The sequence below is a fragment of the Variovorax sp. LjRoot84 genome, from assembly GCF_964254305.1.
Taxonomy (GTDB): domain Bacteria; phylum Pseudomonadota; class Gammaproteobacteria; order Burkholderiales; family Burkholderiaceae_C; genus Variovorax.
On sequence record NZ_CAXUTE020000003.1, the window covers coordinates 333,518 to 445,351 of the forward strand.

Here is a 111,834-nt window from a genome sequence, read left to right on the forward strand (position 1 = left end):
CGCCTGAAAACATGCACTGGCCGTGGCTTCCCAACCTTCCTGCTCTTCATCTTCGTGAAACTCTGCAAGCTCCTGACCAGCGTCGTGCTGGCGTCCGTCCTCCTGCCGTCGGCGGCGCTTCATGCCGAGACCGTGCGCTGGGCCCGCTCCTCCGATCCGGCCACGCTCGACCCGCACGCGGTCAACCTCAACACCAACGTCACCTTCCTGCACCAGGTCTACGAGCCGCTGGTGCTGCGCACCGCCGACGGCAAGCTCCAGCCGGCGCTGGCGACCTCATGGCAGGTCACGCGCGACCCCACGGTCTGGGAATTCAAGCTGCGCCCCGGCGTCAGGTTCCATGACGGCGCCCCCTTCGGCGCCGACGACGTGGTCTTCTCGATCCAGCGTGCCAAGGCGCCCACCTCGGCCTGGAAAACGCTGCTGGCGCCGGTGGTCGAGGTGCGCAAGGTCGATGCGCTGACGGTGCAGCTGAAGACCTCCGGCCCCAACCTGGTCCTGCCGCACACGCTGACCAATCTTTTCATCGTCAACGCGGCATGGTCGAGGGCCCACCAGGCCGAGCAGCCGCAGGACGTTTCGGGCAAGGACGAGAACTTCGCCACCCGCAACGAGAACGGCACCGGTGCCTACCAGTTGGTGTCGCGCGAGCAGGACACGCGCACCGTTTTCAGGCAGTTTCCCGGTTACTGGGGCAAGGGCCAATTTCCGCTGGAGGTGACGCAGATCGTGTTCCAGCCGATCAAGACGGCGGCAACGCGCGTGGCCGCACTGCTGTCGGGCGAGGTGGACTTCGTGCAGGATGTGCCGGCGCAGGACGTCGCGCGCCTCAAGGCCGATGCGCGGCTGCGCGTCACGGAGGGCCTGGAAAACCGCACCATCTACCTGGGCCTGAACGTCGGCGCCGGCGAGCTGAAGTATTCTGACGTGAAGGGCCGCAACCCGCTGGCCGACGCGCGCGTGCGCGAGGCCTTCCGCCTGGCGATCGACCGCGACACCCTCAGGACCGCGGTGATGCGCGGGCTCTCGGTGCCGGCCGGCATCATCACGCCGCAATTCGTGCACGGCTACGAGAAGGCCTTCGACACCTGGCCCAAGCCCGATGCCGCGCGTGCAAGACAGTTGCTGGCCGAGGCGGGGTACCCGGGCGGTTTCGGCATCACGCTGCACTGCCCGAACAATCGCTATGTCAACGACGAAACGATCTGCACCGCGGTCGCCGGCTTCCTGGCGCGCATCGGCGTCAGGGTCTCGGTCGCCGCGCGGCCGATCGCGCAGCATGCGACCGCCATCAACCAGGCCGACACCGATTTCTATCTCTACGGCTGGGCCGCGCCGACCTTCGACTCGGCCTACATCTTCGACTACCTGGTGCACACCCGCGGCAAGGATGGACGCGGCTCCGCCAATGCCATCGGCTACAGCAACCCCGACATCGATGCGAAGATCGCCTCGCTCGCCGCTGAGCGCGATCCGGCCAAGCGCGACGCGACCATCCACGCGATCTGGCAGACGGTACAGCAGGAAGGCTTCTACATCGCGCTGCACCACCAGGTGCTCGACTACGCGATGCAGCGCAAGCTCGACATTCCGGTCAGCCCCGAGGACGCGATCCTCTTCAAGAACGTGAAGGTGGGCGACCCCGCGGCGGCGCGCTGAGTCCGGTCGGCGACCTACCGGGCCGCAAACGCCCGTGCCAGGTCCGCAATGAGGTCCTGCGGATCCTCCAGCCCGACGTGCAGCCGCACCACCGGCCGGGTGCTGGTCCAACGGCTGTGCTCGCGCAGGCGCTCTGGCGCGGCGACCAGCGCAAGGCTTTCGTAGCCGCCCCACGACGCGCCGATGCCGAACAGCTGCAGCGCATCGACGAAGGCATTCGCCGCCGCGGCATCGGCATCGCGGAACTCGAAGGACACCAGCCCGCTCGCGCCGCTGAAGTCGCGCTTCCACAGCGCATGGCCCGGATCCTCGGGCAATGCCGGGTAGAACACGCGCGTCACCCGCGGATGGCGCTGGAGATACTGCGCCACTTCAGTGGCATGGCGCTGGTGCTGGGCCAGGCGCACGGGCAGCGTGCGCAGGCCGCGCAGCGACAGGTAGGCGTCGTCGGCGCCAATGCCCAGGCCCAGCGCCTCGTGCGCGGTGGCGATCTTCGTGGCGAGCGCCGGGCTGTCCACCACCACGATGCCCTGCATCAGGTCGGAGTGGCCGGCGATGTACTTGGTCGCGGCCTGGATCGAGATGTTGGCGCCCAGCGCCAGGGGCTGGTGGAACCAGCCGCCGCTCCAGGTGTTGTCGGTGGCGACCATGACGCCGCAGTCGCGGGCGATGGCGGCGAGGCGGGGCAGGTCGAGCACCTCATAGAGCAGCGAACTCGGCGATTCGAGGTACACGAGCCGCGTGGTGGGGCGGATCTTCGCGGCCAGGTCGTCGTGCGCGGGCGAAAAATACTCAAGCGTGATGCCCAGGCGCTGCAGCAGGGTGCTGTCCACCCGGCGCACGGGCGCATAGACGCTGTCGGCCACCAGCGCATGGTCACCGGGCGACAGCAGCGCCAGGAACACCAGCGCGATGGCCGAGAGCCCCGAAGGCGCGAGGAAGGCCCGGTGGCCGAGCTCCAGGGTGGTGACGGCATCCTCCAGCGCGCGGTGCGTGTCCAGGCCGTGGCGCCCGTAGGCGGCGACGCGTTCGCCGGCGGCACGACGACGATGGTAGTCGGCATGGGTGAGGGTGTCCTCGAAGCGTACGGTGCTGGTCCGTACCACCGGCACGTTGACCGGGCCGGTGCCGTCGCGCAGCGCGGGCACGCCGGCATGCAGCAGCCGGGTGCTCGCGCAGAGAAGCGTGTCGGCGCTCGCCGCGACGCCCTCTTTGCTCAAGCGGCCACCTCGCTGGGCGTGAACTGCGTGGCGTTGTAGTTAACAACCGCGCCGGTCTCCAGGTTCACGCCGATGCGGCCCGAGAGCGTCTCCAGCGGCTGGCCGTAGAGATGGAAATGCAGCGTGGGTTGGTTGCCCACCACGTGGATGCTGTGGATGTCGTCGGGCAGGAAGGCGACCGACGTGCCGGGCTGCACGGTGAGCTCGCGCACCAGTGCGAGCTGCGCCACGGCCGGATCGCTGCCGTCGTCGGTGCGACGGTAGATGCGGTTTTCCTCCTGGCCCTCGATCGCCACGATGACGGCCCAGGTCGTGTGGTTGTGCGGGATCGTGGTCTTGCCGGGATTGATGGAATTCAGGTAGAGCGCGATGCCGTCGTCGCCGTCTTCGAAGTTGAGGCGATAGCGCGTGGACGCACCCACGCCCGCCGATTCGGCGGGCGGCGGAAAGTCAGCGCGCGTGAAGAGCGCGGTCTGCGTCGCCAGTTGTTCGAGCCGCGCGGTGATCACGGCCAGCGTCGCGCGGTCCGGTGCGTTGCCGGCGGCAATGCGCCGGATCTCGTCCAGCGCCTCGGCGACGGCGGCGCGGCGCTGCGCCGCGATGGAGGTGTTGTCAGTCGTCATCGATGTTCTCCAGGGTGGGGTGGGTTCAGAGCGCGAAACGCAGCCGCTCGAAGGGCAGTGGCACGAACGCGGGAGCGGGCGGCAGAGGCGCGGGGCGGGCGCGAGCGCCTTCGCCGAGCGCGCGGTGCAGGAAGGCGCGGGTGCGCTCGCTGGCCGGGTCGTTGAAGATGCGCGCGGCCGAGCCGTGCTCGACGATCACGCCCGCCTCGGTGAAGTACACCTCGTCGCTGATCTCCTCGGCAAAGCGCATCTCATGCGTGACCAGCACGCAGGTCAGGCCGTCCTGCACCAGGTCGCGGATCACGGTCAGCACCTCGCCCACGGTTTCGGGGTCGAGTGCTGAGGTCACCTCGTCGAACAGCATCAGCTCGGGCCGCATCGCCAGCGCGCGCGCAATGGCCACGCGCTGCTGCTGGCCGCCCGAAAGCTCGCCCGGATAGGCCGCCTCCTTGTGCGAGAGGCGCACCTTGTCCAGCAGCTCGCGCGCTTCGCGTTCGGCCGTTGCGCGCTCGCGGCCGGCCACGCGCGTCGGCGCGATCACCAGGTTCTGCAGCACCGTGAGGTGCGGGAACAGGTTGTACTGCTGGAACACGAAGCCCACGCGCTTGCGCAGCGCGATCAGCTCGGCCTCGATGCGCAAGCTTTCCACTTCTGTGTCGCCCACGCGGATCTCGCCGCGCTGCGGGCGCAGCAGGCCGGTGATGCAGCGCAGGATAGTGGACTTGCCAGAGCCCGAGGGGCCGACGATCGACACCGCCTGGCCACGCCGCACCTCGAGATCGATGCCGCGCAGCACCGTGGTGGCGCCGAAGGCCAGGTGCACGTCGCGCAGTGCGACGAGCGGGGCCTCGCGTGCAGCGGAGGCGGTGGGGGAAAGAAAGACATCAGTGGCGGTCATGGCGGCGCTCCAGCGCGCGCGTGGCGCGTGCAATCGGGTAGCAGTAGGCGAAGAACAGGCCCAGCAGCGTGAAGTAGACGAGGATGGTGAAGTCGGTGCGCGCCACCGTGTTGCTCGCGATCTGCGCCGTGTCGACCACGTCGTGCACGCCGACCAGCGAGGCCAGTGCCGTGCTCATGGTGATGCTGGCATACAGGTTCATCCACGGCGGCAGCATGCGGCGCACGCACTGCGGCAGCACGATGAGGCGAAAGATTTCGCGCCGCCGGAAGGCGAGCGATTGCGCCGCCTCCCACTGCGCGCTGGGGATCGACTGGATCGCGCCGCGGAAGATCTCGGCCACGTTGGCGCTGGCCGGCAGCGCCAGGCCCAGCACCACCTTGAGCCAGTCCGGGAACGGGACGGTCCACGACACGAGGTGCAGCTCGAAAGGGAACACGTAGGTCGTGAAGTAGATCAGCACCAGCACCGGCGCGTTGCGGAACACCTGCACGTACCAGCGCGTGGCGATGCGCAAGGCGCGCAAGGGTGAGAGCGACAGCGCCCCCACCACCAGCCCGGCCAGCGTGCCGAGCGCCATGGCGAGCACGCTGATCTCGATGTTGGCCAGGAGGCCGCGCAGCAGTGCGGGCAGCCATCTCCACAGGTGCACGAAGGCCGTGGGCGTGCTGCCCGTGGCGCCCCAGAAGGCGAGCACGATCAGCGCGGTGCCGACGCCGACGAACCAGGGGTTGCGCCAGGCGCTGGCCCACGGACCGGCGGGAGCGGCCTGCGGCGCGCCATGCGCGAGGGCGAGTTCACTGGCCATAGCCGGGCATCCTCAGGCGTTCTTCGAGCCAGCGGCCGGCCAGGCTCACGAGCCAGGTCAGAAGGCCGAAGTACAACAGGATCAGGAGCAGCAATTCCAGCACGTTGTCGCGCTGTGTCCAGATCATGATGGATTCGTAGGTCACGTCACCTACCGCGATAGCCGAGGCCACGGCCGTCATCTTCACGAGGTCGACCAGGTTGTTGACCAGCGAGGGCAGCGCGAAGCGCAGTGCCAGCGGCAGCTCCACGCGCCATAGCAGCTGGCGCTGCGAGAAGCCGAGCGAGCGGGCCGCCTCGAGCGTAACGCGTGGCACCGCCTCGATGCCCGCGCGCAGCGCCTCGGCATGGAACACGCCCTTGTGCAGCGACACCACGATCACCACCCAGACGAAGGGCGTGAGCGGGTTGCCGCCGTGCGTCTGCAACTGCTGGGTGATGAGCATGTTGAGCACCAGGAAGGCACAGTAGAGCTGCACCAGGGTCGGCGTGTTGCGCGTGACTTCGATGAAGGCGCGCGCGGGCTGCACCAGCCAGGCGCGCCCGGAGGTCAGCGCGGCGGCGATCGCCACGCCGGCGGCAAGGCTGCAGGGGATGGTCAGCAGGCACAGCTGCAGTGTCACGCCCAGGCCACGCAGGAAGGCGCCGCGCTCGGCCGGGTTGAGCACGAAGGCGTAGTTGAGGCCCAGCGGCTTGAGCGCCGCGACCGCCTGGGCCCACAGCGCGTCGCTCATCCCGAGGTCTCCAGTTCGATCGCAGCGTCGGCGCTGCCGCGATCGGCGGGGCGCATGACGAGGGCCGACAGCGTCAGTGCGAGCGAGCGGAGTTTCATGGCGAAGGCATTCAGGGGCCGCCGGATCGCGGCTCCAGGTGGATCAAGGAAAAGCGCAGGCAGGTCGTCGAGCGGGCTCAGGGCGCTGCCTTGAGCTTGGTCTGCAACTCCGGCAGCAGCGGCTGCGGCGGCACGATGCCCAGGCGCTTCTCGGTCTCGATCAGCCAGCCGCTGCGATGCCATTGCTGCACCGCCTTGTCGACCGCGGCGAGGGTGTCGGCCTCGCCCTTGCGGGCCCACACCACCGAGGGCGCGGGCAGGATCTCGTCGCGGATCGGCGCCGCGTACCCGGCCCATTCCGGATTGCCGCGCAGGAGCGGCTGGATCAGGATCGCGTCGTGCACCGCGGCCACGCAGTTGCCGCCGCGCAGTGCCAGCAGCGATTCGGCCGAGGTCTTGAAGCCGCGCACCTCGGCCCCGTACTGCTCCTGCAGCGGCTTCACGTAGCTGCTGCCCTGCGAGGCGCAAACGGTCTTGCCGCGCAGGTCGTCCCACTTGGTGATGCCGCTGGTCTTGAGGACTGCGGCTGTGCCGCCGACGCGGTAGAAGGGTGTGGGCGCATGGCCCAGGATCTCGCCGCGGTCGGCGTTGTATTCCATCGAGGCGATCAGCAGGTCGACCTTGCCCGATTGCAGGAACTGCACGCGGTTGGAGGGGTTCACCTGGACCAGTTCGGCCTCCGCACCGAGCCGCTTGGCCAGGTCGCGGGCGAGCTCGGGGTTCCAGCCGACGAGCTGCTGCGTGGCCGGGTCGATGGCGCCGAAGGGGCCGCCGCTGATGGCGACGCCGATCACCACCTTGCCGCGCTGTCGTATCTTGTCCAGCGTCGCGTCGGCATGGGCCAGGCCGGCCACGAGGCAGAGCACGGCGCCGAGCAGGGCGGCAATACGGGAGGAACGAGGAAGGCGGAACGTTGAATGCATGGAATCGTGACGGCAAAGCAAAGGCAAGCGGGCATCTTGCGGGCCTGCGGACACCGTCGCAAGGAAGGCTTTCAGATATCGATATGCGTTGCCTCAGGCAGGCGGAAGGCCGCGAGATCTTCCGGCGCGCATTGCGCGATCAGCCCGGTTTCCCACGCGAGGTAGCGGCGCGCGGCATCGAGGTTGCCGTCATGTCGGTCGTGCACGAAGAACAGGTAGTCGATCGCCTCGGCATCGGTCGGCGACCCTGGGCTCGCGTCCTGCGGCCAGCCGGCGGCCTTGGCCGCAAGGGCCGGGGCCCAGCTCACGTGGTGCCAGCCGGCCTCGCGCAGGTCCTGCGCTGCCAGCCGCGCCACGATCTCCTCGGCCGCCAGCAGCAGCACGGGGCGCTGCCGGTCGCCGCGTGTCGCGGCCTGCACATCGGCCACCAGGCGCGGGCGGATCGACCAGGCCGCGCCGCGTGCATGGCGCTGTCGGTATGCCATCGAAGGCCGCAGGTCGAATACCACCGGCGGCAGGTTGCCGTCCCCGCGCAGCGCCGCCAGGGCTTCGGGAATCTGCTCCGGCACTGCCAGCGGCAGCGGCAGGCGAGGCGAAGACGGGATGCGCAGCGCGGCGGCGATGCCGCCCTGCACCAGCGCCGCGTCCAGGCCCAGGCGGCGCAGCCAGAGCGCCACCACCGGCGCGCGGATGCCCTCGTCGTCCAGCAGCAGCACGCGGCTGCCGCGCACGCCGATCTGCAGATCGACGGCCTGCAGCAGCTGCCCGCCTGGCGCGTGCCGCGCGCCCGGCACGCTGCCCGCGGCGAATTCGTCGGCGGTGCGCACGTCGAAGACGAAGGTGGTGCGTGCGTCGTCGTCGAGCCAGGCCTGCGCGGCGGCAGCATCGAGCAACGGCACCCCCGCACGCTGCGCCGCGGCCGTGGCGTCGGCCCGCGCAGCCTGCTGCTGCGCAGGTGGCGGCGCGGCCGGCAGCGTGCGTGGGCTGCCGCGTTCCAGCTCGAGCCCCGCCAGCGCCCAGCCTTGCGTGCCGTTCTCCAGCGCCAGCACCGGGTTCGGGACGCCCAGGTCGCGCAGGATCTGGGCGCCGACGATGCTGCGCGTGCGGCCCGCACAGTGCACGACGATGGGCGTCTGGTCATCGGGCACCAGCGTTCGCCAGCGCAGCGCCAGCTCGCCGTTGGGCACGGGTAGCGCGCCGGGGATGGTCATCCTGCGGTGCTCTTCCAGCGTGCGGCCGTCGAGCAGCACGAGCGGCTCGCCCGACTGCAGCCGCGCGGCCAGCGCCTGCGCACCGATGTGCGGAACGTCGAAGGCGTGCTCGACCCGCTCGCCGAAGGTCTTCGAAGGCAGGTTCACGCCCTGGAAGAGCGTGTGCCCGGCGCGTGCCCAGGCGGGGGCGCCGCCGGCGAGCAGCCATACCTTGTCGTAGCCGAGGGTCGCCAGCCGCGCGGCCGCTCGCGTGGCCACGCCCGAGGCGCCGTCGTCCAGCAACACCGTGCGCGCGGCCCGGCGCGGCACCAGGCGCGCGACCTCAGGCTCGAGGCGGCTGTAGAGCACGTGGACCGCGAAGAAGGGATGACCTTCGCCATACTGCCCATGCTCGCGCACATCGAGCAGCGCGATCTCGCCGCCGTCGTGCAGCCACTGCTGCAGGGTGGCGGCGTCGACGGTCGGGACTGGATGCGCCCGGATGGCGGCCTTTGCATCGGCGTGCGGCGCGGAATTTGCGGTGGCGATGGACATGAGAGCGAGCGGGGTCGAGTGAGAGGCACAAGCGCGCCACCTTAACCAGCTCGCGCGGCCCGGGCTACGAAGCTTTGTGCATAAGCTTCCGCGCGCCCAGCGTTCAGAAGCGCAGTGCCTGACCGACGCCCGTGGCATGCGCCTTTCCCAGCAGCGCATGGCCGAGCGCGATGTCGCTCAGCGACAGGCCGCGGTGCCAGAACAGGATGGTTTCGTCGTCGCGCTCGCGGCCGGGCTTCAGGCCCGCAACGATCTGTCCGAGCTCGGCATGCAGGTTGCCCTCGTGCAGCCGCTCGCTGTCCACGTGCGCGCGCAGTGCGCCGAAGGGCAGGCCCTTTCGGCATTGTCCCCAGTCGTCGACCACCCATGATCTCGGTCAACGAGAGTTCGACCGCGCTCATGGTGCCGTAGGGCACGACCAGCGCGCCGGGCCGTATCCATGCCGTCCTGAGCAGCGGCTCGGGCCGCGGTAGGCGCGAAGCTTCGACCACGATGTCGGCGCCGCGCACGCAGGCCTCCCAGTCGCCGGTCACGCGAACCGGCTTGCCGAGCTCGCGTTCGAGCCGCGCGCCGAAGGCTTCGCGGCTTTCGGGCCGCAGCGAATGCACGCGGATCTCGTCGAAGTCGAACAGATGGTCGAGCAGGCGCACGTTCCAATAGGCCGAGCCGCGCGCGCCGATGTGTCCCAGCACCTTGCTGCCCTTGCGCGCGAGATGGCGGGCACCGAGCGCGGACATGGCGCCGGTGCGCATGTCGGTGAGGGCGCTGGCGTTGAGCACCGCGAGCGGCTGGCCGGTCGTGGGGCTGAACAGGTTGAGCAGGGCCATGGCCGAGGGCAGGCCATGCCGGTAATTGCCGCCGAACTCGCCCACCACCTTGACGCCCGCCAACTGGAACGGGCGAATGACGCCGCGCAGGATGTTGAAGTGTCCCTTGCCCGAGGGTTCGGGCACGAGGTGAACGCGCGGCTCGATCACGGCGTGGCCGCTGCCCTGCGCGGCCAGGCCGATCTCGACGGCGTCGAGGATCTCGTCGTCGTCGAGCGCCAGGCTTTCGACGTCGTGGCCGCTCAGGTAGGTGATGTGGCTGTGGCTCATCGGATGGGGTTGCGATCCTAGAGACGAAAGGCCTCGCGGCTTGCACCGATTGCGCATAAGCAAGTGCGCAAATCTTCGTGTGCGCGCAAGGTGTTGGCTTGCGAACATCGGCACTGCGAAGGCTGTCCGCAATCCAGCAGCCAAGCGGGGTGTTTCTGCTGGGAAGTGAACATTTTCAGCCTCGAAGCGCTGGCACTCGAATTGCAACGTGGGACTTCCATCGCTGGCGCCGCCATCGAACAACGCAATGACAGGAGACCGCATGCTGGTTCGACAACGCAAGCTCGATGCGCATGAATTCGCCGATGGCGCCTACGCATGGTTCCTGCCGCTCTTCGCGCAGCTCCAGCAGCGCTTTTTGCAGCCCGCGGGCACGAAGGACGGCTTCCCCTGCGTCTTCGCCCAGAACGCATTCAGGCGAACGAACATCCGCTTCTCGCTCGTGCCGCTCCGAAAGGGCGTTCACGACCTGGACGAATTGCGCCGGGACTTGGGCGACTACCTGGACGACTGCGAAGCGTGGGACGGCAACGCGAACTCGTCCGAGCCCTTGCTGGCGGTGTTCGAGAAGGCCAATGGGCTGCGCGGCGAAGACGACTACCGACGCCTGTTCGACGCGGCCCTGCAGCACCTGATCGACAACGATCCGCTGCCATGGCCCGAGCACACGCACACCGACCCCGCGAGCCCCTACTGGTCGATGTGCTTCAGGGAGGTCCAGATCTTCATCAACGTCAGCCACCCGGCGCATGTGCAGCGCAGGAGCCGCAACCTGTGCGACACCCTGGTGCTGGTGATCAACCCGCGCGAGCGCTTCGATGCCGTGGCCGGCAACCACAGCAAGGGCCACGCGATCCGGCAGCAGATCCGCAGCAACGTCGACCTCTACGACCGGATCTCGCGCTCGCCGCGGCTGGACCACTACCTCAGCGGCGGCCTCGAATGGCCGCAGTACATGCTGCCCGACGACAACGTCACGCCGCCGCGCAAGTGTCCCTTGCACTTCTGGAAGAAGCGCGCCGCCAACGAGCCGGCGGCCCTTCCGGCATTTCGCTATCGCTTCGCCCGCTGAAGCCCTCGTTCACACCACCTGGAGAACTGCACGATGACGACTGCCTTCACCTACCTGCCGCGCGTGGCCGAACCCGAAAAGATGACGGAAGAGGAGGAAGCCCACTACGCGCGCGCCGACTACTCGGTGCCGCACGAAGCCTTCGTCGACGAGATCGTCGCCGCGATCGGCCGCGGCAAGGAGATCTCGCTGGTCGACCTGGGCACGGGACCCGGCGACGTGGTCCTCCGCTTCCGCGGCAAGGTCGACTGGGACCTGTGGGGCGTCGATTTTTCGCCCGGCATGCTGGCCATCGCAGTGGAAGGCGCCACAGCGCGCCTGCCGGCGAGCGCGCGACCGATCAACTGGGTGATCGCGGACACCAAGCGCACGGGCCTGCCGTCGCAATACTTCGACGCCGTGATCTCCAACAGCGTGCTGCATCACCTGGAAGACCCGCTGCGTTTCTGGCGCGAGGTCGAGCGCATCGGCAAGCCGGGCGGCTTCGTGCACGTGCGCGACCTGCGACGGCCGCCGTCCGACGCCGAGGCCGACCGGCTCACCAGCCTGCACGTGGGGCGCGAATCCGAGGTCGTGCAGGAGCACTACCGTTCGTCGCTGCTGAGCGCCTACCGCGCCGACGAAGTCGTGCAACAGCTCGATCAGGCCGGGCTGCACGGGCTCCAGGTGCGCGAACTGGACGACCGCTACCTCGAAGTCGTGGGCTGGAGGGCGGAGCCCGCATGAAGGAGGCGACATGACCGAACGACTGCAGAAGAACGTCACGCTGCCGCACGGCGTCGGCCTGGCGGTTTCGACCATTATCGGCTCGGGCCTGCTGGGCCTGCCCGGCCTGGCCATCGGCCAGGCCGGCGCCTACACCGCGCTGGCCGGCTGGGCGCTGACGCTGCTGCTGTCCGTGCCGCTGATGCTGATCTTCATGCGGCTCACCCGCCTCGTGCAGGATGCCGGCGGCCTGGCCCGCTACGCCGCGCTGGCCTTCGGCCCGGCCTTCGGTTCGGCTGCCAGCCTGCTGATAGCCGCGACCTTCGCGCTGTGCATCCCTGCCGGCACGACGATGGGAGCCGCCTACCTGCAGGAGATCTTCCACCTGCCGGCCTGGACGGTGCTGCCCATCGTGCTGGGCCTGCTCGGCATCTCGACGCTGGTCAACATCGCCGGCGCCAAGCCCTCGCGCGTGGTCAACACGGTGGCCGTGCTGGCGCTCGTGTTGCTGATCCTCGCCTTCGTCGCGCTCAACCTGCCGTCGGTCGCACGCGGCGCCGCCGCAGTGGCCGAAGTCGCCCAGGGGGCTGTGCCGATTCCGCTGGCGGGCCTGTGGTCCGCGTCGGCGCTCTTGTTCTGGGCCTTCCTCGGGTGGGAGAACCTGAGCTTCGGCAGCGAGGAATACCAGGACCAGCCCGGCTTCGTCTCGCGCGTTTTCCTGCTCGGCTTCGTCGTCGTGGGTGTGCTGTATGCCGCACTGGCGCTGGTGAGCACGGGCGCCGCGCTATCGGGCAAGGCCATCGGCGGCGTCACCGGGCTGCTGCGCCTGGTCGATGGTCAGCCGCTGCGGCCGGTGATCGTTGCGCTGATCGCCGTGGTGGTGGTCGCCAACGTCAACGCATGGGTGTTTGCCGCGAGCCGCCTGTACTTCGCCGCCGGCCGCAACGGCGACCTGCCGGCCTTCCTGGGCCGGCTCGACCGCCGCGGCATACCGGTGGCCAGCCTGCTGTTGCTGTTCGTGCTCTATGCCGCGCTGGCCGCGGCCATCGCCTTCGAGGCGCTGCCGCTGGTGACGGCGCTCACGGTGGCCAACCAGAACTTCATCCTCCTGTACGCCGGTGCCATCGCCACCTTCGTGGCGGTCGACAAGAGCGCTTCGGGGCGCGTGATCGCCGCGGCCTCGGCTGCATCCTGCGTCTTCCTGTTGTCGGGCTTCGGCGCCTGGCTGGCAGTGCCGGTGCTGATCGGCGCCATCGGTTACCTGAAGCACAGGCTCGCGCACCGCGCCGCCGCGCCGGAGCGGGCGGCTTCGTGAGCACGGCCGGCGATCGCGCCTACCTCGAGGCCACCGGTCGGGCGCGCGAGCTGGCCGGCGCGCTGAAGGCCGTGGCGCGCGATGCCGAGCGCGAGCGCAGCCTGCCCGGACGAACCTTGGCCGCCTTGCATGAGGCGGGGCTGTTCCGCATCCTGCAGCCGGCACGCGTGGGCGGCGCGGAGCTGGACTTCAGCGCGCTGGTCGAGGTGTCGGCCGAGCTGGCGCGCGGCTGCGCGTCGACCGCCTGGGTGGTGGCCAACCTGGCCTGCCGGCACTGGATGCTGGCGATGTTCCCGAAGGCGGCCCAGGACGCGGTGTGGGGCGCGTCGCCGGACGCGCTGGTGGCGGCCTCCATCATCTTCTCCGCCGGCCGTGCGCGCGCCGTGCGGGGCGGTTACCTGGTCGACGGCCAATGGCCTTTCGCGAGCGGCCTCACGCTCGCCGACTGGTGCATGGTCGCCGCCGTCGTGCCGGGCGAGGACGGGGCCGAACCCGACCACCGCCTGCTGCTGCTGCCCGCGCGGGCCTATCGCGTCATCGACACCTGGCAGGCCGCGGGCCTGGCGGGCACGGGCAGCGCCGACGTGCTCTGCGAAGAAGTGTTCGTGCCCGAGGCGCTGAGCCTGTCGGTGCGCGACATCGCAGGCGGGCCGACGCCCGGCCACGAGGCCAACCCGTCGCCGCTCTACCGCATTCCAGTGTTCGCCCTGTTCCCCTTCACGCTGTCGGGCGTCGCGCTGGGCAATGCAGAAGGACTGCTGGACGAGCATGTGGCGGTCACCGCGCGCCGCGTCGGCCGCTATGGCGGCGTCAGGCTGGCCGAGCTGCAGAGCAGCCATATCGCGATCGCGCGCGCCTCGGCCCAGATCGACGCTGCCGGCCGGACCATGCGCGCCGTGTGCGAGGAAGCGATGCGCGATGCCGCCCGCGGGGTGCCGCCGCAGATGCCGGCCAAGGCGCGCTACCGGCGCGACGGCGCCTACGCCGTGGCGCTGTGCACCGAGGCGGCGAGCAGCCTGTTCGCCGCCGCCGGTGCCAGCGCCATCCTGCTGGACAGCCCCTTGCAGCGCGCCTTTCGCGATGCGCACGCGATCCAGTCGCACATCGCCTTCAACTTCGATGTCGCGGGATCGCTGTACGGGCGCGTGCTGCTGGGACAGGACGCCGCCAATCCATTGTTGTGAGGAAAGAAAGAGCATGAGCATCCTGAGCAAGTTCTGGCCGGGCGCGCTCGCCCTGTGCCTGGCCCTCCCGGCCGGCGCGCAAGCCCCCGACAAGGTGCGCGTCGGCGTGATCGGCCCCTTCACCGGCCCCGCGGCCACCAGCGGCATCGCGATGAAGCGGGCCTTCGAGTTCACCGCGAAGCAGGTCAACGATGCGGGCGGGGTCGCCTTCAAGGGCCGGCGCGTGCCGATCGAGCTGCTGTTCGAGGACAGCCAGTCGCGCCCCGACGTGGGCTTGAGCGCCGCGCAGAAGCTGCTGACCCGCGACAACGTCGATGTGCTGCTGGCCGAGCTGCTGCACAGCTCGGTGGCGCTGGCGATCATGGAACTCGCGCCGGCGCACAACAAGGTGTTCATGAGCGGCCAGCCGGTGGCGATCGAGATCGCCGAGCGCATCGAGCGGGACCCGCAGAAGTACCGCAACTTCTGGAAGCACGACTTCAACAGCGATGCGTCGTCGTACACGCTGAAGGAGACCGTGCGCCTGCTGGTGCAGCAGAAGAAGCTGGTGCCGAGGAACAAGACAGTCGCCTTCGTGATCGAGGACAGCGACTTCGCGCGCGCCAATGTCGAGTACGCCACCCGCTACCTGAAGCAGGACGGCTGGACCGTGCTGGCCACCGAGACCGTGCCGCTGGCGCACACCGACTTCTATCCGCAGATCTCCAAGCTGCGCGCGCAGGCGCCGGACCTGCTGTACTCGATCTTCACCTCGGCCAACTCGGGCATCGCGCTGGTCAAGCAGATCCGCGAGCAGGACATCCGCGCCGTGCACATCGCGACCTACTACCCGACGCTGGCCGAGTTCACCAAGGGCGCGGGCAAGAACGCCGAGGGCCTGGTCCTGATCCCCTTCCTGTTCGATCCGAAGTACAACGCGGCCCACAAGGCCTTCGCCGAGAAGATCGGCGCCTATGTCGGCACCACTGTCTCCATGGACCATGCCTTCGGCGCCTGCGCGGCGGAGGTGCTGTTCGACGCCATCCACCGGGCGCAGGACGTGGCGCCCGAGGCCCTGAACAAGGCCTTCCTCGCCACCGACTACCAATGCGCCGTCGGCCACTGGGTCTTCGATCCGAAGAACCATTCGCCGAAGGTGGGCGCGGGCTACCTGACGCTGCCGGCGGCCCAGGTCCAGGACGGCGTGATCCGCGCCATCTGGCCGCCCGAGGTGCCGGGCAGCGTCGCGTTCCGGCGCCAGGACTGAAGGGCGATGGCGCAGGAGGCGCTGCTGCGCACGCACGGGCTCACGATGCGCTTCGATGGCCTGACCGCGGTGGACGGCGTCGATATCACGCTGCGCCGCGGCGAGATCCACGCGCTGCTGGGGCCCAACGGCGCCGGCAAGACCACGCTGTTCAACCTGATCGCGGGCGCGTTGCGGCCGACGGCGGGAAGCATCCGCTTCGCGGCCAAGGACGTCACCGCGCTGCGCCCCGACCGACGCTGCCGCGCCGGCATCGCGCGCACCTTCCAGATCACCCAGCCCTTCGCGCGGCTGACGGTGGAGCAGAACGTGATGTGCGGCGCCCTGGCGCGCTTTTCCTCGATGCGCCGCGTGCGCGAGGAGGTGCAGGGCGTGATCGATGCCGTCGGCCTGGCCGCCAAGCGCGAGGCGCCGGCCGGCACCCTGAGCACCGGCCAGCGCAAGCGCCTGGAGCTGGCGCGTGCGCTGGCGACGGCGCCCTCGCTGCTGCTGATCGACGAGCTCAGCGGCGGCATCGACCAACCCAGCCTGCCCGCGCTCGAGGCGCTGGTGCGCGGGTTGAACCGCGATGGCCTGACCGTGCTCATGATCGACCACAACCTGGAATTCGTCGGCCGGCTCGCGCAGCGCGTGAGCTTCCTCGCCGGCGGGCAGCTGCTGGCCGAGGGCACGATGGCGCAGATCCACGCGCATGCCGCGGTGCGCGATCTCTACCTGGGGCGCGCTCGTGCTTGAGCTCAGGGCCGTCAGCGCCTTCTACGGCGCGGCGCAGGTGCTGTGGGATGTGTCGCTGGAGGTGCGGCGCGGCGAGATCGTGGCGCTGATCGGCAGCAACGGCTCCGGCAAGAGCAGCGTGCTCAAGGCGGTGGCCGGCCTGCTGCGCGGCGTCAGCGGCCATATCCGGCACCAGGGCCGCGAGCTGCGCGCGCTGCCGGCGCATGAGCGGGCCGGGCTCGGCATCGGCTTCGTGCTGGAGCGGCGCCGGCTGTTTCCGGCGATGACGGTGCGCGAGAACCTGCTGATGGGCGCGTACCGCGTGGCGAGTGCGCAGGCCGTGCGGGAGACGCTGGAGCGGGTGGAGACGCTGCTGCCGCTGGTCGCGGCGAAGCGGCGCGAGCCGGCCGGGCGCCTGAGCGGGGGCGAGCAGCAGTTGGTGGCGATCGCGCGCGGCCTGATGTGCCGGCCTTCGCTGCTGCTGCTGGACGAGCCGTTCCTGGGTCTGTCGCCGCGCGCGGTCGAGGAGGTCGCCGCGCTGCTGGGCCACCTCCACCGCGAGGGCCTGACCCTGCTCTTCAACGAGCAGGACGCGGCGCTGTGCTTCTCGCTGGCGCAGCGGGGCTACCTGCTGAAGGCCGGGCGCGTGGTGTTCGAGGGCCGCGGGCCGGCCGCGCTGCAGGAGCCGGCGATGCGGGAGTTCCTGGGGGAGGCCGTGCCGTGAGCTTCGCGCTCTTCGTCGAACAGATCCTCAACGGCCTGGTCCAGGGCGCCGTCTATGCGCTGGTCGGTGCGGGCTTGGCGCTGATCTACGGCACCATGCGCATCCTGAACCTGAGCCAGGGCGAGTTCTTCATGCTGGGCGGCTACGCCACCTACGTGCTGGTGGCCGAGATGGGCCTGCCCCCGCTGGGGGGCATCGCGGGCGCGGTGCTGCTGGGCGCGGCCGCGGCGGGCCTGGTGCACCGGCTCACGGTCGCGCCGCTGCACCAGCGCGAGGGCTGGGAGTTCAACACCATCGCGCTGACGTTGGGCGTCTCCATCGTGCTTCAGAACATCGCCTTCCACCTGTGGGGCGAGCGCTTCAAGACCGTCGAGTACTTCGTCGAGGGTTCGCTGCGCCTGGGCGAGCTGCGCATGCCCTGGCAGCGGCTGCTGATCCTCGCGGCCAGCGTCGCGGTGATCGCGCTGGCGGCGGCCGTGCTCAAGTACACGCGTTTCGGCCGCGCGCTGCGCGCCACCGCGCAGGACGCGGAGGCGGCGCAGGCCATGGGCATCGACACCACTCGAATCCATGCCTGGACCTTCGTGCTCGCAGGCGGCCTCGGCGCGCTGGCCGCGGCCCTGCTGTCGCCGCTGGCCGCGGTCAATCCGTGGATGGGCAATCCCTTCATGCTGAAGGCCTTCGTGGTTGTGGTGCTGGGCGGGCTCGGCAGCTTCGGGGGCGCCATCGCCGGCGGCTTCGTGCTCGGCGTCGTCGAGAGCATCGGCCTGTCGCTTACCTCGTCGGAATGGCGCGACGTGATCTCCTTCTCCGTCCTGATCGCGATTCTGTGGCTGCGTCCCGCGGGCCTGTTCGCGACCTCGACCCGATAGCGCACGCGCATGCAGCTCCAACGAACGCTCTCGTCCATCGGCCAGTGGGGCGCGCTCCCGTGGTTCCTCGCCAGCGCCGCGCTGCTGCCCGGGTTCAGCGGCAACGCCTATGTGCTGCATGTCGCGATCCTGGCCATGATCCATGCCGTCTTCGCCGCCAGCTGGAACCTCGCCACCGGCATCACGGGTCTCAAGTCCTTCGGCCACCAGGCTTTCTTCGGCATCGGCGCCTACGGCTCCGCGCTGCTGTCGATGCAGGCCGGCCTGAGTCCGTGGTTCAGCGTCTGGATCGCGGCGCTGGCGGCGGCGGCCGCGGGCTGCCTCATCGCGCTGCCGGTGCTGCGGCTGAAGTCGGTGCCGCATGTAGCCATCGTGACGCTGGCCTTCGCCGAGATCGTGCGCCTGGTGCTGTCCAACGCCAAGGAGCTGACCCGCGGCGAAATGGGGCTCTCGGGCATTCCTGCATTGCCGGACATCGTGGTCTTCGGCCTGCGCGTCGTGCACTATGACGTGGCGGCCAAGACCGGCTACTACTACACCGCGCTCGCGCTGCTGCTGTTGTCGCTCCTGTGCCTGGGCGCGGTAATCCGCTCGCGCACCGGGCTGGCGCTGATGGCGATCCGCGACTCGGAGACAGCGGCGGAAAGCCTCGGTATCGGCCTGACGGCGCACAAGATGGCGGCCTTCGCGCTGTCGGCCTTGCTGGTCGGCCTGGCCGGCGCCTTCTACGCGCACTACGTGCTGGTGCTGACGCCCGGTTCGGCAGCGGGCGTCGAGCTGATGATGCTGATCGTCTCGATCGTGCTGGTCGGCGGGCTGGGCAGCTTCGCCGGCCCGGTGATCGCCGCCTTCGTGCTCACTTGCGGTCTGGAAGGACTGCGCGGCCTGGGCGAGTACCGCATGCTGATCTACGGCGGCCTGATCGTCGTCGTGGTGCTGGGCTTTCCTGACGGCCTGGCCAGCGCGCCGGTGCGGCTGCGCCGGTTGTGGGCTCGCGCCGGACCGGCGTCGCGGCGGCGGACGCCTGCTGCCGATCGACGGCCCGCATAAGCAAGTTCGGATTTCTTCGTTTCGATGCAGCCGTCGCGGCCCTATCGTGCCGCCATGTTCCACTGGGCGGCCGCGCGGCCAGCGCGCGCCGTCGTCGCAGACCTTGACCACCGTCCTGACACTGCCCGACTCCGCATCCTCGGCGCTCTCGATCCGCGCCAAGGCGCTGTTGTTTCGCGACCCGGGTTCGGTGCAGGTCCATGCGCAGGTCGAGCGCGTCGCGCGCACCGATGCCACCGTGCTGGTCATCGGCGAGACCGGCACCGGCAAGGAGCTGATCGCCCGTCACGTGCACCAGCAGAGCGGTCGCAAGGGACCTTTCATTGCCGTGAACTGCGGCGCGTTCAGCGAGAACCTGATCGACGCGGAGCTCTTCGGCCACGAGGCCGGGGCCTTCACCGGCGCCAGCCAGGCGCGCGCCGGCTGGTTCGAGGCGGCCGACGGCGGCACGCTGTTCCTGGATGAGATCGGTGACCTGCCGCTGGCGCTGCAGGTGAAGCTGTTGCGCGTGCTGCAGGAGCGCCAGGTGGTGCGGCTGGGGTCGCGCCGCCCGATCGCGCTCGACGTGCGCCTGGTGGCGGCAACCAACATCGACCTGCGCCGGGCGGTGGAGGCGCGGCGCTTTCGGGCCGACCTCTACTACCGGCTCAATGTCGCGCCGATCACGCTGCCGCCGCTGCGCGAGCGCCCCGGCGACATCCTTCCGCTGGCGGCGCACTTCATCTCGTTCTACGGGGCCAAGCTGCACCTCGGGGCGGCGCAGCTCAGCGAGGGCGCGCAGGCCGTTCTGCTGGCCTACCCCTGGCCCGGAAACATCCGCGAACTGGAGAACGCGATCCACTTCGCGCTGATCGTCTGCCGCGGCGACCTGATCCGGGCGCAGGACCTGCAGTTGCCCGACATCTCGGCCCATGGGGCCACGGCACCTGCACCGGCGCCGGAACCTGCCGCCACGACGCAGGCGGAGGTGGACCGGCTTGCTGTCGCGCTGCAGGCGCTGTTCGAGGCGCGTGGACCGCGGCTCTTTCTCGCGGTGGAGCAGGCGCTGGTGAGCGGGGCCTACGCGCACTGCACGCGCAACCAGGTGCAGACCGCACGGCTCCTGGGCATCTCGCGCAACACGCTGCGCACGCTGCTGCGCCGGCACGGCCTGCTGGATGCGGTGCCGCGCGCCGAGCCCACCGTCGTGCCCGACGTGCGCGGCAGCGCGGATCGCCGGCTCCTGCTCGCCTGCTGAAGCGCAATGCGGCGCGCATGCGCCGGTCGTGCGCTTGCGTCATATGAAGCTGCGCATTCCACACTTCCGCTTCCCGACGGCGCTCTCCAGATGGCCGCGGCGTACGGGGCCGCCTGAAGCCCTCCCGGCCTTGGAATTCACGATGTCGCAGAACTGGAAATTCGAAACCCTCTCCATCCATACACATTCGCCGGATCCGAGCACGCGCGGTGGCGCCGCCGATCTATATGCGGGCATCGAGGCCGATGCGCCCGTGGTGACGCATTGCGACGGTGGCGGGCGAGCGGCCCTGGCCGCATGGGCCGCCCTGAAGCAGGCCAGCAAGATGTGTCGGCCTACTACCTGAGCTTCTCGGACTGGGCCAAGGACGAGTCGTGCACGATCGTTCGATCCTGAGCCTGCAGCGCCCAAGTGCGCTGACGCTCGAAGACGCCCTCGGCTTCCTTGGTGGACCTGTGAATCGACTCGAAGAGACCGAGCTTCGACAACTGCCCGGAGACTCATGCTCGGGGCGAGCAGCGGGCCGGCACCATAGTTGAGTTGGTTCTGAAGATTCAACTTTTCGTTCGTTTGAGATTCATTGCGCCCCTTCTACATTGATGGCTATCGCCGCCCACCAGGGTGGCGAACCGCATCAGAAGGGGTTGTGCACGATGTCGTTGGAAGTCGAGGAAGTCGCGTTGCCGGAGGTGCTGCTGCGTGCCCGTGCAGAGGCCGAAGCGCAGGGCGGGTCGCATGCAGGCGGGGTGTACCCGCAGATCGCCTGGGCGCTGGTCGAGGCGGGGCAGGCGGTGCTGGTCGACGTGCGTTCGGGCGAGGAACGCAAGTTCGTCGGCCATGTGCCGCAAAGCCTGCACGTGCCATGGGCCACCGGCACCGCGCTCACGCGCAACCCGCGTTTCGAGCGCGAGCTGGAGGCCCGGCTCGCGAAGGCGGGCGGCAAGCAGGCCGTGGCGCTGCTGCTGTGCCGCAGCGGCAAGCGCTCGAAGCTGGCGGCCGAGGCCGCCGCCAAGGCCGGCTTCACGCATGTCTTCAATGTGCTCGAGGGCTTCGAGGGCGAGCTCGATGCGCAACAGCATCGCGGCGGCGCGGACGGGTGGCGCTTCCACGGCCTGCCCTGGGTGCAGGACTGAAGTCTCTCCCGCGCGCGACAACAAAGATCGTTTCAAGGAGGATGTCGATGGCTCATGTCGAGGTGGGCGAGGTGGTGCGCGCGCTGCGCGGCGCACGGGACGAGTGGCGCGACCAGCAGAAGCGCTCGCGCGAGCTGGGGCCGCGCGAGTTCCCGTCGCGTGACGCGCTGTCCGCGATCGTCAAGTCGCTCAAGGGCGCGCTGTTCCCGATGCGGCTGGGCCCGCCGGATCTGCGACACGAGAACGAGGACTTCTACGTGGGCCGTACCCTCGATGCCGCTTTGCACGGACTGTTGGAGCAGGCACGCCTGGAGCTGGACTTCAGCGCGCGCCACCGCGGCACGAGCGGGCAGCAGATCGATGAGGATGCCACACGGGCGGTGTGCGAGTTCGCCGATGCGCTGCCGGGCCTGCGCCGGCTGCTCGACACAGACGTGCTCGCCGCATACCAGGGCGACCCGGCCGCGCGCAGCGTCGACGAGGTGCTGCTGTGCTATCCGGGCGTGCTGGCGATGATCCATCACCGGCTCGCACACAAGCTCTATGGGTTGGGCCTGCCGCTCCTGGCGCGCATCGTGGCCGAGCTCGCGCATGCGCAGACCGGCATCGACATCCATCCAGGCGCGCAGATCGGCGCCGGTTTCTTCATCGACCACGGAACAGGCGTCGTGATCGGCGAGACCGCGGTGATCGGGCAAAGCGTGCGCGTGTACCAGGCCGTCACGCTCGGCGCCAAGCGCTTTCCGACGAACGCCGAGGGCCATCCGCACAAGGGCCTGCCGCGCCATCCGATCGTGGAGGACGAGGTAGTGATCTATGCCGGCGCGACCATCCTCGGGCGCGTCAGGCTCGGCAAGGGCGCGACCATCGGCGGCAACGTGTGGGTGACCGACGACGTGTCCCCGGGCGCCAGCGTGACCCAGGCCAGCCTGCAGAAGGCGCCGGGGGCGGCAGGATGAAGGTCTTCGTGCAGGACTTCGGCGTGGTCGTACGGCAGCTTCGGGAGGCGCAGGGCTGGTCGCAGGAGCGGTTGGCCGAGCGCTCGAGTCTGAATCGCTCGTACGTGGGCGAGATCGAGCGGGGCAGCGTGATCGCCTCGATCGTGACTGCGCAGAAGCTCGCCCATTCGCTTGGCATTCACAGCGCGGCCCTGTTCGCGCATTGCGAGGAGCTGGAGCGCCGGCGGCTGGCGCAACGCATCAATTTGGCGGCTATAGCCTGTTGAACGACCGGCCCCGTGCGGCCGACACTCGCCGTGTCCTCGTTTCTTTCTTCAATGTTCACGGAGCCCTCATGAGTGCAACAGTCGGTGGTACCACCGCTCTCGGCGACAACGCCGCCCGCCAGTTGGCGAATGCCACCAAGACCGTCCCTCAGCTCGAAACCATCAGCCCGCGCTGGCTCACGCACCTCTTGCAATGGGTGCCGGTCGAAGCCGGCATCTACCGGCTCAACAAGGTCAAGAACCCGGAATCGATCAAGGTCACCTGCACCGCGCGCGAAGAAGAAAACCAGCTGCCACGCACCTTCGTCGACTACGAAGAGCAGCCGCGCGAATATTTCCTCAATGCCGTGAGCACCGTGCTCGACGTGCACACCCGCATCTCCGACCTCTACAGCAGCCCGCACGACCAGATCAAGGAGCAGTTGCGCCTCACGATCGAGACGATCAAGGAGAACCAGGAGAGCGAGCTCATCAACAACCCCGACTACGGCCTCTTGTCGCAGGTGAGCGAGGAGCAGCGCATCTTCCCGCTGACCGGCGCGCCAACACCGGACGACCTCGACGAGCTCTTGACCAAGGTCTGGAAGGAGCCGGCCTTCTTCCTCACGCATCCGCTGGCCATCGCCGCCTTCGGCCGCGAGGCCACGCGCCGCGGCACCCCGCCGCCGACCGTGAGCCTCTTCGGCTCGCAGTTCATCACCTGGCGCGGCATTCCGCTGATCCCCTCGAACAAGGTGCCGGTGGCCGACGGCAAGAGCAAGATCCTGCTTTTGCGCGTGGGCGACAAGCGCCAAGGGGTGGTGGGCCTGTTCCAGCCCGGCCTGGCGGGCGAACAGAGCCCGGGCCTGTCGGTGCGCTTCATGGGCATCAACAACCATGCGATCGCGTCCTACCTGATCTCGCTGTACTGCTCGCTCGCGGTCCTGACCACCGACGCGCTGGCCGTCCTGGACGACGTCGAAGTCGGCAAGTACCACGACTACGCCGACACCTACAAGTGAGCACATCGCTTCCTTCATCGGACGCCGGCTTCGAGGCGCCCTTCGATCCCGCCGTGCTCGCGCAGATGGCCTCGGCCATGTTCGCGGCGCTGCCCGGCGGCGCTGCACCGGGCGTACAGGCGCCGGTCAACATCGCGCCGCCGGGTTCGCCGCTCGCGAGTCCGGCCGGCTTCGGCCCCGGCGTACCGGGCACGCCCATTCCGCAAGGCCTGGTGCCGGGTGCCAACCTGCTGCCCGCATCGCCCACGCCGCTGGCTTCGCTGGCGCATCGCGCCCCGGCGCTGCAGCCGCACGCGGCCGCGGCCAACGGCCTGCCGGACAGCGTCGTCAGCACCGCGCCGGCCTACGAGCCGCGCTTCGGCGGCGGGCTGCTGGGCGTGCCGGAGGCGAATTCGGCAGCTGCTTCGCAGGTCGCGCAGCATCCAGCCGTCCCGGCCTCGCCCTTCTATTTCGTCGGCGACCGCCATGGCCATCCCCCGGCGGGCGGGCGCGGCAGCGAGGCTGTGGCCGATCCGCTCGACGCGCTAGCCGCCCATCCCTTTGCGCAGGCCGAACTGCCGCGTGCGGCGGCGCCGGCCGGCCCGGGCGTGCCGCCGACCGTGCCCTCGGTCGAGCCGAAGTTCTATTTCGTCGACGCGGTTGTGCTGCCCAGCGGCTACGTCACGCCGGCCAAGCCGGCGCCCCGCGGCGGCGCCGTGCCGCCGGCGGAGCAGGGGCGGCATCCGGCCTTCGACGTGCATGCGGTGCGGCGCGATTTCCCGGTGCTTCAGGAACGCGTCAACGGTCGCCAACTGGTGTGGTTCGACAACGCCGCAACCACGCACAAGCCGCGCGCGGTGATCGATCGCATCTCGTACTTCTACGAGCACGAGAACTCCAACATCCACCGCGCCGCGCACGAACTGGCGGCACGCGCGACCGATGCCTACGAAGGCGCGCGCGAGCGGGTGCGGGCCTTCATCAATGCCCCCGAGGTGGAGGAGGTGATCTTCGTGCGCGGCACCACCGAGGCCATCAACCTGGTGGCCAAAAGCTGGGGTGCGCAGCACGTGGGCGAGGGCGACGAGATCGTCGTCAGCCATCTGGAGCACCACGCCAACATCGTGCCGTGGCAGCAGCTCGCTTCCGCCAAGGGCGCCAAGCTGCGCGTGATCCCGGTGGACGATTCGGGTCAGGTGCTGCTCGACGAGTACCAGAAGCTGCTCAGCGACCGCACGAAGATCGTGGCCGTTACCCAGGTCTCGAACGCGCTCGGCACCGTGGTGCCGGTCAAGCAGATCGTGGAGCTCGCGCACCGCGCGGGTGCCCGAGCGCTGGTCGACGGCGCGCAGTCGGTCTCGCACATGCGCGTGGACGTGCAGGACATTGGCGCCGACTTCTTCGTCTTCTCCGGCCACAAGGTGTTCGGCCCGACCGGCATCGGCGTGGTCTGGGGCAGGCGGGAGGTGCTCGAGGACATGCCGCCGTGGCAGGGCGGCGGCAACATGATCGCCGACGTCACCTTCGAGAAGACCGTGTTCCAGCCGATCCCGAACAAGTTCGAGGCCGGCACCGGCAACATCGCCGATGCTGTGGGCCTGGGCGCGGCGATCGACTACGTGAACAGGATCGGCATCGAGAACATCGCGCGCTACGAGCACGCGCTGCTGTGCCACGGCATGCAGGCGCTGAGCGCGATCCCCGGCGTGCGCCTCATCGGCACCGCGTCCGACAAGGCCAGCGTGATGTCTTTCGTGCTGGCGGGCCACAGCACTGAGGAGGTGGGCAGAGCGCTCAACGAGGAGGGCATCGCGGTGCGCACCGGCCACCATTGCGCGCAGCCCATCCTGCGGCGCTTCGGTGTCGAGACCACGGTGCGGCCCTCGCTGGCCTTCTACAACACCTTCGACGAGATCGATCGCCTGGTGGCGGTGGTGCGTGGCCTGGCTGGCCAACGACGCCATCCGGGCTAGCCGATCCGAACCTCCATTCACGCGCGAAGCGACTTCGGCGGGCCCTCGAGGCCCGCTTTTTTTACCACCGCGGATGCACCGGCTCGAACACCGGCCGGAACAGGAAACGGCGCGTGATCTCGCCATAGCCCCGGTAGTAGAAGTGACCATTAGCCGCCAGCACCGCGGCCTTGTGACGCCGGAAGTGGATCGGGATCTCGTACCACGGCATCGTGGGCGCGCGATGGTGCACGTGGTGCAGGTTGTTGTAGAGGTAGAGCAGCCCGAACACCAGGTTCGATTCGACGATTGCGACGCGCGCGTGCGGCGTGTCGCTCCATCGGTGCTCGGCGAACGAGCGCAGGGCTCCGAGCATCATGCTGGGGTAGACGAAGCACAGCACGTAGGTGACCAGGTCCATGCCGCAGACCTGGATCACGTAGAAGAGTACCGGTGCCACGCTGAGCGCATGCACGAGCCAGATCCGGACGTGCGACAGGTCGTGCGCCCGCAACCGCGCCGCCTCGCCGCGAACCATCTTGAGCAGGCGCAGCCAGGGGCCGACCACCACCCGGAAGGCGAGCGTCTGGTTGGCGCCGTAGACCCATCGCCGAAGTAACCCGTAGCCCTGCCAGGCGTGCGCGGCATGGTAGACGCTCTCGGTGTCCTTCTGCGGATGCGTCAGATGGAAGTTGACGTGGTGCGCGCTGTGGCTGCGGTTGTAGAGCGGGTAGGGCAGCCACAGGTTGATGGGCGGCCAGACCACCGCGTGGCGCAGCCAGCGCGGCAGGTGGCGCATGGCATGGATGCTCTCGTGTTGCAGCGAGAAATGGAGCTGCCCCAGGTAGCCACCGAGCAGGAACAGCAGCCACGCCGGCAGCGTGCGGTGCCACCACAGCAGCGCGGCCCAGGCGGCGTAGAGCACCGCGGCGAGCAGCAGCGTGGGGATTTCATAGTGCCGCCACCAGGTGGCGCGCGGCGGGCGTGGAAGGGAGGGGCAGGCGGTGGTGGTCATGGCAGGGACCGCACCGATCTTAGGAAGGGCCGCGTTCTTCGCATGCGCCCATTGCGCATGTGCACATGCGCAAAGCTTCGTTGGCGCTGACGAGAAGGCGCCCTAGATTGGCGGACTTCCAGACTTCGGCGCTCGCTGTTCCATGACTCACTTCCATCGCCGGCGCCTGCTGCTTTCGCTTCCGGCCCTCTGGCTCGCAGCCGGCCTGGCCGCAGCCGCCGACGACTATCCCGCCAGGACCGTGCGCGTCGTCGTGCCGTACCCTGCCGGCGGCATCGCCGACAAGATCGCGCGCGAGGTCTCCGAGCAGCTGCAGCAGCGCCTGAAACAGCCCGTGGTGGTCGAGAGCCGCAGCGGCGCGGCCGGCAACATCGGTTTCGACCATGTCGCGCGGCAGCCGGCCGACGGCTACACGCTGCTGCTGGCGCCGGCGTCGAACCTCACGGTGCAGCCGGCCCTGTTCAAGCAGCTGAGCTACGACCTGGCACGCGACTTCACGCCCGTGTCGCTGCTGGTGCAGACGCCGCAGGTGCTGCTCGTGCATCCCGCGCTGCCGGTCGGCAGCGTGCAGGAGCTGGTCGCCTATTCGAAGAAGAACCCGGGCAAGCTCAACTATGGCGTTAGCGTCGGCGCCTATTCCCATCTCGCCGGCGAGCTGCTGCGCAGCCGCACCGGCGCCGACTTCACCGCCATTCCCTACCAGGGCAGCGCACCTGCGCTCAACGACCTGCTCGCGGGCCAGACGCAGTTCATCTTCAACGAGGTGGTCACGGCGATCCCGCATATCCAGGCCGGCAAGCTCAAGCCGCTCGCCGTGGCCTACCGCACGCGTGCACCCTGGCTGCCCCAGGTGCCGACCACGGCCGAGGCCGGCTTCGCGGATTTCGAGGTGACCTCCTGGTACGGCATCGTCGCGCGCAGCGGCACGCCGAAGGCGGTGGTGGACCGGCTCGCACGCGAGCTCCATGCGATCGTGCAGGCGCCCGAATTCAGGAAGCGCTACGACGAGATCGGCGCGTTCACCGTCGGCAGCACGCCGGAGGAATTCGGCCGCTTCATCCAGAGCGAAACCGTGCGGTGGACGGCGGTGGTCAAGCAGGCCGGGATCGAGCCGCATTGAGCAACGAGGCCCTTTCCCCCGGCGAACTGCAGGCGCTGCTGCTCGGAAGCGCGGAGCTTGCGCTGCTCGACGTGCGCGAGGCGCGCTGGTTCTGCGACGCGCATCTCAACCTCGCGCGGCTGGCGCCGCTCTCCACGCTGGAGCTGCAGATCGGCGCGCTGGTCCCGCGCCGCACGACCGAGCTCGTGGTGTGCGACGAGGCCGATGCGCAGGAGGGCCCGGCCGCGCGCGCGGCCGCGCTGCTCGAGCGGCTCGGCTACTCGCGCGTGCGGCGTCTTGCAGGCGGCTTGAACGCATGGCGCGCGGAAGGCCTGCCGGTCATCGACGGCTATGCCACCCTGGTCAAGGCCTTCGGCGATCTCGCTCGCCTGCACTACGGCACGCCCACGTTGTCGCTGGCCGAGTTCGAAGAACGCCGGCGCACGGGGCAGCCCATCACGCTCATCGACGCGCGGCCGCGTGACGAATACGCCTTTCTCTCGATCGAAGGCGCACGCAACTATGCGGGCACCGAGCTGGCGCTGCGGGCCTTGCACGCGAACGAGCCCGGTCATGTGTGGGTGGTCAACTGCTTCAGCCGCACGCGCGGCATCGTCGGCGCCACCACGCTGCGGCTGCTGGCCGGCGGCGACCAGGTGGTCTTCCTGGAGGACGGCGTGATGGCCTGGGGACTGCGCGGCGGCCCGGTGGTCGAGAACGCGCAGCCCGTCGACGACATCCCGGCCGAGCCGCCGGAGCTGCTGCGCGCGCTGGCCGACCGGCTGATCGCGCGCCACGGCCTGTCCGTCATCGATGCCGAAGGCCTGGCGCGGCTGCAGGCCGACCGGGACCGGACCCTTTATCTGTTCGACCTCCGGCCTTCCTCTTCCCCAGCGAACGGCGTGCGCCATGTTCCCGGCGGCCAGCTGCTCATGCACTTCGAGAATCTCGTCGGCACGCGCAACGCGCGCATCGTGCTGATCGACGAGCCGCATCGGCTGCGCGCGGCCGTGACCGCGTTCTGGCTGGCGCAGCTGAACCAGGCCGAGGTCCATGTGCTCGCGGGCGAGCTGCCGGTGCTGCCTCCGACACCGGAACAAGCGGAGCCGGCGAACGATGGCCTCGCGCCCGATGCGCTCGCACGGCTGATCGCGCGCGGCGAGGCCGAGCTGGTGGACGTCGGCCCCAGCCTCGACTACGAGAAGCGGCACCTGCCGGGCGCACGCTTCCTGTTGCCCGCTTCGCTCGCGCCGCTCGAGCCTGTGCTCGCGCCGGGCCGTACCGTGGTCTTCAGCTCGCCCGACGGCGCCGCCGCCCGTCTCGCCGCGCGCGACGCGAGACAGCGCTGGCCGGCATCGGCCTTCGCCTGGCTGGCCGGCGGAACAGACGCCTGGGCTGCCGACGGACGGCCCGTCGAGGCGTCCTATGCGCCGCAGCAACTGCTGACGCCCTTCGACGACGACTGGGGCTCGGTGATGCGCATTTCCGGCCCGCGGCGCGACGAGGTCTGGACTGACTACCTCGAATGGGAGCGCGGCCTGAGCCGCCGTGTGACCGAGGATCCCGCGGTGCGCTTCCGCTTCTTCGTGTGAACCTCAGCGAAGGGACCGTACAGTCACCTCGACCGCACTCACCCGGCCTGCGCTGCAGGCCAGAACAGCAGCGCGCGCAGCTCGATGCTGCGGCGCGGCGGCGCGTCGGGTGCGTCCGCCGGGTTCTCGAACGCAGTGTGCGCGGTCAGGCGCGCGGTGCTATCGGCCAGCGAGTCGTAGATCTTCAGCAGCAGCACTTCGTCGGGACGCAGCTTCGGGAACCAGTACCAGCGATGCGCGGGGTTGTAGGTGAAGGAATAGGTTTCGCCAACCTTGTCGCGATAGACCAGGTCGCTCGGCACCAGGTCCTCCAACGCGATCGAGCGCGCATCGCACAGCGCCAGCGGCAGGCGCTCCACGGTGGCGAGCGGCCGCCAGAGATTGACGATGGCGAAGCGGTGCTTGAGCCGCTCGGCGGCCTCTTCGGGCGACAGATGGTCGCGCACGCGGCGCGGGCCGGAGACGAAGGTCTGGTCGTTGTGCACGCGGCGAACCGGCTCGCGCAGCGACGCGGTACCGCGCGAGCCGCGCGCACTGTCGCGCAGGGTGTGATCGAAGACCACCACCTTCTCGGCGCCGGTGGCCGTGCGCAGCAGCTGTTCCGATTCGGGATAGTAGATCGAGCGGATCGCTGCTCCGTCCGAGAAGTCGGCGAGGGCGCTGCGGTGCGCGAGGTGCTGGAAGCCGCTGCGATCGAGCGACAGCTCGCCCAGCGCGGCAAGCGGGCGGCCGTCGCGGATGGTCACGCGCTGCGGCTCCAGCGCGCCGGTCGTCCACGGCAGGCCGTCCGGCGGCTCGAAGGTGTAGCTGACGGGGCGGCCTTCGCCGGCCTTCAGGTAGTTGAGTTCGGCCTTCACGGACGGCAGCGTTTCGGACGACGGCCAGTCATTCAATACGGCACTCATGACATTCACCTCGACGTTGGCTCGAAGGAACGGAGGCTATCCCGGCTGCCGTCGCCGACCAACGAAGGAAAAGCGATATGGTTATCCGCTTCGTGTGCGCGGGGCGATCCGGTCGCGGGATGGCTGCCCTGTGCGGATGCAAAGTGCATCAGATAACTCGCAATCCTTCTTTGGCAAGCGTCTCGCCTCTTTGCAGAATGCGACGGGTGAAGCAGATCGTCCATGTCTCGCCGGCCGAACAGGTCCGTTGCGTTCTTGCCATCACGGCGGTGTTGTGGCAGGTGAGCGGGCCCCCTGTGCGCGATGCGGCCGTCCGCGTCACGCCGCTGCACAACAAGCGAAGCGCAGCGCCGGGAAAGAGTCCGCTACTGGATGACGCCGCACCGCCGGACCGCGACCGCCTGGAGGACGCGCTTGCGCAGAGCTGGCGCTGGGCGGTCTGAGCCGCTGCAGGCGATCGCCGGGCGCCCTCTGCCTAGCGCTGCTGCCCCCAGCGCCGCACCGTCAGCCGCTCCAGCGTCGCGAAGCCCAGGTTCTCGACCGCGAGGCCGATCAGCACCACCATCGCGAGGCCCGCAAACACGCGATCGGTGTAGAGCTCGTTGCGATTCTGGAAGATGTACCAGCCCAGGCCGCCCTGACCCGACGAGGCGCCAAACACCAGCTCGGCCGCGATCAGCGTACGCCACGCGAAGGCCCAGCCGATCTTGAGCCCTGAAAGAATCGAGGGCAGCGCGGCCGGCACCAGGATCTGCAGCACATAGCGCAAGCCCTTCAGGCCGTAGTTGCGCCCGGCCATGCGCAGCGTCTCCGGCACGCCCTGGAAGCCGGCATAGGTGTTGAGCGCCAGCGGCCACAACACCGAATGGATCAGCACGAAGACCAGGCTGCCGCGGCCGAGGCCGAACCACAAGAGAGCCAGCGGCAGCAGCGCGATCGCCGGCAGCGGGTTGAACATCGATGTCAGCGTGTCCAGCAAATCGCGCCCGAGCCGCGTCGACACCGCGAGCGTGGTCAGCACGAAGGCCAGCAGCACGCCGGCCAGGTAGCCCTGCAGCAGCACGGCCAGCGAGATGCGGACCTTGGCCAGCAGTTCGCCGCTGGCCAGGCCCTGCCCGAGCGCCTGCACCGTGGCGCCGAAGGTCGGCAACAGCAGGTCGTTGTCCTGCCAGCGTGCCGCCAGCTCCCACAGGAGGGCAAGCGCGCAGAGGATCAGGCCCTTGCGCAGCCAGCCCTGGGCCCAGAGCCGGGTGGCCGCGGGCAGCGGACGCTCGACGGGCAGGGCGGTGAAGGGCTCGAGCGGGCGTTCGTACTCGGGCCGGATGGGTGGATGAGCTGTCGTCATGCTGCAGTGGCTTCTTCTTCGAACAGCAGGCGATGGATGCGCTGCGCCGCAGCCTGGAATTCGCTTCCGCCCAGGCTCGCCTGCGTGAAGCCGTGGCTGTTGATCTCCGCGCGCATGCGGCCCGGATGCGGCGACAGCAGCGCGACGCGGTTGCCCACCAGCAGGGCTTCCTCGATCGAATGGGTGACGAAGAGCAGCGTGAAGCGCACCTCCTCCCACAGCGCGAGCAGCTCTTCCTGCATCTTGCGGCGCGTGAGGGCGTCGAGCGCGGCAAAGGGCTCATCCATCAGCAGCACGCGCGGCTGCATGGCGAGCGCACGCGCGATCGCGACGCGCTGCTTCATGCCGCCCGAGAGCTGGTGCGGATGCACGTCGGCGAAGCGGGCGAGGCCGACCTTGGCCAGGTAGTGCAGCGCACGTTCTTCGGCTTCCTTGCGGCCCAGCGTGCCGGAAGCGCGCAGCGGGAACATCACGTTCTGCTTGACCGTCTTCCACGGCGGCAGCTGGTCGAACTCCTGGAACACCACGATGCGATCCGGCCCCGGCTGCGTGACGCGCCGGCCACCGAGCCGGATCTCGCCCTCGACCGGATGGACGAAGCCACCCACGGCCTTCAGCAAGGTCGATTTGCCGCAGCCCGAGGGACCGAGCAGCACGAAGCGGTCGGACGCGAAGACGTCGAAGCTCACGCGGTGCGTGGCGCGCACCATGCGTTCCGGCGTGCGGTATTCGAGGCTCACGCCGTCGACCTGGAGCAGCGGATCGAGCCCGGTGCGCTCCGCGGCGCCGGACGAGGCGGCCGGCGCCGGTCCGCGCAAGGGCGCCTGCGACAAGCCATGGCGCAGGACGAGACCTGCCGTCGAAGACATCGTTTCAGTTCCCTGCCGCGTTCTGGGCGTCGTCGAAGAAGTAGTCCTTCACGAAAGCCGGCTTGTTCTTGATGGCGCCCACGCGATGCATGAACTCGGCCAGCACGTAGGTGTTCTGCGGCGTGGTCTTGAACTGGACCTCAGGGTTCTTGATGATCTTCAGCAGCAGCTCGCGATCGATCTTCGCGTTGCCGACCTTGAGGTAGATGTCGGCCGCCTTCTCGGGATTGGCGCTGACGAATTGCGCGGCTTCGTTGAGCGCATCGATGAAGGCGCGGTAGGTCTTCGGGTTCTCGCTGCGGAACTTCTCGGTGGCGTAGAGCACGGTGGCCGAGGCCGGTCCGCCGAGCACCTGGTAGGAGTTCAGCACGATGCGCGCGTTCGGGTTGCCTGCGAGCTCCTGCTCCTGGAAGGGCGGGTTGCCGAAGTGGCCGGTGATCTCGGTACCGCCCTTGATGATGGCCGCGGCCGCATCCGGATGCGGCACGGCCACGCTGATCCTGTCGAGCCGGTTGAACTCCTTGTCGCCCCAGAGCTTGGCCGAGGCCAGCTGCAGCACGCGCGACTGCACCGAGACGCCCACCGCGGGCAGCGCGATGCGGTCCTTGTCGGTGAAGTCGGCGATCGACTTCACGTTCGGGTTGTTCGTGACCAGGTAGTAGGGAAAGTTGCCCAGCGAGGCGACGCCGCGCACGTTCTGCTTGCCCAGCGTGCGGTCCCACAGCGTGAGCAGCGGGCCGACGCCGGCGCCCGCGATCTCGATGTTGCCCGACAGCAGCGCGTCGTTGACCGCCGAGCCGCCCGAGAGCTTGATCCATTCGACCTTGGCGTCGACGCCGGCGGCCTTGGCGTGCTTCTCGATAAGCTTCTGCTCCTGCGCCACGTTGAGCAGCAGGTAGACGATGCCGAACTGCTCGGCGATGCGGATGCGGCCCTCGGCGTGGGCGGCGAGGCTGCCCAGGGCCAGGCCGAGGCCCGCGATCAGCGCGGCGGTGGTGCGTGTGAAACGGTTCATTCTTCTTGAAGGTCAGAAAGGCGTGTCGCCCTGGATGGTGGTGCGGTAGAGCTTGCGTCGGAGTTCGTCGGGCGTGCCCGCGGCGAGGTGCATCAGCGAGCGGTTGTCCCAGAACACCAGGTCGTGCGGCGCCCAGCGGTGGCGGTAGACGTACTCGGGCTTCACGCTGTGCGCGAACAGCTCGGCCAGCAGCGCATCGCTTTCGTCCTGCGGCAGGCCGACAATGCGGGTGGTGAAGTGCTCGCTGACGAAGAGCGCCTTGCGCCCGGTTTCGGGATGGGTGCGCACCACGGGCTGAATCGCGGGCGCAACCTTGTCGATCTGCGCCTGCGAGAGCTTGGGGCGCCACGGATTCTTGGCGCGCAGCTCCTCGTACTTGGCGAGGTAGCTGTGCTCGGCCTTCAACGGCAGGATGCGCTGCTGGAGCTCGGGGCTCAACCCTTCCCAGGCCAGGTGCTGGTCGGCAAAGAGCGTGTCGCCGCCCTCGCTCGGCAGTTCCTGCGCATGCAGCAGCGAGCCGAGGCTGGGACGGGGCTTGTAGGAGATGTCGGAATGCCAGTAGGCGCCGGCGTCGCCGAGGCCGAGCGGCTCGCCGTTTTCCTTCTTGATGTTGGAGACGATCAGGATCTCGGGATGGCCCTCGAGATGAAACTGGTGCAGCACATGGATTTCGAGCGGGCCGAAGCGGCGGCTGAAGGCGATGTGCTGGTCCGGCGTGATCTGCTGGTCGCGGAACACGAGCACGTGGTGGTCCAGGTGCGCGCGATGGATGCGCGCGAAATCAGCCTCGTTGATCGGCTTTCCGATGTCGAGGCCGACGATCTCGGCGCCGACCGGCGCATCGAAGGGGCGAATATCGAAACGCTGGACAGTTGTGGAACGCGACAGGACAGCCGGCATGAAGAAAATATCTGAAGCAGAAAGCGAACTGGCGACTCTAGGTGCCCGGTCCGCTATCGACAACGAACGATTCTTCGCTTGCTTATGAGCAATCTGTCTGAGGCGACTGCGCGGCGAAGGAGTGCCGTCGACTTGGCGCGGAGATCCTGGAAGCGCCAGTCGAAGCGTCCTACTGCAGGAAGCTGGGCTTGGCATAGCCCTGGAACCTTGCGTCGACCACTGCCTTGTATTCCTTCGAGTGATAGGCCTCGCTCAGGTCCTTGGCCCAGGGCGCATCCTTGTCTGCACGCTTGACGGCCACCACGTTCAGGTAGTGGTCGGGGGTCTTCTCCAGCGCCACGGCTTCGGTCAGCTTGAGGCCCGAGGAGATCGCGAAGTTGCCGTTGACGATCGCGTACTCGGTGTCGCCGAGCGAACGCGGCAGCTGCGCGGCCTCGAGCGGGATGAACTTGAGCTTCTTCGGGTTCTGGTCGATGTCCTTTTCGGAGGCGCGGATCGGATCGATGCCGCTCTTCAGCGTGATGAGCCTGTTCTGTTCGAGCAGCACCAGCGCGCGCGCCAGGTTGCTCGGGTCGTTGGGCAGGGTCACGCGGTCGCCGTCCTTCACCTCGGCCAGCGACTTGCGCCTGGTCGAGTAGACGCCTAACGGCGCGATCGGCCCCTGCACGAGTTCGACGATGTCCAGCTTCTGGTCGGCCGAGAACTTCTTCAGGTAGACCGTGTGCTGGAAGAAGTTGGCGTCGAGCGAACCCTGTGCCAGCGCGAGGTTGGGCTGCACGTAGTCGTTGAACTCGACCAGCTTCACCTTGTAGCCCTTCTTCTCGAGGATCGGCACGATGCCAAGCTTGAGCTGGTCGATGTTGGAGCCGGCGGTGCCGCCGATCACGAGGTTTTTCTTGGCGTCCGCCTGCGCCTGCGCGCCGAGCGCGAGTGCGGTCAGGGACAGGGCGATAACGGTGCGGCGCAGCAGGAATGCTTTTTTCATGAGAGTGCGAGAGAGGAAAGAGAAAAAGGGAATCAGCGCTTGTCGAGCCGCCGCGCAGCCGTGTTGCCGACGAACTGGAGGATCTGCACCAGCACCACGAGCAGTGCCACGGTGAGCACCATCACGTCGGTCTGGAAGCGGTAGTAGCCGTAGCGGATGGCGAGGTCGCCGATGCCGCCGCCGCCCACCACGCCGGCAATCGCCGAGTAGGAGAGAAAGCTCACCGCCAGCACGGTGAGCGCGAGCACCAGGCCGGATCGCGCCTCCACCACCAGCACGCGCCAGACGATCTGCAGCTCGCTCGCGCCCATCGCATGCGCGGCCTCGATCACGCCGCGCGGCACCTCGCGCAGGCACTGGTCGACCAGGCGCGCGAAGTACGGAATGGCGGCAAAGGAGAGCGGTACCGCGGCCGCGAGCGGCCCGATCGAGGTGCCTGCGATGAGGCGCGTGAAGGGCACCAGCGCCACCAGCAGGATGATGAAGGGGAAGGAGCGCACGGTGTTGACGAGCCAGTTCAGCACCAGGAAGGCCGGCTTGTTGTCCAGCGACTGGCCGGGCCCGAGCAGAAAGAGCAGCACGCCCAGCGGGCCGCCGAGGAGCACTGCGGCCGACAGGCCGATGCCCAGCATCAGGAAGGTCTGACCGGTGGCGGTCCACAGCTCGGGCAGGATGGCGGAGATGTTCTCAGGCATAAGCCAGGCCTCCTGTCGCAGGCTGCCGCTGCGCGTGTTGCGGCTGCGCTGCGAGCGTCTCGCGCTCGCGCCGGCGCACCAGCGCATCGATCTCGCGCCCCAGCGCGGTCCGGCGCTCGACGCTCGGGGCATCGACGGCGAACTGCTCGATCAGCCGGCCGTTCTCGAGGATCGCGACCTGGCGGCAGAGCACCTCGACCACAGGAAGCTCGTGCGTGACGATCACGATCGTGACGCCGATCTTCCGGTTGATGTCGCGCAGCGTTTCCAGCAGCGCGCTCGTGGTCTCGCTGTCGAGCGCGGAGGTCGGCTCGTCGCACAACAGCACCTGCGGCCGCGGCGCCAGCGCACGCGCGATCGCGACGCGCTGCTTTTGCCCGCCCGAGAGCTGCGCCGGATAGCTGTCGATCTTCTCGGCCAGGCCCACCAGTTCGAGGCACTCGCGCACGCGCGCATCGATTTCGGCACGCGCGTGGCGACCGTGGATCCTGAGCGGGAAGGCCACGTTGTCGAACACGGTCGCGTTCTGCAGCAGGTTGAACTGCTGGAAGATCATGCCGATGTTCTGCCGCGTGTCGCGCAGCTCGCGGCGCGAGAGCGTGGTGAGGTCGCGGCCGCCGACGAACACCTTGCCCGCATCGGGCCGCTCCAGCAGGTTGATGAGGCGCAGCAGCGTGGACTTGCCGGCGCCACTCTTACCGATCAGGCCGAACACCTCGCCTTCGGGAATCTCGAGCGAGAGCGAATGCACGGCATCGAAGACTTGGCCGTTGGGCAGCGCAAAGGATTTCTGGACGGATTCAAGACGGATCACGGGCGGCTTCTTGTTCGCCGCGTCGGAGGGAGGGCTGGTCATTGCGCTTCAAAAAGCTGCCGAGTATGCGAAGAGGCGAGCTCGAAGGGAACGAACAAATAGTGGGTTGCTTATGCACACCGGTCCGTCGAAGAACGGATATCGACATGCGGCTTTCTTCGTTCCGTCGCGCGCCATGCAATGGCACATTCGCGCTCCCTTGTATTTCGCACACATCGACATGCTTTCTTCGCTCCGCCGCCGCACCGCCCTCGCTGCCATTGCAACGCTCGCCGTCCTTCCCGTCCACGCGCAGGACAAGAACACCCTCAAGGTCGGCGTCTCGGTCGGCAATGCCGAACAGGTCTTCGAAGTGGTCAAGAAGGTCGCCGCGCGCGACGGACTCAAGATCGAGGTGGTGGTGTTCAACGACTACCAGCTGCCCAATGCGGCACTGGCGGCCGGCGATCTCGATGCCAATGCCTTCCAGCACCAGCCCTTCCTCGACAACCAGAACAAGGCGCGCGGCTTCGACATCGTGCCGGTAGGCCTCACGATCACGGCGCCGCTGGGCTTCTACTCGCGCAAGCTCAAGTCCATCGACGCGCTGCCCGACGGCGCCTCGGTCGGCATCCAGAACGATCCCTCGAACGGCAACCGCGCGCTGCTGCTCCTGCAATCGGCCAAGCTCATCACGCTCAAGCCCGAGGCGGTGAAGAACAACAACGCGACGCCGCTCGACGTGGTCGCGAACCCGAAGAAGCTCAAGCTCGTGCCGCTCGATGCTGCGCAGCTGCCGCGCTCGCTCGACGACCTCGCGATCGCCGCCATCAACAACGACTATGCCGAGAAGGCCGGCCTCTCGCTCGCCAAGGACGCGGTCATCAAGGAATCGCCGCAAGGCCCCTACGCCAACCTGATCGCGGTGCGCCGCGCCGACAAGGACAAGCCCTGGGCCAAACGGCTGGTCGCGGCCTACCAGTCGCCCGAGGTCAAGGCCTTCATCGAGACCCAGTTCAAGGGCTCGCTGGTGCCGGCGTTCTAGACCTCACCCGAGCAATCCAGGGCAGTGCCGCCGCCGCGGACCCGAGGACTGGCCAGTGCATGGACCTGGCGGCGAGAGCGCCAAGCCTGGAATCTGCATATCGATAGCTGAAATGCTTCTAGCAGCCGCGGGTGTAAAGGCCCGCCCAGGCGACACATTCGTGGTCTGGCATTTTTTTCCGAACGCGAGGCGATTTCGTGAAGCTCTTCTGGTTCTTGCCGACCCACGGCGACAGCCGCTACCTAGGCACCGCGCATGGCGCGCGCAGCGTGGACCACAAATATCTGAAGCAGGTGGCGCAGGCAGCCGATCAGCTGGGCTACGAGGGCGTGCTGATCCCGACGGGCCGCTCCTGCGAGGACTCCTGGGTGGTTGCCTCCTCGCTCGTTCCATTCACCGAGCAGCTCAAGTTCCTGGTGGCCATCCGGCCGGGCGTCATCTCGCCGACCGTCTCGGCGCGCCAGGCCGCCACGCTCGACCGCTTCTCCAACGGGCGCGTCCTGATCAACGTGGTGACCGGCGGCGACCCCGACGAGCAGCGCGGCGACGGCAGCTTTCTCTCGCACGCCGAACGCTACGAAGTCACGACCGAGTTCCTGCGCATCTGGCGCGGCGTCGCTGCAGGCGAGACCGTGAACTTCGCCGGCAAGCACCTGCGCGTGGAGAACGCGAAGACGCTGTACCCGTCGGTGCAGAAGCCCTATCCGCCGCTGTGGTTCGGCGGCTCCTCCGATGCCGCGATCGAACTCGCGGGCGAGCAGGTCGATGTTTACCTCACGTGGGGCGAGCCGCCGCAGGCCGTCGCCGAGAAGATCGCCAAGGCGCGCGCCGCCGCGGCCTTGCATGGCCGCACGCTGCGCTTCGGCATCCGGCTGCACGTGATCGTGCGCGAGAGCTCGGAGGCCGCCTGGCGCGCCGCCGACAGGCTGATCTCGCACCTGAGCGATGACACCATCGCGGCCGCGCAGAAGGCCTTCGCCCGCTTCGATTCGATCGGCCAGCAGCGCATGGCCGCGCTGCACCAGGGGCGGCGTGATCGGCTCGAGGTATCGCCCAACCTGTGGGCCGGCGTCGGCCTGGTGCGAGGCGGTGCCGGCACGGCACTCGTGGGCAGCCCGGAGGAGGTCGCGGCGCGCATCGAGGAACGCGGCGCTCGGCATCGACACCTTCATCTTCTCCGGCTATCCGCACCTTGAAGAGGCCTACCGTTTCGCCGAGCTCGTGTTCCCGTTGCTGCCGCTGGCGCGCGTGCACCCGCCAGGGCAGGCCAACCTGACCGGTCCGATCGGAGAGGTGATCGCCAATGACATCGTCCCGTCCGCGCGCGCCGCCGCCTGAGGCATCGCTTCTCCAGTTCTTCTTCTCTTCTTCTCATCTCGCCATGGCTCACAAACTCAAGATCGTCGCCGTCTCCGGCGGCCTGCAACGTCCGTCGCGCACGCTCGCGCTCGTCGAAGAACTGCTGGACGGACTGACCGATGCCTGGCCCGCCGAGACCCGGCTGATCGAGCTCGGCCAATTGGTGCCGAAGTTCGGCAACGTGCTGCAGCGCGGCCAGCTGCCGGCCGAGGTCGAGCAGGCGCTCAAGGATGTGGAGTCCGCCGACCTGCTGCTGGTGGCGAGCCCGATCTACCGCGGGTCGTACACCGGGCTCTTCAAGCACTTCTTCGACTTCGCCGACCACGAATCGCTGATCGACGTCCCGGTGCTGCTCGCAGCCACCGGGGGCAGCGACCGCCACGCGCTGGCGATCGACCACCAGCTGCGCCCGCTGTTCAGCTTCTTCCAGGCGCATACCCTGCCGATCGGCGTCTATGCGACCGACAAGGAGTTCGAGAACTACCGCGTCAGCAGCGAGGCGCTGCGTGCGCGCATCGCGCTGGCGGTCGAACGTGCGTTGCCGGTGCTGCGGCAACGTGCCCACACGCCGGTCGCGGTGCCTTCCCTCGCTCTGGCCTGATCGTTCCGTGGCCGAGCACGGGATTACGGGCCTGCCTGATCCGCCGCTGCTGGAACTGGGCGGCCTGTCCGTGGCCTTTCCCGGTGGCCGAGCGGCGGTGGACGCGCTCGACCTGCGCATCGCCGCCGGCGAGACGCTGGCGCTGGTGGGCGAGTCGGGCTGCGGCAAGTCGACCACCGCGCTGGCCGTGCTGCGTCTGCTGCCGCGGCAGGCGCAGCTCTCGGGCGCCGTGCGCTATGCCGGCCGCGACCTGCTGGCGCTGAAGGAGCGGGAGCTCGTCGCTCTGCGCGGGCGCGAGATCTCGATGATCTTCCAGGAGCCGATGAGCTCGCTCAATCCGCTGCACACGATCGGGCAGCAGGTGGCGGAGGCGCTGACGCTGCACCAGCCGCTCTCGAGGGCCGCCGCGCGCGCGCGTGCGATCGAGCTGCTCGAGCGGGTCCGGCTGCCGGAGCCGCGGCGCCGCTTCGACGACCATCCGCACCAGCTCTCCGGCGGGCAGCGCCAGCGCGTCATGATCGCGATGGCGGTCGCATGCCATCCGCGCCTCCTGATCGCCGACGAGCCGACCACGTCGCTCGACGTCACCATCCAGGCGCAGATCCTCGGCCTCATCGACGAGCTGCGCCGCGAGCTCGACATGGCGGTGCTGCTCATCACGCACGACCTCGGCGTGGTCGCGCAGTGGGCCGATCGCGTGGCCGTGATGCACGGCGGGCGCAAGCTCGAGGAGGGGCCGACCTCGGCGGTGTTCTCGGCGCCGCGCCACGCCTACACGCGCGGCCTGCTGGGCGCCTCGCTGCACCTCGATCCTTCGCTGCACTACCGCGGCGCGCGGCTCGCTGAAGTTCGCGCGGACGGACAGGGCGGCTTCGCGCTCAAGCGTTCGCCGGTACGCGCGCAAGGCAGCGCTGTCGCCGATGCGGCAGCCGCAAAGCCGTTGCTCGCCGTGGAGGGACTGCATGTCGGCTACCCAGGCGCCCACGGCACGATGCAGGCGGTGCGGGATGTCTCGCTGTCGATCGGCCATCGCGAGACCGTCGGCCTCGTGGGCGAATCGGGCTGTGGCAAGTCCAGCCTCTCGCGCGCCATCGTGCGGCTGGTGCCGGCGCAGGCCGGCCGTGTAGTGCTCGACGGGCGCGACCTGCTCGCGCTGCCGCCGCGCGAACTGCTGCCTGAGCGCCGCCGGGTGCAGATGATCTTCCAGGACCCGTACGGTTCGCTCAACCCGCGCCACCGCGTCGACGACATCCTGCATCACGCGCTCGCCATTCATGGGTTGCGCGATCGCGGCGAACGCGAGCGCCGCATCGTCGCCGTGCTGGACGACGTGGGGCTCGGCGGCGGCGCGCGGCGCCGCTATCCGCACGAGTTCTCTGGCGGACAGCGCCAGCGCATCGGCATCGCCCGTGCGCTGGTGCTGCGGCCCGAGCTCGTGATCTGCGACGAGCCGGTGTCCGCGCTCGACGTCTCGATCCAGGCGCAGATTCTCAATCTGCTGGTCGACCTCAAGGCCGAATACGGCCTGGCCTACCTGTTCATCTCGCACGACCTGTCGGTGGTGCGCTACATCGCCGACCGCGTCCTGGTGATGAACGGCGGGCGCATCGTCGAATCGGGCGATCACGAAAGCATCTGGAAACGCCCTCGACACCCTTACACGCGCAGCCTGCTCGCGGCCGTGCCGGGTCGGCGCCGCGAAGAAGCGTCGGCCCGGATCGACGAGCCGGTGCTGCAGGCCGCGTGAGCGCCTCTTTTTCTGTTACCCGAAGGACTCTCTCATGACGACACCTTTCAACGACGATGCCGTGCGCCACGAGCTGCGCCGCCGCCAGCTCTTCAGCCTGACCGGCGCGCTGCTGTCCAGCGGCCTGCTGGGCAGCCTCTATGCGGGGGATGCAGCAGCGATCACGCAGGCCCTGCCCAACACCGAGCAGGGCGCCCAGCGCGGCGGCACGCTGGAGGCCACCGTGCATCCCGAGCCGCCGACGCTGGCCTTCTTCATCAATACCTCCACGCCCGGGCGCACCGTGGTCAGCAAGATCTTCGACGGCCTACTCGACTACGGGCCGGACCTCAAGCCCAGGCCGCAGCTGGCCGAGAGCGTGGACGTTTCGGCCGACGGCCTCACGGTGCGGCTCAAGCTGCGCAAGAACGTGCTGTGGCACGACGGTAAGCCCTTCACCGCGGCCGACGTGAAGTTCTCTGCCGAGGAGGTCTGGCGCAAGCACGCACCGACGGCACGCCGTGTGTTCCAGCACCTGAGCAAGGTCGAGGCGCCGGACAGCCTCACGGTCGTGCTCACGCTCGCCAAGCCGACGCCGGTGATCCTCAATGCGCTCGACGTGGTGGCCGCGCCCGTGCTGCCGAAGCACCTGTACGAGGGCAGCGACATTCCCAACAACCCCTATAACAACAAGCCAGTGGGCACCGGCCCCTTCGTCTTCAAGGAGTGGGCGCGCGGTAGCCACATCGCGCTGGAGCGCAACGACCGCTACTGGGCGCCGGGCCTGCCGTACCTCGACAAGCTCACCTTCAAGATCATTCCCGACGTGGCCGGCCGTGCCACCGCGCTGGAAACCGGCGCCATCCAGTACGGCGAGCGCAACCCCGTCACCTTCGCCGATGCCGACCGTCTGGCCAAGTCGCCGAACCTGGTCGTGAGCACCGAGGGCTACAACGGCTTCGCCGGCTGGCTCTGGCTGATCCCGAACCTGCGCGATCCGGTCATCGGCAACATCAAGGTGCGCCAGGCCATCCTGCACGCGATCAACCGCGACGCGCTGGTCAAGACCGTGTGGGGCGGCTACGCGTCGCCGGCGACCGGGCCGGTGTCCTCGCTGCTCAAGACCTTCTACACCCAGGACACGCAGCAGTACCCCTTCGACCGCAAGAAGGCCGAGGCCCTGCTCGACGAAGCCGGCTATCCGAAGAAGGCCGACGGTTTCCGCTTCAAGCTCGACCACGACTTCATTCCCTTCGGCGACGACTACCGCCGCACCGGCGAATTCGTGCGCCAGGCGCTGCGGGCCGTTGGCATCGACGTCAATCTGCGCGCGCAGGATCTCGCGAGCTGGACCAAGAACGTCTTTGCCGACTACAACTTCCAGCTCGTGAGTTCCTGGGGCATCAACTGGCAGGACCCGCAGATCGGCGTCGAGCAGCACTACTGGTCGAAGGCCGAATCGAAGGGTACGCCGTGGCAGAACGCCTCGGGCTATGCGAGCGCCGAGGCCGACCGGCTGCTGGAAGCCGCGCAGGTCGAACGCGATGCGGCCAAGCGCGTGCAGCTTTACCAGTCATTCCAGAAGCTCGCGCAGAAGGACCTGGCGCTCCTGAACCTGTTCGAGTTCCGCTGGTTCGGCGTCTGGGACAAGCGGCTGCGCAACGTCACCGACACCTTCGATCACAGCCAGAACAACTTCGCGCGCGTCTGGTTCGAGTCGAAGGCATAGGACGCGGATGACGAAGCGGATCCTGCGGCGGCTGCTGCAACTGCTGGGCGTCGTGCTCGGCACCGCGGTGCTGAACTTCGCCCTGCTCAAGGCGATGCCCGGCGACCTGGTGGACGTGATCGCGAGCGAGAGCGGCAGCGTCTCGGCCGAGTACGTGGCGCAGCTGCGCCAGATGTACGGCCTGGATCGCCATGCGTTCGATCAGTTGTTGAGCTACCTGGGCCGCATTGCGCAGGGCGACCTGGGCTTTTCATTCCGCTTCGGCGAGCCGGTGCTGGGCCTGGTGCTGCACCGGCTCGGGCCCACGCTGGCGCTGGTAGGGGTGGCGTTGATGGCGTCCGTGATCGCCGGCGTTCTGCTGGGCGTCGCCTCGGCGCGTCGCCCGCATGGCGTGACGGACACCGTGCTGTCTGCGCTGGCCACGCTGGGCTATTCGGCGCCCATGTTCTGGACCGCACTGATGCTCATCGTGCTGTTCGGCGTTCATCTCGAATGGCTGCCCATCGGCGGCTTGAGCGACGTGAGCGCGGGTCACCGCGGTCCGCGCCTGTGGCTCGACTATCTGCACCACCTGGTGCTGCCGGCACTCACGCTGTCGATCTACTACGTGGCCGTGTATGCGCGGCTTGCACGCGCCTCGATGATCGAGACGCTGGCCGAGGACTACATCCGTACCGCCCGCGCCAAGGGCGCGCCGGAAGGTCGCGTGATCTTCGGCCATGCGCTGCGCAACGCCGTGGTGCCGGTGCTCACCATGCTGGGCCTGCAAAGCAGCGCGCTGCTGGGCGGCTCGATCGTGGTGGAAACGGTGTTCGGCTGGCCCGGCCTCGGGCAACTGTCGTACGAGGCCATCAAGAGTCGCGATATCCCGGTGCTCTTGGCCGTGCTGCTGTTCAGCGGCATTCTGGTGGTGCTGGCCAACCTGCTGGTAGACGTGGTGCAGGCCCGGCTGGACCCGCGCGTGCGCTTGCATGCGTCGGCGGGGAGCGCCGCATGAAGCGCTGGTACCTGCAGCCCTCGATCCTGATCGGCGGCTCGATCCTGCTCGCGGTGTTCGCTGCCGCGCTGCTGGCGGGCACGCTGTATCCCGGCGATCCGCTCGACATGGTGGGCGCGCCCTTCGTCTGGCCCGGCACCGATGCCGAGACGCCGCTGGGCACCGACCTGATGGGCCGCGACCTGGCGGCAGGATTGCTGCACGGCGCACGCGTCTCGCTGCTGGTGGGCGTGTCGTCCGCCGTCATTGCGCTGGCGATCGGCATCGCGGTGGGGGCGGCCGCGGGCTTCTACCGCGGGCGCGTCGATGCGGTGTTGACGCGCATCACCGAGTTCTTCCAGACCATCCCGGCCTTCCTGCTCGCCATCATCCTCGTGGCAGTGCTCAAGCCCACGCTGGGCACCATCGTGTTCGCGCTGGGCGTGACCTCGTGGACCAGCATCGCGCGGCTGGTGCGCGCCGAGTTCCTGTCGCTGCGTGAGCGCGAGTTCGTGCGCGCCAGCGTTGCGCTCGGTGCGAGCGATGCGCACCTGATCTTCCGCGAGATCCTGCCCAACGCCTGGACGCCGGTGATCGTCTCCACCGCGCTGCTGGTGGCCAACGCCATCCTATCGGAGGCGGCCCTGTCTTTCCTGAGCCTGGGCGACCCCAACGCGGTGAGCTGGGGTTCGATGATCGGCCTCGGGCGCGACGCATTGCGCACCGCCTGGTACATGACCGCGATCCCGGGCCTGGCCATCGTGCTCACGGTGCTGGGCCTGAACCTGCTGAGCGACGCGCTGCATGCCGCGCTCAACCCGCGCCTGCGCCGCGCGCGCCAGGCCACGCCGCTGGTCTAGTGGCCTTCTTCCTTCCCCGATACGGCACCTCCATGTCCCATTCGCCTTTTCCAGACTCATCCGCCGCACGCTTGCCACGCACCCTCGACCCCGCGCGCGTGCAGCGCATCGAAAGCGATGCCGAAGCGCTGGCTGCCGCGCACTGCCTCGCGGCCGAGTTCGCGCCAGGCGCTTCGCAGCGCGACCGCGAGCGCCGCCTGCCCTGGGACGAGCTCGATCGCTGGTCCGAAAGCGGCCTGGGCGGCATCACCGTGCCGCGCGCGTACGGAGGCGCCGACGTGTCCTACGCCACGCTGGCCGAAGTGTTCGTGATCCTCTGCGCGGCCGATCCCGCACTGGGGCAGATTCCGCAGAACCACTTCGGCGTGCTGGGCGTGCTGCGCGAGGTCGGCAGCGAGGAACAGAAGCGCCGCTTCTACGGCGAGGTGCTGACCGGCCGCCGGCTGGGCAACGCCGGGCCGGAGCGTGGCTCCAAAACCATCCTGCACGGTACCACCCGGCTCACGCGCACGCCCGAAGGTCTGCGCCTCACCGGCCGGCGCTTCTATTCGACCGGCGCACTGTTTGCGCACCGCATTCCAGCGCGCGCACTGGACGACGAGGGCCGCGCCGTGCAAGTGTGGGTGCCGCGCGATGCGCCCGGCGTCGCCGTGATCGACGACTGGTCGTCCTTCGGCCAGCGCATCACGGCGAGCGGCAGCGTGGTATTCGACGCGGTGCCCATCGACGAAGATGACATCCTGCCGATCTGGCAATTGGCCGATCGGCCCGGCCTGTTCGGCCCCGGTTCGCAGATCATCCAGGCCGCGATCGACCAGGGCATCGCCCAGGCCGCCGTCGCCGACGCGGTCGCCTTCGTGCGCGAGCGTGCGCGGCCCTGGGTCGACTCGGGGCTCGAACATGCCGCCGACGATCCTTACATCATCCAGGACGTCGGCCGCCTGCAGATCGACCTGCACGCCGCGCACGAGGTGCTGTTGGAAACCGGGCGCGCGTTCGACGAGATCGCCACACAACCGGTGACCGCCGAATCCAGCGCCCGCGCCTCGGTGGCCGTGGCCGAGGCCAAGGTGCTGACCACGCAGATCGCGCTGGAGGCGAGCGAGAAGCTGTTCGAGCTGGCCGGCTCGTCTGCCACGCGTGCGCAGCACAACCTCGGCCGGCACTGGCGCAATGCGCGCACCCACACGCTGCACGACCCGGTGCGCTGGAAGGCGCACCTGATCGGCAACTACCACCTCAACGGCATCCTGCCCCCGCGGCATTCCTGGAACTGAAGCATGGCCCTGATCCTTTCTCCTGCGCCGTTGGAGGCCGCGATCCCAACACGCACACCCGAGCTGATCCACGACGACGTCCAAGCCATCGCCGTCGCGCGCCGCCTGGCGGCCGACTTCGCCCGCGGGGCCGCCCTGCGCGACCGCGAGCGCCGCCTGCCCTGGGACGAGCTCGAGGCCTTCACGGCCAGCGGCCTGTGGGGCATCACCGTGCCGCGCGAACACGGCGGCGCGGGCGTGTCGAACGAAACGCTGGCCGAGGTGGTGGCGACCATCTCGGCGGCCGACGGATCGCTCGGCCAGATCCCGCAGACCCACTACTACGCGCTCGAGGTGCTGCGCGTGGGCGGCAGCGCGGCGCAGCAGCGCTTCTTCTACGGCCGCGTGCTGGCCGGCGAGCGCTTCGGCAACGCGCTCGCCGAGATCGGGCACAAGGACTTCCAGCGCCGCACGCGGCTCGCGCGCGACGGCGAGGCCTGGCGCGTCGACGGCCGCAAGTTCTATTGCACCGGCGCGCTCTATGCGCACTGGATTCCCACGCTGGTGATGACCGAGGAGGGCGGCCGCGACGTGAGCTACCTGGCCTTCGTGCCGCGCGATGCCGAAGGCGTCGCCATCACGGACGACTGGGACGGTTTCGGCCAGCGCGTCACCGGCAGCGGGTCGGTCTCGTTCGACGGCGTGCGCGTCGAAGCGCAATGGGTGGTTCCTTTTCTCGCCTCCTTCGAGCGGCCCACGACCATCGGGCCGTTCGCGCAGTTGCTTCATGCGGCGATCGATCTGGGCATCGGCCGCGGCGCCTTCGAGGCCACGCTGCCTTTGGTGCGCGAGCGCTCGCGGCCGTGGATCGACGCCAAGGTCGAGCGTGCCAGCGAGGACCCGCTCGCCATCCAGCAAGTCGGCGAAGTGGCGGTGCGCCTGCGCGCGGCCGAGGCGCTGGTGCGGCGCGCCGGGCGCATCGTCGACGCGGCACAGCGCGCGCCCGACGAGCGCAGCGTGGCCGAGGCCTCCATCGCGGTGGCCGAGGCACGCGTGCGCACCACCACCGCTTCGCTCGACGCCGCCACGCGCCTCTTCGAGCTCGCGGGCACGGCCGCCACGCTCGACGACCTGGGCCTGGATCGCTTCTGGCGCAACGCGCGCACGCACACGCTGCACGATCCGGTGCGCTGGAAATACCACGCCGTCGGCAACTACTACCTCAACGACCGCCTGCCGCCGCGGCACGGGGCGTTGTGAGTTGCAGTCATTTCATCTTCAAGGAGTCCTGATGACCATTTCCAACCTGGCGCGATCGGCATCCGTTTCGCGCCGCCGCATGCTGCAGATCGGTTCGGCCGGCGCGCTCGCCGCCGCGGGCCTGCCGTTGCACGCCGCGCTCAAAGAGCAGCCCGGCACGACGAAGCTGCTCAAGGTCGGCGTCACCACCGGCCCGCACGAGCAGACCTTCGAGGTCGCCAAGCGCGTGGCAGAGCGCGACTATGGCCTCAAGATCCAGATCGTGCCCTTCACCGACTACAGCCGGCCCAATGCCGCGCTCGATGCCGGCGACCTGGACGCCAACAGCTTCCAGCACCGGCCCTTTCTTGCGGCGCAGGTGCGCTCGCGCGGCTACAAGGTCGTCGGCTTCGGCCGCACCTGGATCGGGCCGATTGCGATCTACTCCCGGAAGTACAAGAGTTTCAAGGACCTGCCCGAAGGCGCGAGCATTGCGATCCCCAACGATCCGTCCAACGAGAGCCGGGTGCTGTTGCTGCTGCAGAAGGCCGGCGCCATCAAGCTCAAGAGCGGCATCGACCCGATCGCGGGCGTCAACGCCACGCCGCGCGACATCATCGAGAACCCCCGGAAGTTCCGCTTCGTCGAGATCGAGGCCGCCCAGTTGCCGCGCACGCTCGACGACACGGATGCCTCGGCCGTCAACGCCGACTATGCCAACAAGGCCGGCCTCAACCCCGTGCGCGACGGCATCCTGGTCGAGGACAAGGACGGCCCCTATGCCTGCCTGATCGCGGTGCGCGAACAGGACAAGGACCAGCCCTGGGTGCAGCAGCTGGTCAAGGCCTACCAGACCGAGGAGGTGCGCGACTTCATCGTCAAGACCTTCGCGGGCGGCGTGGTGCCGGCCTTCTGATCGCAGCCCATGACCCGGAAGAAAGAGATCCTGCTCAACGCGTTCAACATGAACTGCGTGGGCCACATCAACCATGGCCTGTGGACCCATCCGCGCGACCGCTCCACAGAGTACAACACGCTCGAGCACTGGACCGGGATCGCGCGCACGCTGGAGCGCGGCCTGTTCGACGGCTTGTTCATCGCCGACATCGTGGGGGTCTACGACGTCTATCAGCACAACGTGGACGTGACGCTGCGCGAATCGATCCAGCTGCCGGTGAACGATCCGCTGCTGCTGGTCTCCGCCATGGCGGCGGCGACGCAGCACCTGGGCTTCGGCGTGACGGTCAACCTGAGCTACGAGCAGCCCTACCTCTTGGCGCGGCGCTTCTCGACGCTGGACCATCTGACACGCGGGCGCATCGGCTGGAACATCGTCACCGGCTATCTCGACAGCGCCGCGCGCGCGATGGGCCTTTCGCAGCAGATCGCGCACGACGAGCGCTACGACCGTGCCGACGAGTACCTGGAGCTGCTCTACAAGCTGTGGGAAGGCAGCTGGGAGGAGGGCGCGGTGCGGCGCGACCGGCAGGCCCGCGTGTTCGCCGAGCCTTCGAAGGTGCACAAAGTGCGCCACGACGGCCGCTATTTCCGGATGGAGGGCTACCACCTCGCCGAGCCCTCGCCACAGCGCACGCCGGTGCTGTTCCAGGCCGGCAGCTCCGGACGCGGGCAACGCTTCGCGGCGCGGCATGCCGAATGCGTGTTCATCTCGCCGCCCAGCAAGGAGGCCGCTCGCAAGACCGTGCAGACGCTGCGAGAGGAGCTGGTGCTGGCCGGGCGCCGGCCTGACGATGTCAAGGTCTTCGTCGGGACCGCGGTGGTGCCGGGCGCGACCGCGAAGGAAGCGCACGAGAAGTACGCCGATTATCGCGAGTACGCCAACCGGGAGGCGGGGCTGGCGCATTTCGCGGCAAGCACGGGCATCGATTACGCGCGCTACGACCTGGACGCACCCGTGGACTATGCCAATACCAACGCCATCGAGTCTGCGACACGCACAGCCAAGCAGCATGGCTGGACGCGGCGCAGGCTGCTGGAACTGTTCGAACTGGGCGGGCGCTATCCGGCGATCGTCGGCGATGCTGCGCAGGTGGCGGATGAGCTGCAGTCGTGGATCGAGGAGACGGGCGTCGACGGCTTCAACCTGAGCCGAACCGTGGTGCCCGAGAGCTACGAGGACTTCGTCGATCTGGTGGTGCCGGAGCTTCAGCAACGCGGCGTCTACAAGACCGCGCACGCGGAGGGCAGTCTGCGCAGGAAGCTCTTCGGCGCGTCCGACCACCTGCCCGAGCGCCACGCCGGCGCGCAGTTCAGGCGCTAGCCGCGCGCTGCGGATCTCTCGTCGGAGAAAAGCTTCTTCGCCTCAGTTGAGGCGCTCGCCGCCTGCTGCATCGAACAGGTGCGCCTCGGCCGCCACCGGCCACAGCGCCAGCCGGTCGCCGGGCCGCGCACCGATGCGGTCGCGAAACGCTGCCATGACCGATTGGCCGCCCAGGCGCAGCGCGACTTGCGTTTCGGCGCCCGTGGGCTCGACCACGATCACGTCGGCCGAGAGCCCGCGGTCCAGATCGATCGTGAAATGCTCCGGGCGCGCGCCGTAGAGCACGCGGTCGCCGTGCGATCCGCGTGCCGCCGAGGCCAGCGGCAGGCGCAGGCCGTCGTCGGTCAGCACGTAGGGTGTGCCGTCGAGCTGCAGGCGCCCGGGGATGAAGTTCATCGCCGGCGAGCCGATGAAGCCCGCCACGAAGGCGTTGCGCGGCCGGTCGTAGAGCTCGAGCGGCGCGCCGACCTGTTCGACGCGTCCGTCCTTCAGCACGACGATGCGGTCGGCCATGGTCATCGCCTCGACCTGGTCGTGCGTGACGTAGACCGTGGTGGTGCCCAGGCGCTGGTGCAGGGCCTTGATCTCGGTGCGCATCTGCACGCGCAGTTTGGCGTCGAGGTTCGACAAGGGTTCGTCGAACAGGAAGGCCTGCGGCTGCCGCACGATGGCGCGCCCCATCGCAACGCGCTGGCGCTGGCCGCCCGAGAGCTGTCGCGGGCGGCGACGCAGCAGCTGGTCCAGGCCCAGCGTCTCGGCCGCCTGCTCGACGCGGCGCGCGATGTCGGGGGCGCGCAGTCCCTGGATCTTCAGGCCGAAGCCGAGGTTCTCCTCGACCGTCATGTGCGGATAGAGCGCGTAGTTCTGGAACACCATCGCGACGTCGCGGTCGCGCGGCGCCACGTCGTTGATGCGCCGATCGCCGAGCAGGAGCTCGCCGGCATCGACGGTTTCCAGCCCGGCGATCATGCGCAGCAGCGTGGACTTGCCGCAGCCCGACGGACCCACCAGCGCGACGAACTCGCCGTCGCGGATGTCGATGTCGATGCCGCGGATGACGTGCGTGGCGCCGAAATCCTTGGCGAGGCTGCGGATAGTGATGGAAGCCATGAAGGTCCTGAAAGAGGGGAAGGCGGTCAGTCCTTGACGCTGCCGGCCGTGAGGCCGCGCACGAGGTACTTTCGAACGAGCACGGTGAAGACGACCACCGGAAACATCACGAGGGTTCCGCTGGCGGCGATCTTGGTCCACTCCCAGCCTTCGTACTGCAGGAAGTTGACGATCGCCACCGGCGCGGTGATGGCGTTGGTGCGAGTCAGGATGAGCGCGTAGAAGAAGTCGTTCCACGAGAAGATGAAACACAGCACCGCGGTGGCCGCGAGGCCGGGCGCGGCGAGCGGCAGCGACACGCGCCAGAAGGCCTGCCAGATGCCGCAACCGTCCATCCAGGCCGCTTCTTCGAGCGATGCGGGCACCGCTTCGAAGAAGGTCTGCATGAGCCAGATGACGATGGCCAGGTTGAAGGTCAGGTAGACGATGGCGAGACCGATCACCGTGTCCTGCAGGCCGAGGTACTGGTAGGCCAGGAAGAACGGAATCGTGAACGCGATGGGCGGCGCCATGCGCGTCACCAGGATCCACAGCGCGATGCGGTCGCGGCCCTTGAACTGCCAGCGCGTGAGCGCATAGGCCGCGGGCACGCCGATCAGCAGCGAGAAGCCGGTCGACAGCGTGCTCACGAGCAGGCTGTTGCCGAAGGACTTGAGGAAGTTGCCTTGCAGCAGGCTGATGAAGCCGTCGAAGGTCGGCGCGAACAGCAGGCTGTCCTCGAAGATGTCGGCCGCCGGGCGGAAGGCCAGCTGCACGAGCCACAGGAACGGCGACAGCACGACCATCAGCAGCACGGCCACGGTGAGCGCACGGCCGTGGCGCGAGAGCCAGGAGCGACGCGTGGGCGCGGCGCGTGCGACGTCCTGGACGACGCCTTCGTCGTGCCCGACTTCCGGCGACTCCATCCCCCATGCAGGGCTAGCGCTTGTCATGGTCGCTCCATCCCAGTCTGCCGACCAGCCAGCTCAACACAAACACACCCACCAGCATCACGGTCGCGATCGCGCTCGCGTAACCCCAGTAGGAGAAATTGAAGGCCTGGATGAAGCCGTAGTAGTTGGTGACCTCGGTCACGCTGCCCGGCCCGCCGTTGGTCAGCACGTAGATCAGCGGAAAGGCCTTGAAGCTGTCGATGAGCCGGAACAGCGCGCACACGACGAGCACGGGCCGGATGTAGGGAAACACGATGTAGCGGAACAGCTGCCAGCGGCTCGCGCCTTCCAGCGTCGCGGCCTCGAGCGGATCGTCGGGAATCATCTGCAGCGTCGCGAGCACCATCAGCATGGTGAAGGGGAACCACTGCCAGGTGTCCGCCAGCGAGATCGCCCACAGCGCGGTGTCGGGGTTGGCGATCAGCGAGCGCACCGGCAGGCCGATCGCCTCGAGCGTGCGGTGGATCGGACTCACGTCGGGCGTGTACATGATCTTCCAGATCAGCGCGACCACGATCGGCGGCAGCACCATCGGAATCAGGAACACCGTGCGCGCGCCTTCGAGCACGCGCGACTTGCCGTTCAGCAGCAGCGCCAGGCCGAGGCCGACGCCGAGCTGCAGCGCGACGCTCGAGGCCGAGAGCTTCAGCTGCACCGCGATCGACGCGATGAAGCGGTCGTCGTGCAGCAGCTGCCGGTAGTTCACCAACGGATCGTCGAAGCGGAAGGTGCCGGCCGGGTCCGTGAGCTGCAGCGGCGTGAAGCTCGCCACCAGCAGCGCGGCGGCCGGCACCAGCGTGATCAGCAGCAGAACGACGAGCGAGGGCGTGAGGCCCAGCAGGAATGCGCGGCGCCGCTCGTTCTCCCAGCCCATTCGCTGCCAGCCGTCGGCAGTAATCGCATGTGCCACGCCTGGGCCCTCAGAGCTTCGCGCCTGCGCGCTTGAGCTCCCCGATCGAGTTGGCCTGCGCCTGCTGGAAGGCCTGCTTCGCCGACAACTGGCCGCTCGCGACCAGCTCGATCGCCTTGTTGAGCTGCTGGTCGATCTGCGGGTAGACCGACACCGTGCGGTACTTCATGTGCCCGCTCTTGGCGGCGAGCTCGATCGAGTCGAGCGAGAGCTTCGCCAGGTCGCTGCCGTTGATCACCTGCTTGCTGCGGAAGGTCGCGGAGTCGATGTCGGAGCGACGCGCCGGCGAGCCGTAGCCGGCCGCGACCGCCTTGCCGGTGGTCTGCTTGCTCAGCGCCCACTGGATGAAGGCCCATGCGGCTTCCTTCTGCTTCGAGCCGACCGGAATGCCGAGCCCGTGCACGGCGGTGCCGGGAAAGCGGCCGGCCGGGCCCTTGGGCACCAGGCCGAACTTGACGGTCTTGATCGTCTTGCTGGTCGCGGGGTCGCCGAGCTGGGCCAGGTGGAGCTGGCCCGCATCGGTGAAGTTGACACGACCGAGCTTCAGCGCCTGGGTCACCTGATCCGGCTGTTAGGTGATCGCGCCGTCGGGGCCGAACTCCTTCAGCAGGTTGGCGTAGTACTCGCCCGCGGCGATGGCTTCGGGCGTGTCGAGCGTCGGGAACAGGTCGTCGGGCGCCTTGCGGAACACGTCGCCGCCGAAGGCGTGCAGGTAGGGCACGAAGGTCCAGCCGTAGTGGTTGTCGGCGACGAAGCCGGCCACGCGCTCCTTCTTGTTGACCGCGCGCAGCACCTTGACGAGATCGTCGGTGGTGTCGGGGAAAGCGAGCCCCGCCTTCTCGACCAGGTCGAAGCGCGAGGACGCGGTCAGGAGCGCCTCCGCCGTCCAGGGGATGCCGTAGAGCTTGCCGTCGCGGCCGGTCTCCGGCGCGCGGGCGCCGGGCAGGAAGTCGTTGACGTCCCAGTCGACGGGCGTCAGGTTGGGGTTCTTGATGTAGTCGTCGAGCGGCGTCAGCCAGCCCGAATTGATCCAGCGGCTCGAATAGATGAAGGTGACGTTGACCACGTCGTAGGCCGAGCCCTTGGTCGAGAGCTCGAGGTCGGCGCGCTGGTTGTAGACCGGAAAGGAGGGCGCATCGAAGTTCACCTTGGCGCCGGTGAGCGCCTCGAACTCGGGCAGCCACTGCTGCAGCAGCTTCGGATAGGCGGCGCTGAAGGTCGAGACGTTGAGCGTCACGCCGGCGAATTTCTTCGCACCGGCTTGCGCCGCCGCGAGGCCGGGGAGCAGGGCGGTCGCGCCGAGTGCGGCACCGGCCTGCAGCAGGCCGCGGCGTTGGCGGTCGTGGGCAGAGAGTTCGTGTGTCATGGGAAGGGTTCGGTTCAAGCGGTGGCGGAAATGACTTCGTCGATGCGCGCGTCGTTGGTCGCCTCGGGCCGGCTGCGGGTGCGGCTGCGCTGGCCGTCCAGCGCCACCGCAGGTTCGCCGTGCACGGTCACGCGGCGCACCAAGCGCGATTGCTTGCCGTAGTCGTTGATCGCGAAATGCTGCGTGGCGCGGTTGTCCCAGATCGCCACGTCGTCCTGCTGCCAGCTCCAGCGCACGGTGTTCTCCAGCCGCGTCACGCGGTTCTGCAGCAGCTCGAAAATGCGCGCCGACTCGGTGCTCGACAGGCCGACGAGCTTCTTGACGAAATGGCCCAGCAGCAGCGCCCGCTCGCCCGAGATCGGATGAACGTGCACCACCGGATGCTCGGCCTCGTAGACGGCGGAGACGAAGACGTTGCGGTGATGGCGCAGGCGTTCTTCCTCGACCTGCACGCGGTCGGCGCCGTAGTCGTAGTCGTTGCTGTGCACGGCCCAGAGCGTGTCGGCCAGCTGCTTCAGCTGGGTCGGCAGGCGCTCGTAGGCCACGGCCGTGTTGGCCCACACGGTGTCGCCGCCGTAGGCCGGAATGGTCACGCCGCGCAGGATCGAGATCTTCGGGAACGCATCGACGAAGGTCACGTCCGTATGCCACGAATCGGCCCGGCCACCGCCCTTGGACGCATCGAGCTCGAACAGCTTCGTGCCCTGCGGCGAGGGAACCGTCGGATGGGCCACCGTGCGGCCGAAGCGCGCACCGAAGGCCTGGTGCTCGCGGTCGTCCAGATGCTTTTGACCGCGGAGGAACAGCACCTTGTGCTTGACCAGTGCCGCGTTGAGTTGCTCGATCACCTCGGCCGGCAGATCGCCGCCGAGCCGGATGTCCTGCACCTCGCCGCCGATGTGGCCGGCCACGCGCCGGATGCGTAGGTCACCGATGCTGGTGTCGATGGATGAAGGGGTGTCGTCGCTCATCGGGGGATCTCCCTTGGATGTGAAGGTCGTGAATCGCATGCGTCGAACCGCCGTCGGGGCGGTCGACTCAATGCTGGGCCGACGGCGCGCCGCCGGCGCCCGGCGCATGCGCGAACAGCTGGGCCAGCGCCGCCTGGCCCAGGGGTTCGCTCTCCTCCTCGGCCGCGCCGCTGCCGAGGGCTTCCTCGACCACGGGACGCGCGAGGGTCGGCGCGAAGGCCTCGATAAAGGCGTAGACGAAGGCGCGCAGATAGACGCCGCGCCGGACCGCGAGCTTCGTCAGGTTGATGCCGAAGAGATGACCCGCATCGACCGCGCGCAACCTGGTGTCGCGCTCGGCCTCGAACGCCACGCCCGCGACGATGCCCACGCCCATGCCGAGTTCGACATAGGTCTTGATCACGTCGGCGTCCATCGCGGTGATCGCGAAGTCGGGCTTGAGGCCGGCTTCGGCGAACGCCTGGTCGATGCGCGTGCGGCCGGTGAAGGCGCTGTCGTAGGTGACGAGCGGGTAGGCGGCCAGGCGCTCGATCGTCAGCGGGGCGTCGAGCAGCGGGTGGCCTGGCAGCGCGATCAGCGAGTGGGTCCAGCGGAAGCAGGGCAGCGCCACGAGCTGGGGGTAGTCGCCGAGCGCCTCCGTCGCGATGCCGACATCGGCCTCGCCGTCGAGCAGCATCTGCGCGATCTGCTTGGGCGAGCCCTGGCGCAGATGCAGCTGGACGTTGGGGAAGCGGCCGCGAAACTCCTGCACCGCCATCGGCAATGCGTAGCGTGCCTGCGAGTGCGTCGCGGCGATGGAGAGCAGGCCTTGCTCCTGCGCGAGGAATTCCTGTCCGGCCTGCCGCAGGTTCTGGCTCTCGAGCAACACGCGTTCGATGATCGGCAGCAGGTGATCGCCCGGCGCCGTCAGACCGGTGAGCCGCTTGCCGGCGCGCGCGAACAGCGCGATGCCGAGTTCGTCTTCCAGTTCACGGATCTGGCGGCTGACGCCCGGCTGCGAGGTATGCAGCGCATGGGCCGCCTCGGTGAGATTGAAGCCGCATCGCACGGCTTCGCGCACGGAGCGCAACTGTTGGAAATTCATGGAGCCCAGACGAAATAGCGGTGCCGATCAGCACTCGGCGGCCGATTCTGCGGGCGTGTCTTCAGATCGCGAACTACCGATTCGTTGCTTTCAAATAAGGGAATGATCTGAGTCTCGCGCGGCTCGCTTATTCGTTTTTCAGATATCGATGCGACCGAATCGTGGGTTCATCGCGCCGGGAAGAACCGGTTGGCCGGGCGCGGAAGGCCGAGGTTGTCGCGCAGCGTCGTGCCTTCGTACTCGCGCCGGAAGATGCCGCGCCGCTGCAGCTCCGGAACGACCTTGTCGACGAAGGCATCGAGTCCGCCCGGCAGCCATGGAAACATGATGTTGAAGCCGTCCGAGCCTTCGGACTCGAGCCACTCCTGCATCTGGTCGGCGATGGTCTGCGCGGTGCCGACGAAGGCCAGTCCGCCGTAGCCGCCCAGGCGCTGCGCGAGCTGGCGCACCGTGAAGCCTTCGCGCTCGGCCAGGGCGATCACGCGCTGCTGGCTGCTCTTGCTGGCATTCGTTTCGGGCACCGCGGGCAGCGGCGCATCGGGGTCGAACTTCGAGGCATCGACGCCGAGCGCGATCGAGAGCGAGGCGATGGCGCTTTCGTAGTGCACGAGGCTGTCGAGCCTGGCGCGGATCGCGCGCGCCTCCTCCACCGTATCGCCCACCACCACAAAGGCGGCCGGCAGGATCTTGAGGTGATCGCGCTCGCGGCCCCGCGCGGCGAGGCGGTCCTTCACGTCGGCATAGAAGCTGCGGCCTTCGGCCAGCGTGCCGTGCGCAGCGAAGATCACTTCGGCCGTCTCGGCCGCGAGCTGGCGCCCCGGCTCCGACGCGCCGGCCTGCACGATCACGGGCCAGCCTTGCACCGGCCGCGCGATGTGCAGCGGGCCGCGCACCGAAAGATAGGTCCCCTTGTGGTCGAGCGTGTGCAGCTTCGCCGGATCGAAGTAGAGGCCGCTCGCGGCGTCGCGCACGAAGGCATCGTCGGCCCAGCTGTCCCACAGGCCGGTCACGACGTCGTAGAACTCGCGTGCCCGGGCGTAGCGCTCGTCGTGCGGCATGTGGTCCTCGCGCCCGAAGTTGAGGGCGGCGTCCGGGTTGGAGGTGGTGACGACGTTCCAGCCCGCGCGCCCCTGGCTCAGGTGGTCTAGCGAGGCGAAGCGGCGCGCGATGTGGAAGGGCTCGTCGAAGGTCGTCGATGCGGTGGCCACGAGGCCGATGTGCTCGGTCGCCTGGCTCAGCGCCGAAAGCAGCGTGAAGGGCTCGAAGGACGACACGGTGTGGCTGCGCTGGAGCGCCTCGATCGGCATGTTGAGCACGGCCAGGTGATCGGCCATGAAGAAGGCGTCGAAGCGCGCGCGCTCCAGCGTCTGCGCGAAGCGCTTGAGGTGCGCGAAGTTGAAGTTGGCGTCGGCGAAGGCGCCGGGGTAGCGCCAGGCACCCGTGTGGATGCTGACGGGGCGCATGAAGGCGCCCAGCTTGAGTTGGCGAGTCGTCGGCATGGTCCTCCTTGTACGCGAGCGCCGATCACCTTGCCAAAGACCGATTGTTTCGATGCTTATGACCCGGCCGTCCGAGCGGTGCGCGTCGCTGCGGACCCAACGGAAACCGCATCTGCAAACTCGCATTCATTCGTAGGGAAGCGCATGCCGCATCCGCAGAATCCGCCAGGTCGCCGCTGCGAGTTTCGCGGCCCTTTCCCTTCACCCCACTACGTCGATAGGCTCTTCATGGCATTCCGCAATCCCGAACTCCTGGCGCCGCGCGCGCTCTCCGTGCTGCGCATCGTCTCCGCCTTCCTGCTGATCCAGCACGGATCGGCCAAGCTGCTGGGCTTTCCTCACGTGGCCTATTTCGACAACCTCCAGATCGTGTCCTTGCTCGGCGTCGCCGGTGTGCTGGAGCTGGTCGGGGGTGCGCTGCTGTTGATCGGTCTTTTCACGCGCCCGACGGCATTCGTTCTCTCGGGCCTGCTGGCCTTCGCCTATTTTCTCGGCCACGCGACCAAGGGTTATGTGTTCGCGCCTTCCCTGAACCAGGGCGAGGCGGCGGTGCTCTTCTCGTTCGTGTTCCTCTACATCGCCGCTGCCGGCGCTGGTCCGTGGAGCGTCGATGCGCGCCGCGCGAAGGCCGCCACGACGACACCGCTGCCCGCTGCGGCATGAAGCACCACCGAAGTTCGCACCCTCCATGACCCTCGCCGATCTTCCCCGCCGGCGACTGCTCAAGACCGCCGCAGCCGCTGCCATCGACGCGGCCGCGGCCGGCATTGCATGACTCTGGCGCTCGCGGCGACCCCACACACGGGCGGACCGACGCCTGCGGAGAACGCCCGCCGCGTGCTCGCGCAGACGGCGTCCGTCTGGCGCATCGCGCCGGCCTCGCCGCGCGAGGTGGCGCGCCGCGCACCGTACGGCTACGTACCGGTCCGCGTCCTGCGGCGCAATCGCGCGGCCGCCGTGGCCTCCCTCGCGCATTCCTGGTGACACCTTCTCGGACAACAACAACCATGTCGAACAACTGGAAATTTGAAACCCTGTCGGTGCATGCCGGCTACTCGCCCGAACCCACGACCCGCGCCGTCGCGCCGCCGATCTACCAGACCGTGGCCTACGCCTTCGACAGCGCGCAGCACGGCGCCGACCTGTTCGACCTCAAGGTGCCCGGCAACATCTACAGCCGTATCAACAACCCGACGCAGGACGTGCTGGAGCAGCGCGTGGCAGCGCTCGAAGGCGGCATCGCCGCGCTCGCCGTGGCCTCGGGGCAGGCGGCGGTCACCTATGCGATCCAGACCATCGCCGAGGCCGGCGACAACATCGTCTCGAGCACGGCGCTCTACGGCGGCACCTACAATCTGTTCGCGCACACGCTGCCGCAGTTCGGCATCACGACGCGCTTCGCCGACCACCGCGATCCGACGAGCTTCGAGAAGCTGATCGACGACCGGACCAAGGCCGTGTTCGTCGAGTCGCTCGGCAACCCGGCCGGCAACGTCACCGACATCGCGGCCATCGCGGCGATCGCACACCGCCACGGCGTGCCGCTGATCGTCGACAACACCGTGCCTTCGCCGTACCTGAGCCGCCCGATCGAGCACGGCGCCGACATCGTCGTGCACTCGCTCACCAAGTACCTCGGCGGCCACGGCACCAGCATCGGCGGCGCGATCGTCGACTCCGGCAAGTTCCCCTGGGCCGAGCACAAGCAGCGCTTCCGGCGCCTGAACGAACCCGACGTGAGCTACCACGGCGTGGTCTATACCGAGGCGCTGGGCCCGGCGGCCTACATCGGCCGCGCGCGCGTGGTGCCGCTGCGCAACACGGGCGCGGCGATCTCGCCCTTCAACGCCTTCCTGATCCTGCAGGGCATCGAGACGCTGGCGCTGCGCGTCGATCGCATCAGCGACAACGCGCTGGCCGTCGCGCGGCACCTGCAGACGAGCAAGGCGGTGAGGTGGGTCAGCTACGCCGGCCTCGAAGAGCACCCGGACCATGCGTTGGCCAACAAGTACCTGGGCGGCAAGGCCAGCGGCGTGCTGACCTTCGGCCTCGACAGCAAGGGAGGCGACGCGCGTGCCGCAGGTGCGCGCTTCCTCGATGCGCTGAAGCTCTTCACGCGGCTCGTGAACATCGGTGACGTGCGCTCGCTCGCCACGCATCCCGCGTCGACCACGCACCGGCAGCTGTCGCCCGAGGAACTGGCGCGGGCCGGCGTTTCGGAAGACACGGTGCGCCTGTCGGTCGGGATCGAGCACATCGACGATCTACGCGCCGATCTGGACCAGGCGCTGGCCGCGGTCTGAGCACGCGCGCTGCCGCCACTCAGGCGGCCAGCAGTTCGCCGGCGCGCGGCACACCGCATTCGCGTGCGCGCCGCGCCTCGTAGCTCTTCAGGTTCGCATACGCCACCGGCAGCAGCACGGTGTCGGCGGTCGACCAGCGCCCGCGGCGCAGCAGGTCGCCGAGGATATGGTCGGCCTCGGTCGGCGCGCCGCGCTCGATGTCCTTGGCCATCGACGCGGTGATCGGCGAGCCTGCCGCGGTGAGCGTCGCGCGGCCGCGCTGGATCGCCGCGGGACTCGGCGCGAAGCCGTTGTGCGCGGCGATGCGCGCGCATTCGGCGAAGAGGTCGAGTGCGAGCTGCTGTGCACCGGCTTCCACGATGTCGCCGACGCTCGCGCGCATGAGCGTGGTGATGCCGGCGAGCGCGGCGATGAGCGCCCATTTCTCCCACATCGCCTGCAGGATGGATTCGCTCGCGCGGCCGTCGAAATTGGCGCGTGCGAAGGCGTGCGCGATGGCGTCGACGCGCGCCGAGCGCCCGCCGTCGAGCTCGCCGAAGACCAGCGTGTGGTCCTGCCCCAGGTGCAGCACGACGCCATCGGCGGCCAGCGTCGCGGAGATCATGCCGAGGCCGCCGAGCACGCGCCGGCGGCCGAAGCGCTTGCTCAGGCGGTCGATGTGGCGCAGGCCGTTCAGGAGCGGCAGCACGACGGTGTCGGGGCCGACGGCCGGCGCGAACGCGGCGAGGGTCTCGTCCAGGTCATAGGCCTTGCAGCCGACGATCACGACGTCGAAGGGCGCCTTGATTCGGTGAGCGAGCACGCTGGGCGGCGAGGGCAGGTGCAGGTCGCCCGCCGGGCTGCGGATCGACAGCCCGGTGGCGGCGAGCTGCGCCGCGCGCGCGGGCCGCAGCAGGAAGGTCACGTCCTCGCCGGCCGCGAGCAAGCGGCCGCCGAAGTAGCCGCCCAGGGCGCCGGCGCCCACCACGAGAAATCTCATGCCCAGTCCTTTCGGTTCGGTTTGCCGTGTCGATGCTGCCGCAGACGCGGTGGCGAGGGAAGGAACCAAAACGTGCATCGATATGCGCGAGGGTGAGTCGAATCGTGCCGGCCGCACCGGCGTGGCGATATTCGAAATTCGAGCAAGCGTGTGCCTTTTTCTTCGTTTCCAAGCCGCGCGCACGCATCAAGAATCGTGGGCTTCCCGTCTCGCTGGAGCGCACGCACATGCTGCATCGTCAAACTTTCCTTCGCCTCGCCGCTGCTGCCCTGCTGCTGGCGCCTGCACTTTCCATCGCCGCACCGGCCGCGGGCGAGCCCGTCTGGTTCGGCGTGAGCGGCCCGCTCACCGGCCAGAATGCCCAGTACGGCGCGCAGTGGAAGGCCGGCTTCGACCTCGCGCTCGACGACATCAACGCCAACGGCGGCATCCACGGCCGCCCGCTCGCCTACACCTTCGAGGACAGCCAGAGCGACCCGCGCCAGGCTGTCGGCCTGGCGCAGAAGTTCGTCAACGACAAGCGCATCAAGATCGAGCTCGGCGACTTCTCCAGCCCGGCCTCGATGGCGGCGTCTCCCATTTATCAGCGCGCCGGTCTGGTGCAACTCGGCTTCACGAATTCGCACCCTGACTTCACCAAGGGCGGCGACTTCATCTGGAGCCCGTCGATCAGCCAGGCCGATGCGCAGCCGCTCCTGGCCGACCTCGCGGTCAAGACGCTCGGCTTCAAGCGCGTTGCCGTGCTCTACCTCAACACCGACTGGGGCCGTACCAGCCGCGACGTGTTCGTGAAGGCGGCCGAGGCACGCGGCGCGCAGGTCGCGATCACCGAGGGCTACCAGCCGGACGAGAAGGATTTCCGCTCGACCCTGGTGCGCGTGCGCGACGCGAATCCCGACGGCGTGGTGCTGATTTCCTACTATCCCGACGGTGCGCTGATCGCGAGCCAGGTGCGCAACGTCGGCCTCAGGCAGCCGATTGCCGCGAGCGGCTCGGTCTACTCGCCGAAGTTCATCGAGCTCGGGGGCGCCGCGGTGAACGGCATCTACACCAACACGTCCTTCTTTCCCGACGAACCACGGGCGGAAGTGCAAGACTTCGTCAAGCGCTTTCGTGCCAAGTACGGCAAGGAGCCGGACGCCTTCAACGCCTATGCCTACGACGCGGTCGTCTATGCGGCTGCCGCGCTGCGCCACGCGGGACCCAACGGGGACCGCAAGGCGGTGCGCGATGCGTTCTACAAGGTGAAGGACATCCCGAGCGTGGTCTTCGGCAAGGCCAACTTCGATGCCAACACGCGGCGCGTGATCGGCGTGAAGAGCGTCGACCTGGTGGTGAAGGACGGCAAGTGGGCGCTCGGCGACGGGAAGCCCGCCGTGGTCTCGGCGCGCTGAGCGCACGGCCTGCGGCCACGGCATGAACTTCTTCTCCTTCGCGTCCTTCTTCGACTACACGGTCAACGGCCTGATCATCGGCAACATCTATGCGTTGCTGGCGGTCGGGCTGGCGCTGATCTTCGGCGTCTCGCACCTCATCAATTTTGCGCACGGCTCGGTCTACACGGTCGGGGCCTACATCGGCTGGGCCTCCATCACCTGGCTGCGCACGCCGCTGCCGATCACCATCCTGCTCGTGGTGCTCGGCGCCGGGGCGCTGGGCATGCTGATCGAGCGCGTGGGCCTGCGCCCGCTGCAGGGCGCGGCGCGCATCGCGCCGCTCCTGGCGACCATCGGCATCAGCTTCGTGCTCGACATCCTGGTGCAGCTCGTCTTCAGTCCCGACCCGCGCGCGCTGCCGACGCAGCTGCCCGACTGGCGGCTCACGATCGGCAGCGGCACCATCGGCGCGCTCGACCTGCTGATCGCCGGCATCGGTCTCGCGACCGCGGCGGTGCTCTTCAGCTTCCTGCGCTTCACCAAGCTCGGCTGGGCGGTCCGCGCCACGGCGCAGGACCGCGACGCCGCGCAGCAGATGGGCGTCGACGTGAACCGCGTGAACCAGGCGGTGTTCGCGATCGCGTCGGCCCTCGGCGGTCTCTCGGGCCTGCTGGTGGGCATGTACTACAACAACATCAGCCCGGCGATGAGCTTCCAGGCCACGCTCAAGGGCGTGGTCGCGACCGTGGTGGGCGGCGTCGGCAACGTGCCGGGCGCGATCGTCGGCAGCCTGCTGCTCGGCCTGATCGAGAGCTACGGCGTCGCGCTGCTGGGAACGCCCTACCGCAATCTCTTCGCCTTCGCGCTGCTGCTGGTCATCCTGGTGTGGAGGCCCAACGGCCTCTTCGGCCGCAAGCGCGCGCTGCCGCCCGAGCCGCTCACCGGCACCTTCATCGCGCCGAGCAAGCCCTGGCACGTCCCGCGCGGGGTGCTGGCCGCGCTCTTCGTCGCCGCGGCGGCGCTGCCGCTCTTCGACCCGTCGCCCTACGTGCTGCAGACGCTCACGAATTCGTGGCTCTATGCCGCGCTCGCGCTGAGCCTCACGCTGGTGGCCGGCACCATCGGCCAGATCTCGCTTGGCCATGCCGGGCTGCTCGCGATCGGTGCCTATGCATCGTCGCTGCTCGTGCTCGACCTGCACCTGCCGGTGGGGACTGGCATCGTGCTGGCGGGCCTGCTGACCTCGGTGATCGGCACCGCGCTGATCTTCCCGGCCTTCCGGCTGCGCGGGCACTACGTGTCGATTGCGACGCTGGGCATCGGCGAGATCGTGGGGCTCACCATCCTCAACTGGGAGAGCCTCACGCGCGGTCCGATCGGCGTGTCCGGCATTCCGCCGCTGTCGCTCTTCGGGCGCGACGCCTCGTCGAACAATGTCTTCTACTGGGCCTCGTTCGGCGCGATGGTGCTGCTGGCCCTGCTGCAGTGGCGCCTGTTGCGCTCGCACCTGGGGCGCACCTTCCGCGCGGTGCGCGAGGACGAAGTCGCCGCGCGGGCGTACGGCGTGAGCCCCGACCGCTACAAGGCCCTGGCCTTCGGCTTCGGCGGCTTCGCGGCCGGCGTGAGCGGCGCCTTCACCGCGCACCTCTATTCGTACATCAACCACGAGACCTTCACCTCGCAGATCTCCATCCTCGCGCTGACGATGGTGATCCTCGGCGGGCTCGGGAACGTCAGCGGTGCTCTGCTCGGCGCGGTCGCGCTGGTGAGCCTGCCCGAGCTGTTCCGCGTGACGGCGGAGTACCGGATGCTGATCTACGGCGTCGCGCTGTTGTTGCTGATCCGCTTCCGCCCGCAAGGTTTGCTGGGCACCGTTTGAACGACTCCACAAGGACACACACCATGAGCCACCTCAACGACTACCTCGCCGAGAAGCGTGCCGCCGTGCTCGGGCGCAACGCCGCCATCGACGCCGGCACGGCGCAGCCGCTGCAGCTGAAGGCGCACGTGCGCGCCGAGGGCCGCAGCGGCGTGCGGCGGCTGCGCATCCGCGACCACCAGGTGATCAGCGACAGCCCACCGGACTTCGCGGGCTACAACCTGGGCCCCAGCTCGCCCGAGCTGCAGCTCGGCGTGCTGGGCACCTGCGTCACGCACATCTTCCTGATCCAGGCGGCCGAGCGGCAGGTGCCGCTGGACGGCCTCGAAGTCGAGGTGACCGGGCTCATCGATCCGCGCGGCGGCCGGCCCGGCCACGAGGCGACGCCGATCTGGCCGCACGAGATCGGCTACACGGTGCACATCGACTCGCCGGCCTCGCAGGAGGACATCGACGCGCTCTTCGAAGCGGTCGAGCGCAACTGCCCCATCCTCAACCTGCTGCGCAATCCGCAGACCATCCGCGCCGAGGTGAAGCGGGTCGGCAAGAAGGCCGCGCCCGCGAAGGAAGCCGATGCCGTCGCTGCTTGAAGTCGGCGGCCTCACGCGGCGCTTCGGCGGACTCACCGCGGTCGATGCGGTCGACCTGCGCGTGGAGGAGGGCGAGCTGGTCAGCGTGATCGGCCCCAACGGCGCGGGCAAGACCACGCTCTTCAACCTCATCACCGGGCTCGACCAGCCGGACGCGGGCCAGGTGCTTTTCGAGGGCGACGACATCACCGGCTGGCCCGCGCAGAAACTCGCGCAGCGCGGCCTCGCGCGCACCTTCCAGCACGGCCGCGTGTTTGCCAACCTCACGGTGCTCGACAACGTGCTGGTCGGCGCGCACACACGGCTGCGCGCGGTCAAGCCGCGCATGGGCGGCGTGCCGGGCCTGCCGGCGCTGGCCGAGCTCGCGCTCGCGCTGTTCCAGCCGCCTTCGGTGCGGCGTGAAGAGGAGCGCCTGCGCGCCGAGGCGCTCGCGATCATCGCGCTCTTCGGCGAGCGGGCTTCTGCCTCGCATTGACCACCCGGCCCACAGTCTCTCGTACGCGAACCGGCGTCGCGTCGAGATCGCGCGGGCGCTCGCGCTCCAGCCGCGTCTGCTGCTGCTCGACGAGCCGACCGCCGGCATGAACGAAAGCGAGACGGCCGAGATGCTGAAGATCATCCGCACGCTCAAGGCGCGGGGCCAGAGCATCCTATTGATCGAGCACAAGCTCGACCTCGTGATGCAGCTTTCCGACCGCGTGGTGGTGCTCGACGACGGCCGCAAGATCGCCGAAGGCCTGCCGGACGCGGTGCGCAACGACCCGGCCGTGATCGAGGCCTACCTGGGCCATCGCCGGGTGGGCGGGCAGGTCGCGGTGGCCGCATGAGCAGCATCGCGACCGTCGCACGCACGGGCCTTGCGCCTTCGCCGCTTTGGAACGAGGACAGGGACGACGCCGAGCCGGCGCGTTCGGCTGGGCCGGTTCTTTCGCACGGCGAGCCGCCCTTGCTCGAACTCCGGAAGATCAACAGCTTCTACGGCCTGGTCCAGGCGCACTTCGATCTGGACCTCGAAGTGCGCCGCGGCCAGATCGTGAGCCTGCTCGGCGGCAACGCGAGCGGCAAGTCGACCACGATGAAGGTGGTGCTGGGCCTGCTCAAGCCGCGCTCGGGCGAAGTGCGCTTCGACGGCGAATCCCTGCTCGGCCTCGGCACGCCGCAGGTGATCCGGCGCGGGATCGGCTCGGTGCCCGAAGCGCGGCGGCTCTTTCCCGCGATGACGGTGCGCGAGAACTTGCTGATGGGCGCGTACGCGCGCAACGACCGCGAGGCGGTCGCCGAAGACCTCGCACGCATGCTTGACCTGTTCCCGCGCGTGGCCGAACGCATCGAGTTCCAGGCCGGCACGCTTTCGGGCGGCGAGCAGCAGATGGTGGCGATGGCGCGCGCGCTGATGGGCCGGCCGAAGCTGCTGTGCATGGACGAGCCAACCATGGGCCTCTCGCCGCTCTACGTCGACCGCGTGCTGGAACTCATCGCGCAGATCAACCGGCAGGGCGTCTCGGTCTTCATGGTCGAGCAGAACGCCAGCCTCGCGCTGCAGATCGCGCACCACGGCTACGTGCTGCAGACCGGCCGCATCGTGCTGAGCGGCCCGGCCGAACGGCTCCTGGCCGACGCGCGCATCCGCGACGCCTACCTCGGCGGCGGCGAGGCCGCGCGCACCGCATCCTGAAAAAAGACCGAACCAACACCATGCCGCTTTCGCTCGACCACATCGTCATCGCCGTCCACGACCTGGAGGCCACCATCGCCGACTACACAGCGCTCGGCTTCAACGTCCAGCGCGGCGGCGGCCATCCGGGGCGCAGCACGCACAACGCGCTGGTCGTGTTCGCCGACGGCAGCTACTTCGAACTGATCGCCTGGAAGACGCCCGCGCCGGAGGAGCGCTGGTGGCAGCTGCTGCAGCGCCACGGCGAAGGCATCGTCGACTTCGCGCTGCTGCCCGCAAGCACTACGCAGACGGTGGCCGAAGCCGCGGGGCGCGGCCTGGCGCTCGATGGTCCGCTCGACGGCGGGCGCGTGCGCCCCGACGGCGAGCACCTGCGCTGGCAGACCGCGCGGCCGCCGTCGCCGGACCTGCCCTTTCTCTGCGGCGATCTCACGCCGCGCGCACTGCGCGTGCCCGAGGGCGAAGCGCGCGTGCATCCCAACGGCACCACCGGCGTCGCCAGTCTCGCGCTGGCGGTGCGCGACCTCGACGCCACGCTGGCACGCTACCGCGCCTTGCTCGGCGCACCGGAAGGCGAGGGCGCGACGCAGGTGGGCGGCGTGGTGAGCCTGCCCGGCGGCCGCACGCGGCTCGCACTGGTCACGCTGGGCGGCAGCACGCTGGTGCTGTCGTCGTCGCGCGCAGGTCGCAGCGCCGAAGAGGGGGACGCGCTTGCCCAGCGGCTCGCGCTGCGCGGCGACGGGCCGTACGCGCTCGTGCTGCGTGCGGATGCCTCGGAAGATCGCGCGGCGCCCGACCTCGCGCTCACCCACGGCGCCAGCATCGAGTTCGACGGCTTCCCCGCGCCCTCACGCCAGCCCGCGCGCACATCGTGATGACGGCGATCCGGCGCCTCGGCTTCTTCAGCCGCCTTCTCGACGACGCTCCCGCCGTCGAACGCTATCGGCTGGTGGCCGAGCAGATCGCGCACGCCGAGGCCAACGGCTTCGATTCGGCGTGGGTGGCGCAGCACCACTTCCACGAAGCGGAAGGCGGCCTGCCGTCGCCTTTCGTCTTCCTCGCGCACGTGGCGGCACGGACGCGGCGCATCCGGCTCGGCACCGGCGTCGTGACGCTGCCGCTCGAGAACGCGGTGCGCGTGGCCGAGGATGCCGTCGTGTTGGACCTGCTCTCGGGCGGCAGGCTGGAGTTCGGCGTGGGCACCGGCGGCACGCCCTCGTCCTTCGCGGCCTTTGGCCTGGCCAGCGAGGATCGCGCCGAGGTGTTCGCGCGCCACCTGGCGCAGGTGCGGGAAGCGTGGGCGGGCCGTGCGCTCGCTGGCGGCGATCGGCTCTACCCGGCCTCGCCACAACTGCTCGACAGGATCTGGCAGGCGACCTTCTCCGTCGCGGGCGGCGCGCGCGCCGGTCTGGCGGGCGATGGACTGATGCTGTCGCGCACGCAGCCGCGGCCGGCCGATGCGCCGCACGCCTCGCTCTCCGAACTTCAGCGCCCGATCGTCGAGGCGTACCTCGAGAAGCTGCCCGCGGGGCGCGCGCCGCGCATCATGGGCTCGCGCTCGGTGTTCGTGGCCGACGACCGGCAGCAGGCATTGCGCCTCGCCGAGCAGGGCCTGCGTCGCAGCGTCGCGCGGCTGGGCGATCCGAGCCGGCCGGGACCCGATGCGACGCTGCGCGAGCTCATCGAAGGCTACGACGTGCACGTCGGCACCCCGGGCGACGTCATCGCATCGCTGCAGGCCGACAGCACGCTCGCGCAGGTGACCGACATGGTGTTCCAGGTGCATTCGGTCGATCCGCCGCACCCGCTCATCCTGCGCTCCATCGAGCTGGTCGCCACAAAAGTGGCACCGGCGCTCGGCTGGCGCCCCGCCGCCGACCCCCTTCGCGACCCCACACCGGAGACCATCGCATGACCGCATCCCACGCACCGGACGTGATCGACAAGCTCGCGGGCCTCGCGCCCGGACACCCGCTGCAGGGCGTTCGCGCGCAGCGCGCTCAGGCGCGCGACCAGAGCCAGGAAAGCTACCGGGCGCTGTTCGAACCGGCCTCGACGCCCGCCGGCGATTTCACGCTGGCGGAGCGCTTCGCGGTGGCCACCTTCGTGGCGGCGCTGCACGGGCCGGGTCCGGCGGTCGATTTCTATGCCGGCGGCCTCGCGGGCCACGGCGCCGCGCAGGCGCTGGTCGATGCGCTCGTGGGCGAGGCGGCCTTGGGCGCTGCATCCGGCCCCTACGGCCGCTTTCCGGCGGGGCCCTTGAGCGCGGAAGACGCGCCGGGACCGGTCTACCGTGTCGGCGATGCCGCCCGCGCGGTGCTCGGCGACCGGCTCGCTGCCGCGCTGGTTCATGCGCACCTGCTGCTCTTCCATCCGCGCGATGCGAGCGCGCCGGACCTGGCGGCGCTGCTGGACGCCGGATGGTCGCCGACGGACATCGTCACGCTGTCGCAGCTCGTCGCCTTCCTCGGCTACCAGATCCGCGCCGCGGCCGGGCTGCAGGCGCTCGCGTCGTCGCCGAGGGCCATCCAGTCATGAGCCATTCCACCTTGAGCCATCCCGGCAACGTGCCGCCCGCCGCCTTCACGCAGGAGGAGCTCGAATGGCTGCCATGGCTGCCGCCGTTGCCCGAAGCCGCGCTGACCGACCGGCATCGCGCGGGCCTCGTCGACGCCTCGCGCGCGAAGTCGCCTTACTTCATGCTGCTCGCGCGCGACCCGGACATCCTCGGCGCGCGCACGCGCACCGACAAGGACATCTTCCACAACCCCGAAGGCGGCTTGCCGCGCCCGGAACGCGAGCTCGCGGCCGCGGCGACCTCGCGGTACAACGGCTGCATCTACTGCGCGTCGGTCCATGCGCGATTCGCCTCGCACTTCTCGCACCGCACCGACGACGTGCAGCGCCTGCTCGACGAAGGCGTCGGCGCACGAATCGACAAACGATGGGACGCCATCGTGGCGGCATCGGTGGCGCTGACGTCGACACCGATCGCGTTCGGACCCGAGCACGTCGAGCGCTTGCGCACGGCGGGGCTGGACGATCTGGCAATCGTGGACGTCGTCCAGAGTGCGGCCTTCTTCAACTGGGCCAACCGCCTGATGCTGTCGCTTGGCGAGCCGTCGCGCGGTCGTCTCCGTTGAGCCGCTGGCCGCCGGCTGCGTCGAAGAGGTGGGCCTCCGCGGCTGCGGTTCAACGCCGCTGCTGTCGAAACCCTGGAGCTAGCCGGGCGCGTGCTCTGCTGCCCAGAAGACTGCTGAAACCTACGGCGCTTCCTGCTGCAGATGGCGCTCGAAACGCTCCAGGAGCGTGTGCATGTCTTGCCGCGCACGCGTGAATTCCTCGGAGGCGCCGCGAGCAGTGAGGTCGCGCTCGTAGTCCGAGCGGGAATCGAACACGCATTCCCAACGCACGTCGGGGCCCGTGCCTTCGATCTTTTTAAAGATGCGGCCCGCCGGCAACCCGAGTCGCGCCCGGATTTCGCTGGCGCGCCGCCGCTGCGCCAGAACTGCATCGGCTTGGCCGGGCAACGCGTAGTAGTTGGTGATCTCGATGATCATGATGGGCCTCCTTGCCCGGGCGCAAGCCGTCTTCTACCGTGCCGCGCACTTGCGTAGATGGGGCTATTGACAATCACACTATTTGATCACACACTGTGATCACAGTAAAGATTTGGCAGATGGGCTGCCGGACCTGAGTGATGTATGTGAGGAGTTCCATCGATGCCAACGATCCAGTCCATAGAGACGCTGCTAGTCCAGCTTCCGACGCGGCGGGAGCACAAGTGGACTGGTCTGACCGAGTCCATCGGTCGCTACCTGCTGACCCGCATGGTCGATAGCGATGGCCGCATCGGCTGGGGCGAGGCGCCGGCGCTGAAGGACTGGGGCGGCGAGTTCGGCCGCTACTTCGGCGAGTCGACGTCGATCGCGAAGATGGTGATCGAGAAGTACCTCGCGCCCGCCCTGATTGGCGTCGAGCTCGGCAACTTCGCGGAGATGCATGCGCGCATGGATGCGGTGATCCGCGGATATCCCTATGCCAAGGCCGCGGTCGAGTTCGCCGCCTATGACGTCACAGGCCGCTGGCTCGGCCTGCCCGTGCACATGCTGCTCGGCGGCAAGGCGCGATCGCGCGTGATGGTGACCCATTCGATCGGACTGATCCCGATCGCCGAGGCCGAGAAGGAAGTGGCGCAAGTTGCCGCCGAAGGCATCCGGACGATCAAGATCAAGATCGGCGTCGATGCGAAGCGCGACATCGACATGGTGCGCACGGTGCGAGCAGCGGTCGGTGACGACGTCGAGCTGTGCGTGGACGCGAACGAAGGCTATCGCACGCCGGGCGAGGCCATCGCCACGGTGCGTGCGATGGAGCCATACCGGCTCAAGTACGTCGAGCAGCCGGTGATGGGCATCGAGCGCATCGCCGAGGTTGCGCGTGCGATCGACCAGCCGGTGATGGCCGACGAATCGGCCTGGAACGCGCACGACGTGATCCAGATCAGCGAACAGCGCGCGGCACAGATCGTGTCCATCTACAGCACCAAGCCAGGCGGGCTATACAAAGCGATGGAAGTAGCGGCCGTGTGCCGTGCGGCCGGGATCATCTGCAACGTCAATGGCTCTGTGGAGACCGGGGTCGGCAACCTCGCCAACATCCACCTGGCCGCCGCTGCGCCGGCTGCGACGCTGTCTTGCGTGGTCCCTGTGTCGACGCCGGCCGAATGGCAGAAGGGCCAGATCGGCGGCATCTACTACCGCGACGACCTCATCGTCGCGCCCATGAAGCTCGTCGACGGTGGCATCGAAGTGCCGACCGCGCCCGGCATGGGCATCGACGTCGACCTCGCCAAGGTCGAGAAGTACACCGTCCGCGACTGAGGTCGCCCTCAACATTCATCCAAGGAAGGTTCCAGATGCGCAATGCAATCATCGAGCGACAGGTCAAGGCGATCGCCGAACACAAGCTCGACGCCATGGTGTCATGCTCCCCCGAAAACTACGCGTACGCAACCGGCTTCGTCGTCCCGTCGCAGCCGTTGATCAGGCATCGTCATGCGATGGCGATCGTCACGGCCGACGGCAGGACGGAATTGTTCTCGGTCGACATGGAAGCCAGCACGGTGAAGCGCCGTGCACCGGATGTGCCGACGCGCATCTGGGCCGAGTTCACCGATGATGCGATGGTCGTGCTGGCCGACCAGCTGAGCAGGCTCGGACTCGCGCGCGGCCGCATCGGCATCGAGATGGACTACTTGCCTGCAGGCGACCTCGCACGGCTGCAGAAGGCGCTGCCCGACGCGCGCTTCGAGCACTGCGAGCAGATCCTCGCGCGGCTGCGCCAGATCAAGACGCCGGAGGAGATCGCCTTGCTGCGCCGCCTGTCGCGCATCGCTGATCAGGCGATCACCGACGCGCTCGCGTCGGTCAAGGCCGGCGACTCGGAGATGGACATCGCCGGGCATCTGACGCGCAACGTCTATGCGCTGGGGGCCGAGCACTTCAAGCTGATGATCATCGCGACCGGCGAGCGCAGTGTGCTGCCGAACGTCGGCCCCAGCGAGCGCAGGCTCAAGCCGCGCGACGTCTGCCGGGTCGAGATCTTCTCCGTGATCGACGGCTATCAGGCGGGCGTGTGTCGCACCGCGGTCGTGCACGAGGCGCCACCGAAGGCCGAAGCCATCTGGCAGCATCTGGTGGACTGCAAGTACCAGATCATGCAGATGGTCAAGCCAGGCGCCAGCTGCCGTGCCATCTACGACGCCTTCATTGCCAAGCTGTCCGAGATGGACCTGCCGCCGATCTCGTTCGTCGGCCACGGCATCGGCCTGCATCTGCACGAAGATCCCTACCTGGGCAAGACGCCCGTCCTGGGCCGACCTGGAAGCGACGCGGTGATCGAAGAGGGCATGGTGCTCGGCTTCGAGCCGCTGTGCTATGAAACGGGTCACGGCTTCGGCATGCAGAACAAGGACATGCTCCTGGTCACGGCCAATGGTTGCGAGCTGCTGTCCGACTACGCGAACACCGACAAGCTGCTGGTCGTCGAGGGCTGAGCGGCGGCCCGACAATTCAACCTGGAAAGACTTTCATGCGCACGCTCATCGAGCACCTTGAATTCGCATTCCTCGTCGACGCCAACGACACGGTGGTGCGCGACGCCAGTATCCTGGTCGACAACGATCGCATCGCCGACATCGGCCCTGCCGCGGAAGTCGCGGCGCGACATCGCGGCGAGCACTTCGACCGCGTGATGGACGGCCGCATGCTCGGCATCTGCCCAGGCTTCGTCGACAGCCACGTCCATCTGTCCGAGACCCTTTCGCGCGCCGTGTTCCCTGACAACCTGAACACGCGGGCCTGGGTCTTCCACTGGGCCAAGCCCTTCTATGCGCACATCACCGAGGAAGACGAGTACTGGGGAGCCTTGCTCGGCATCACCGAGATGCTTCGCAACGGCACCACCTGCTTCATCGACATGGGCTCGCAGTACGACCCCGGCATCACGGTGCGGGCAATGGAGAAGACCGGCATCCGCGGCATCACCGGCCGCCATGCAGCGGACAACCCGCCGCCCGAGCTGCCGCGCGGCTGGACCGAGGAGATGGCGCGGCACCACTTCTTTCCGAGCGCGGAAGCGGCGCTCGAGGAGCTGGAAGCCTGCGTGCGCAAGTACGACGGCGCGCTCGACGGCCGCGTGCGCTGCTGGGTCAACATCGAAGGCAAGGAGCCTTGCACGCTGGAGCTCCATGTCGGCGCGCAGAAACTTGCAGAGCGGCTCGGTGTCGGCACCACCTACCACCTGGCGACCTCCATCGAGGAGGCGAAGGTCTGCGAGGAAAAGTATGGTTGCTGGCCGATCACGCGAATCGACCGCGCGGGCGGTATCGGCTCCAACCTGGTCATTGCGCACGGAGCAGCCGTCAGCGACGAGGAAGTGAAGCTCCTTGCGAGCCGCGGCGCCAAGGTCGCGTTCTGCCCGTGCTCATCGTTCAAGCTCGGCAAGGGCGCGACGGCAATCGGCAAGTATCCCGAGATGGTCGCCGCCGGTGTCACCGTCGGGCTCGGCACCGACGGTGTTTCCGCAGCCGGCAACATGAACCTGATGCGCCAGATGCTGATCGTCGCCGGCATGTTCAAGGATGCGCGCATGAAGCCCGACGTGTTCACGGCCCGGCAGGCCCTGAGGGCAGCCACCATCGACGGCGCGAAGGCAGCAATGTGGGACCACGAGATCGGTTCGCTCGAGATCGGGAAGAAGGCCGACTTCATCCTTTTCGACCTCGACCACATCGAATGGACCCCGTTCCACGACCCGCTGCAGGCGCTGGTCTTCTCGGCGTCGACCGCGTCTATCTCGCAAACCTGGGTCGATGGCAAGACTCTTTACAGCGAGGGCAAGGTGCATGGGGTCGACGAGCCGGCGCTGCGCCGCAAGGCGCGAGAACTGGCCGCCGCCGCGGTGCAGCGCGCCGGCCTGCACGCCGAGAACGTCGAAACAACGACCACGCTGTACGACAACGGCAACTGATGCGGGTCATCCGGTCCGTCGCGCTCATCGATCGAGCGGGCAGCTTCGACCTGGCGCTGGAGGGCGAGCGCGTGCGCGCCATCTCGGCCGCAGCCTATGCGGCACCTCCGCGCTGGCTGGCCATGCCGTCGCTCGTCAACCTGCATGCGCATGCCAACCGCGCGTATGCGGCGCCGGCGCAGCGTCCGCTGTCGCTCGGCGATGCGGTGTTGTCTGCGAAGCGCGAGCGCGCCAGCGCCACTGTCGAGGACATCCAATCGCGCGCCACGCGGCTGATGCGCCGATCGATCGCGCATGGCGTCTCGTCGCTGCGCACGCACACCGACATCGACGCCATCACCGGCATGCGCGCGATCGAGGGGGTGCTGGCGGTCGCGGCGGAGTTGCGCCCGTTGCTCGACGTTGAGGTCGTAGCCTTCGCGAGTGCGGCGGCCGACCCCTGCCACCCCGGGACGCAGGCGCTTTTCGTCGAGGCGGTCGGACGTGGCGCTTCGCTGATCGGCGCCGTGCCGGCGCTCTGCGCCAATCCGGCGGCGGCCCTGGAGGCGCTGCTCGACGCGGCGCTCGCGCTGGGCGTGCCGCTTGACGTTCACCTTGATGAACACCTCGACGCGCCGAAGGCGCTGATCCACCAACTGGTGGACGGAACCGTGGTGCGTGGCCTGCAGGGCCGCGTCACGGTCAGCCATGCCTGCGTGCTCTCAGTGTTGCCACGCGACGATGTCCGTCGGCTGCTGGACCGAATGGCGTCAGCGCGCATCGTGCTGGTGGTGCTGCCTGAGCTGAATCTCTATCTGCAGGCACGCAGCGAGGGTGCACCGGGCGTTCGTGGGCTGGCGCCCGTCGCCGAGGCGCTGAAGGCGGGTGTCGCGGTGCGCTTCGGCACCGACAACGTCAGGGACTGGTTCTTTCCGTTCGGCGATGGCGACATGCTAGAGACCGGCTTCGTGGGCGCGATGGCCTCTCACGTCGATGCCCCGGAGGAGCTCAGCTCGCTGATCTGCGGCGGGCGTCGGCGCATCGAGGTCGGGGACGTGGCGGATCTGTTGCTGGTGCCGGCCTCGTCCTTCGATGATGCGCTCGCAAGGCGCCCCACCGGGCGCGTGCTGCTGCGGCGGGGAAGGGAAGTCGACGTCGCGGTCGACGCGACCGCGTCGCTCTCAGGCCAGGCTGGTCTCGTAGACGCTGCGAATTGAGTTCTCGATCGCGCGCTGCGTCAGGTCGCTTGCGATGAAGACGATCCAGCCCGGCCGTGCCGACGCGTCCGGCCACGCCGGCAGGCGCTCGATCGGGTAGAGCACATGCTGCACGCCCTGCACGACCACGGGCCGCGCATCGTCGGTTACCGCCAGCAGTCCCTTCACGCGCAGGATCGAATCGCCGCGGCTGGCGAGCAGCAGCTCGAGCCATTCGACGAAGGAAGGCCATTCGACCGGCTGTTGCAACGACACCGTGAAGGTCTTGATGGCGTCGTCGTGGGCGTGCGCATGGGGCATCGCCGGCGCCCCGGCGGCGGAATGAAGGATCGGTCCGAGCTGGGCAGGGACGGGAGCGCGCCATTGCGCGTCGGCCTCCCTGAGGATCTCGGCGGCGGGCAGTTGCGCCTTGCCCGAGACGAGTAGGCACGCCGACGGATTCATGGCGCGCAGCTTGTCGCCCAGCGCGTCGGATTCGGACTCTCCGACCAGGTCGGACTTCGTCAGGATCAGCCGGTCTGCCGTGGCCAGCTGCTGCCTGGCCTCGCGATGCCGTCCCAGCGTCTGCTCGCCGTTGATGGCGTCCACTGTCGTGATCACCTGACCGAGACGGAACCACGGCACGAGGGTCGCCTCGCTCAGAATAGCCTGCATGATCGGCGCCGGGTCGGCCAGCCCCGTGGTCTCGACGACGACACGGGCAAAGGCAGGAATCTTGCCGGCGCGCATCAGCGCGTGCAGTTCGGCCAGCGTCGACACCAGATCGTCGCGGACCGAGCAGCACATGCAGCCCGAGCTCAGCAGCACGACGTCCTCGGCGACCTCGCGCACCAGCAGGTGGTCGAGTCCGACCTCGCCGAATTCGTTAATGACCACCGCCGTGTCCGCCAGGCAGGGGTCGGCCAACAGATGGCGCAGCAGCGTGGTCTTGCCGCTGCCGAGGAAGCCGGTCAGCACATGAATCGGTACACGGCCGTCAACCATGGTCGCGGCGTGATCCATCGTCAGGCCAGTTCAAAGATGGCATCGACCTCAACCGCGACATTGCGCGGCAGCGAATTGCAGCCGACCGCGGCGCGCGCATGCCGGCCTGCATCGCCGAACACCTCGACCATCAGGTCGGAGGCGCCGTTGATCACCTTGGGATGGTCGCCGAACTCGGGCGTGGCGTTGACGAAACCGCCGAGGCGCACGCAGCCTGCGACGCCATCGAGACTGCCGCCCAGGGCGGTGCGCAGCTGGGCCAGGATGTTGATTCCGCACAGGCGCGCGGCCTTCTGTGCATCCTCGATCGAGACGTCCTGGCCGACCTTGCCCACGTACTGGTCCTTGCCACCGGCAGTCGGGACCTGGCCTGCGATGTATACCAGCGAGCCGCTCTTGCGGGCCGGCACATAGTTGGCGGCGGGGGCGACTGCCTTCGGCAATTGGATGCCGAGCTTGGCCAAGCGTGCTTCGTGTCCGTGCGTTGTCATCTGGTGTCCTTGGGAGTGAAGGTTCAACTGCCGAAATAGAGGTCGTCGAGCGGGGCGGAGAGCAGGTCGTCGGCGTTCGGCTCGCTGAGGGCAGGCGCGAGCGTGCTCCCCGTGGTGCGAATGTCGCGCAGCACGCCTTGCCTGACCATGGCGGGCTTCTTGGTGCGCAGGCCGTCGAGGATCTCGACGTGCGCGGAAGCGTCCCAGGGCGTGCTCGGGGACAACAGCGACAAGTACATGGTCGGGCCGAACTGGAGCCACAACGATTCGATCAGCGGCATAACCACTTCGGTGCCTGACGCCTCATACAGCGTGAAATGGAAGCGCTGGTTCGAGGACAGGCAGCCGAGCAGATTGCGCTTTGCGATCGCCTCGAGCAACTCGTCGTTGATGGCGCTGAGTGTGCTCAGCAACGCCGGAGGGCAATTGCGGCACGCCATCTCCGCTGCCATGCCTTCGATCAGCTCCCGCACCGCGAAAAGCTCCTTCAGTTTCTTGGGCGTCAATCTCGGTACGCGAACGGATCCGCTGGCGGTAGCCTCCAGCGCATTGATCACGACCAGCCGTGCCAACGCGTCTCGGACCGGCATCGGACTGGTGCCGAAGCTGCTCGCGAGCTTGCGCAGGCTCATCACCTGGCCGGGAACGAAAGCACCGACCATGAGGCCGCGGCGAATGCGCTGGAAGACCTCCTCGGGGACGCTGCCGCGCGCGCGTTTGCTTGGGGCCTCCAAGGCGCGCTGTTCAAGGCGTTCGGCGATCTGTTCCATGTGACTCTCTCTCTTGCTTGCCGTGATGCGGGTTAACCCGATTGTGTGTGATTATAGGTGTGATCACACTCTGTGATCAATACGAGTTTACATCTACGCCAGTCGAACCCTAAGCCCCCCGGGCTGCGAGGGCAAGGGCTGATTCTTCAAACCTCAACGTCACGGGCGGTATTCCATGCGACTCCTGCGATCCGGCATTTCCTTGAGCTCCCACCTCAGAACGGCTGCCTTGGCAGCCCTCCTGGTCTCGGCTCCCACCGCGTGGGCAACGGACCCGGTCAACGTTCGCTTCAGCTGGAAGCTCAAGGGTGAGTACGCTCACCTCTATCTGGCGCAGGAGCAAGGCGTTTACGCGTCGAAGAACCTGGCTGTTCGCATGGGCGAGGGAGCGGGGGCGCCAGCGGCGCTGGGGGCCTTGCTGCAAGGACAGGAAGACGTGGTGGTGATGCCCGCGATCTTCGCGGTCTCTGCCATCCAGAAGGGCATGCCTGTCAAGATCGTCGCGCTCTACCATCCCCGCACGCCGGTCGTGCTGGTCTCGCAGCCCGACAAGCCGGTCGCGCAACCGAAGGATTTGGAAGGCAAGACGGTCGCACACTCAGTGGGCGAAACGGGAACCTCCTACTTGGCGGTCTTCTGCTCGGTCAACGGCATCGATTGCACGAAGGTCAAGAAGGTGCAGATGGATGCGCAGTCGCGTGTGCCGCAGTTCCTGCAGAAGCAGGTCGACGCGGTGAGCCTCTATCGCACCAGCGATTTGCCGGTGCTCGAAGCCAAGGTCGGCACCAAGTTCACGATCCTGGACCTGGCGCAGAACGGCCTTGCAATCCCTGGTCTCGCTGCGGTCTCGAGTAATGCGGCGATCGCCAAGCGGCCCGACGTTCTGCGGCGCTACCTGGCAGCGGTCAACGAAGGCATCGCCGTGACGCGCAAGGACCCTAAGGCCGCCGCGGCAGCATTGATGAAGGCCTGGCAGGGCAGCCCGCCGCAGGAGGTCGTGGAAGCGCAGGTGCGCGCGACGATGGACGCGATCCCGTCCGTGCCCGGAAAGCCGGTCGGATGGATCGATGCCAAGGCCATCTCGCAGGCGCTGGATCTTCTCAAGACGGACGAAGCGATCGGGACACCCAAGCCCGTCGAGACCTTCTTCACCAACGACCTGCTGCCTGCCCAGTGAACCAAGCGAAGGTCAATGCATGACTCAACTCAAACACTCCCAAGCCGTTCCGACGCCCACTGCGCGCGAGCCCAAGAAGAAAGCCGCCAGCGGCAGCTTCACAGAGCGCTACGCGTCCGTGCTGCTCGCCGCGGCCATCCTGCTCGCCTGGCAGTTCGCGGTCCCCTTGATGGGCCTGTCGGAATTCGTGCTTCCGACGCCGCTGGCGATCGGCAAGCGGATGGTGACGGATTTCGATCTCCTGGCCGCCCATTCGTACATCACGCTGCTCGAAGTGCTCGCGGGCTTCCTGGCCGGCGTGCTCATCGGCATACCCCTGGCGCTGGCAATCTTCTATTCGAAGGCCTTCGAACGCGCAGTCTATCCGCTGCTCGTGGCGCTACAGACGGTGCCGAAAATCGCGCTGGCACCTCTCCTGGTGCTGTACCTCGGCTATGGCTGGTGGCCCAAGATCAGCCTGGCGTTCCTGATCTCATTCTTTCCCATCGTGATCTCGACCGTGGTCGGCCTCCAGTCCCTCGACAAGGGCTTGGTCAACATGGTGCGCTCGATGGGATCCAGCGAATGGCAGACCTTCTTCAAGGTCAGGTTGCCCGCGGCCTTGCCGAGCATCTTCGGGGGCCTGAAGGTGGCCATCTCCCTGGCCGTGATCGGCGCCATCATCGGCGAGTACATCGCCGCGGAACGCGGGCTGGGCTATCTGCAGCTGCAAGCCAACTCACAGTTCGACACGACGCTGAACTTCGCCACTGTCGTCACCATCTCCCTGCTCGGTGTGCTGCTCTATTTCGTTCTGGCGCTGATCGAGTCCAAGGTTTCCTATCAACGCGAAAGTGCCAAATGACGAAACGCGACGCCGTGACATCCACGCGGGCCGTGCGCCTCGCGCAATCGGAGGGACGCCATGAGTAATGCAGCCAACGTGCGGATCGAGGGCGTGTCCAAGACCTATGAAGTGCGCGCCGGCGAAGACGTGAAGGCGCTTGACAGGGTCGACCTCGACATCGCCCCGGGCAGCTTCGTGGCCATCGTCGGGCCCAGCGGTTGCGGCAAGAGCACGCTGCTGTCGCTGCTGGCCGGCTTGACCCCCGTGTCCTCGGGTCGCCTGCGCATCGACGGCGACGAGGTCGTCAAGCCGCATCCGAAGGCGGGCGTGGTTTTTCAGTCGGACCTGCTGCTGCCGTGGCGAAGCATCATCGACAACGTGCTCCTGCCCGTTGAGATCAAGGGGCTGGATCGCGCGGCCAGCGCCAGCCGCGCCCGCGAGCTGCTTGCCCAGGTGGGCCTGCAGGGCTTCGACAACAAGTTCCCATTCGAACTCTCTGGCGGCATGCGCCAACGGGTGGCCATCTGCCGCGCTCTGATCCAGGAGCCGGGGCTGCTGCTGATGGACGAGCCCTTCGGCGCGCTCGACGCACTGACGCGCGAGCAGATGATCATGGATCTGCAGACCATGTGGCTGCGGCTGCGCAACACCGTGCTGTTCATCACGCACGGCATCGACGAGGCGGTGTTCCTCGCGGACCGCGTCATCGTCATGTCCCCGCGGCCCGGTCGCGTGGATCTCGACCTGGCCATCGATATCCCGCGCCCGCGCCGCTGGAGCGGCATCCACGAGAACCCCGCCTTCCAGCACCACGTGCGCCAGGTGCGGGAGATGTTCGAATCCAAGGGCGTTCTGGTCGCTCACTGAGGTACAGCATGAAAGTTTCGATTCTGGGCGCCGGCGCCGGCGGCGCCGCGGCCGTGGCCGAGCTCACGCAGGCCGGCCATGACGTGGTTCTGTGGAACCGATCTTCCGAAACGCTCGCGCCCTTTCAGGCGCTGCAGGGCGTTCGCCACGACGGCGTGCTCGGCTCGGGAATCGCACGCCCGCGCCTGATCACCGCCGACCTGAAGGCCGCGATCCAAGGCGCCGATGTTGCGGTCGTGACGCTGCCGACCTTTTCTCACGCGCCGGTCGCGCGCGCTTTGGCCGCCGCGGGCTGGCCGGCGAACCGGCCGGTCGTGCTCAACCCGGGCCACACCGGCGGTGCGCTGGAGTTCGCCCATGCCTGGCGCGAAGTGCGGGCCGACCTGCCGCCGATCGCCGAGTTCTCCACCCTGACCTACGTGGCGCGCAAGTACCAGGCGGACAGCGTGACCGTCACCGGACGTGCACGCCAAGTGCGTGCGGCCGCATTGCCGGGCGGGGATGCGGCATTGGCCGCCGCCTGCGCGCTGTTCCCGGGAGCCTCGCCCGTCGGTGACGTGCTCGCCTCCGCGCTCGCCAACGCCAATCTCGTTCTACATCCGCCGGGCGCGGTGCTCGCGGCCGCGTGGGTCGAGGCGACGCAAGGCGATTTCACCTTCTACGTCCAGGCCATGACGCCCGGCGTGTCGCGCACGATGCGCGCTCTCGACGACGAACGGCTCGCGGTCGCCGGCGCCTTTGGCCATCGGCTGCCCAACCTGATCGAGGAAATGAAGCTGATCGGAACGGTCGAATCCTCGGTCGGCGATACGCAAGACTTCATGGCCGCGATCGCGGGCGGCGAAGCGAACAAGCGCATCAAGGGCCCCGACTCGCTCCAGCACCGGTATTACCGCGAGGACTTCGGGCATGGCCTGCTGCCGTTCCTGGAACTCGCGGCCATCGCCGGCGTCGCCACGCCGGTGGCGCGATCGCTCTTCACGCTGGCGCAAGCGCTGGTCGGCATCGACTACGCCAAGGGCGGGCGCACCGCTGAGGCGATGGGGATCGAAGGAATGTCCAGAAACGAACTTCTACAACATGTGAGGCAGCCATGAACTGGGATCAAGTCGTCATCGCGATCGTCGGCGGCGATCGCCGAGAACAGGAGATCGCGCGCTGCGCAGTGGCCGCGGGGGCGCAGGTGCGTGCCTACGGCTTCCCGTGGCCCGAACAGGGCATCGCAGGGGTTCGGCATACGGCCAATGCGCGCGAAGCGCTGGAAGGTGCCGATATCGCGCTCTTCCCGATTCCCGGCATCGCGCCCGACGGCGCGCTGTTCGCGCCCCAGTGCGCGGAACGCATCATTCCCGACAGCGCGACGCTCGGCGGCATGCGCCGCCCGGGCCACATCGTCCTGGGCTGGGCCGACGCCAAGCTCAAGGCGCACTGCGAGGCCATCGGCATCACGCTGCATGAGTACGAGTGGGACGAGGATCTGATGCTGCTGCGCGGGCCGGCGATCGTCGAAGGGATGCTCAAGGTGCTGATCGAGAACACCGACATCACGATCCACAAGGCCAAGGTGTGTCTGGTGGGGCAGGGCACCATCGGCTCCCTTGTCACGCACACCTTGCTGGCGCTCGGCGCGCGCGTCCACGTCGCGGCGCGCAATGCTGTGCAGCGCGCCGCGGCGCATGCCGCCGGCGCCGAGTCGCACGAGCTGCCCGCGCTGGCGGACGTGCTGCCAGACACGGACATCGTGATTGCGAGCGTGCCGGCGCGCGTGCTCGGGCGCGAGCTGCTCGAGAAGCTGCCCCCGCACGCCCTGCTGGTCGATCTGGCCGCGCCTCCAGGGGGCATCGACCGCGATGCAGCGCAGGAACTGGGCCTCAAGTTCGTCTGGGCGCGCGGTCTCGGCGCGCGAGCGCCCATCACCGTGGGCCGCAGCCAATGGAGTGGCGTGCGACGCCGCATCGACGACATTCTGAAGGGAATCCAATGAGCCAAGCCGACCTGGTGATTCGCAACGCACGCGTGGTGCGGCACGACGGAGAGTTTCACGGCGGTGTGGCCGTGAAGGACGGAAAGATCATCCTGACGGGCGCCGACAGCGCCCTGCCCAGGGGCCATCGCGAGATCGACGCCGGTGGTCGCGTGCTGATGCCAGGCCTCATCGACCCGCACTGCCATCTCGGAGTCAAGTACCCCTATGCCGAAGACATGCGCACGGAGATGGCCGCCGCGGCTTCGGGCGGCGTGACCACGGCGCTGCTGTATATCCGCAACCTGAAGCCTTCCTATCTGCCGTTCTACGAGGAGCGCAAGGCGGTCGGCGAAGAGAACTCGATCATCGACTTCGGGTTCCACTTCGGCATTCAGCGCGAGGAGCACATCGCGGAGATCCCCGAAATCGTCGCCAAGACCGGGGTGCGCTCGTTCAAGTGCTACTTCGGCTACGAGCCCGACAACCCGATCGGCATCGTTCCGGCGACCGACGGTTGGGTGTACGCAGCGATGCGCATCCTGGCGAAGATTCCCGGCGGCGTGATCAACGTCCACTGCGAGAACACGCAGATTGCTTCGTGGCTCAAGAACGAGATCAAGGCGACGGGTCGGCAGGACCTGGGCGCCTACACCGAATCACGCCCCGCCTTCTGCGAGGTCGAGACGATCCGCCGCATGATCTTCCTGGCCGAGCGCACGGGTTGCTCGCTGCACCTGGTGCACACATCCGTCGGCATGGGGCCGGTGCTCGCCGCCGAGGCGCAGGCCCGTGGCGTGCACGTCACCGTCGAGACCTGCCAGCACTACCTCACGCGCACGGCCTACGACAGCGACCTCGACATGCGCGCGAAGATCTCACCACCGCTGCGCGACAAGGAGGAACAGGAAGGCCTCTGGCGTGGCGTCCTGAACGGCTCCGTCTACAGCCTGGGCACGGACCACGTCCCCTTCCTGCCGAAGAAGCTGGAAGACCTCTGGAGCGAACTGCCGGGCGTGGTGTCCTTCCCCTGGGAGCTTTCGCTGATGCTGCACTTCGGCGTTCACCAGCGCGGCCTGCCGCTGTCGCGGCTGGTGCAGCTCAATTCCGCCAATCCCGCGCGCCGCTTCGGCCTCTGGCCGCGCAAGGGCAACATCGAGGTCGGCTTCGATGCCGACATGGTGCTGGTCGACCTCGACGAGGAGCGCACGGTCAAGCACACCGGAAAGGGCACCTGCATCTACGAAGGCTGGAAGCTCAAGGGCTGGCCCGTGCTCACCGTGGCCCGAGGCGCAGTCCTCTACGAGAACGGCGCGATCGACGAGAGCCACTTCGGGCGAGGACGCTGTCTCTCGGTTCCCGCCTGATCGCGCGGGCACGACATGGAAACCGGACTTGACACGCCGATGAGGGGCAGCGCGGCGCCGGCCGCGCGCAGCCTGGGCGAGCGCATCGACGCGCTGCACGTCGCGGCGCGCGAGCTCGCGCAGCGCCCGCAGCGCCCGCGACGGGAGCGCCTGTCCGGCATCCACAACCCCTGGGGCCACGGGTCCGCGCTGATCGATCCCTGGCTGCTGCTGGACCTCTGCGAAGACCCGGAAATCCTGGACTGCGTGGAAGCCCTCATCGGCCCCGACATCGTCCTGTGGGACACGGAGCTGTACCTGGAGGCCGCGGCCTACCAGCGCTTCGTCAGGGAAGGGCGGGAGGGCCGCTACTGGCCGGCGATGCCGCTGCAGGGCGCGGTGGTGCTGGTGCCGGCGGCCAATGCCGCGCAGCACCCGACCTGCATGGACCTTGCACAGATGGCACGCGAGGGCTTGCCGGCGCTGGATCCGCTGTCGCCGCTCTATGTGCTGCGCTACATGCCGGCGACGAGCCACTTCGTGCGCGACGGCCGCGCGCTCGCCAACTGGGCGGCGATGGAGGAGCAGCCGCTCATCAACTACACAACCCGTCCGCTCTGGCTCATGCGTGGCGAGGATCGGGCCGGCAGTGATTTCGTCACGGGCTTTTCGCCGCCGGTGCCTCGCTGGGCCGGCAACCAACCTAAGGAGAAATGACATGCCATTCGTGATCGTCGAAATGTGGCAGGGCCGCACCGTCGAGCAGAAGCGCAACCTGGTCAAGGCCATCACGCAGGCCATGGTCGACCATGCGGGCTGCAAGCCCGACCACCTGCACGTGGTGATCCACGACACGCCCAAGGACAGCTGGGGACGCGACGGCGTGCTCGGCATCGACATGAAGGAAAACTGATGACTCTCGACACTCTCGATCCGCGCAGCTCGGCCCTGTTGGTCATCGACCTGCAGAACGCATTCATCCATGACAAGGGCACCCTCGGCATCTCGGGCGTCGACACGAAGCGCCTCTCGGCGATCGTGCCGACGCTCGCCGAGCTGATCCCGCGCTGCCAGGCCGCGGGCATCCCGGTGATCTGGACCGTGCAGGAACACTTCGCGGTCGATGCGAGCCGGGCCCGCAAGAAGCTGGCCGGCCACACGTCTCGGCGCAAACAGGTTTCCGCGCTCGCGGGCAGCTGGGACGAGGAGATCGTCGAGGAGCTCAAGCCGCTCGCCGCGGTCAACCCGGCCTACGTGATCCGCAAGCACCGCTTCGGCGCCTTCTACGAGACGCGCCTGGAGATGATGCTGAAGATGCTGGGCACCCGGACCCTGTTCGTGGCCGGAACGACCACGAATGCCTGTGTGGAGACCAGCATCCGCGAGGCCTACCTGCGCGACTACGACGTGGTGGCGCTCGACGATTGCATCTCCGGCGTCAATGGCGAATGGGAAGAGACGGCCAAGAAGGTCTGGAAGCAGTACTTCTGCGAGATCTCCGATTCGAAGGAGATGCGCGCGTGGATCGATGCGCAGTCGGCACCGCGTACGCTCGGCTTCGGCCACATGCTGCTGATGGTGCAGGACGTGCCGCGCTCGGTGGGCTTCTATGTCGACCAGCTCGGCTTTTCGATCCGGCCGGCCAAGCCGCTCGCCGACGGCAGGCCGTTCACCGCCTTCCATCAAGGAGTGGCCATCGTCGGAGGGCGTGCACCTTCGCATCGGCAGATCGATCACATCGCGTTCGAGGTCAACGACGTGCGCGCGCTGCGCGACAAGCTGAAGAAGTCCGATGTCGAGTTCCAGCAGGACCTGCATGACGGGCCCTACGGCCTGACGATCTACGTGACCGATCCCGACGGCACGCGCGTCGAGCTGTACCAGGTCGGCGCAACCGCCTGAGCGGTCGCCACGCGCACGCCCGCAGTCGCGGGCTCTTTTCGATAGGCGACGTACGGCCGTGAAGTGCCGTGCATCGCCGTGTCCGAACACAATCCGAGGGGGACATCCATGCTGATAGGCGTGCCGGCCGAAACTGCGCCAGGCGAAACCCGTGTGGCCGTCACTGCGGAGACGGCCAAGAAGCTCGTTGCACAGGGCCACACCGTGCGCATCCAGTCCGGCGCCGGCGTGGCGGCCAGCGTCACCGATGCGGCCTACCAGGCCGCCGGGGCGGAGATCGCCGACGGCAACGGCGCCTTCGGCGCCGACATCGTGCTCAAGGTGCGCGCGCCGAGCGATGCCGAGGCGGCGCTCATGAAACCCGGCACCGTCGTCATCGGCATGCTCAACCCCTTCGATGCCGCTGTACTCCAAAGGCTCGCGACGGCGGGCCTCACCGGCTTCGCGCTCGAAGCCGCGCCGCGCACCACGCGCGCGCAGAGCATGGACGTGCTGTCGAGCCAGGCCAACATCGCCGGCTACAAGGCCGTCATGATCGCGGCCGACAAGTACCAGCGCTTCTTTCCGATGCTGATGACGGCCGCCGGCACCGTGAAGGCGGCGCGCATCGTGATCCTCGGCGTCGGCGTCGCCGGCCTGCAGGCCATCGCCACCGCCAAGCGGCTCGGGGCCGTCATCGAAGCGAGCGACGTGCGCCCGAGCGTCAAGGAGCAGGTCGAGTCGCTGGGTGCCAAGTTCATCGATGTTTCCTACGACACCGAGGAAGAGAAGGAAGCGGCGCAGGGCGTCGGCGGCTACGCCAAGCCGATGCCCCAGAGCTGGCTCGACCGGCAGAAGATCGAGGTGGCCAAGCGCGTGGCCGCGGCCGATGTCGTGATCAGCACCGCGCTGATCCCGGGGCGCGCAGCGCCCACGCTCATCACCGAAGACATGGTCAAGTCGATGAAGCCGGGCTCGGTCATCGTCGACCTCGCTGCCGGCAAGGGCCCCGACGGCGTGGGCGGCAACTGCCCGCTGTCTGAGGCCGACCGGACGGTGATCAAGCACAACGTGACCATCGTCGGCGAGACCAACCTCGCGGGGCTGGTGGCCGCCGACGCCTCCTCGCTCTACGCGCGCAACGTGCTCGACTTCATGAAGCTCATCGTCGGCAAGGAAGGCGCGCTCAACATCGACCTCGAGGACGACATCGTGGCCGCCTGCCTGATGAGCAAAGACGGTCAAGTCACGAAGAAATAACAATCCCCGTTCGGGCTGAGCCTGTCGAAGCCTTTCGACAAGCTCAAGGCGAACGGCCAATCTGGAGAAGCCATGGATCCCGTTTCCCACACCGTCATCAACCTGATCATCTTCGTGCTGGCCATCTATGTCGGCTACCACGTGGTCTGGACCGTCACGCCGGCGCTGCACACGCCGCTGATGGCCGTGACCAATGCGATCTCGGCGATCGTGATCGTCGGCGCCATGCTGGCGGCCGCGCTCACCGAATCCGGCCTCGGCAAGACCATGGGCGTGCTGGCCGTGGCGCTGGCCGCGGTCAACGTCTTCGGCGGCTTCCTCGTCACGCGGCGGATGCTGGAGATGTTCAAGAAGAAGGACAAGAAGGCCAATCCGTCGGTTTCGGCCGCCAAGGCGGAGGGCCACTGACCATGTCGATGAACGTCGTCACCCTGCTGTACCTGATCGCGTCGGTCTGCTTCATTCAATCGCTCAAGGGCCTGAGCCACCCCACCACCTCGATCCGAGGCAACATCTTCGGCATGGTCGGCATGGCGATCGCCATCCTGACCACCGCGGCCTTGATCGTGCAGATCGCAGACGGCAAGGCCATGGGCATGGCCTGGGTGCTGCTGGGCCTGGTGGCCGGCGGCGGCTACGGCGCCTACCGCGCCAAGACCGTCGAGATGACGCAGATGCCCGAGCTGGTGGCCTTCTTCCACAGCATGATCGGTATGGCCGCGGTCTTCATCGCCGTGGCGGCGGTGGTCGAGCCCTGGGCCTTCGGCATCGTTCCCAAGGGCGAGCTCATCCCCGCGGGCAACCGGCTCGAGCTGTTCCTGGGCGCGGCCATCGGCGCCATCACCTTCAGCGGCTCGGTCATCGCCTTCGGCAAGCTCTCGGGCAAGTACAAGTTCCGCCTGTTCCAGGGCGCACCGGTTCAGTTCAAGGGCCAGCACATGCTGAACCTGGCGCTGGGCTTGCTGACCATCGCGCTCGGCCTGGTGTTCGTCTTCACCGAGAGCTGGACGGCCTTCTTCCTGATGGTGCTGCTGTCCTTCGTGATGGGCGTGCTGATCATCATCCCGATCGGCGGCGCCGACATGCCGGTGGTGGTCTCGATGCTCAACAGCTACTCGGGCTGGGCCGCGGCCGGCATCGGCTTCAGCCTGAACAACGCGATGCTGATCGTCGCCGGCTCGCTGGTGGGCTCCTCGGGTGCGATCCTGAGCTACATCATGTGCAAGGCGATGAACCGCTCGTTCTTCAACGTGATCCTGGGCGGCTTCGGCGGCGAGGCGGCGGCGGCTTCCGGCGGCGCCAAGGAGCAGCGCCCGGTCAAGAGCGGCAGCGCCGACGACGCGGCCTACATGCTGTCCAATGCCGAGACCGTGATCATCGTGCCGGGCTACGGCCTGGCGGTGGCCCGCGCCCAGCATGCGGTCAACGAGCTGGCCGAGAAGCTCACCCACAAGGGCGTGACAGTGAAGTACGCGATCCATCCGGTGGCCGGACGCATGCCGGGCCACATGAACGTGCTCCTGGCCGAGGCCGAGGTGCCCTACGACCAAGTGTTCGAGATGGAAGACATCAACGGCGAATTTGCGCAGGCCGACGTCGCGATCATCCTGGGCGCCAACGACGTCGTGAACCCGGCGGCGCTCACCAAGGGCACGCCGATCTACGGCATGCCGATCCTGGAGGCCTACAAGGCCAAGACGGTGATCGTGAACAAGCGTTCGATGGCTGCGGGTTATGCCGGTCTGGACAACGAGCTGTTCTACATGGATAAGACCATGATGGTCTTCGGCGACGCCAAGAAGGTGGTCGAGGACATGGGCAAGGCGATCGAATAGGGTCAAGTCCTGCCGCAATGCCCGCGTTGGGCTTTCCCTTGGTCGGAGCGCCCAGTGGGCTGTCAAGCGCGATCGCCGCCGTGGGACAACTCGTCGGCGTGAAAGAACCCTGCTTCTTGCAGGTTGCGCAGAGCAATATCCAGAATACGCGCCGTTGTCTCGCTGCGGTGATGCGCCAAGTACGAGAAGTAATAGGGCACGTTCGGCACCGCCGGCTTGGCGCGCAACACCTGCAAGGATTTTTCGGCGACCTGTCGGCGTGTGATCGATGCGGGCAGCATGGCAATCGCGTGGCCGGAGGCGACTAGCGCCACCATCAGCGAGAGCGAGTTGCAACTGCTGTACTCCTCGAACGGATAGCCGTCGGAGGCCAGCCAGCGCGATGCCGATTCATGCAAGGTCGACGGCGGCGCATTGCAGACGATGCGGTGATTCAGGGCGTGGACCGGCAGGAAGTCACCCTCCGACATCATCAAGTCGTGGGCCGCCACCCACTGGTGCTGGGTCAGCCCGATGAACTGGCTTGTCACGTCGGGCTGGCTGCTTTGCCCCGTGTGCAGCGCAATGTCCAGTTCGTGGTTGTTGATCTTTTGCAGAAGTTGGGCGCCTGCGCCCACTGTCAGGTCCACGCGAAGCGCCGGATAGCTGTCCTTGATGTCCTTGAGGATCTGCGGCATCCCGACGATTGCGCAGGACTCATCCACCCCCATGCGCATCAAGCCTGTGATGGTGCGCCGCAGATCGAGCCGCGCCATGTCCTGCGCCGACGCCAGCACGCGCTCCGCATATACGAGCACATTGCGACCCAACTCCGTCACCAGCAGGCGCTGGTTCTGGCGCTCGAACAGCTGGATACCCAGTTCCTCCTCAAGGTCGCGAATGCGGTGCGAGATCGCGGGCTGGGTGAGATGCAAGTGGCGCGCCGCCGCATGCACCGTGCCGAGACGCGCGGTCCACACAAAAGCTTCCAGCTGGTGCAGCGTGAACCGCGTTGATAAAGAACCTGTATTAACCATCGTGAGAATTGATCAGTATCTGCGCCGCGTGTGTCTACCTACGATGGCCGTCATTCACAACGACGATATCCGAAATGACTGGCATCGAACTCGGGGAGTTGCCGCCGCCTTGCGCGCCGCAGCTGCTGACCCTTCTGAAGGAGGCCGAACCGGCCACCATCGGCCACTTTCACGACCGCGGCTTCCTGCATGGCCGCGTCAAAGCTATCACGGCGGTAAGACGCAGCGTCGGAACCGCCATCACCGTGCGCTGCGAGGGCTCGGATGGATCGATCCTGCATCATGCGCTGGGACAACTGCGGCCCGGGGATTTCCTGTTCGTCGACCGCGCGGGCGACGAGACGATTGCATGCATGGGGGGCGCCAGCGTCCTGGCCGCGCGTCTTCGCGGTGTCGCAGGCGTGGTCGTGGATGGCTGCGTCACGGATATCGCAGAGCTGCGCGAGCTCGGCGTGCCGGTGTGGGCCCGCGGCCTGAGCGCCCGCACCACGCGTGCCGTCGGGCAGTCGGGCAACTTCTGCCGCCCGGTGGAATGCGGGGGCGTGCGCGTGCATCCCGGCGACGCGGTGCTGGCTGACGAGAACGGCGTTCTGGTGATGACGCCCGACGAGGCGTGGGTCTTGGCCGACAAGGCCATTGGCCTTCAACAGGCCGAGCAACAAACGTTGGCACGGCTGCGCGCCGGCGAGTCCTATCCTCAAGTGCTGGGCACGCGACTTGGTCTTCAGGAGGTGGCGGCGTGACGAGCTCCCACCAGAATAAGCCGCCCGCCTTCGCGCCGATTGCGAAACTGTCACGTGCCTTGCGAACAGGGCGGATGAGTTCGGTGGCCCTCACGCAGGAGTGTCTTCGCCGCATTGCAGCGCATGACGTTGACTTCAGGAGCTTCCTGGCCGTTTACGAGGAAGAGGCCCTGGCGGCCGCGGAACAGGCCGACCAGGAGCTTCGCGCCGGCCGTGATCGGGGCTCACTACACGGCATCCCGGTAGCGCTGAAGGACCTGGTGAACATGCAAGGCAAGCCGACCACTGCAGGCTCCCCGCTGCTGTCGACCAACATCGCGCAGCAGGATGCAGGCATTGTCCAACGCATCGTCGACGCCGGCGGGGTGATCGTCGGCAAGACCCATCTGGTGCAGTTCGCACTGGGCGCCTGGGGCACCAATGCGCACATGGACACGCCACGCAACCCAGCCAGTCGCGGCACGGACACTCTGGTGGCAGGCGGCTCCAGCAGCGGATCGGCGGTGGCCGTGGCGGCCCACCTGGTACCGTGGGCAATCGGCTCCGACACCGGCGGTTCGGTTCGCGTGCCAGCGGCCTTCTGCGGCATCGTAGGCTTCAAGCCGACCATCGATGCGCTGCCGCGCACGGGCGTCTACCCGCTCAGCGAGAGCCTGGACAGCCTGGGCCTGCTTGCGTCGTCGGTGCAGGATGCCCGGCTGTGCTTCGAGGCGCTCGTCGGCGCCCCCATAGCGACCCCGGAAACTCGCCGCCGGATCGGTGTCCTGGAAGCGGACGAACTCGCGCCACTCGCACCGCCCATCGCGCGTTGCCACGCGCAGAGCCTGAAAAGGCTCGAGCAGGCGGGCTTCAGCCTGGTGCCGATGCGTTTTCCAGCGCCGCTGGCGGCGTTCAAGGAGGTCACCAACGCCATCATGATCGCCGAGGGCGCCTGGGTGAACCATCGGTTCCTGGATGACCCGGGCTTGCCGATGGATCCGTCCGTACGGCCGCGGCTTATCGCCGCCCGGGCGACCACGGCCGTGCAGTACCTCGAGGCCAGGGCCACCGCGGCGAGCTGGCAGCGGGCCTTCGCCGCTGAGATGGACCGACTGGGTCTGTCCGCCGTCGCCATGCCCGTCACGGCCATGACCGCGCCACGCATCGAAGACGTCGATCACAATCTCGCGCCGGTCCACTTCACCCGCCCGATCAACCTGCTAGCGCTGTGCGGCATCGCGCTGCCGGCCGGACAGGACGGCGATCAACGACCCATTGGACTGCAACTGGTCGCACGGGCGGGCGACGATCACGCGCTACTGAACGTTGCGTCCGAAGTTGCCGCCGCTCTACATCCTGATCCTGATCGCGCTCTGTCGCAGGAGCCTTGCCGTGCGTAGCAGGCTGCTCGCCGTCCTGCTGGCGTTCGTCGTGCCGTGCGCGGGCGCGCAGGACTATCCGCGGAAGCCAGTGCGCCTGGTCGTCCCGTTCCCACCGGGCGGCAGCGTCGACCTGGTCGCGCGCCTGGTTGGCAAAAGCCTGCAGGACGCCCTGAAGCAGCCCTTCGTGGTCGACAACAAGCCGGGCGCCTCCGGCAACGTCGGTGCCGCCTTCGTCGCCAAGGCCGCGCCCGACGGCTACACGCTCCTGGTCGGCAGCGCCGGCATCTTCGCCACCAACCAGTTCCTGTATGCCAATCCGCCCTTCGATCCCTTGCAGGCCTTCGCGCCCATCATGCGGATTGTCGACCAGCCCAACATTCTGGTCGTGGGCACGCAGTCGCCGGCGCGCAGCGTCAAGGAACTGATCGCGATGGCGAAGGCGCGTCCGGGGAAGCTGACCTTCGGTAGCGCCAGCATCGGCTCCGCCCAGCATTTCTCCACGGAGATCTTCATGCAGCAGGCGGGCGTCACGCTCCTGCATGTTCCGTACAAGGGTGGCGCCCCAGCTCTCGTGGATCTCATGGGCGAGCAGATCGACATGCTGTTCGATACCTCGCCCACTGCCCTGCCTTACGCGAGGAGCGGCAAGCTGCGTGCGCTGGCCATTACCAGCGGCCAGCGTTCGCCGCTGCTTCCGGACGTCCCCACGATGAAGGAAGCGGGCTTGCCCGGTTTCGAGGTCGTCACCTGGACCGGCATCGCCGCACCGGCCGGCACGCCCCGTGCCGTGATCGACACGATCAACGCAGCGATCAAGGTCGCGCTGCGCGGCGAGCTGCGCCGGCAGCTGGAGGAGACCTCTCTCATTCCGGTCGGCGACTCGCCCGAAGCCTTCCGGGAATTCATCCGAAATGACGCGGACACCTACGCGCGCCTGGTGAAGGCCGCAAACATCACGCCCCAGTGACCCACTTGATTGGATGCAAATGAAGACTGCCTTGAAACATGCGCTGTGTGCCCTCTCGCTCGCGATGACCGGCTTCGCTTCAGCGGCCGATTACCCGGACAAGCCCATCCGCATCGTGGTTCCCTACCCGCCCGGCGGCGCATCCGACACGGTGTCGCGGCTTATCGGGCAGCAGCTTTCGCTGCGGCTCAAGCAGCCGGTGGTCATCGAGAACAAGCCGGGCGCCACCGAACAGATCGCGGCCAGCTTCGTTGCCAAGGCAAGCCCGGACGGTTACACGATCCTGCTGGCCTCCACCGCCGGGCTGTCGGTCAATCCCACCCTCTACAAGGGACGGCTCGCCTACGACCCCGAAAAGGACTTCGCGCCGATCACGATGGTCGTGACCCTGCCCAGCGTCGTCATGGTCCACCCTTCGCTGCCGGTCAATTCGTTCGAGGAACTCACGGCGTTCGCGCGGTCTTCTCCGACACCGATCAACTATGCGTCCAGCGGCGCTGGCAACCCCAGCCACCTGGGCATGGAGCTGTACAAGCGGGTGGCGACTCTCGACATGACACATGTGCCCTACAAGGGTGGCGCGCCCGCGCTCCAGGACCTGATGTCAGGTCAGGTGTCGGTGATGATGGCCATCGGTCCGGAGTCGATGCCGATGGCCAAGGCGGGCAAGATGAAGGCACTCGCCATCACCACGGCGAAGCGCTCGAGCGCCTATCCCGGGCTGCCCGCGGTCTCCGAAACCAAGGGCTTCGCCAACTTCGAACTGCTGCACTGGTTCGCCCTGCTTGCACCCGCGAAGACGCCCGACCCCGTCATCACACTGCTGAACAGAAATGTGAACGAGATCTTGCAGGATGCAGACGTCAAGAAGCGTCTGATCGAGATGGGCATGGAGCTCGAAGGCGGCTCGCCCCGGAAACTGGCCGAGACGGCCAAGCGGGACCGGCTCAAGTGGGAGAAGGTGATCACCGAATCGAACATTCGGATCGACTGATCCGCTGCCGATCGACATCAACCGAAAGAGAGCTGACATGGTTTTTTCTGGCAAGGGCATCCTGATCTCGTCGATGGAAGTGGCTCCGGACGAGGAAGCCGACTTCAACGAATGGTTCGACCGCGAGCACTTGGCCGAGCGAGTGGCGATCCCTGGTTTTCTCGAGGCGCGCAGGTATGTATCTACTGGCGCCCCTACCCGGTATCTGCAGGTCTACAACACCACCGATTTCGATGTGCTGGACGGCGCGCCTTATCGGGTTGCCTTGGCGAATCAGACCGTCTGGTCCAACCACCATATTTCCCGATTTATCGCGCCGACGCGCGTGGTCGGACGCTTGGTACACAGCGTAGGGGTCGCGCGCGGCGTCGCAGTCGCACTCATGCGACTGCGCCCGTCGGGCGATCCGGCCATGATGCCGCTGCTTGCGAGCGTTCTGGACGTGCTCGATCATCCGGGCACGGCTTCGATCCACTTCGTCGAAGCCGATGCCGAGCTCTCCAGGCCCGTAACGGCGGATTCGAGCTATATCGGCGGAGAAGACTCCTACGTGCTCCTGGAATGCACCAGCGAGGCGGCTGCCGAGCCAATCGTGGCCCAACTGGAAATACCAGTGCAGAAGTACGGAGAACTGATCGACGCGCGCATTTTCCGGTACCGCATGGATATCAGGGCATCGGCGCTGGCGGTGCGTTAGGGCGCGCACATCATGATCGTCTATATTGCCTACATGTTCGTGCCTATCGTCACGGCTCGGACGGAAGGCTCGACCTCTGCGCTGGGCAGAGGACCAGGTCGACGTCTCCGGCGAAAGTGCATTGCCTAAATCGCCTTCAGCCACAGAGTTCCGTCAGCAGTCTGAAAGTGTCGTCGCCGATCCGACGAACGATCCGTCCCGTCGCCGGCGGCGAAGCTGCTGCTCACGCATCTCGAAGGATTGGCAGCCGCACGCGCGAAGTGACGCTCCGCGCGTGCGGCTGCGCGAGCCCCAGTTCCGCGATCACGCTGGCACGCGCATGTTCATCGTGATGGTGGCCGCCGGAGTTGCCATCGCTGTGCCTCGGATCCAGGAGCTGGACCGGGCAACGATGCGACATTTCTATTTGGGCCAAATGCGACATTACTATTTGGGGCCTACAGGCAATAGCTCAGCAAGCCTTGTTACGTTGAATCCGCCGACTCAGGACAAAAACGGCCGCGTGAGAATGGCCAGCGGACCGTCACCATGACGACGCGGCACTGGCAGGTCTTGTCGGCGTCCGGCAATTGCCGAACACCATCGCCGGTGCGGACTGGGTGGGCACGACAACGGACATGGGAAGTCCCAAATGTTGAATGTCGCCACGAACGACTGAACGCCAACCTTGCGTTGCAATAGTGTGCGAATGCGCTCAGCGCTTCAAGGCCCTCAATCTGCCCATCATGCCAAAGGCCGAGACCAGATGACTGATGCGGCCGCGCGACTCCACGGCGACTACCTGTGTCATCACCATGCCAATACCGCCGATTAGGCGCGCGCATAGTGAGCCGACGCTCCGATATCAAGAAGCTGACCGACAGCGCAATCATCGACTTGAAGGTCCGACGCGCGTTAGAACTTTCTCGTGAATCATGGATCATCAAGCGCGCCCGATGGGCGGACGCGACCCATGCGCCTCGAAAAGAAGATCGTAGGCGAACCGCTCTACCTGTTGTCAGTCCCGACGCCGAGACAGAGCCAATGCGAGCTTGCCTGAGGCAGTTGCAATGCGGCCTCTGCAAAAAAAAGCACGCGGGCCCTGCAAGAAGGCTGGTCGCAGGTGCTCGAATTGCACCATCATTTCGCCATGGCCTTACGCAACTGCACACTCCACCGACGATGCACGCTTTTGGTTTACTTCGGCGCGCTGGTGCTGAGCCTCACGTCTGCGAGCGCTGCCGCGCAAGCTGCCTCTGCGCAGCGGCTTCGCGTCGTCGGCGGACTCGCCAGCGTGAGTCAATACACGCTGCACGAGGAGCCCTTCTGGAACCATGAGCTGGCCCGCCTGAGCGGCGGCAAGTACAGCGCAAGCATTGTTCCGTTCAACCAGGCCGGTGTTCCCGGGCCGGAAATGCTCAACCTCATGAAGCTGGGGGTGGTTCCGTTCGGCACGGCGCTGCTGAGCCAGATCTCCAACGACCATGCCGAGCTGGGGGCACCGGACCTGGCGGGCCTGAATGCGGACATGCCATCGCTGCGGCGTGTCGTCAGTGCATTCCGACCGTATCTGGAGAGCACCTTGCGCGAACGTCACGACGTGGAGCTGCTCGCGATCTACGTCTATCCGGCGCAGGTCATCTTCTGCAAGCAGCAGATGAAGCATTTGACCGACCTGGCGGGCCGGCGCATCCGCGTCTCGGGTGCCGCGCAGGCCGATTTCGTCCGGGCGCTGAACGGCACGCCGGTCTTCACCGAGTTCTCAGAGCTAATGTCCAACATGAACTCGGGCAACACGGACTGCGCGATCACCGGCGCGATGTCGGGCAACACCCTGGGGCTGCATCGCGTCACGAGCTCTATCTACACGATGCCCATCAACTGGGGGCTTGCAATTTTCGGCGCGAACAAGGAGGCCTGGAATGCGCTGCCGACGGAACTGAAAACGCTGTTGCGACGCGAGCTTCCGAAGCTCGAGGCCGCTGTCTGGACCGAGTCAGCGCGCGAGACCAGTGAGGGCGTGGCGTGCAACACCGGTGCCGCCGCATGCGCACCCGACAGGAGAGGCGCGATGGTCGAGGCGCGCCCCTCCGCAGAAGATCAACAGCGCGGGCGGGAGATCTTCGCGACGAAGGTATTGGCCAAGTGGCTGCAGCGCTGTGGCTCCCTCTGCGCGCAGGTATGGACCCAGACCGTCGGACCGGCGACGGGAATCAAGGCGCCGGCACAGTGAACAGGCGCCTGCCTCGCCGCACCACCGCATTCATCTACGGTGTGGCGACGCTGTTTCTCCTCGGGATCCTTTCGAGCGCCACCATCATGACATGGGAAATGCGCAAGAAGGCGATCTCCGACAGCGAGCGCCTGGCGATGCGATTCGTGAGCGGATCGGAAGCCGCGCTCAATCGCGGCCTGCTCAGCATCGACATGCTCCTCGCCGCCCAGGGACAGTTTCTGCAGTCGTCCACTGCAGCTACAGTGGCAACGAACGCGCTGAGACCCGACGCCTTGCAGCTGCTGGATGCGGTCGTGCGCCAGAACCTGCTGGTGCGGCACATTGCTCTTCTGCGGCCGGACGGCGCCGTGCTGTCGTCATCCGATCGACGGCGAGACAAGCTGACGATGCAAGTGCCCCCTGAGTTCCTGGAGCGCGTTGCGGCACAGTCAGTCTCGACGCTGGACATCAGCACGCCGACGATCAGTCAGTCCAGCTCGCAGCAGGTGCTTTACTTTGCCCGCAGCATGCGGCTGTCCGACGGGAGCAGGATCGTGGCCGTGGCCGAAGTGCCGACTTCCCTACTGACTACGATCCTTACGCAGGGTGCTGACATCAAGGGGCTGCAGGTCACGCTGGAGCGCAATGCCGGGCCGTTGCTGGCCAGCGTGCCTGCGCACGACGATCGCTCGGGTCGCGCCATCTTGCCGGCACTGAGCGAGCAGACCAGCGACGGACGCGCCATGCGAATGGCCGCGCGCCTCAGCGGCGAGCAGGCCATTGTTGTTGCACGTCCCACGCTGCACCGAAACCTGCTGATCGTCGCGAGCATCCCCCTCAGTTTTGTGCTGGAAGACTGGCGCGCGCAGCGCTCGTTCATCCTTGGAACGGCGCTGAGCTTTGCGCTGATGATCCTGCTGGTCAGCTGCTTCGCCCACCTCCAACTGCGGCGCCTGTGGCGCTCCAGCGCTCAGCTTGTGCGCTCGAAATCAACATTGGACCAGGCGCTGGAGTCCATGGTGGATGGCTTCGTGCTGCTCGATGCGCAGGATCACATCGTGACCTGGAACCGGCGCTTCCTGAAAATCTTTCCCTGGGCCGAGGCGACGATCGCTTCGGGCCTGCCATTTCAGTGCGTCATCGACCAGACGGCCGCGCGCCTGGGCCGTGGGGGTCCCGAGAGCCAGCGCCACGCAGAGGGCGGCGCGGAGTCGGCTCTGGCCAGTGGGGCGCAGGGCGAAGAGGAGATCGTCCTGTCCGGCGGCCAGATCATCGTCTGCATCAGAAGCCGCACACCCGACGACGGGCTCGTGTGCGTGTATCGCGACGTCACCGAGAAAAGGCGGCATACCGCCGCCATCGTGGAAAGCAAGGCGCAGTTGCAGGCGACGCTGGATGCGTTGCCAGACCTGCTGCTGGAAGCCGGGCTGGATGGGCGTTGCCATCTGTTCCATGCGCCGCGCGCCGCGCCCTCCGTCGTCGACGCCCAGGACCCCGTCGGCAGGCTGCTGAGCGAGTTCCTGCCCGCCCAGGGCGCGGCGGAGGTGATGGCAGCGCTTCACGAAGCCCACACGGTGGGCTTTTCTCGAGGCCGCCAGTTCGAGCGTCCCGCCGCGCAGGGAGCGACATGGTTCGAGATTTCGGTGTCGCGCAAGTACCTTGACGAGGAGGAGGAACCGCGCTTCATCGTCATCCTGCGCAACATCACCGATACCAAGCTGGCAGCCCGGGAGATCGAGCACCTGGCGTTCTATGACGTTCTCACGGGCCTGCCCAATCGTCGGCTCTTGCTGAATCGGCTGGAGGGGGCCATCGACGCCAATGCACGACATGGCCGGCACGGCGCCCTGCTGTTCCTGGATCTGGACAACTTCAAGCTGGTCAACGACGCCCATGGCCACGAGACGGGCAACGTCCTGCTCAAGCATGTGGCGACGCGACTCAACGCCAATACGCGCAATGGCGACACGCTTGCCCGGCTCGGCGGCGACGAGTTCGTGATGATGCTGCAAAGCCTCGGCGAGGACCCGGACGTGGCGTTGCGGCAGACCGCGGGCGTCGGCGAGGCGATGCTCGCCGAACTCAGCCAACCCTATCTCCTTGGCGCCCACCAGTACCACGGCACCTGCAGCATGGGGGTCACGCTCTTCGATGGCCAGCAGCAGTCGCTCGAAGCACTGCTGAAGCAGGCCGACATTGCCATGTACTACGCCAAGACTGCCGGCGGAAACGCCATGCGCTTCTTCGAGGCGCCGATGCAGGCCACGATCACGGCTCGCGCGACGCTCGAACGCGAGTTGCGCTCCGCGCTCGCGGGTGATCAGTTCCTGCTGCACTACCAGTCCCAGGTGACCTCGAGCGGTCAGATCGTGAGCGCGGAGGTCCTGCTGCGCTGGCAGCACCCGACGCGAGGCATGGTGCCGCCCTTCAATTTCATCGACCTGGCCGAAGAGACCGGGTTGATCGTGCCCTTGGGTTTGTGGGTCCTGGAGGCAGCATGCGAGCAGCTGGAACGCTGGAGTCATCATCCCGGTCGGCGAGACTTGGGGCTGGCCGTCAACGTCAGTGCGCGGCAGTTTCGGGAAAGCGATTTCGTGCAGCAGGTCCGGGAGGTGCTCAGCCGGACGGGCGCCGACCCGACACGACTCAAGCTCGAACTGACCGAAAGCCTCGTACACGACAACGTGACGGACACCATCGAGAAGATGAAGTCGCTCGCTGCGATGGGCATCCGCTTCTCGCTGGACGATTTCGGCACGGGCTATTCGTCACTTTCCTACATGACGCAGCTCCCGCTGAACCAGATCAAGATCGACAAGTCCTTCGTCCAGAACATCGGCATCGATCCCAAGGTCGAATCGATCATCCAGACCATCATCGGCATGGCGCGCAACCTAGAGCTGGAGGTCGTGGCAGAAGGCGTTGAAACGCGACAGCAGCTCGGCTTTCTCGAGAAGCATCGCTGCACGCTATTCCAGGGCTATCTGTTCAGCAAGCCGGTGCCGCTGCCGGAATTCGAAGCCCAGCTCGACCTCGAGATGGTGGGATGAGCTCAGACCGCCGCGGGCCGATTTGCAACAGGAGCAGCTTCGGCCGCTGGGGCGGCCGAAGCCGGTCAACCAGGAGCGCCGGAGTGCAGGAGCTCGGACCTTGATGCTACTTTGCGTATGGATCCGGAACCATCGTAGGGCACTCGACGGGACCCATGCCTGGGTGTCATGGCCTTTGTGGTCGCAGGAGCCCCTGCAAGCCGCGCAGATCGAGGAAGGTCTCGCGCGGGACGCGATGGCGCGATGGCGCGCTGGCCGCCGTGCCGCAACGCGCGCATCACCACGAAACCTCCCTGTGTAAGAACATGCGCATCAGCCTGAACACGCGCATCAGCCTCGGCGTCGCTGCGGTGGTACTCGCAGCCACGCTGGCGGTTGCCACGGTCGCATTGCACCTGGTCAAGTTCAGCAGGCAGTCGTCGATTGCGAACGAGCAGTTCGCCCGCGTCACTGCGATCGCCGACGCGGTGGACCAGAAGTTCGTCAGCCGCCGAACGCTGCTGAAGACCCTCGCCGATAGCACGCGGTCGCATGCCTTCGCCGATCCCGAGGCCTTGCAGGCTTTTCTCGGAGAGCACGCATCGCTGCGGGAAGCCTTCGCCAATGTCGCGTTCTTCGACACCGACGGCCGGCTGGTCGCAAGCCTCAACGCCTCGCCTCATATGGGACAGGTGAGCATCGCGGATCGGACGTACTTCAAGGAAACCGTCGCATCCAAGGCGGGCAGGATTTCGCAGCCGTACAGCAACCGCCTCAACGGCCAAGCCCAGGTTGCAATCACGCAGCCGGTGCTCGACCGCGCCGGGCAATTGCAGTTCGTGATATCCGGCGCAATCAACCTGGGAGAGCGCAACTTCCTGGGCGAGCTTGCAGACATCAAGTTCGGCGCCGCCGGCTACCTTTTCATCATCACCACCGACGGCATCGTGATCGACCATCCTCGCAAGTCGCTCATCCTGACGCAGTTCAACGCCGATGGCGGCGAGGACAGCGAGACCGACCAGGCGCTCGCCGGTTTCGAGGGCACGGCCGAAGGGTCCAACCGGGCAGGCCTGCGGGGTCTCTATTCGTTCAAGCGCATCCAGCAGACCCCCTGGATCGTCGGCGCCATGTATCCGCGCAGCGAAGCCTTCGCGCCGATCGAAGCCGTCGCGCGGGTCGCATGGGCCGGCGCGCTCGCCCTCTCCCTGCTCGCAGGGGCACTCGGACTAGCGTTCGTGCGGCAGCAGCTCAGGCCCCTGGCCGAACTGCACCTGCACATGCGCGTGGCGCAAGACGATCATGTGTCGGCCTCGCGTGCGCCGCCCACCTATGCCCATGACGAGATCGGCGATCTGTCCCGCACCTTCGACCAGCTGATGCAGCAGCAGCGCGCCGGCGAGGCACGGCTGCGCACCATCACGGACAACATTCCGGCGCTGGTCTCGCATGTGGACGCTTCCCTGCACTACACCTTCGTCAACGCGCAGATCAGGGCACTGCACGGCAACGAAGGGCTGATCGGAAGATCGGTGGCCGAAGTGCGGGGCGCGGAGGAATTTGCCGTCGTCGAGCCTCACTACCTCCGCGCACTCGCGGGGGAGACGGTCGTCTTCGAAAAGAACGGGGACCCGGCACGTGGCCTCGGCGATCGGACCCACAAAACGCACTTCATCCCCGACCGGGACACGGGAGGGACGGTCCAGGGCATCTTCGCGATGACCTTCGACATCACGGATGAAGTCAACGCCCAGAAGGCGCTAGGTGTGCAGGAGAAGCGGCTGCGAGACATCACCGACAGCATCCCTGCGCTGGTCGGGTACTTCGATCGCGGGGAGAATTGCCTCTACGGCAACAGCCGGGCGCGGCAGATGGCGGGTCTTGGCGACGGGACGCTCGACGGCGTGACCCTGCGTTCTTCCGTGGGCGATGCGGTGTACGCGCAACACGAGCCACACCTCCCCAGCGTTCTCGCTGGAAAGCCCGTGCGTTTCCCGGTGCATGCCCCGCTGCACGGCAAGGACCGCTACTTCCAGGTGAACCTGATCCCGGATAAGGACCTGGAGGGAAGGGTGTTGGGCTTCTACCTGATGACCTTCAACATCACGGCACTGAAGGAGGCGGAACTGCGGGTGATTGAAAGCGAGACGCGCCTGCGCACGATCACGGACAACATGCCGGCGCTGATCACCTACATCGACCGCGACCAGAAGATCACCTTCGCCAATGGCACCTACCGGGAATGGCTCGGTGTGGAACCCTCCACCCTGGTGGGCAAGCACATCCAAGACATCGCCGGCCCCGATCTCTATCTCGTCCGCAAGGCAACGATCGAGCGGGCCTTGGCGGGCGAGCGGGTCGAGTTCGATGCCGAGACCAAGCGCGGGGATTTCGATCGCGTCACGCACGTCATCTACGTGCCGGACATCGGCGCAGACGGGAAAACCCACGGCATCTTCTCGCTCAGCCTCGACATCACGGCGCTCAAGCAGGTGGAGCGCAAGCTGATCGAGCTTGCCCGCGTGGACACGCTCACCGGCCTTCCGAACCGGCTTGCTTTCAACGAATGCCTGTCCAACACGATCGCGCGCGCCAGGCGTACCGGCAGCGCGCTCGCCCTGATGTTCCTCGACGTGGACCGCTTCAAGTCCATCAACGACACGCTCGGGCACGCGAGCGGCGACGAAGTGCTAGCGGAATTTGCAAGACGCCTCCATGAGAGCGTGCGAAGCTCGGACATGGTGGCGCGCCTGGCGGGCGACGAATTCGTGATCGTGCTCGAGGACATCAACTCGGAGGATGCTGCGGCGCTGATAGCAGGCAAGATCGTCGAGGGGATTCGCGAGCCGGCGTTCCAGGTCGACGGCCAGCTGCTGGAGGTCACAAGCAGCATCGGGGTTGCCTTCAGCCGCCCTGGCGAGGGCCCGCTCACGGCGGCAGAGTTGCTGGCGCAAGCCGACGCCGCGCTCTACAACGCCAAGGCGGCGGGGCGCGATCGCTTCGCAATGGCTCGCAGTGCCGCGCATGCGCCTTAGACCGGCAAGGCACGAGATGCTGGGACTTTTCGCTCTTGCCGCATGGAGCATACGCTGATGATCGCTCGGTTCCCTCCACGGACGGTGCGGCAATTGGGCTTTGATCTCCAGGAGCAGAAGAACGAGCGACCATGGGGAGATCGCACTCAATGGCGAGAGAAAGCAGAACGCCATCTTCGGTAGGGTCAGCGTCGAAGCAGCGAGGGCGATGCGAATCCCGGGAACGTACCTGGCAGCGGGGATATCAGCGTGGCAGGCGAGCGTTGCCATGGCGGGAGCCTGTCCGCAATTTTGTGTGCGAGGCATAGCCTGACGACCAGGAGCATGTATGCCCTGAAGGTGAAGAACGCCTGAAGCTCGAGGCCGCTGATGTCGCGCGGAAGTTTTCCTTGACAAGGCGGTCCTGAAGGTCAGGTCGACATTACTAAATCGCTCCTACAGTGTGGAGGAGGGCAAGCCTTGTTATGCTAAATGGAAGTCGTTCGATCTTGGCTGTCGAGGGTGAAGTCGGGCCCTGCAGCAGCACAGTGCATATGCCAAACCCTCCGCCAACGCAGGTCTGAATTTTGGAACGCTCCTGACGTACTGAGCAATGCGCCACGGACAACTGGGGCCGGGGGCCTGGGCCTGGGCACGATCTACTCGGCCTCGTCAAGAAACAGCTTGGTACTCAGCCCTTTGAGCTCTGCCGAAATGTCGTCTGCCGCCTTTTCCAGGGCCATGGAAGCTAAGACACGCGGTCTTCTGGAACGGAAGACCTCACCGACGAACAATTGGCAGCTCCGCGCACGTCTGGCGCCGAAGAGCCTTTCATGGTGAGAAGCACGCGCGGCCGCCGTCCAGCCCGACCGTGGTGACGTTCGATCCGGTGTCCGTGTCGGCCGCCTCTGACTGGACCTCCAGGCCCTGCGCATCCAGTCGCCTACCAACATCCAGCGTATGCCGTCGCACCGTGCTCGTGGCGTTGGCTCCAGCCACCGGCAACAACAGCTCGAGCAACTCCGAGGACTTGGCATAAGGAATCGTGGCGGCCAGGCGGCTTTGGACGTACTCCAACTCCGCCGAGATCCAGGGCCGAGCCCGCCGTTCGCTTGGGACGGTGCTGCAACGACATTCGCATCGCCGCCAACGCGGCACCTTCACGACAACACTGCCAAACAGGCTGCGGTAGTGGACGTCGTGATAGTCCTTGATGGGGCGATTTAGGCCACAGCCATCGCATCGGCGCTTGCACGTCGACATCAGCTCGACCTGACGCGTGACGATTTGGGCCTGCATCCGCGCGAGCAGCGCCTTGGCATCGGCCAAGCCCAGCCTCAGAGTTTCGATGCTCGGCTGCGCATCGACTTCCAGCGTCAGCAGCGGCAACGCGTCCGACTCGGCAGTGCCGCCGGAAATGGAAAAACTGACTTTGATCTGCATGGCCAAGCTCCAAAGGCGCGCCAGGCGCCATTTTCCAGCCAGCGAACTCGCCCGCAGATTGGCCAATCGCGACAAGAACTCGCAAGTGAGCGTCTGCACACCCCACCATTTGAATCGCTCTCGATCGTGGTGGCAAATGGATTGCCCGTGCTGCGTAGGGCCAAGACCGAAAAGATCGCGGCACCGACGCCAAGACCCGCTACAAATGCGACATGAACGTCTTGTTCCACCGCGGCGTCGGCGCCGCCCTTGGCGCGGCCGCGCTCTTTGGCGCCGGAACGCCATTCGCGAAACTGCTGCTGGCGCATGCCAGCCCCTGGTTGCTCGCCGGTGTGCTCTATCTGGGCTCCGGCGTCGGACTGTTGATCTGGCGGGTCGTATCGCGCGCTCCGGCGGTGCGGCTCCAGCGCGCCGAAGTGGGGTGGCTTGCTGGCGCAGTGGTAGCGGGCGGCATGCTAGGACCGTTGCTGCTCATGACCGGCCTTGCGGGCATGGCCGCGGCCGACGCCTCACTGTTGTTGAACGCCGAGGCCGTGCTGACCGCCCTGATCGCCTGGTTCGCGTTCAAGGAGAACTTCGATCGCCGCATCGCCTTGGGAATGCTCGCCATCGTCGCCGGCGCCGTGATCCTCAGTTGGCCAAGCGAAGCGCGTGCCGGCGCCCTGTGGCCATCGCTGGCCGTGCTCGGTGCTTGCCTTGCCTGGGCGCTGGACAACAACCTGACGCGCAGGGTCTCCGTGACCGATGCTTCGTTCATCGCAATGACCAAGGGGCTGGCGGCGGGAGCGACAAATCTCGGGCTCGCTGTGGCAGCCGGCGCCCACTGGCCTTCCGCCTCAGTTCTGACGGGAGCCGGCATTCTGGGCCTGCTGAGTTACGGCTCCAGCCTGGTGCTGTTCGTGATCGCGCTGCGGCATCTCGGCACCGCGCGAACTGGCGCGTACTTTTCGGTGGCGCCATTCTTTGGCGCCGTAGTGGCGATCGGGCTGCTGGGCGAACCGTTCACCCTCCAACTTGCGTTGGCCGGTGTGCTGATGGCACTCGGTGTCTGGCTTCATTTGACCGAAAGCCATGGCCACTCGCATGTACATGAGCCGCTCGAGCACTCTCATGAGCACGAACACGATGAACATCACCGGCACGTACACGCCGACGGCGTCTCGCTTGCCGCGAAGCATGTGCACTGGCATCGGCATGAACCCATGACTCATGCTCACTCACACTATCCCGATGTCCACCATCGGCATCCGCACTGAGCGCGATGAGCACAACAGCACTCTTCGAATGACAGCTGCTCAGGGTGCGACTTTCGAGAATGGCAAAAGGCACTTGAAGGTCTACGAAGTCAATCGGATGACGAATCTTCATCACACGACCAAGGTGGACAGCCTGCAGCTGGCACTGGGCGCACTCGGTAGGCGTCTGGAGATGGCGCTCGTTTGAGTCTCACGTTTACGCACATCAACTTGGGAATGGAGGCACTATGTTCAAGAAGACCATCACCACGTTGGTGTTGCGCGCGTTCTTGCCGTGAAGCTGATGAAGGCCATCGCCGTCGTCGGCGTGGGCACGGCGGCGCTACTCGTGGTTGCCGCCATTTTCTTTGCTGGCGGCTGGTCGTTGAATGAAGCGGTCGTTACCCAAGACGACATCTCAATGTGCAGCGCAGGCAAGTTCGAGATTGAGAGCCGCAGTGCCCGCACCGAGGGCGGGCGAATCGTCGTCACTGCCGCAGTGCGCAACAAGAATTCCATTGCCTGTGGTGTGCAGGTGAGCGTCGCTATGAAGGACAAGGCCGGCAAGCAGATCGCTATCGAGCAGCTCTGGGTTGCGGGCGTCGGCAACATCCCCGCCGGCGCGACGCATAGCTTTCCGGTCTACCTGTCGCCCGAGGTGTCCAAGCAAGCGGAGGGTGGCGACTACGACATCAGGCCGACTAACGCGAGGGTCTGGAGGCAGCAATGAATTCCTTCGGTGCCATCTCCGCCGCATCCCGATAGCGGAGATGGCGCAGTTCGATCACCCGTGCACCATATCCCGAAGACCCATTGAATTGCGAGCTATCGGTATGCACGTGCTGATTGGGCTCATCGTGAGCATGCTCATGGTGGTGGAAGTTCTCTGCCGTCAGACATTCCGCGGAAGCCGAATGGCAAAGACCGCACCGCCGTCCGGCAAGTTCGACGCATCGATGCGCCCGCCGTATGAACCAACGATGGCCTGCGAGATCGCCAGCCCAAGGCCCACCCCGGATGTCTGTTCGGAACGGGCAGTCGAGCCGCGGTAGAAGCGCTCGAAAAGATGCGGAAGCTCGTCCAGACGGAGGCCCGGCCCGCGATCGGAAACCCTGACGATGGCGTCCGCACCCTCGCTGGCCACATCCACGGTCACCCGCTGCCCCGACACCGAAAACTTCACCGCATTGTCGAGAAGATTGGCCAGCACCAGACTCGCGGCGCCGCGGGCGACGCTTGCCGTCACGGGCTGGGAATGCGCGAGGACGATCTCGATCTGTCGTTCGCGGGCCATCGGCTGCAATCGTCGGACTGCCTCTTCGGCGAGCTCGTTCAAGGACACGGTCTCCACGGGGCCACGCTCCTGCCCTGCATCGATGCGCGCCAGAACCAGCAGTTCTTCCACCAGCAGCGTCAGCCGCTCCACTTCTTCCATGCAGGAGCGCAATGCGTCCACGTAGGCTGCAGCATCGCGCGGGCGCCGCAGTGCGACTTCCAGCTCCGTGCGCAACCTGGACAACGGGGATCGCAGCTCGTGCGATGCGTCGGCGGTGAACCGGCGCTGGGCCTCGAAGCCTTGTTCCAGGCGTGACAGCATCTCATTCAACGTGTCTACCAGGCGTCCGATTTCGTCCTGCGTGCCCGGATGCGGCAGGCGTTCGCTCATGCTGGCCTCGCCGATGCGGTGCGCCTGCTGCACCACCTCGCCGATGGCCTGAAAGGCGCCACGCGTCAGCAGTGCTCCAGCCGTTCCCACGGCCAGAAGCAATGCAAGTCCCATGACGACGAAGAGAATGCTGGCCGAGCCCACGACGTTGTTGACGTCATCCAGCGAACCGGCCACTTGAACGGCAAGCAGCGGCCCATGACCCGGCGCGGGCACCGACACCATGCGCACCGGCTCCTCGCCGAAGCCCTCGAGCGTCTCGAAGACCGTTTCTCCCGCCGCGAGGCGAGCCAGCAACGCCGCGGGCGCAGGCAGCGTCGCCTCTCCCAGATTCGCGCTGCGTGCGACCACATGTCCGTCCGAATTCACGATCTGTACGAGCCGGTCGAGGCGGACGAGGGACGGCGGCGCGGTGGTTTCGCGCGACGGGTCGTGGACGGTCGCCGGTTGCTTCGTATCGCGCGGCAGCATGGCCATCTCGGTCTCTGCCAGCGCCAGCAGTGCCGCATCGAGTTGGCCGTGGACCGCGCGAGACAGACTCCAGTGAGCCCCGAAAGCCGTCACGGCCACGACGAAGACGATGACGGCCAAGTAGGCCAGCGCCAGCCGGGTGCGCAAGCTAAGCATCTTTGCCTGCCGGCAGCACCAGTCGGAAACCGCGGCCGCGCACGGTCTGGATCAGCGCCGGCATGCCGGCCGGATCGACCTTTCTGCGCAGGTTGCCGATGTGCACGTCGATCAGGTTGTCGATGGCGATGAGATCGTCCTTCCATACCTGTTCGGCCAGTCGCGCACGGCTCACCACTTCGCCGGCGTGCCGCATCAGGATCTCCAGGATCGCGTATTCCTTGCGGGTCAGGTCGAGCACCAGGGTCCCGCGCATGACGCGCTGGCCGGCAGGGTCGAGCGTGAGGTCGGCCACGGCGAGCACCGCCGGCCGCGTCAGTTCGGAACGCCGCAGCAGCGCACGGGCCCTGGCCAGCAGTTCCTCGAAGGCGAAGGGCTTGGTGAGATAGTCGTCCGCGCCGGTGTTGAGACCCGCCACCCGATCGCTCAGCGCGTCTCGCGCAGTGAGCATCAGGATCGGAACCTGAACGCCGCGTTCGCGCAACTCACGGCACAGCGCAAGGCCGTCTTTGCCGGGCAGGAACCAGTCCAGTACGATCAGGTCGTATTCGGCGACGAACGCCCGCTCGTCGCCTTCCTCGGCCGAGTGCGCGACGTCGACCAGGAAGCCTTCCTCCTCGAACCCTCGCGCCAAAAGCCGTGCGGCCTTCCTGTCGTCCTCGACCAAAAGAATCTTCATTCGCAACCACCCCACCTTGTGTGCAATGCACGCCGTCGATGGGGGCCGAGCTTGCCACGATTGCCCGCGATCCACATCCTGAAGAAGTCTTCAGGCTTTCTTGGGTCTTTCTTCAGGTGCGCCTCACTACGCTACCCGATTCACTGCGCGGCGGGAGGTGCCCATGAACATCAAGAAGATCAACGCGGGGCGTCTTGCGCCTTGCGTTCTGGGCGTCGCTGCCCTGGGTTGCGCCGCCTGGTGGTTCTCGCCGGTGCGCGCCAACGCCAGCGCCGCCGAGTCCGGCGCCATGGCCGCTGTGCAGCATGAGCAGGGGCAGGTGGTCGTGCCGGAGAAATCGCCCCTGCGGCGCACGCTGGCGATACAGCCCGTCGCCGAGCAGGTCGTGGCGGCGCCCTTCTCCTTGCCGGCCACGGTCGAGGCCGATCCCGCCAAACTCGTCAAGGTGCTGTCGCCCATTGCCGGCCGCATTGCGAGCCTCGACAAGGGGCTCGGCGACGCGGCGAAGACCGGCGATGTGCTGGTCCGCATCGATTCGCCCGACCTGATGCAGGCCATGAGCGACGCGAAGAAGGCGAAGTCGGCGCTGGTAATGGCCCGGCAGGCGCTGGCACGCCAACGCGAACTCGGCGCATCGGAAATCGCGGCGAAGCGCGACATCGAACAGGCCGAGAACGATTTCGAGCAGGCCACCAGCGAGGCGGCGCGCGCCGATGCGAAGCTGGCCCAGCTGGGCGCCGCTGCGCCGCACGCGACGCAAGCAAAGCAGCAAGGCTCGGTGTTGAGCGTCCGCTCGCCGATCGCCGGCCGCGTGGTCGACTTGAATGCAGCCAAGGGCGGCTACTGGAACGACACGACGGCCGCCTTGATGACCGTCGCGGACCTTTCCACCGTTTTCGTCACCGCGAGCGTCGGCGAGAAGGACTTGGGCGCGCTCTTCATCGGCCAGTCCGCAACGGTGGTGTTCGATGCCTATCCCGACGAACCCATGAAGGCACAGGTTCGCTACATCGGCGAACTGCTCGATCCCGACACCCGCAAGGTCAAGGTCCGCATGCTGTTCGACAACCGCAGCGGCCGGCTTCGGCCCGGCATGTTCGCCAAGGCCACCTTCTTCGCGAAGCCGCATCAAGGGCTGCTGGTCCCTTCCAGTTCGGTGGTGCAGAGCGGCTTCTACAGCCGCGTCTTCGTCGAAGTGTCGCCCTGGCGCTTCGAGCCGCGGGTGGTGCAGCTCGGCCCCCAGGTGGGCGGCGCCGTCGAGATCGTGGCCGGCCTGAAGGCCGGCGAGCGCGTGGTCGAGAAGGACGGGGTGCTGCTGAATGATTGATTCGATCGTCACCGTCTGCCTGAAGCGGCGCGGCATCGTCTGGCTGGTGTTCGCGATGGCTGCGTTGTACGGCATGTACTGCTGGACGCAGTTGCCGCTGGAGGCGTACCCGGACATCGCCGACACCACCTCGCAGGTGGTCACCCAGGTGCCCGGCCTGGCCGCCGAGGAGGTCGAGAAGCAGATCACCATCCCGCTCGAACGCGAGATCATGGGCACGCCGGGCATGTATGTGATGCGCTCGAAGAGCACCTTCGGCCTGTCGCTGATCACCGTGGTGTTCCAGGACGGCGCCGAGGACTACTGGTCGCGCCAGCGGCTGCAGGAACGCATCGGCGGCGTCTCGCTGCCCTATGGCGCACAGCCCGGGCTCGATGCCTTGACCTCGCCGATCGGCGAGATCTACCGCTACACGCTGGAGTCGAAGACACGCGATCTGCGCGAACTGTCGGAGCTGCAGTTCTGGAAGGTGATTCCGCGGCTCAAGCAGGTGGCGGGCGTGGCCGACGTGTCGAACTTCGGCGGCATCACGACGCAGTTCCTGGTCGAGTTCGACCCGGCGAAGCTGTCCAAATTCAGCGTCACGTTGTCCCAGATCACGCAGGCCATCAACGCCAACAACGCGAGCGCGGGCGGCAGCGTCCTGAACCGAGGCCAGCAGGGATTCGTGGTGCGCGGCGTCGGGCTGATCAGCGGGCTCGACGACCTGGGCAACATCGTCGTCGCGCAGAAGGGCGGCGTACCCGTCCTGATCAAGGACCTGGGCGAGGTCAGGCTGGGGCAGCAGGAACGCCACGGCATCCTGGGCAAGGACGACAACCCGGACACGATCGAGGGCATTACGCTGTTGCTCAAGCACGAGAACCCGTCCAAGGTGCTTGCGGGCGTGCATGAAGCAGTGCGCGATCTGAACGACAACATCCTGCCCAAGGACGTGAAGGTGGTGCCTTACCTGGACCGCTCGAACCTGGTCAGCGCCACGGTGCATACCGTGGGCAAGACGCTGGTCGAGGGCATGGTGCTGGTCACGCTGGTGCTGCTGCTGTTCCTGGGCAGCCCGCGCGCGGCCCTGATCGTGGCCATCACCATCCCGCTGTCGCTGCTCACGGCCTTCATCTTCATGCACCACCTCCAGGTGCCGGCCAATCTGCTGTCGCTCGGAGCGATCGACTTCGGCATCGTCGTCGATGCGGCCATCGTGGTGATGGAGAACATCCTGCGCAAGCGCGAGGCCCGCGAGGGCAAGCCGCTGAAGCCGCGCGACGTGCTGCGCGCGACGCTGCAGGTCACGCGCCCGATCTTCTTCGGCATGGTCGTGATCATCACCGCCTACCTGCCGCTGTTTGCGTTCCAGCGCATCGAATACAAGCTCTTCTCGCCCATGGCTTTCGCGATCGGCTTCGCCTTGCTGGGCGCGCTGGTCGTGGGCTTGCTGCTGATTCCCGGCCTGGCCTACCTCGCTTACCGCAAGCCGCGCCGATTGTTCCGCAACCCGGTGCTGGAACGCCTGGGCGCCTTCTACGAGACCGTGCTGCAGCGCATCGTGGGCCAGCGGGCGCTCACGATCGCCGCTTTCGGTTTCGCCTTCGCCTGTGTCGTGGGCTTCGGTGCGACCATCGGACGCGACTTCCTGCCCTACCTCGACGAAGGCTCGATCTGGCTGCAGGTGACGCTGCCGCCCGGCATCTCGTTCGACAAGGCCGCCGAGATGTCGAACGAGCTGCGGCGCGCGACCAAGGAGTTCAAGGAGGTGTCGTACATCGTCACCCAACTGGGCCGCAACGACGATGGCACCGATCCGTGGACGCCGTCGCACATCGAAGTCAGCGTCGGGCTGCACCCGGAGGCGAGCTGGGCCTCTGGCTTGAGCAAGCACGACCTGATCGAGAAGATGGCGCAGCGCTATGCCCAGTTGCCGGGAACTCATGTGGGCTTCACGCAGCCGATGATCGACGGCGTGCTCGACAAGCTGGCCGGCGCGCACAGCGACCTGGTCGTCAAGATCTACGGCAACGACTTCGCGGAAACCCGGCGCATCGCGGGCGAAGTCGAACAGACCCTCAAGACGGTGCCGGGCGCCGCGGACGTGATCATCGACCAGGAGCCGCCGCTGCCCCAGGTGCGCATCGAGGTCGATCGGGGTGCGGCGGCGCGCTACGGCATCAACGTCGCGGACATCGCCGAGCTGATCGGCACCGGCATCGGCGGTGCGCCGGTCGCCCAACTCTTCATCGACGAGCGCCGCTACGACATCGCCGTGCGCTTCAAGGCCGATGCGCGTGGCGATCCGGACGCCATTGGCCGGCTGGTCCTGAGCGCGCCGGGCGGCGCGCGCATTCCGCTGGCGCACGTGGCGTCAATCCGGCTCGACAACGGCGAAAGCACCATCACGCGCGAGATGGGAAAGCGTCATCTGACGGTGCGCCTCGACCTGCGCGGACGCGATCTGGCGTCGTTCCTCGAAGACGCCAAGCAGAAGATCGAGGCCGAGGTGAAGTACGACCACACCCGCTTCCAGCTCTCGTGGGGCGGCCAGTTCGA

At 67.5% G+C, this 111,834-nt stretch carries 102 protein-coding genes and 4 pseudogenes (2 of these 106 only partly in view); 73 read left to right on the top strand and 33 right to left on the bottom strand.

The window, feature by feature from the left end:
• Both ACSQ9I_RS39935 and ACSQ9I_RS39940 read left to right on the top strand, forming a co-directional pair.
• A protein-coding gene (locus tag ACSQ9I_RS39935; protein WP_436317391.1) for a rhodanese-like domain-containing protein crosses the window boundary here: on the top strand, positions 1 to 7 show its final stretch. Its footprint begins 1,613 nt before the window's first position; 7 of the gene's 1,620 nt are visible here — the last part of the coding sequence; its start codon lies off the left edge, out of view; it ends in the stop codon at positions 5 to 7.
• A gap of 47 nt (positions 8 to 54) precedes the next feature.
• A complete protein-coding gene (locus tag ACSQ9I_RS39940) occupies positions 55 to 1,659 on the top strand; it encodes an ABC transporter substrate-binding protein (RefSeq protein ID WP_436317392.1) in 1,605 nt (534 codons plus the stop codon).
• A gap of 14 nt (positions 1,660 to 1,673) precedes the next feature.
• Here ACSQ9I_RS39940 and metC read toward each other — a convergent pair whose 3' ends face one another.
• The 8 genes and pseudogenes from metC to ACSQ9I_RS39980 form a co-directional block, all read right to left on the bottom strand.
• The gene (gene metC, locus ACSQ9I_RS39945) at positions 1,674 to 2,879 is read right to left on the bottom strand and encodes a cystathionine beta-lyase (protein WP_436317393.1); all 1,206 of its coding nucleotides are present in this window, start codon (positions 2,877 to 2,879) and stop codon (positions 1,674 to 1,676) included.
• Entirely contained in the window at positions 2,876 to 3,502 is a 627-nt protein-coding gene (locus ACSQ9I_RS39950; RefSeq protein ID WP_436317394.1) for a cysteine dioxygenase, read from the bottom strand. The genes metC and ACSQ9I_RS39950 overlap by 4 nt, the downstream gene beginning before the upstream one ends.
• A 25-nt stretch (positions 3,503 to 3,527) precedes the next feature.
• Positions 3,528 to 4,400, bottom strand: coding sequence for an amino acid ABC transporter ATP-binding protein (locus tag ACSQ9I_RS39955; protein ID WP_436317395.1), 873 nt, complete (start codon positions 4,398 to 4,400; stop codon positions 3,528 to 3,530).
• On the bottom strand, positions 4,387 to 5,208 hold the full coding sequence (locus ACSQ9I_RS39960) for an amino acid ABC transporter permease (RefSeq protein WP_436317396.1): 822 nt from the start codon (positions 5,206 to 5,208) through the stop codon (positions 4,387 to 4,389). Before ACSQ9I_RS39960 ends, ACSQ9I_RS39955 begins: the two co-directional genes overlap by 14 nt.
• Entirely contained in the window at positions 5,198 to 5,941 is a 744-nt protein-coding gene (locus tag ACSQ9I_RS39965) for an amino acid ABC transporter permease (protein ID WP_436317397.1), read from the bottom strand. Before ACSQ9I_RS39965 ends, ACSQ9I_RS39960 begins: the two co-directional genes overlap by 11 nt.
• Before the next feature lie 175 nt (positions 5,942 to 6,116).
• Positions 6,117 to 6,962, bottom strand: a complete 846-nt coding sequence (locus ACSQ9I_RS39970; protein ID WP_436317398.1) for a transporter substrate-binding domain-containing protein — start codon at positions 6,960 to 6,962, stop codon at positions 6,117 to 6,119.
• A 71-nt stretch (positions 6,963 to 7,033) separates the two neighbouring features.
• On the bottom strand, positions 7,034 to 8,707 hold the full coding sequence (locus tag ACSQ9I_RS39975) for a rhodanese-like domain-containing protein (RefSeq protein WP_436317399.1): 1,674 nt from the start codon (positions 8,705 to 8,707) through the stop codon (positions 7,034 to 7,036).
• 103 nt (positions 8,708 to 8,810) lie between these two features.
• Positions 8,811 to 9,804, bottom strand: a pseudogene (locus ACSQ9I_RS39980) (ornithine cyclodeaminase family protein).
• A 262-nt stretch (positions 9,805 to 10,066) separates the two neighbouring features.
• Here ACSQ9I_RS39980 and ACSQ9I_RS39985 point away from each other — a divergent pair.
• The 16 genes from ACSQ9I_RS39985 (at position 10,067) to ACSQ9I_RS40060 (ending at position 25,234) form a co-directional block, all read left to right on the top strand.
• Entirely contained in the window at positions 10,067 to 10,876 is an 810-nt protein-coding gene (locus tag ACSQ9I_RS39985) for a YqcI/YcgG family protein (RefSeq protein WP_436297484.1), read from the top strand.
• Between the two features lie 33 nt (positions 10,877 to 10,909).
• Positions 10,910 to 11,602, top strand: a complete 693-nt coding sequence (locus ACSQ9I_RS39990) for a class I SAM-dependent methyltransferase (RefSeq protein WP_436317400.1) — start codon at positions 10,910 to 10,912, stop codon at positions 11,600 to 11,602.
• Between the two features lie 10 nt (positions 11,603 to 11,612).
• Entirely contained in the window at positions 11,613 to 12,896 is a 1,284-nt protein-coding gene (locus tag ACSQ9I_RS39995) for an APC family permease (RefSeq protein WP_436317401.1), read from the top strand.
• The gene (locus tag ACSQ9I_RS40000; protein ID WP_436317402.1) at positions 12,893 to 14,080 is read left to right on the top strand and encodes an acyl-CoA dehydrogenase family protein; all 1,188 of its coding nucleotides are present in this window, start codon (positions 12,893 to 12,895) and stop codon (positions 14,078 to 14,080) included. Before ACSQ9I_RS39995 ends, ACSQ9I_RS40000 begins: the two co-directional genes overlap by 4 nt.
• A 13-nt stretch (positions 14,081 to 14,093) precedes the next feature.
• The gene (locus ACSQ9I_RS40005) at positions 14,094 to 15,326 is read left to right on the top strand and encodes an ABC transporter substrate-binding protein (protein ID WP_436317403.1); all 1,233 of its coding nucleotides are present in this window, start codon (positions 14,094 to 14,096) and stop codon (positions 15,324 to 15,326) included.
• Positions 15,327 to 15,332: 6 nt separating this feature from the next.
• On the top strand, positions 15,333 to 16,061 hold the full coding sequence (locus ACSQ9I_RS40010; RefSeq protein ID WP_436317404.1) for an ABC transporter ATP-binding protein: 729 nt from the start codon (positions 15,333 to 15,335) through the stop codon (positions 16,059 to 16,061).
• Positions 16,054 to 16,764 (top strand): ABC transporter ATP-binding protein, encoded by a 711-nt coding sequence (locus ACSQ9I_RS40015; protein WP_436317405.1) that lies wholly within the window; start codon positions 16,054 to 16,056, stop codon positions 16,762 to 16,764. The genes ACSQ9I_RS40010 and ACSQ9I_RS40015 overlap by 8 nt, the downstream gene beginning before the upstream one ends.
• Positions 16,761 to 17,636, top strand: a complete 876-nt coding sequence (locus ACSQ9I_RS40020) for a branched-chain amino acid ABC transporter permease (protein WP_436317406.1) — start codon at positions 16,761 to 16,763, stop codon at positions 17,634 to 17,636. The genes ACSQ9I_RS40015 and ACSQ9I_RS40020 overlap by 4 nt, the downstream gene beginning before the upstream one ends.
• A gap of 9 nt (positions 17,637 to 17,645) precedes the next feature.
• Positions 17,646 to 18,686, top strand: coding sequence for a branched-chain amino acid ABC transporter permease (locus tag ACSQ9I_RS40025; protein ID WP_436317407.1), 1,041 nt, complete (start codon positions 17,646 to 17,648; stop codon positions 18,684 to 18,686).
• Positions 18,687 to 18,789: 103 nt separating this feature from the next.
• Positions 18,790 to 19,923, top strand: a complete 1,134-nt coding sequence (locus ACSQ9I_RS40030; protein WP_436317408.1) for a sigma-54 interaction domain-containing protein — start codon at positions 18,790 to 18,792, stop codon at positions 19,921 to 19,923.
• Between the two features lie 142 nt (positions 19,924 to 20,065).
• Complete coding sequence (locus ACSQ9I_RS40035; protein WP_436317409.1) at positions 20,066 to 20,269, top strand: hypothetical protein; 204 nt, start codon at positions 20,066 to 20,068, stop codon at positions 20,267 to 20,269.
• Positions 20,270 to 20,576: 307 nt separating this feature from the next.
• Positions 20,577 to 21,056: a rhodanese-like domain-containing protein gene (locus ACSQ9I_RS40040; RefSeq protein WP_436297473.1), complete on the top strand. Its 480-nt coding sequence runs from the start codon at positions 20,577 to 20,579 to the stop codon at positions 21,054 to 21,056.
• A 47-nt stretch (positions 21,057 to 21,103) separates the two neighbouring features.
• The gene (gene epsC, locus ACSQ9I_RS40045; RefSeq protein WP_436297472.1) at positions 21,104 to 22,015 is read left to right on the top strand and encodes a serine O-acetyltransferase EpsC; all 912 of its coding nucleotides are present in this window, start codon (positions 21,104 to 21,106) and stop codon (positions 22,013 to 22,015) included.
• Entirely contained in the window at positions 22,012 to 22,281 is a 270-nt protein-coding gene (locus ACSQ9I_RS40050; protein ID WP_436297471.1) for a helix-turn-helix domain-containing protein, read from the top strand. Before epsC ends, ACSQ9I_RS40050 begins: the two co-directional genes overlap by 4 nt.
• Before the next feature lie 68 nt (positions 22,282 to 22,349).
• A complete protein-coding gene (locus ACSQ9I_RS40055) occupies positions 22,350 to 23,282 on the top strand; it encodes a family 2A encapsulin nanocompartment shell protein (RefSeq protein WP_436297470.1) in 933 nt (310 codons plus the stop codon).
• Positions 23,283 to 23,347: 65 nt separating this feature from the next.
• Positions 23,348 to 25,234 (top strand): family 2A encapsulin nanocompartment cargo protein cysteine desulfurase, encoded by a 1,887-nt coding sequence (locus tag ACSQ9I_RS40060; RefSeq protein ID WP_436291555.1) that lies wholly within the window; start codon positions 23,348 to 23,350, stop codon positions 25,232 to 25,234.
• A gap of 61 nt (positions 25,235 to 25,295) precedes the next feature.
• Here the strand turns inward: ACSQ9I_RS40060 and ACSQ9I_RS40065 are convergent, their stop codons facing one another.
• Positions 25,296 to 26,228 carry a fatty acid desaturase gene (locus ACSQ9I_RS40065; protein ID WP_436291183.1) on the bottom strand — a complete coding sequence of 311 codons (933 nt, stop codon included), beginning with the start codon at positions 26,226 to 26,228 and terminating at the stop codon, positions 25,296 to 25,298.
• A 142-nt stretch (positions 26,229 to 26,370) separates the two neighbouring features.
• Between ACSQ9I_RS40065 and ACSQ9I_RS40070 the strand changes: the two genes are divergently transcribed.
• Both ACSQ9I_RS40070 and ACSQ9I_RS40075 read left to right on the top strand, forming a co-directional pair.
• Positions 26,371 to 27,348 carry a Bug family tripartite tricarboxylate transporter substrate binding protein gene (locus ACSQ9I_RS40070; protein WP_436291182.1) on the top strand — a complete coding sequence of 326 codons (978 nt, stop codon included), beginning with the start codon at positions 26,371 to 26,373 and terminating at the stop codon, positions 27,346 to 27,348.
• Positions 27,345 to 28,919: a rhodanese-like domain-containing protein gene (locus ACSQ9I_RS40075; RefSeq protein ID WP_436317410.1), complete on the top strand. Its 1,575-nt coding sequence runs from the start codon at positions 27,345 to 27,347 to the stop codon at positions 28,917 to 28,919. The genes ACSQ9I_RS40070 and ACSQ9I_RS40075 overlap by 4 nt, the downstream gene beginning before the upstream one ends.
• Before the next feature lie 38 nt (positions 28,920 to 28,957).
• Here ACSQ9I_RS40075 and ACSQ9I_RS40080 read toward each other — a convergent pair whose 3' ends face one another.
• A complete protein-coding gene (locus ACSQ9I_RS40080) occupies positions 28,958 to 29,824 on the bottom strand; it encodes a CmcJ/NvfI family oxidoreductase (RefSeq protein ID WP_436291180.1) in 867 nt (288 codons plus the stop codon).
• A gap of 206 nt (positions 29,825 to 30,030) precedes the next feature.
• Here ACSQ9I_RS40080 and ACSQ9I_RS40085 point away from each other — a divergent pair, with 206 nt between their 5' ends.
• Entirely contained in the window at positions 30,031 to 30,267 is a 237-nt protein-coding gene (locus ACSQ9I_RS40085; RefSeq protein WP_436317411.1) for a hypothetical protein, read from the top strand.
• Between the two features lie 32 nt (positions 30,268 to 30,299).
• Here the strand turns inward: ACSQ9I_RS40085 and ACSQ9I_RS40090 are convergent, their stop codons facing one another.
• The 7 genes from ACSQ9I_RS40090 to ACSQ9I_RS40120 form a co-directional block, all read right to left on the bottom strand.
• Positions 30,300 to 31,169 (bottom strand): ABC transporter permease, encoded by an 870-nt coding sequence (locus ACSQ9I_RS40090; protein WP_436317412.1) that lies wholly within the window; start codon positions 31,167 to 31,169, stop codon positions 30,300 to 30,302.
• Positions 31,166 to 32,038, bottom strand: coding sequence for an ABC transporter ATP-binding protein (locus tag ACSQ9I_RS40095; RefSeq protein ID WP_436317413.1), 873 nt, complete (start codon positions 32,036 to 32,038; stop codon positions 31,166 to 31,168). The genes ACSQ9I_RS40090 and ACSQ9I_RS40095 overlap by 4 nt, the downstream gene beginning before the upstream one ends.
• A 4-nt stretch (positions 32,039 to 32,042) precedes the next feature.
• Positions 32,043 to 33,053 carry an ABC transporter substrate-binding protein gene (locus ACSQ9I_RS40100; RefSeq protein WP_436317414.1) on the bottom strand — a complete coding sequence of 337 codons (1,011 nt, stop codon included), beginning with the start codon at positions 33,051 to 33,053 and terminating at the stop codon, positions 32,043 to 32,045.
• A gap of 12 nt (positions 33,054 to 33,065) precedes the next feature.
• A complete protein-coding gene (locus ACSQ9I_RS40105) occupies positions 33,066 to 33,953 on the bottom strand; it encodes a TauD/TfdA dioxygenase family protein (RefSeq protein WP_436317415.1) in 888 nt (295 codons plus the stop codon).
• A gap of 169 nt (positions 33,954 to 34,122) precedes the next feature.
• Complete coding sequence (locus ACSQ9I_RS40110) at positions 34,123 to 34,938, bottom strand: MetQ/NlpA family ABC transporter substrate-binding protein (RefSeq protein WP_436291175.1); 816 nt, start codon at positions 34,936 to 34,938, stop codon at positions 34,123 to 34,125.
• 32 nt (positions 34,939 to 34,970) lie between these two features.
• The gene (locus ACSQ9I_RS40115) at positions 34,971 to 35,633 is read right to left on the bottom strand and encodes a methionine ABC transporter permease (RefSeq protein WP_436291174.1); all 663 of its coding nucleotides are present in this window, start codon (positions 35,631 to 35,633) and stop codon (positions 34,971 to 34,973) included.
• A complete protein-coding gene (locus ACSQ9I_RS40120) occupies positions 35,626 to 36,489 on the bottom strand; it encodes a methionine ABC transporter ATP-binding protein (RefSeq protein ID WP_436291173.1) in 864 nt (287 codons plus the stop codon). Before ACSQ9I_RS40120 ends, ACSQ9I_RS40115 begins: the two co-directional genes overlap by 8 nt.
• A 178-nt stretch (positions 36,490 to 36,667) precedes the next feature.
• On the opposite strand from ACSQ9I_RS40120, the gene ACSQ9I_RS40125 reads away from it, so the two are divergent.
• The 11 genes and pseudogenes from ACSQ9I_RS40125 to ACSQ9I_RS40175 all read left to right on the top strand — a co-directional run bounded on the left by ACSQ9I_RS40125 (position 36,668) and on the right by ACSQ9I_RS40175 (position 49,498).
• Positions 36,668 to 37,471 carry a MetQ/NlpA family ABC transporter substrate-binding protein gene (locus ACSQ9I_RS40125; RefSeq protein WP_436291172.1) on the top strand — a complete coding sequence of 268 codons (804 nt, stop codon included), beginning with the start codon at positions 36,668 to 36,670 and terminating at the stop codon, positions 37,469 to 37,471.
• Between the two features lie 197 nt (positions 37,472 to 37,668).
• Positions 37,669 to 38,809: pseudogene (gene ssuD / locus ACSQ9I_RS40130) on the top strand (FMNH2-dependent alkanesulfonate monooxygenase).
• A 43-nt stretch (positions 38,810 to 38,852) separates the two neighbouring features.
• Positions 38,853 to 39,431, top strand: coding sequence for an FMN reductase (gene msuE / locus ACSQ9I_RS40135; protein WP_436317416.1), 579 nt, complete (start codon positions 38,853 to 38,855; stop codon positions 39,429 to 39,431).
• Positions 39,432 to 39,438: 7 nt separating this feature from the next.
• Positions 39,439 to 41,178, top strand: a complete 1,740-nt coding sequence (locus tag ACSQ9I_RS40140; protein WP_436317417.1) for an ABC transporter ATP-binding protein — start codon at positions 39,439 to 39,441, stop codon at positions 41,176 to 41,178.
• A 34-nt stretch (positions 41,179 to 41,212) separates the two neighbouring features.
• Positions 41,213 to 42,886 carry an ABC transporter substrate-binding protein gene (locus ACSQ9I_RS40145; RefSeq protein WP_436317418.1) on the top strand — a complete coding sequence of 558 codons (1,674 nt, stop codon included), beginning with the start codon at positions 41,213 to 41,215 and terminating at the stop codon, positions 42,884 to 42,886.
• 7 nt (positions 42,887 to 42,893) lie between these two features.
• Complete coding sequence (locus tag ACSQ9I_RS40150; RefSeq protein ID WP_436297452.1) at positions 42,894 to 43,883, top strand: ABC transporter permease; 990 nt, start codon at positions 42,894 to 42,896, stop codon at positions 43,881 to 43,883.
• The gene (locus ACSQ9I_RS40155; RefSeq protein WP_436317419.1) at positions 43,880 to 44,722 is read left to right on the top strand and encodes an ABC transporter permease; all 843 of its coding nucleotides are present in this window, start codon (positions 43,880 to 43,882) and stop codon (positions 44,720 to 44,722) included. The genes ACSQ9I_RS40150 and ACSQ9I_RS40155 overlap by 4 nt, the downstream gene beginning before the upstream one ends.
• 32 nt (positions 44,723 to 44,754) lie before the next feature.
• Positions 44,755 to 45,999: an SfnB family sulfur acquisition oxidoreductase gene (locus ACSQ9I_RS40160; protein WP_436317420.1), complete on the top strand. Its 1,245-nt coding sequence runs from the start codon at positions 44,755 to 44,757 to the stop codon at positions 45,997 to 45,999.
• A 3-nt stretch (positions 46,000 to 46,002) separates the two neighbouring features.
• Complete coding sequence (locus ACSQ9I_RS40165) at positions 46,003 to 47,238, top strand: SfnB family sulfur acquisition oxidoreductase (protein ID WP_436317421.1); 1,236 nt, start codon at positions 46,003 to 46,005, stop codon at positions 47,236 to 47,238.
• Positions 47,239 to 47,269: 31 nt separating this feature from the next.
• On the top strand, positions 47,270 to 48,133 hold the full coding sequence (locus ACSQ9I_RS40170) for a MetQ/NlpA family ABC transporter substrate-binding protein (RefSeq protein ID WP_436317422.1): 864 nt from the start codon (positions 47,270 to 47,272) through the stop codon (positions 48,131 to 48,133).
• 9 nt (positions 48,134 to 48,142) lie between these two features.
• Positions 48,143 to 49,498 (top strand): LLM class flavin-dependent oxidoreductase, encoded by a 1,356-nt coding sequence (locus ACSQ9I_RS40175; protein WP_436317423.1) that lies wholly within the window; start codon positions 48,143 to 48,145, stop codon positions 49,496 to 49,498.
• Between the two features lie 42 nt (positions 49,499 to 49,540).
• Here ACSQ9I_RS40175 and ACSQ9I_RS40180 read toward each other — a convergent pair whose 3' ends face one another.
• The 7 genes and pseudogenes from ACSQ9I_RS40180 to ACSQ9I_RS40210 form a co-directional block, all read right to left on the bottom strand.
• Positions 49,541 to 50,608: an ABC transporter ATP-binding protein gene (locus tag ACSQ9I_RS40180; RefSeq protein WP_436317424.1), complete on the bottom strand. Its 1,068-nt coding sequence runs from the start codon at positions 50,606 to 50,608 to the stop codon at positions 49,541 to 49,543.
• Between the two features lie 26 nt (positions 50,609 to 50,634).
• A complete protein-coding gene (locus ACSQ9I_RS40185) occupies positions 50,635 to 51,540 on the bottom strand; it encodes a carbohydrate ABC transporter permease (RefSeq protein WP_436317425.1) in 906 nt (301 codons plus the stop codon).
• Positions 51,527 to 52,414 (bottom strand): carbohydrate ABC transporter permease, encoded by an 888-nt coding sequence (locus tag ACSQ9I_RS40190; protein WP_436317561.1) that lies wholly within the window; start codon positions 52,412 to 52,414, stop codon positions 51,527 to 51,529. Before ACSQ9I_RS40190 ends, ACSQ9I_RS40185 begins: the two co-directional genes overlap by 14 nt.
• A 46-nt stretch (positions 52,415 to 52,460) precedes the next feature.
• Positions 52,461 to 53,816, bottom strand: a pseudogene (locus ACSQ9I_RS40195) (ABC transporter substrate-binding protein).
• A gap of 14 nt (positions 53,817 to 53,830) precedes the next feature.
• A complete protein-coding gene (locus ACSQ9I_RS40200) occupies positions 53,831 to 54,787 on the bottom strand; it encodes a TauD/TfdA dioxygenase family protein (protein ID WP_436317426.1) in 957 nt (318 codons plus the stop codon).
• 67 nt (positions 54,788 to 54,854) lie between these two features.
• Positions 54,855 to 55,871 carry a CysB family HTH-type transcriptional regulator gene (locus ACSQ9I_RS40205; protein WP_436317427.1) on the bottom strand — a complete coding sequence of 339 codons (1,017 nt, stop codon included), beginning with the start codon at positions 55,869 to 55,871 and terminating at the stop codon, positions 54,855 to 54,857.
• Between the two features lie 167 nt (positions 55,872 to 56,038).
• Positions 56,039 to 57,370 carry an LLM class flavin-dependent oxidoreductase gene (locus ACSQ9I_RS40210; protein WP_436317428.1) on the bottom strand — a complete coding sequence of 444 codons (1,332 nt, stop codon included), beginning with the start codon at positions 57,368 to 57,370 and terminating at the stop codon, positions 56,039 to 56,041.
• A gap of 228 nt (positions 57,371 to 57,598) precedes the next feature.
• On the opposite strand from ACSQ9I_RS40210, the gene ACSQ9I_RS40215 reads away from it, so the two are divergent.
• From ACSQ9I_RS40215 to ACSQ9I_RS40225, 3 genes are all read left to right on the top strand, one after another.
• Entirely contained in the window at positions 57,599 to 58,033 is a 435-nt protein-coding gene (locus ACSQ9I_RS40215; protein ID WP_436317429.1) for a DoxX family protein, read from the top strand.
• A gap of 108 nt (positions 58,034 to 58,141) precedes the next feature.
• Entirely contained in the window at positions 58,142 to 58,354 is a 213-nt protein-coding gene (locus ACSQ9I_RS40220; protein WP_436317430.1) for a hypothetical protein, read from the top strand.
• Positions 58,355 to 58,377: 23 nt separating this feature from the next.
• Positions 58,378 to 59,673: an O-acetylhomoserine aminocarboxypropyltransferase/cysteine synthase family protein gene (locus ACSQ9I_RS40225; protein WP_436317431.1), complete on the top strand. Its 1,296-nt coding sequence runs from the start codon at positions 58,378 to 58,380 to the stop codon at positions 59,671 to 59,673.
• A gap of 19 nt (positions 59,674 to 59,692) precedes the next feature.
• Here the strand turns inward: ACSQ9I_RS40225 and panE are convergent, their stop codons facing one another.
• The gene (panE, locus tag ACSQ9I_RS40230; RefSeq protein ID WP_436317432.1) at positions 59,693 to 60,652 is read right to left on the bottom strand and encodes a 2-dehydropantoate 2-reductase; all 960 of its coding nucleotides are present in this window, start codon (positions 60,650 to 60,652) and stop codon (positions 59,693 to 59,695) included.
• 227 nt (positions 60,653 to 60,879) lie between these two features.
• On the opposite strand from panE, the gene ACSQ9I_RS40235 reads away from it, so the two are divergent.
• The 9 genes and pseudogenes from ACSQ9I_RS40235 to ACSQ9I_RS40275 all read left to right on the top strand — a co-directional run bounded on the left by ACSQ9I_RS40235 (position 60,880) and on the right by ACSQ9I_RS40275 (position 69,315).
• Positions 60,880 to 62,046 carry an ABC transporter substrate-binding protein gene (locus ACSQ9I_RS40235; protein WP_436317433.1) on the top strand — a complete coding sequence of 389 codons (1,167 nt, stop codon included), beginning with the start codon at positions 60,880 to 60,882 and terminating at the stop codon, positions 62,044 to 62,046.
• Between the two features lie 22 nt (positions 62,047 to 62,068).
• On the top strand, positions 62,069 to 63,907 hold the full coding sequence (locus ACSQ9I_RS40240) for an ABC transporter permease (RefSeq protein ID WP_436317434.1): 1,839 nt from the start codon (positions 62,069 to 62,071) through the stop codon (positions 63,905 to 63,907).
• Positions 63,908 to 63,930: 23 nt separating this feature from the next.
• Positions 63,931 to 64,497 (top strand): OsmC family protein, encoded by a 567-nt coding sequence (locus ACSQ9I_RS40245; RefSeq protein WP_436317435.1) that lies wholly within the window; start codon positions 63,931 to 63,933, stop codon positions 64,495 to 64,497.
• Positions 64,481 to 65,324 (top strand): annotated as a pseudogene (locus tag ACSQ9I_RS40250) (ABC transporter ATP-binding protein). The gene ACSQ9I_RS40245 and the pseudogene ACSQ9I_RS40250 overlap by 17 nt, the downstream one beginning before the upstream one ends.
• Positions 65,321 to 66,172, top strand: coding sequence for an ABC transporter ATP-binding protein (locus ACSQ9I_RS40255; protein WP_436317436.1), 852 nt, complete (start codon positions 65,321 to 65,323; stop codon positions 66,170 to 66,172). Before ACSQ9I_RS40250 ends, ACSQ9I_RS40255 begins: the two are co-directional and overlap by 4 nt.
• Before the next feature lie 20 nt (positions 66,173 to 66,192).
• Positions 66,193 to 67,047, top strand: a complete 855-nt coding sequence (locus ACSQ9I_RS40260) for a VOC family protein (protein ID WP_436317437.1) — start codon at positions 66,193 to 66,195, stop codon at positions 67,045 to 67,047.
• The gene (locus ACSQ9I_RS40265; RefSeq protein ID WP_436317438.1) at positions 67,047 to 68,087 is read left to right on the top strand and encodes a putative FMN-dependent luciferase-like monooxygenase; all 1,041 of its coding nucleotides are present in this window, start codon (positions 67,047 to 67,049) and stop codon (positions 68,085 to 68,087) included. The genes ACSQ9I_RS40260 and ACSQ9I_RS40265 overlap by 1 nt, the downstream gene beginning before the upstream one ends.
• Positions 68,084 to 68,710 carry a CMD domain protein gene (locus ACSQ9I_RS40270; RefSeq protein WP_436317439.1) on the top strand — a complete coding sequence of 209 codons (627 nt, stop codon included), beginning with the start codon at positions 68,084 to 68,086 and terminating at the stop codon, positions 68,708 to 68,710. The genes ACSQ9I_RS40265 and ACSQ9I_RS40270 overlap by 4 nt, the downstream gene beginning before the upstream one ends.
• Positions 68,707 to 69,315 carry an alkylhydroperoxidase domain protein gene (locus ACSQ9I_RS40275; protein WP_436317440.1) on the top strand — a complete coding sequence of 203 codons (609 nt, stop codon included), beginning with the start codon at positions 68,707 to 68,709 and terminating at the stop codon, positions 69,313 to 69,315. Before ACSQ9I_RS40270 ends, ACSQ9I_RS40275 begins: the two co-directional genes overlap by 4 nt.
• A gap of 120 nt (positions 69,316 to 69,435) precedes the next feature.
• On the opposite strand, the gene ACSQ9I_RS40280 is transcribed toward ACSQ9I_RS40275, so the two are convergent.
• Complete coding sequence (locus tag ACSQ9I_RS40280) at positions 69,436 to 69,732, bottom strand: hypothetical protein (protein WP_436317441.1); 297 nt, start codon at positions 69,730 to 69,732, stop codon at positions 69,436 to 69,438.
• A gap of 162 nt (positions 69,733 to 69,894) precedes the next feature.
• Here ACSQ9I_RS40280 and ACSQ9I_RS40285 point away from each other — a divergent pair, with 162 nt between their 5' ends.
• The 4 genes from ACSQ9I_RS40285 to ACSQ9I_RS40300 all read left to right on the top strand — a co-directional run bounded on the left by ACSQ9I_RS40285 (position 69,895) and on the right by ACSQ9I_RS40300 (position 74,901).
• Complete coding sequence (locus tag ACSQ9I_RS40285) at positions 69,895 to 71,055, top strand: mandelate racemase/muconate lactonizing enzyme family protein (protein WP_436317442.1); 1,161 nt, start codon at positions 69,895 to 69,897, stop codon at positions 71,053 to 71,055.
• A 35-nt stretch (positions 71,056 to 71,090) separates the two neighbouring features.
• Positions 71,091 to 72,230 carry a M24 family metallopeptidase gene (locus tag ACSQ9I_RS40290; protein WP_436317443.1) on the top strand — a complete coding sequence of 380 codons (1,140 nt, stop codon included), beginning with the start codon at positions 71,091 to 71,093 and terminating at the stop codon, positions 72,228 to 72,230.
• Between the two features lie 35 nt (positions 72,231 to 72,265).
• Positions 72,266 to 73,705 (top strand): amidohydrolase family protein, encoded by a 1,440-nt coding sequence (locus tag ACSQ9I_RS40295; protein ID WP_436317444.1) that lies wholly within the window; start codon positions 72,266 to 72,268, stop codon positions 73,703 to 73,705.
• A 71-nt stretch (positions 73,706 to 73,776) separates the two neighbouring features.
• Positions 73,777 to 74,901 carry an amidohydrolase family protein gene (locus tag ACSQ9I_RS40300; protein WP_436317445.1) on the top strand — a complete coding sequence of 375 codons (1,125 nt, stop codon included), beginning with the start codon at positions 73,777 to 73,779 and terminating at the stop codon, positions 74,899 to 74,901.
• Here ACSQ9I_RS40300 and ACSQ9I_RS40305 read toward each other — a convergent pair.
• Genes ACSQ9I_RS40305 through ACSQ9I_RS40315 form a run of 3 tightly spaced genes read right to left on the bottom strand, consistent with a single transcriptional unit; the run spans position 74,866 to position 77,146 of the window.
• Entirely contained in the window at positions 74,866 to 75,885 is a 1,020-nt protein-coding gene (locus tag ACSQ9I_RS40305; RefSeq protein ID WP_436317446.1) for a CobW family GTP-binding protein, read from the bottom strand. The genes ACSQ9I_RS40300 and ACSQ9I_RS40305 overlap by 36 nt on opposite strands.
• 20 nt (positions 75,886 to 75,905) lie before the next feature.
• On the bottom strand, positions 75,906 to 76,376 hold the full coding sequence (locus ACSQ9I_RS40310) for a RidA family protein (RefSeq protein WP_436317447.1): 471 nt from the start codon (positions 76,374 to 76,376) through the stop codon (positions 75,906 to 75,908).
• A 23-nt stretch (positions 76,377 to 76,399) separates the two neighbouring features.
• The gene (locus ACSQ9I_RS40315) at positions 76,400 to 77,146 is read right to left on the bottom strand and encodes a GntR family transcriptional regulator (protein ID WP_436297417.1); all 747 of its coding nucleotides are present in this window, start codon (positions 77,144 to 77,146) and stop codon (positions 76,400 to 76,402) included.
• Between the two features lie 229 nt (positions 77,147 to 77,375).
• Here ACSQ9I_RS40315 and ACSQ9I_RS40320 point away from each other — a divergent pair, with 229 nt between their 5' ends.
• From ACSQ9I_RS40320 to ACSQ9I_RS40375, 12 genes are all read left to right on the top strand, one after another.
• Positions 77,376 to 78,323, top strand: coding sequence for an ABC transporter substrate-binding protein (locus ACSQ9I_RS40320; RefSeq protein ID WP_436297416.1), 948 nt, complete (start codon positions 77,376 to 77,378; stop codon positions 78,321 to 78,323).
• Positions 78,324 to 78,342: 19 nt separating this feature from the next.
• A complete protein-coding gene (locus ACSQ9I_RS40325; protein ID WP_436317448.1) occupies positions 78,343 to 79,167 on the top strand; it encodes an ABC transporter permease in 825 nt (274 codons plus the stop codon).
• Between the two features lie 60 nt (positions 79,168 to 79,227).
• Positions 79,228 to 80,016 (top strand): ABC transporter ATP-binding protein, encoded by a 789-nt coding sequence (locus tag ACSQ9I_RS40330; protein WP_436297414.1) that lies wholly within the window; start codon positions 79,228 to 79,230, stop codon positions 80,014 to 80,016.
• An 8-nt stretch (positions 80,017 to 80,024) separates the two neighbouring features.
• Positions 80,025 to 81,113 carry an NAD/NADP octopine/nopaline dehydrogenase family protein gene (locus ACSQ9I_RS40335; RefSeq protein ID WP_436317449.1) on the top strand — a complete coding sequence of 363 codons (1,089 nt, stop codon included), beginning with the start codon at positions 80,025 to 80,027 and terminating at the stop codon, positions 81,111 to 81,113.
• Complete coding sequence (locus ACSQ9I_RS40340; protein WP_436297412.1) at positions 81,110 to 82,000, top strand: dipicolinate synthase subunit DpsA; 891 nt, start codon at positions 81,110 to 81,112, stop codon at positions 81,998 to 82,000. Before ACSQ9I_RS40335 ends, ACSQ9I_RS40340 begins: the two co-directional genes overlap by 4 nt.
• On the top strand, positions 81,997 to 83,346 hold the full coding sequence (locus ACSQ9I_RS40345) for a dihydroorotase (RefSeq protein WP_436317450.1): 1,350 nt from the start codon (positions 81,997 to 81,999) through the stop codon (positions 83,344 to 83,346). Before ACSQ9I_RS40340 ends, ACSQ9I_RS40345 begins: the two co-directional genes overlap by 4 nt.
• 15 nt (positions 83,347 to 83,361) lie before the next feature.
• A complete protein-coding gene (locus ACSQ9I_RS40350) occupies positions 83,362 to 84,042 on the top strand; it encodes a hypothetical protein (RefSeq protein WP_436317451.1) in 681 nt (226 codons plus the stop codon).
• 1 nt (position 84,043) lies between these two features.
• Complete coding sequence (locus ACSQ9I_RS40355) at positions 84,044 to 84,238, top strand: 2-hydroxymuconate tautomerase (RefSeq protein ID WP_309974565.1); 195 nt, start codon at positions 84,044 to 84,046, stop codon at positions 84,236 to 84,238.
• Entirely contained in the window at positions 84,238 to 85,227 is a 990-nt protein-coding gene (locus ACSQ9I_RS40360; protein ID WP_436317452.1) for an isochorismatase family protein, read from the top strand. The genes ACSQ9I_RS40355 and ACSQ9I_RS40360 overlap by 1 nt, the downstream gene beginning before the upstream one ends.
• 108 nt (positions 85,228 to 85,335) lie before the next feature.
• On the top strand, positions 85,336 to 86,466 hold the full coding sequence (locus ACSQ9I_RS40365; RefSeq protein WP_436317453.1) for a Re/Si-specific NAD(P)(+) transhydrogenase subunit alpha: 1,131 nt from the start codon (positions 85,336 to 85,338) through the stop codon (positions 86,464 to 86,466).
• A gap of 72 nt (positions 86,467 to 86,538) precedes the next feature.
• Positions 86,539 to 86,874 (top strand): NAD(P) transhydrogenase subunit alpha, encoded by a 336-nt coding sequence (locus ACSQ9I_RS40370; RefSeq protein WP_436317454.1) that lies wholly within the window; start codon positions 86,539 to 86,541, stop codon positions 86,872 to 86,874.
• Positions 86,875 to 86,876: 2 nt separating this feature from the next.
• A complete protein-coding gene (locus ACSQ9I_RS40375) occupies positions 86,877 to 88,301 on the top strand; it encodes an NAD(P)(+) transhydrogenase (Re/Si-specific) subunit beta (protein ID WP_436317455.1) in 1,425 nt (474 codons plus the stop codon).
• Between the two features lie 62 nt (positions 88,302 to 88,363).
• On the opposite strand, the gene ACSQ9I_RS40380 is transcribed toward ACSQ9I_RS40375, so the two are convergent.
• Complete coding sequence (locus ACSQ9I_RS40380; RefSeq protein WP_436297406.1) at positions 88,364 to 89,317, bottom strand: LysR family transcriptional regulator; 954 nt, start codon at positions 89,315 to 89,317, stop codon at positions 88,364 to 88,366.
• A 74-nt stretch (positions 89,318 to 89,391) separates the two neighbouring features.
• Between ACSQ9I_RS40380 and ACSQ9I_RS40385 the strand changes: the two genes are divergently transcribed.
• The 8 genes from ACSQ9I_RS40385 to ACSQ9I_RS40420 all read left to right on the top strand — a co-directional run bounded on the left by ACSQ9I_RS40385 (position 89,392) and on the right by ACSQ9I_RS40420 (position 102,337).
• Positions 89,392 to 90,060, top strand: a complete 669-nt coding sequence (locus ACSQ9I_RS40385) for an RraA family protein (protein ID WP_436297405.1) — start codon at positions 89,392 to 89,394, stop codon at positions 90,058 to 90,060.
• Positions 90,057 to 91,439: an amidase gene (locus tag ACSQ9I_RS40390; protein ID WP_436317456.1), complete on the top strand. Its 1,383-nt coding sequence runs from the start codon at positions 90,057 to 90,059 to the stop codon at positions 91,437 to 91,439. Before ACSQ9I_RS40385 ends, ACSQ9I_RS40390 begins: the two co-directional genes overlap by 4 nt.
• Complete coding sequence (locus ACSQ9I_RS40395) at positions 91,432 to 92,388, top strand: Bug family tripartite tricarboxylate transporter substrate binding protein (protein ID WP_436297403.1); 957 nt, start codon at positions 91,432 to 91,434, stop codon at positions 92,386 to 92,388. Before ACSQ9I_RS40390 ends, ACSQ9I_RS40395 begins: the two co-directional genes overlap by 8 nt.
• A gap of 19 nt (positions 92,389 to 92,407) precedes the next feature.
• A complete protein-coding gene (locus tag ACSQ9I_RS40400) occupies positions 92,408 to 93,382 on the top strand; it encodes a Bug family tripartite tricarboxylate transporter substrate binding protein (RefSeq protein WP_436297402.1) in 975 nt (324 codons plus the stop codon).
• A gap of 37 nt (positions 93,383 to 93,419) precedes the next feature.
• Positions 93,420 to 94,079 (top strand): hypothetical protein, encoded by a 660-nt coding sequence (locus tag ACSQ9I_RS40405; RefSeq protein WP_436317457.1) that lies wholly within the window; start codon positions 93,420 to 93,422, stop codon positions 94,077 to 94,079.
• Between the two features lie 1,102 nt (positions 94,080 to 95,181).
• Positions 95,182 to 96,291, top strand: coding sequence for a TRAP transporter substrate-binding protein (locus ACSQ9I_RS40410; RefSeq protein ID WP_436317458.1), 1,110 nt, complete (start codon positions 95,182 to 95,184; stop codon positions 96,289 to 96,291).
• The gene (locus tag ACSQ9I_RS40415; protein WP_436317459.1) at positions 96,288 to 99,323 is read left to right on the top strand and encodes a bifunctional diguanylate cyclase/phosphodiesterase; all 3,036 of its coding nucleotides are present in this window, start codon (positions 96,288 to 96,290) and stop codon (positions 99,321 to 99,323) included. Before ACSQ9I_RS40410 ends, ACSQ9I_RS40415 begins: the two co-directional genes overlap by 4 nt.
• A gap of 305 nt (positions 99,324 to 99,628) precedes the next feature.
• Positions 99,629 to 102,337, top strand: a complete 2,709-nt coding sequence (locus ACSQ9I_RS40420; protein ID WP_436317460.1) for a diguanylate cyclase domain-containing protein — start codon at positions 99,629 to 99,631, stop codon at positions 102,335 to 102,337.
• Positions 102,338 to 103,147: 810 nt separating this feature from the next.
• Here ACSQ9I_RS40420 and ACSQ9I_RS40425 read toward each other — a convergent pair.
• Positions 103,148 to 103,759 (bottom strand): hypothetical protein, encoded by a 612-nt coding sequence (locus ACSQ9I_RS40425; protein ID WP_436317461.1) that lies wholly within the window; start codon positions 103,757 to 103,759, stop codon positions 103,148 to 103,150.
• Between the two features lie 212 nt (positions 103,760 to 103,971).
• Here ACSQ9I_RS40425 and ACSQ9I_RS40430 point away from each other — a divergent pair, with 212 nt between their 5' ends.
• The 3 genes from ACSQ9I_RS40430 (at position 103,972) to ACSQ9I_RS40440 (ending at position 105,724) form a co-directional block, all read left to right on the top strand.
• Entirely contained in the window at positions 103,972 to 105,015 is a 1,044-nt protein-coding gene (locus ACSQ9I_RS40430; RefSeq protein ID WP_436317462.1) for a DMT family transporter, read from the top strand.
• On the top strand, positions 104,990 to 105,202 hold the full coding sequence (locus tag ACSQ9I_RS40435; protein WP_436317463.1) for a hypothetical protein: 213 nt from the start codon (positions 104,990 to 104,992) through the stop codon (positions 105,200 to 105,202). Before ACSQ9I_RS40430 ends, ACSQ9I_RS40435 begins: the two co-directional genes overlap by 26 nt.
• Before the next feature lie 96 nt (positions 105,203 to 105,298).
• Entirely contained in the window at positions 105,299 to 105,724 is a 426-nt protein-coding gene (locus ACSQ9I_RS40440) for a hypothetical protein (RefSeq protein WP_436317464.1), read from the top strand.
• 162 nt (positions 105,725 to 105,886) lie between these two features.
• Here ACSQ9I_RS40440 and ACSQ9I_RS40445 read toward each other — a convergent pair whose 3' ends face one another.
• Positions 105,887 to 107,287 carry a sensor histidine kinase gene (locus ACSQ9I_RS40445; protein WP_436317465.1) on the bottom strand — a complete coding sequence of 467 codons (1,401 nt, stop codon included), beginning with the start codon at positions 107,285 to 107,287 and terminating at the stop codon, positions 105,887 to 105,889.
• On the bottom strand, positions 107,280 to 107,966 hold the full coding sequence (locus ACSQ9I_RS40450) for a response regulator transcription factor (protein WP_436317466.1): 687 nt from the start codon (positions 107,964 to 107,966) through the stop codon (positions 107,280 to 107,282). Before ACSQ9I_RS40450 ends, ACSQ9I_RS40445 begins: the two co-directional genes overlap by 8 nt.
• A gap of 163 nt (positions 107,967 to 108,129) precedes the next feature.
• On the opposite strand from ACSQ9I_RS40450, the gene ACSQ9I_RS40455 reads away from it, so the two are divergent.
• Together ACSQ9I_RS40455 and ACSQ9I_RS40460 are read left to right on the top strand one after the other, a co-directional pair.
• The gene (locus ACSQ9I_RS40455) at positions 108,130 to 109,293 is read left to right on the top strand and encodes an efflux RND transporter periplasmic adaptor subunit (protein ID WP_436317467.1); all 1,164 of its coding nucleotides are present in this window, start codon (positions 108,130 to 108,132) and stop codon (positions 109,291 to 109,293) included.
• Positions 109,286 to 111,834, top strand: the 5' portion of a protein-coding gene (locus tag ACSQ9I_RS40460; RefSeq protein ID WP_436317468.1) for an efflux RND transporter permease subunit. Its footprint extends 571 nt past the window's final position; the window shows 2,549 of its 3,120 coding nt (coding positions 1-2,549); the start codon lies at positions 109,286 to 109,288; its stop codon lies off the right edge, out of view. The genes ACSQ9I_RS40455 and ACSQ9I_RS40460 overlap by 8 nt, the downstream gene beginning before the upstream one ends.

What these genes read in the sequence shown, in the direction of transcription:
- ACSQ9I_RS39950 (WP_436317394.1), bottom strand. Translation starts at nt 3,502, where the DNA reads ATGACGACTGACAACACCTCCATCGCGGCGCAGCGCCGCGCCGCCGTC.
- ACSQ9I_RS39955 (WP_436317395.1), bottom strand. Translation starts at nt 4,400, where the DNA reads ATGACCGCCACTGATGTCTTTCTTTCCCCCACCGCCTCCGCTGCACGC.
- ACSQ9I_RS39960 (WP_436317396.1), bottom strand. Translation starts at nt 5,208, where the DNA reads ATGGCCAGTGAACTCGCCCTCGCGCATGGCGCGCCGCAGGCCGCTCCC.
- ACSQ9I_RS39965 (WP_436317397.1), bottom strand. Translation starts at nt 5,941, where the DNA reads ATGAGCGACGCGCTGTGGGCCCAGGCGGTCGCGGCGCTCAAGCCGCTG.
- ACSQ9I_RS39970 (WP_436317398.1), bottom strand. Translation starts at nt 6,962, where the DNA reads ATGCATTCAACGTTCCGCCTTCCTCGTTCCTCCCGTATTGCCGCCCTG.
- ACSQ9I_RS39975 (WP_436317399.1), bottom strand. Translation starts at nt 8,707, where the DNA reads ATGTCCATCGCCACCGCAAATTCCGCGCCGCACGCCGATGCAAAGGCC.
- ACSQ9I_RS39985 (WP_436297484.1), top strand. Translation starts at nt 10,067, where the DNA reads ATGCTGGTTCGACAACGCAAGCTCGATGCGCATGAATTCGCCGATGGC.
- ACSQ9I_RS39990 (WP_436317400.1), top strand. Translation starts at nt 10,910, where the DNA reads ATGACGACTGCCTTCACCTACCTGCCGCGCGTGGCCGAACCCGAAAAG.
- ACSQ9I_RS39995 (WP_436317401.1), top strand. Translation starts at nt 11,613, where the DNA reads ATGACCGAACGACTGCAGAAGAACGTCACGCTGCCGCACGGCGTCGGC.
- ACSQ9I_RS40005 (WP_436317403.1), top strand. Translation starts at nt 14,094, where the DNA reads ATGAGCATCCTGAGCAAGTTCTGGCCGGGCGCGCTCGCCCTGTGCCTG.
- ACSQ9I_RS40010 (WP_436317404.1), top strand. Translation starts at nt 15,333, where the DNA reads ATGGCGCAGGAGGCGCTGCTGCGCACGCACGGGCTCACGATGCGCTTC.
- ACSQ9I_RS40025 (WP_436317407.1), top strand. Translation starts at nt 17,646, where the DNA reads ATGCAGCTCCAACGAACGCTCTCGTCCATCGGCCAGTGGGGCGCGCTC.
- ACSQ9I_RS40035 (WP_436317409.1), top strand. Translation starts at nt 20,066, where the DNA reads ATGTCGCAGAACTGGAAATTCGAAACCCTCTCCATCCATACACATTCG.
- ACSQ9I_RS40040 (WP_436297473.1), top strand. Translation starts at nt 20,577, where the DNA reads ATGTCGTTGGAAGTCGAGGAAGTCGCGTTGCCGGAGGTGCTGCTGCGT.
- epsC (WP_436297472.1), top strand. Translation starts at nt 21,104, where the DNA reads ATGGCTCATGTCGAGGTGGGCGAGGTGGTGCGCGCGCTGCGCGGCGCA.
- ACSQ9I_RS40050 (WP_436297471.1), top strand. Translation starts at nt 22,012, where the DNA reads ATGAAGGTCTTCGTGCAGGACTTCGGCGTGGTCGTACGGCAGCTTCGG.
- ACSQ9I_RS40055 (WP_436297470.1), top strand. Translation starts at nt 22,350, where the DNA reads ATGAGTGCAACAGTCGGTGGTACCACCGCTCTCGGCGACAACGCCGCC.
- ACSQ9I_RS40060 (WP_436291555.1), top strand. Translation starts at nt 23,348, where the DNA reads ATGGCCTCGGCCATGTTCGCGGCGCTGCCCGGCGGCGCTGCACCGGGC.
- ACSQ9I_RS40065 (WP_436291183.1), bottom strand. Translation starts at nt 26,228, where the DNA reads ATGACCACCACCGCCTGCCCCTCCCTTCCACGCCCGCCGCGCGCCACC.
- ACSQ9I_RS40070 (WP_436291182.1), top strand. Translation starts at nt 26,371, where the DNA reads ATGACTCACTTCCATCGCCGGCGCCTGCTGCTTTCGCTTCCGGCCCTC.
- ACSQ9I_RS40080 (WP_436291180.1), bottom strand. Translation starts at nt 29,824, where the DNA reads ATGAGTGCCGTATTGAATGACTGGCCGTCGTCCGAAACGCTGCCGTCC.
- ACSQ9I_RS40090 (WP_436317412.1), bottom strand. Translation starts at nt 31,169, where the DNA reads ATGACGACAGCTCATCCACCCATCCGGCCCGAGTACGAACGCCCGCTC.
- ACSQ9I_RS40095 (WP_436317413.1), bottom strand. Translation starts at nt 32,038, where the DNA reads ATGTCTTCGACGGCAGGTCTCGTCCTGCGCCATGGCTTGTCGCAGGCG.
- ACSQ9I_RS40100 (WP_436317414.1), bottom strand. Translation starts at nt 33,053, where the DNA reads ATGAACCGTTTCACACGCACCACCGCCGCGCTGATCGCGGGCCTCGGC.
- ACSQ9I_RS40105 (WP_436317415.1), bottom strand. Translation starts at nt 33,953, where the DNA reads ATGCCGGCTGTCCTGTCGCGTTCCACAACTGTCCAGCGTTTCGATATT.
- ACSQ9I_RS40110 (WP_436291175.1), bottom strand. Translation starts at nt 34,938, where the DNA reads ATGAAAAAAGCATTCCTGCTGCGCCGCACCGTTATCGCCCTGTCCCTG.
- ACSQ9I_RS40115 (WP_436291174.1), bottom strand. Translation starts at nt 35,633, where the DNA reads ATGCCTGAGAACATCTCCGCCATCCTGCCCGAGCTGTGGACCGCCACC.
- ACSQ9I_RS40120 (WP_436291173.1), bottom strand. Translation starts at nt 36,489, where the DNA reads ATGACCAGCCCTCCCTCCGACGCGGCGAACAAGAAGCCGCCCGTGATC.
- ACSQ9I_RS40125 (WP_436291172.1), top strand. Translation starts at nt 36,668, where the DNA reads ATGCTTTCTTCGCTCCGCCGCCGCACCGCCCTCGCTGCCATTGCAACG.
- msuE (WP_436317416.1), top strand. Translation starts at nt 38,853, where the DNA reads ATGGCTCACAAACTCAAGATCGTCGCCGTCTCCGGCGGCCTGCAACGT.
- ACSQ9I_RS40145 (WP_436317418.1), top strand. Translation starts at nt 41,213, where the DNA reads ATGACGACACCTTTCAACGACGATGCCGTGCGCCACGAGCTGCGCCGC.
- ACSQ9I_RS40150 (WP_436297452.1), top strand. Translation starts at nt 42,894, where the DNA reads ATGACGAAGCGGATCCTGCGGCGGCTGCTGCAACTGCTGGGCGTCGTG.
- ACSQ9I_RS40155 (WP_436317419.1), top strand. Translation starts at nt 43,880, where the DNA reads ATGAAGCGCTGGTACCTGCAGCCCTCGATCCTGATCGGCGGCTCGATC.
- ACSQ9I_RS40160 (WP_436317420.1), top strand. Translation starts at nt 44,755, where the DNA reads ATGTCCCATTCGCCTTTTCCAGACTCATCCGCCGCACGCTTGCCACGC.
- ACSQ9I_RS40165 (WP_436317421.1), top strand. Translation starts at nt 46,003, where the DNA reads ATGGCCCTGATCCTTTCTCCTGCGCCGTTGGAGGCCGCGATCCCAACA.
- ACSQ9I_RS40170 (WP_436317422.1), top strand. Translation starts at nt 47,270, where the DNA reads ATGACCATTTCCAACCTGGCGCGATCGGCATCCGTTTCGCGCCGCCGC.
- ACSQ9I_RS40175 (WP_436317423.1), top strand. Translation starts at nt 48,143, where the DNA reads ATGACCCGGAAGAAAGAGATCCTGCTCAACGCGTTCAACATGAACTGC.
- ACSQ9I_RS40180 (WP_436317424.1), bottom strand. Translation starts at nt 50,608, where the DNA reads ATGGCTTCCATCACTATCCGCAGCCTCGCCAAGGATTTCGGCGCCACG.
- ACSQ9I_RS40185 (WP_436317425.1), bottom strand. Translation starts at nt 51,540, where the DNA reads ATGACAAGCGCTAGCCCTGCATGGGGGATGGAGTCGCCGGAAGTCGGG.
- ACSQ9I_RS40190 (WP_436317561.1), bottom strand. Translation starts at nt 52,414, where the DNA reads ATGGGCTGGGAGAACGAGCGGCGCCGCGCATTCCTGCTGGGCCTCACG.
- ACSQ9I_RS40200 (WP_436317426.1), bottom strand. Translation starts at nt 54,787, where the DNA reads ATGAGCGACGACACCCCTTCATCCATCGACACCAGCATCGGTGACCTA.
- ACSQ9I_RS40205 (WP_436317427.1), bottom strand. Translation starts at nt 55,871, where the DNA reads ATGAATTTCCAACAGTTGCGCTCCGTGCGCGAAGCCGTGCGATGCGGC.
- ACSQ9I_RS40210 (WP_436317428.1), bottom strand. Translation starts at nt 57,370, where the DNA reads ATGCCGACGACTCGCCAACTCAAGCTGGGCGCCTTCATGCGCCCCGTC.
- ACSQ9I_RS40215 (WP_436317429.1), top strand. Translation starts at nt 57,599, where the DNA reads ATGGCATTCCGCAATCCCGAACTCCTGGCGCCGCGCGCGCTCTCCGTG.
- ACSQ9I_RS40220 (WP_436317430.1), top strand. Translation starts at nt 58,142, where the DNA reads ATGACTCTGGCGCTCGCGGCGACCCCACACACGGGCGGACCGACGCCT.
- ACSQ9I_RS40225 (WP_436317431.1), top strand. Translation starts at nt 58,378, where the DNA reads ATGTCGAACAACTGGAAATTTGAAACCCTGTCGGTGCATGCCGGCTAC.
- panE (WP_436317432.1), bottom strand. Translation starts at nt 60,652, where the DNA reads ATGAGATTTCTCGTGGTGGGCGCCGGCGCCCTGGGCGGCTACTTCGGC.
- ACSQ9I_RS40235 (WP_436317433.1), top strand. Translation starts at nt 60,880, where the DNA reads ATGCTGCATCGTCAAACTTTCCTTCGCCTCGCCGCTGCTGCCCTGCTG.
- ACSQ9I_RS40240 (WP_436317434.1), top strand. Translation starts at nt 62,069, where the DNA reads ATGAACTTCTTCTCCTTCGCGTCCTTCTTCGACTACACGGTCAACGGC.
- ACSQ9I_RS40245 (WP_436317435.1), top strand. Translation starts at nt 63,931, where the DNA reads ATGAGCCACCTCAACGACTACCTCGCCGAGAAGCGTGCCGCCGTGCTC.
- ACSQ9I_RS40255 (WP_436317436.1), top strand. Translation starts at nt 65,321, where the DNA reads ATGAGCAGCATCGCGACCGTCGCACGCACGGGCCTTGCGCCTTCGCCG.
- ACSQ9I_RS40260 (WP_436317437.1), top strand. Translation starts at nt 66,193, where the DNA reads ATGCCGCTTTCGCTCGACCACATCGTCATCGCCGTCCACGACCTGGAG.
- ACSQ9I_RS40265 (WP_436317438.1), top strand. Translation starts at nt 67,047, where the DNA reads ATGACGGCGATCCGGCGCCTCGGCTTCTTCAGCCGCCTTCTCGACGAC.
- ACSQ9I_RS40270 (WP_436317439.1), top strand. Translation starts at nt 68,084, where the DNA reads ATGACCGCATCCCACGCACCGGACGTGATCGACAAGCTCGCGGGCCTC.
- ACSQ9I_RS40275 (WP_436317440.1), top strand. Translation starts at nt 68,707, where the DNA reads ATGAGCCATTCCACCTTGAGCCATCCCGGCAACGTGCCGCCCGCCGCC.
- ACSQ9I_RS40280 (WP_436317441.1), bottom strand. Translation starts at nt 69,732, where the DNA reads ATGATCATCGAGATCACCAACTACTACGCGTTGCCCGGCCAAGCCGAT.
- ACSQ9I_RS40285 (WP_436317442.1), top strand. Translation starts at nt 69,895, where the DNA reads ATGCCAACGATCCAGTCCATAGAGACGCTGCTAGTCCAGCTTCCGACG.
- ACSQ9I_RS40290 (WP_436317443.1), top strand. Translation starts at nt 71,091, where the DNA reads ATGCGCAATGCAATCATCGAGCGACAGGTCAAGGCGATCGCCGAACAC.
- ACSQ9I_RS40295 (WP_436317444.1), top strand. Translation starts at nt 72,266, where the DNA reads ATGCGCACGCTCATCGAGCACCTTGAATTCGCATTCCTCGTCGACGCC.
- ACSQ9I_RS40305 (WP_436317446.1), bottom strand. Translation starts at nt 75,885, where the DNA reads ATGGTTGACGGCCGTGTACCGATTCATGTGCTGACCGGCTTCCTCGGC.
- ACSQ9I_RS40310 (WP_436317447.1), bottom strand. Translation starts at nt 76,376, where the DNA reads ATGACAACGCACGGACACGAAGCACGCTTGGCCAAGCTCGGCATCCAA.
- ACSQ9I_RS40315 (WP_436297417.1), bottom strand. Translation starts at nt 77,146, where the DNA reads ATGGAACAGATCGCCGAACGCCTTGAACAGCGCGCCTTGGAGGCCCCA.
- ACSQ9I_RS40325 (WP_436317448.1), top strand. Translation starts at nt 78,343, where the DNA reads ATGACTCAACTCAAACACTCCCAAGCCGTTCCGACGCCCACTGCGCGC.
- ACSQ9I_RS40330 (WP_436297414.1), top strand. Translation starts at nt 79,228, where the DNA reads ATGAGTAATGCAGCCAACGTGCGGATCGAGGGCGTGTCCAAGACCTAT.
- ACSQ9I_RS40335 (WP_436317449.1), top strand. Translation starts at nt 80,025, where the DNA reads ATGAAAGTTTCGATTCTGGGCGCCGGCGCCGGCGGCGCCGCGGCCGTG.
- ACSQ9I_RS40340 (WP_436297412.1), top strand. Translation starts at nt 81,110, where the DNA reads ATGAACTGGGATCAAGTCGTCATCGCGATCGTCGGCGGCGATCGCCGA.
- ACSQ9I_RS40345 (WP_436317450.1), top strand. Translation starts at nt 81,997, where the DNA reads ATGAGCCAAGCCGACCTGGTGATTCGCAACGCACGCGTGGTGCGGCAC.
- ACSQ9I_RS40350 (WP_436317451.1), top strand. Translation starts at nt 83,362, where the DNA reads ATGGAAACCGGACTTGACACGCCGATGAGGGGCAGCGCGGCGCCGGCC.
- ACSQ9I_RS40355 (WP_309974565.1), top strand. Translation starts at nt 84,044, where the DNA reads ATGCCATTCGTGATCGTCGAAATGTGGCAGGGCCGCACCGTCGAGCAG.
- ACSQ9I_RS40360 (WP_436317452.1), top strand. Translation starts at nt 84,238, where the DNA reads ATGACTCTCGACACTCTCGATCCGCGCAGCTCGGCCCTGTTGGTCATC.
- ACSQ9I_RS40365 (WP_436317453.1), top strand. Translation starts at nt 85,336, where the DNA reads ATGCTGATAGGCGTGCCGGCCGAAACTGCGCCAGGCGAAACCCGTGTG.
- ACSQ9I_RS40370 (WP_436317454.1), top strand. Translation starts at nt 86,539, where the DNA reads ATGGATCCCGTTTCCCACACCGTCATCAACCTGATCATCTTCGTGCTG.
- ACSQ9I_RS40375 (WP_436317455.1), top strand. Translation starts at nt 86,877, where the DNA reads ATGTCGATGAACGTCGTCACCCTGCTGTACCTGATCGCGTCGGTCTGC.
- ACSQ9I_RS40380 (WP_436297406.1), bottom strand. Translation starts at nt 89,317, where the DNA reads ATGGTTAATACAGGTTCTTTATCAACGCGGTTCACGCTGCACCAGCTG.
- ACSQ9I_RS40385 (WP_436297405.1), top strand. Translation starts at nt 89,392, where the DNA reads ATGACTGGCATCGAACTCGGGGAGTTGCCGCCGCCTTGCGCGCCGCAG.
- ACSQ9I_RS40400 (WP_436297402.1), top strand. Translation starts at nt 92,408, where the DNA reads ATGAAGACTGCCTTGAAACATGCGCTGTGTGCCCTCTCGCTCGCGATG.
- ACSQ9I_RS40405 (WP_436317457.1), top strand. Translation starts at nt 93,420, where the DNA reads ATGGTTTTTTCTGGCAAGGGCATCCTGATCTCGTCGATGGAAGTGGCT.
- ACSQ9I_RS40420 (WP_436317460.1), top strand. Translation starts at nt 99,629, where the DNA reads ATGCGCATCAGCCTGAACACGCGCATCAGCCTCGGCGTCGCTGCGGTG.
- ACSQ9I_RS40425 (WP_436317461.1), bottom strand. Translation starts at nt 103,759, where the DNA reads ATGCAGATCAAAGTCAGTTTTTCCATTTCCGGCGGCACTGCCGAGTCG.
- ACSQ9I_RS40430 (WP_436317462.1), top strand. Translation starts at nt 103,972, where the DNA reads ATGAACGTCTTGTTCCACCGCGGCGTCGGCGCCGCCCTTGGCGCGGCC.
- ACSQ9I_RS40435 (WP_436317463.1), top strand. Translation starts at nt 104,990, where the DNA reads ATGTCCACCATCGGCATCCGCACTGAGCGCGATGAGCACAACAGCACT.
- ACSQ9I_RS40440 (WP_436317464.1), top strand. Translation starts at nt 105,299, where the DNA reads ATGAAGGCCATCGCCGTCGTCGGCGTGGGCACGGCGGCGCTACTCGTG.
- ACSQ9I_RS40445 (WP_436317465.1), bottom strand. Translation starts at nt 107,287, where the DNA reads ATGCTTAGCTTGCGCACCCGGCTGGCGCTGGCCTACTTGGCCGTCATC.
- ACSQ9I_RS40450 (WP_436317466.1), bottom strand. Translation starts at nt 107,966, where the DNA reads ATGAAGATTCTTTTGGTCGAGGACGACAGGAAGGCCGCACGGCTTTTG.
- ACSQ9I_RS40455 (WP_436317467.1), top strand. Translation starts at nt 108,130, where the DNA reads ATGAACATCAAGAAGATCAACGCGGGGCGTCTTGCGCCTTGCGTTCTG.